This window comes from Brevundimonas sp. AVps5 (genome assembly GCF_058681515.1).
In genome coordinates, this window is record NZ_CM178740.1 from 2,031,548 (window position 1) to 2,143,428 (window position 111,881).

Consider the following 111,881-nt stretch of genomic DNA (forward strand, 5'->3'; position numbering starts at 1 on the left):
ACCTGATTTTCGGTTCTTTAATCCCGCGCATCCCCGCGAAGGCGGGGACCCAGGTTTTCAGGCTCCAACCGGGTGACATGAACGGCGCTGACACCGAACATGTCGCCTCACAAAAGAACTGGGTCCCCGCCTTCGCGAGAATGCACGGGATGGGTAAGGTGCCGCCATCTTTTCTCAGAGATGACCTGTCTTGACCGATATCGCCGCCCAGCCTGAAACCTCCGCCCTGACGCTGGAATGCTATCCGATGCGCGACGACCCGCCGCGCATGGTCCCGGGCCGGCCCGAGCGCGACTGGATGGACGAGTTCGCGGGGCGCCATCCCTATCGCTGCCTGCCGCTGACCATGGCCAACACCACGGGGTGGGAGCTGCTGTGCCCGTTCGGGTTCGAGGCCGAGTGGGACGGGCGGATGGGGGCGGATTCGATAGCGTTCCGGCCGGACCCGGACGCCCTCTATTTCGATCACTTCGCCGCCTCGCATTTCACCGAGGGGGTGCTGACCTTCCACACAGGCTGGCTGTTCCGGACCCCGCCGGGCTGGGCCATGCGGGCCTCGGGCGTGCCGAACCGGTTCAAGCACGGAATCCAGGCTCTGGAGGGCCTGACCGAAACGGACTGGCTGCCCTACCCTTTCACGATGAACTGGCGTTTCACGGCACCCGGCGTGATCCGGTTCGAGAAGGACGAGCCGTTCTGCTTCCTTCAACCGGTCCAGCACCATCGGGTCGAGGAATTCGTCCCCGTGCGAGCCTCGATGGACCCGGACGGCGATCTGGCCCTGCAGTACCGGAAATGGTCGGAGGTTCGGACCGACTTCAACACCCGCATGGCCGCCGGCGACCCCGAGGCGATCAAACAGGCGTGGCAGCGGTTCTATTTCAGGGGCGAGTTCCCCGACCGGATCGCCGAGGCCCCGGTCGAGCACGTCAACAAGCGCCGCCTCGCCCCCCTGCCCGACGCGCCGTCGCCGGAACCCGCGCCGCCGTCGAAGGCCCATGTCGGCTTCAGAACGTGGACGGCGCAGACGAAGGCCTGACCAACGGTTTCCTTCTTCACATCATATAAGGATATCCTTATATGATTGCACCATGTCGCTGACCGCCGATCAGACAGTCGAAGCCCTGCGCGCCGCCGGCGAGCCGACGCGTCTGCGCATCCTGTCGCTGCTGGCCGGCGAGGAGTTGTCGGTCATGGAGTTGAGCCGCGTGCTGGAGCAGAGCCAGCCACGCGTATCGCGTCACCTGAAACTGATGGCCGACGCCGGGTTGATCGAGCGGTTTCCCGACGGTGCCCGCGTCTTCTACCGCGTCTCCCACGAACCTCTGGCGCGGCGGCTGATCGACACCGTTCTTGATCTGCTCAACGACGCCGAGGGCGAGGCGGACCACAGGCGACTGGACGCCGTGCGCGACGAACGTGCCACTGCGGCCGCCGCCTATTTCGAACAGGTCGCCCCGAGCTGGGATCGCATCCGCTCCCTCTATGTTTCCGAGACGGCTGTGGAGAGCGCCATCGAGCGCGCCGCCGGACCGGGTCCGTTCGAACGGGTCGTCGATCTGGGAACCGGTTCCGGGCGGATGCTGACTCTTCTGGGGCGCAAGGCGAAGATGTCGATCGGCCTCGACCTGTCGCAGAACATGCTGAACATCGCCCGGGCCAATGTCGTGAAAGCAGGGCTGGACAAGGTCGAGCTGAGGCACGGCGACATTTTCGCGACGCGGCTGCCGGCCGGGTCGGCGGACCTCGTGCTGGTGCATCAGGTTCTGCACTACCTCGTCGATCCCGGCGCGGCCGTGGCTGAGGCGGCCCGGCTCGTCAGCCCCGGCGGCAAGCTGCTGATCGTCGATTTCGCGCCGCACGACCTCGAGCGACTGCGCGAGGAGCACCAGCACCGGCGGCTGGGCTTCGCTGACGAAGAGATCGGGCGCTGGCTGGCCGAGGCTGGTCTCGACGCCTCCGCGTCCATCGCCCTGCCGCCCGACACGGCGGGGCTGACCGTCACCATCTGGACCGCGACGAGACCCGCCGTCGCGGCAAGGCCCCCCGTCCAAAGGAACCTCGCCTGATGGCCGCCACCGCCAACTCTCTCGCTCAAGCCCGCGCCCTGCTGCTGTCGCCGCTGGGGCCGGTCGCCCGCGCGGGCCAGAACGCCAACCCCGTGCGCGTCTCGTTCGAGTTCTTCCCGCCCAAGACCGACAAGGCGGAAGAGACCCTGTGGGAGGCCGTACGCCGGCTTGAGCCGCTGAACCCGGCCTTCGTCTCGGTGACCTACGGTGCCGGCGGCTCGACGCGTGAGCGGACGCACCGGACCGTGCAGCGGATGCTGACCGAGACCACGCTGAAGCCCGCCGCCCACCTGACCTGCGTGGATGCCAGCCGTGAGGAAGTCGACGAGGTCATCCGCGACTACAAGTCGATCGGCGTGAACCATATCGTGGCCCTGCGCGGCGATCCGCCCGGCGCGGCCGGCATCGGCGGCGTCTATCAGCCCCGCGCCGACGGCTACGCCAACGCCACGGAACTGACCCGGGCGATCAGCCGCGTCGGCGGCTTCGACGTCACGGTCGGTGTCTATCCGGAACAGCATCCGGAAAGCCCGTCGATCGACCATGACATCGATGTGCTGAAGGCCAAGATCGACGCTGGCGCCACGCGCGCCGTCAGCCAGTTCTTCTTCGACATCGACGCCTTCCTGCGTTTCCGCGACCGGGTCCGGGCGGCGGGCGTGACCATTCCCCTGATCCCCGGGATCATGCCGGTGTCCAACTTCACCGGGCTCGTCCGCATGTGCGGATCGTGCGGCACGTCGGTGCCCGACTGGCTGGCGGCCCATTTCGAGGGCCTGGACGACGATCCGGAGACCCGGAAACTTCTGGCCGCCTCGGTCGCCGCCGAGACCTGCGCCCGGCTGCAGGAAGAGGGTTTCTCCGACTTCCACTTCTACACCCTGAACCGCGCCGATCTGGTCTATGCGATCTGCCGCGTGCTGGGCGTCCGCGAACAGAAGGCCGCCGCATGACCCGTCCCGAACGCATCGCCGCCCTGCACAAGGCGGCCAGGGAACGCATCCTGGTCCTCGACGGATCGTGGGGTGTGATGATCCAGCGCGCCGGGCTGGAGGAGGCCGACTTCCGCGGCGACCGCTTCGTTGAGGCCAATGGCTACAACGAAAAGGACCAGATGAAGGGCAACAACGACATCCTGTGCATCACCCGTCCGGACGTCATCAGCGACCTTCACGACCAGTATTTCGGTGCCGGGGCGGATATCTCGGAGACCAACACCTTCTCCGGTACGGTCATCGCCCAGGATGACTACAAGCTGGACGAACAGGCGGTCTGGGACATCAATCTGGAGGGGGCGAAACTGGCCCGCGCCTCGGCCGACCGCTGGACCGGGAAGGAGCCGCACAAGCCGCGTTTCGCCGCCGGTTCGATCGGCCCGCTGAACAAGATGCTGTCGATGTCGTCGGACGTGAACGATCCCGGCGCGCGACTGGTCACCTTCGACCAGGTCTATGACGCCTATCGCCATCAGATCCGCGCCCTGAACGAAGGCGGGGTCGACCTGTATCTGATCGAGACCATCACCGACACGCTGAACTGCAAGGCGGCGATCAAGGCCATCAAGGACCTCGAGGACGAGGGTATGGAGGCCCTGCCGATCTGGATTTCGGGCACGATCACCGACCGCTCGGGCCGCACCCTGTCGGGCCAGACGGCCGAGGCCTTCTGGAACAGCGTGCGCCACGCCAAGCCGTTCGCCGTCGGTTTCAACTGCGCGCTTGGAGCGGACCTGATGCGCCCCTTCATCGCCGAACTGAGCCGCGTCGCCGACACCCTCGTCGCCGCCTATCCCAACGCCGGCCTGCCCAACGCCATGGGCCAGTACGACGAGGAGCCGCACGAGACCGCCCACTCCATCGAGGAATGGGCCGCGTCCGGCCTGGTCAACATCGTCGGCGGCTGCTGCGGCACGACGCCGGAGCACATCCGGCATACGGCGGAGGCAGTCTCGAAACTGCCGACGCGGGAAATACCGGAGCGGCCGGTGGCGATGCGGCTGTCGGGGCTGGAACCGTTCGAGCTGGTGGCGTGACCCCGGATACCCCCCTCATAGGCCCCTTGACACCCCCCATGCACCCCCATAACCTCCCTTTGTCGTTTAAAGGGAGATTGGACATGGGCGCTCAAGCTGAAACCGCTGTGAAGGACGTCGTTGTCTGGACCAAACACGTGCATGGAGACCACAGGCTCACCGCCCGCCTTCAGTCATTGAAAGGCGGCGAAGATCTGGAACTACTTGTCGATGGCGTGCGGGGCCTCTGGCGCAAGATGGCCGATGGCGTGGATGGACGCCCGACGGCGGGGCTTCGTCCGGTCGGGCGAATGCAACAGTTCTGGAAAGAACTGTATGCGTCGCGGCGAGGAGAGACCGTGGTCATCGAACTTCCCGGCGATGATGTGACCGGTGCGCCGCTGATCTACCCGGCTGATCCCGACCCGAAAGTTCGGGCCGAGGCCTTGCAGGCCTTGCTGACGGCAGGTGGCGGACACTCGGGCGGCGAACGCTGGACCCGCGAAGACCTGTACGACCGATGATCTCCGCCGACACAAACGTGTTCGCCTACCTGTATGACGAAGACAGTCCGCATAAGCAGGCCATCGCCAGAACAGTCGTGGCGGCCTTGGCGGCCAAAGAGGGCATTGTCGGTCTTCAAGTCGTCGGCGAACTGAACAACGTCCTGCGCCGCAAGATGAAGAAGACCCCGGCCGACGCCGCGCAGGCGGGAAGGCGTATCATCGGCGGATTTCCGGTCTTCCCCCCCACGCGTCTAGCCGCGATCTGGGCCCTCGAACAGGCTGCGGCTGCGACGCTCCAGTATTGGGACGCCCTACTGTTGTCCTCCGCCCGACAAGTCGGCGTGGACACCATGCTGACGGAAGATCTGTCCGACGGCGCAGAGATCAACGGCATCCTCATAGTCAATCCGTTCAGCGAACAGGGTCTGAGTGCTCGTGCCAGACAAGTTCTGGAGCTTTCGTGAGACCCATCTTCATCAACGTCGGCGAACGGACCAACGTCACCGGTTCGGCCAAATTCAAGAAGCTGGTCATCGACGGCGACTACTCCGCCGCCCTGACGGTCGCGCGCCAGCAGGTCGAGGCCGGCGCCCAGATCATCGACATCAATATGGACGAGGGCCTGCTGGATTCGCAGCAAGCCATGATCACCTTCCTCAACCTGATCGCGGCTGAGCCAGACATCGCCCGCGTGCCGGTGATGATCGACTCGTCCAAGTGGGAGGTGATCGAGGCGGGCCTGAAATGCGTTCAGGGCAAGCCGATCGTCAACTCCATCTCGATGAAGGCGGGCGAGGCGGAGTTCCGCGAACAGGCGGTGAAATGCCTGCGCTACGGGGCGGCCGTCGTGGTCATGGCCTTCGACGAGGTGGGCCAGGCCGACACGGCCGCGCGCAAGATCGAGATCTGCACCCGCGCCTATCGCATCCTGGTGGACGAGGTCGGTTTCCCGCCCGAGGACATCATCTTCGACCCCAACATCTTCGCCGTGGCGACGGGGATCGAGGAACACGACAACTACGCCGTCGACTTCATCGAGGCGGTCAAGGTCATCAAGGCCACCCTGCCCTACGCCCGGATTTCGGGCGGGGTGTCGAACGTCTCGTTCAGCTTCCGCGGAAACGAGCCGGTGCGTCGGGCCATCCACTCGGTCTTCCTGTACCACGCCATCGCGGCGGGCATGGACATGGGCATCGTCAACGCCGGCGACCTGCCCGTGTACGACACCCTCGACGCGACGCTGCGCGAGGCCGTCGAGGACGTGATCCTGAACCGGCCGCAGCGGACCAATGTCTCCAACACCGAGCGGCTCGTCGACCTCGCGCCCAACTACAAGGGCGACAAGGGGGTGGCGCGGGTCGTCGACCTGAAGTGGCGCGACCAGCCGGTCGGCAAGCGGATCGAACACGCCCTCGTCAACGGCATCACCGAGTTCATCGACGCCGACACCGAGGAGGCCCGCCGGTCGTTCGACCGGCCGCTGCACGTCATCGAGGGCCCGCTGATGGACGGGATGAACGTGGTTGGTGACCTGTTCGGCTCGGGCAAGATGTTCCTGCCGCAGGTGGTGAAGTCCGCCCGGGTGATGAAACAGGCCGTGGCCTGGCTGGAACCCTTCATGGAGGCCGAAAAGGCCGGCAAGCCGCGTGAACAGGCCGGTCGCATCCTGATGGCCACGGTCAAGGGCGACGTCCACGACATCGGCAAGAACATCGTCGGCGTCGTTCTGCAGTGTAACAACTACGAGGTCATCGACCTGGGCGTCATGGTCCCGGCCGACCGCATCCTGGACGCCGCGATCGAGCACAAGGTGGACATCGTGGGCCTGTCCGGCCTGATCACACCTTCGCTGGACGAGATGGTCTTCGTTGCGCGGGAGATGCAGCGGCGCGGCTTCGACATCCCCCTGCTGATCGGCGGGGCGACGACCAGCCGGACCCATACGGCCGTAAAGATCGAGCCCGGCTATCAGGCGGGTTCCACCACCTATGTCGTCGACGCCTCGCGCGCCGTGGGCGTGGTCTCCGGCCTGCTGTCCAAGACCGAACGGGCCAAGAACGAGGCCATCACGCGCGACGAATACATCCGCATCCGCGAGCAGTACGCCCGCGGCCAGGAGGTCAAGGCGCGCGCCACCCTGCCGCAGGCGCGAGAGAACCGGTTCAACATCGACCCGGCCCAGCCCATGCCCGGCAAGCCGTCCTTCATCGGGGTCAAGGCATTCGACAGCTGGGACCTTCAGGACCTCGCCGACCACATCGACTGGACGCCCTTCTTCGCCAGTTGGGAGCTGATCGGCCGCTATCCGCTGATCCTTGAGGACGAGATCGTCGGCGAGGCCGCCAAGGATCTCTTCGCCGACGCCCAGGTCATGCTGAAGCAGATCATCGACGAGAAATGGTTCACGGCCAAGGGCGTGGTCGGCTTCTGGCCTGCCAACGCCGTCGGCGACGACGTGGCCGTCTATGCCGACGAGAGCCGCACCGAAGAGATCGCCCGCTTCCACACCCTGCGTCAGCAGATCAGGAAGTCGAACGGCAAGCCGAACCTGGCCCTGTCCGATTTCGTGGCCGAAGAGGGCTCCGACTATATCGGCGCCTTCGCCGTCACCACGGGCCACGGCGAGGTCGAGGCCTCACAGCGGTTCAAGGCGGCCGGCGACGACTATTCGGCCATCATGGCCGCGGCCCTGGCCGACCGCCTCGCCGAGGCCTTCGCCGAACGGCTGCACAGGGAGGTGCGGACCCAGCTGTGGGGCTATGCGGCCGATGAGACGGCCAGCGTGGACGACCTGATCGCCGAACGGTATCAGGGCATCCGTCCTGCCCCCGGCTATCCGGCCCAGCCCGATCACACGGAGAAGGCCACCCTGTTCCGGCTGCTGCAGGCCGAACAGAACGCCGGCATGGCCCTGACCGAAAGCTTCGCCATGATGCCGCCGGCGTCCGTGTCAGGCCTCTACTTCGGCCACCCGGGCAGCCACTATTTCGGCGTCGGCAAGATCGATCTGGACCAGATCGAGGACTACGCCCGCCGCAAGGGCTGGGATGTCGAGACCGCCGAACGCTGGCTGTCGCCGATCCTCAACTATGAGCCGGGCGCCGTACCGCGGGTGGCGGCGGCGTAATCCTCCCCCATTGGGGGAGGTGGCGCGGCGCGCCTTCGCGCCGTGACGGAGGGGGGCCGCCGCGAGCGACAGAGTGTGGGGTTAGCCCCCTCCACCGCTCCGCGGTCCCCCTCCCCCATTGGGGGAGGACTACTCCTTCGGCACACCCACCTCGTCCAGTCCCGCCTGATCGAGCGTAACCGGCGGGGTCGTGATGTTCTCGCGCACCCGGCGGGCGGCATGTTCACAGCGGCCCGGCAGGCCGAAGAACAGGCCGAAGGCTTCGCTGCGCGCGCGTTCGTCGTCCTGCGCCTGCAGGGGAACCCATTTGGCGGCGGCGTCCGACTCGGCGGCGCGGGCGGCGGCGAGGGTTGCGGGCGTCTGGCGACCCTGACCGGCGCGAAGCGCATCGCGGAAGTCCGCCGCCTCCAGGCCGCCCAGGCGGATGATGTCGCGGTCCAGATCGTCGGCGGCCGTCAGGCTGCGACCGAGCGCGATATGACCCTCCACAAGGGCGGCGCACCAGGCCACCAGGGGATAGTCCTGTTCCGGGGCGCCGCGCGGCAGGGGCGTCTCATAGGCGATGGCCTCGCGCGCCCGCAGCGCATCGACGCTCTCTCCGGTATCGCGGGCGGTGACGACCGGGCCGTCATCCTGTTGGGCAAAGGCAGGGGACTGAACGGCGAAGGCCAGGACGAGAATCGAGGCGGCGAGACGAAGGCGCATGGACGGTCCGTGATCTGTTTCGGGGATATCGCCCCACCCAACGCCTGAAGCGTCCCAATGGTTTTTCTGCGGCGCCGGTTTCTCAAAAAAAAGGGCGGCGGATCCGGAGATCCGCCGCCAGTCTTGCTCGTGGAGTCGTCGTGAGGGCTAGAACGCCCAGTCGAAGCCGAAGCGCACGGAGCGCGGGGCCTGATAGACGGTCGGTGCCTGATAGGTCGGGTCGATGTTGCCCGAGTCATCTTCGCCGAACTCGTTGTTCTGGGTGACGCCCTGAAGGTCGAACACATTCAGGATGTCAGCCCGCAGAACGAGGTTGCCGGGCACCAGGTCGTCGAGGCTGTAACGCAGCGACAGGTCGAAGCGGGTCGTCCAGTCACTTTCGAACACCGAACCACGATCCACCACCAGGCTCGGCGAACTGTTCGTTGCCTTACAGAAGCGGGCAGCCGCCCCGTAGGAGTTATTGGCCACGTCACCGTCGGCGACTCCGGTCAGGGTGTTGAGGCCGTAGTCCGATGGCGCGAACCCGATGCAGCCGTAATGGCGCGGCGAGGTCACCGACAGGTTGCCGCCGATGGTCAGGTTTTCCAGCGGCTGCCACGAGCCATACAGTTTGAACTGATGGGCACGGTGGTTCGGCAGCAGTCCCGCCGAACCCGGCAGGAACGACAGGAAGTCGAAGTCCTGCGTGATACCCGAGTCGACCTGACCCACATCGGACTTGACGCCGCCCTCGGTGTTCCCTTCCGACTTCGACAGTGTGTAGGAGCCGGTCAGGCCCCAGACGCCGTCGAACTTGCGGTCGAAGGTCAGTTCCCCCGCGATGTATTCGCGCCGGACGGTCGGGAACGGCAGATCCTGTTCCGTCAGTGTGATCGTCTGGGCGGACAGCACGCCCGCAGCGTTCGGAAGTGTGACGTTGATCGTCGCCGAGTCGCCGGGGTTGATGATCAGATACAGGCTCTGACCGTCATACAGGTCCGCGCAGCCGGTATGGCCAGCGTTCAGAAGCGGCAGGTTGTTACGGCGGCAGTAGTTCACCACACCGCTGTCCAGCAGGGCGTCTTCGGCGATCCGGCCGAGGTTGCGATAGATGCCCTTGATGCCGACGGTCCACAGGTCGTTGATCTGGGTCTCGTAACCGACGACGAACTCATCCTCGTAGGTCGCTGCCAGGTTGGTGGCGACGAGGTTGCGCGGATCGGGTTCCGAACCGTTGTTGCGGACCGAGCAGGCCACGGTGCCGGCAGCGGCGGTCGTGCCGGTGTTGGCCGGGCAAGCCTGGAAGCTCGGACGGTTGATGATCTGCGCGCCGAAGCCGCCGGTGGGCAGGCCCGTGGTGGCGTCAAAGCCCGAGGTCGATCCGACACCAGCACCGAAGAACTGGCCCACGCGGGGCAGATAGAACTCGGTGATGTCGATGGCCGGAGCCGCGATACGGAACGCCGTGTTGGAAACGGGCGGCAGGAAGTAGCGGCCGTAGGTGCCGTAGAACTTCGAATGGGCGTCGCCGGTCGGGTCAAAGGTGAAACCGAGCCGCGAGGCGTAGTTGTCTTCGAAGTTGATAAAGCTGACGCCCTTGGTGTTTGACGTCTGGAAGTTATCGTTGCGGAACCCGATTTGCAGATTCAGGCGATCGCTGACATCCCACGAGTCCTGGATGTAGTAGGCTTCGTTCGCTCCATCGAAACCACCACCCGAAGTGAAGATGCGACGGGTCGCATACTCCTGACCCTGGGAGATGCCCAGCGAAGTGGCGGTTGCAGCGCTGGCAGTCAGATAGACGTAGTTGCCGCCTCCGTTACGCCGCGAGAAGGTCGAAAGCGTCGTATCTTCGTGATCGTAGCCGAACCGAACATGATGCTGGCCGAACAAGTCGAAATAGACGTCAGCGTCAGCGCGATAGAAGGTCCGCTCCGCCAGTTGCGGTGTGGAGGCCGCTGTCGTCTGACGGCTGCGGCGGGCATTGCCCAGGCTCTGACCGCCCGCATTGAGACGCGAGTCCTGAACAAGCGATTCGGTGGTCGGCAGGACCGCGTTGGACGATTCCAGATCCGACTTGCCATAGGCGGCCGACACCGTCAGCCAGTCGGTGATCGTGCCGGTGTAGCGGGCCACCCAGTTCGGGCCGCCCTGCGACAGCAGCGAGCTGTTCAGCGGCGTCGTGCCGATGACCCGCGTCGTGGGATTGTAGTCGAACACGGTTCGCGACCGCTCTGCCGAGGTGTCGAAATAGGTGAACTCGAGGCGGTGATCGGACGTGATGTAGCCGTCCAGCTTGATGCCGTAGAAGGGATCAGTGCTGAACTCGTCGCGGTTCAGGGTGCCGGTCGTGCCAGCGCTGGTCGCGGACTGCGCTTCGGTATCGTTGTAGGCCACGATGCCATAGGCGAACAAGCGATCACGGATGATCGGGCCGCCGACTTCCAGGGTGAGGGTCTTTTCTTCGAACTCGCCGAGGGCGTTGACGACGCCGCCGTATTGCGGGCCAGACACCGTGTTCGGCGCATCCTCACGCAGCGAATCCGGGGCCCAGGTGCCGTGCAGTTCGACGACGAAGTCGTTCGTGCCGGACTTGGTCGTGGCGTTGATGATGCCGCCGGTGGCACGGCCGAACTCGGCGGAGTAGCCGCCGGTCTTGACCTCGACCGTCTTGTAGAACTCGAACGGCACCGTCGCGCCGCCCAGGCCGGTCACGAAGTTGGTGATGTTCAGGCCGTTGATGAAATACGCGTTCTCGGCCGGACCGGAACCACCCAGGGCAGCAGGGGCCTGCAGTTGCGACTGACCGATGGCGAACTGGGAATCGCCAGCCACGGCGCCGGGAGCCAGAAGGGTGACGGCGGTGATGTTGCGCGCGATGGGGACGGTGTCGATCAGTTCGTCAACGTCGATCGACACGCCGGTGGCGGCGCGCGACAGGTCCAGCGAGCGGCGAACCCCGGTGACGACGATGTCGTCGACGTTGCTGCCCGAGGCGCCGGCTGTTCCGAGGGTGAAGATGAAGTTGTTGCCGCCCAGGCCGACCTGGACAGTTTCGGTGACGCTGTCGAAGCCGGGCGCGGCGACCGTGACCGAGTAGGCCCCGGTCGGGATCAGGGGGGCGCGGAACTGGCCGTTCCCGCCCGTGGTGGATTCACGGCTGATGCCCTGGGCGTTGGAGACGATGGTCACCGTGGCGCCGGAGATCGGCTGGCCGTTGGCACCTTCGACGGTCCCGGTCAGGGTGCCGTTGGTATAGTCCTGCGCCACTGCGGCGGTCGGCGCGGCGACGACCGCGACCACGGGCAGGGCTGCCAGGGCCAGAATGGCCGCGCCGCCCATCATTGTGGTGGCGAGCATGCGCTGCCGGATGGATTGGTTCCTCAAGATCGTTCTCCTGAAACGATGGGTGCGGCTCTCCGCCGCACCCGTGCTCATCTTGCGACGGCAAATTGTCGCAGACAGACCCACTGATAGGCCCGTTAAACTTTGCCGCGCTACCGCAATTACCCACGTGTAATGTGATCGCCCCATCGGTGTCGCATTCAAGACACGTTGCAGCCATCCAAACTTTACCGTTGTATCACTCAACCGGAAGGTCACCGTCATGTTGTCAGCAAGTCCGCTGGGTTCGCATATCTGGGCCGCGCCTCAGATCGCCGTCGAGGATCTGGCCGGGATCGTGGCGATGGGCGTGCGCCTGATCGTCAACAATCGTCCGGACGGGGAGGACCCGGGTCAGCCGTCATCCGCGGATATGGAAAACGCCGCGCGGGCGGCGGGGCTGGACTATGTCCACGCGCCCGTGGCGGGCATGCCGGGGCCGGACGCGGTGCGCGCCGTGGCGGCCGCGCTCGAGGCGGACGTGCCCGTTCTGATGTACTGCCGCTCCGGCACGCGTTCGACGGTGACCTGGGCGCTGGCGATGCGGGCCCTGGATCGGGCCGGAGCCGACGAGCTGCGCGAGGCGGCAGCGAACGCCGGCTACGACCTCAGCCGGTTGCCGCTCTAAACTTGGCCCGCCTCAGCGCTGGATCGCGACGCGCGTGGCATAGGGTAGGGGTTCGGGATCACCGCAGGACGCAAGGAAGAGTTGCGCCGCCATGAGACACAGGATAGCCGCCGCAATGGGCTGGAGCCGATTTGAGACACTGAAGGCGATGCTGCGGGCCACGAGGTATGCTCCGGACGGGATTTACCTCTCGTTAAGGCAAGGTCCGCGCCGGTTTTGCGGGGCGCCGGCGTGATCCCGTTCGTGCGCGCGTTCGAGTTCGCCTACGGCCGCCGCGACCAGGTCTCGCCCCTGATCCAGCGCGTGATCTGCAAAAATCCGGGGCCTTTCACCTTCACCGGCACCGGGACCTATATCGTCGGGCGGCCGGAGCACGGCGCACCAGTCGCCGTGATCGATCCGGGTCCCTTCGACGAGGCGCATCTGCAGGCGCTGATAGAGGCGGTTGACGGCCGGACGGTCAGCCAGGTGCTGGTGACCCACACCCATCGCGACCACTCTCCCCTCGCCCGCCCGTTCGCGGACCGGGTCGGAGCGCCGGTGCTGGCCATGCGTCCGCCCATGTGTGCAACCCACGCATCGGGCACCCTCGACGAGGATGAGGACCAAGTGTTCGCACCCGACACGATCCTGTCCGGCGGTGAGCGGATCGAGGGGGACGGCTGGACGATGACCGCCCTGGCGACACCGGGCCACGCCTCCAACCACATGGCCTTCGCGCTGGATGAGGAGAAGGCCCTGTTCTGCGGCGACCATGTCATGGGCTGGTCGACCACCGTCGTCGCGCCCCCGGACGGGAACATGTCGGACTATATGCGCAGCCTCGACGCGGTGATCGCGGCGAAGTTCTCGACCCTGTGGCCGACGCACGGGGCCCCGGTAACGGAGCCCGAACCCTTCCTCGCCGCCTACCGGGCGCACCGGCTGGCGCGGGAGGCGCAGATCCTGTCACGGGTCCGGACCGGCGACCGGACGATCGCTGAGATTGTCCCGGTCCTCTATGCCGCCGTCGATCAACGCCTCTGGCCCGCCGCCAGCCTGTCGGTGCTGGCGCACCTGATCAAACTGGTCGAGGAAGGCCAGGTCGTCGCGGACGCGGCCCCGGCGCTCGGCTCGACCTACGGGGCCGCCTGAAGCGCGGCGACCAGCCGGGCTGCGATCTTGCAGGTGGCGCCGCCGTCGGTGTGGTCATAGCGCGCCACGACCCGGACGTCGGTGCGGTCCGGACGGATGCGAACCACGGCCTCATGCCCCATGCCGAACCAGAAGCCGTCGCGCACGCCGCGTGAGCGGAACAGCTGGGACTCGGTGACCGAGAAGCCCGCGGCCTGCAGCGCATCGGTGGCCTTCTCGGGCGCGACCTGCGTCATGACGGCCTGCACGCCCGGACAGGCGACGGGTGAACCCGTAGCGCCCGGCACCGCCGGCGGCTCGGTCAGGTCGGTGGACACATCGGGCGGTCCTGCGACCCCGATCGATCGTGACTGGACGAAGAAGGCGGCCGCGACCGCGAGACTGACGATCAGGATGGCCATGCTGGGCAGACCCAGCCGCCCGAACTGCGGCAACGACAGCACCACCGTCAGGATCGCGGCCCCGACAGCCACCCCGGCGAGACCCCAGGCGACCTTCAACGTCAGGACGTCAAGTCCGGTTTCCAGCGAGACGAAGCCGTTCCGCGTCAGAAGCACAGCGATGAAGGTCAGCAGAGGCGCCGCGACGGCCAGCCCCGTGGCGATCCGCACCTTGCCCATGCCGCCCTTCAACCGCGAGCGCGGGCCGCTGGCCATGCTCAGCCCTGCTCAGGCGAGATAGCGGTCGGCAGGGCGTAGTCCTTCAGCCGCTCGCGCAGCAGCTTCTTGTCGATCTTGCCGGTGGCACCCAGCGGGATGTCGTCCACGAAGACCACATCGTCGGGCATCCACCATTTCGCGATCTTGCCGACCAGGAAGTCGAGGTGTTCCTGCTTGTTCTCGCTTTCGTCGGCCTTCAGCTTGACGATCAGCACCGGCCGTTCGTCCCATTTCGGATGGGCCGCGCCGATGACGGCGGCCAGTTCGACCTTCGGGTTGCCCACGGCGATGTTCTCGATCTCGATAGAGGAGATCCACTCGCCGCCCGATTTGATCACATCCTTAGCGCGGTCAGTGATCTGCATGAAGTTGTACTCGTCGATGGTCGAGACATCGCCGGTGTCGAAGAAGCCCTCGTGATCGAGAATGTCGCCACCCTCGTCCCTGAAATAGGCTTTCGAGATCGTCGGCCCCTTGATCATCAGACGGCCATAGGTCACCCCGTCGTGCGGCATTTCCTGACCGGCGTAGTTCTTGAGCTTCAACTCGACGCCGAGCGGGGGCATCCCCTGTTTGACGCGCCACTTCATGCCCTCGTCATAGGGCAGGGCTTCCAGTTCGGGCGTCAGGATCGAAATGGTTCCGATCGGCGAGGTCTCGGTCATGCCCCAACCCTGGACGACCTCGATACCGAACTCATCGTGGAAGGCCCTGATCAGGCTCTCGGGCACGGCCGAGCCGCCGATCATCACCCGTTTGACCGTCGGTATGGTCAGATTGTTCTCGCGCAGATGGGTCAGCAGCATCTGCCAGACCGTCGGCACGGCGGCGGAGAAGGTCACGCCCTCGGACACGATCAACTCATAGATGGCGGCGCCGTCCATGCGCGCGCCCGGCATGACCAGCCTGGCACCCGACGCCGGCCCGGCGAAGGCGATGCCCCAGGCGTTGGCGTGGAACATCGGCACGACCGGCAGGATCACTTCCTTCGGCGACGGCCCCAGGACCGTCGACTGCATGCCCAGCAGGGTGTGGATGAAGTTCGACCGGTGCGAATACAGGACGCCCTTGGGGTTCCCCGTCGTGCCCGAGGTATAGCAGAGTCCGCACGCCGTCTGTTCGTCGAACCCGCCCCAGACGCATTCGTCAGACACGCCGGACAGAACCTGCTGATAGCATTCCGCCTTCGGCAATTTGGTCGCCGGCATATGCCATTCGTCGGTCATGACCACGACACGCTCGACCGACGGGCAGTGCGGCAGTACGGCCTCAAGCAGGGGCACAAAGGTCAGGTCGACGAAGATGATCCGGTCTTCGGCGTGGTTGATGATGTAGATCAGCTGTTCCGGGAACAGGCGCGGGTTCAGGGTATGGCACACCGCGCCCATGCCCATGATGCCGTACCAGACCTCCATATGGTTGGCGGTGTTCCAGGCCAGGGTCGCAATCCGGTCCCCCGGCTTCACGCCCCACTCCTTGAGCACGTTGGAGACCTTGCGGGCCCGGCTGTGGATCTCGGCATAGGTCGTGCGGACGATCGGTCCCTCGACCGAGCGGGTCACGACCTCGCGGTGACCGTGCCAATTCCTGGCGTGGTCCAGGATCCGATCGACCGTCAGCGGCCAGTCCTGCATCAAACCGAGCATCACATTCCCTCATTGCCCCGGCTGGATGCAGGGCTTGGAGTCACGCTAGCCGAGGTAACCGCTGATAAGCAACGTGACGCTAGGTCACCGGTAAGGCATTCGAGGCTTTGCCGTTGCGTCTCCGTGGCTTTTGCCCTCTGTTCCCGTCCCTGAGACATCGAAAAGGACGCCCGGACATGCGTATCGCCACCCGCACCGCCCTCGCCTTCGCCACCCTGACGGTCCTCGCCTCCTGCGATCGAACCCAGACTCCGCCGGTCGCCGCAGAACCCGCAACGCCGGCCGCGGCCGCCGCGGAAGGCGCGCCGACGCCGGCCCAGTCCGCCGGCGGAATGGCTATGGAAGGCGAAGGTTTGCGGTTGTTCGACGCGACGGGCGCGGCCCGCGCCATCCCGTTCGGCACCCCCCAGGCCACAGCCATCGCCGCCGTCGCCGCCTCGGTCGGCGGTGCCGCGCCGCAGGTCACCACCAACGAGGAATGCGGTGCCGGCCCGATACAGTTCGCCGAGTTCTCGAACGGCCTGCAGCTGCTGTTCCAGGACGAAACCTTCCAGGGCTGGTTCATCGACGAGGCGGGGCTGACCACCGCGGACGGGATGGGCGTGGGGTCGACGCGGGCCTCGGTTGAGGGTTCCCGCACGATCGAGATGGTCGCCGACACCACCCTGGACGGCGAGTTCAGTTCAGGCGACATCGGCGGCTTCCTGACGGCTGCGACCCCGCAAGGAACCGTCTCCGCCCTGTACGCAGGCCTGACCTGCTTCTTCCGCTAGCCGCCCGGGGCCTCAGACATTGATCGGCTGAGGAGAGATCGCTTCGCGATCTCGCTGGTGCCGTCAATCAAGGTCCGACTTGACTCTGGGACCTGATCCGACCGGAAAACCGCTCACACTTTTCCGGATCAGGTCCTAGAAGGCCCGCCATGACGATTCTGATCGCGATCACGGGCGGCTCCGGCTCGGGCAAGTCCACCCTGGCCGAGGCCCTGGTCAATGCCCTGCAGCCCGGCGTGGCCGCCCTGATGCGCGAGGACTCCTACTACCGCGACGCGGCCTCCCTGCCCGGCTTCGACGCTGCGACCTTCGACTTCGACGACGTTGCGGCCCGCGACCACGAGCTTCTGATCGACGATCTGGCCCGACTGAAGGCGGGCAAGCCGGTCACCGCTCCGGTCTATTCCTTCATCCACCACGGCCGCGAGCCCGACGGTGAGGCGGTTCCCGCCGCGCCGGTTGTGATCGTGGAGGGGACGCATGTCCTCTGCACCCCGGCGCTGGCGGAGCTTTTCGACATCCGGGTCTTCGTCGATACCCCGGCCGATATCCGTTTCATCCGGCGCCTGCTGCGTGACCAGGCAGAACGCGGCCGGACGGCCCAGTCGGTGATCGACCAGTATCTGAAGACCGTGCGTCCCGGGCACGAGCGTCTGACAGAGCCGTCGCGGACGCGGGCGGACTTCATTGTCGCCGACGCGACCGCCGCCGTGCGCCTCGACGATCCTCAGGCCGTAGTCCGTCTGGCGGCTCCGGTTCTGGCCCATCCGCTGCTGGCGCACCTCAAACCTGTCGAAACCTGACGATTTCTGACACGGCATCGCCAGCTTGGGCATATCAGCTATCGGTTGCGGTCTGATGCAAGCGAACGCCACTATGCAAAGCGCCGGAGCTCACTCCGCCACCCCGGCCACCGATCCCCGCCGCGACAACATCGTCCGCGAGGCGCGACGCCATTTCATGTCAGAGGGCTATGCAGCGACGCGGATCGAGCCCATCGCCCGTGCGGCCTCTGTCTCGACCGCGACCCTCTATGGCTACTTCCCGTCCAAGGCTGACCTGTTCTCGGCGGTGATCGCCAACGCCTCTGACGACTTCGCGGAACAGATGAAACACGTGCGCTGCGACGAGGGCGACGCCCGGACCCGGCTGACGCGGTTCGCCCTCGCCTATGCCGTCTTCATGGGCGATCCCTTTGTGCGGTCGGTGTTCCGGCTGGTGATGGCCGAACGCCCGCGCTTCCGCGATGTGGCCATGGGGTTCTTCGACAAGGGCCGCCAGGACTTCGGCCTGCCGTTGATCGAGGCGCTGACGGCCTTGGCGGAGAGCGGTGATCTGCGTTTCGAAAAGGGGTCCTGGGCGGCCGGTCAGCTGATGGGGATGATCGAGAATCCCGTCTTCTTCTTGCCCCTGATCACCGGCGACGAGGTCCAGGCTGCCCGCACCCCGGAAACGATCGCCGCCGACGCCGTCGAGACCTTCCTGGCCCGCTACGGAGCCCGCTAGATGTGGACCCCCAACAACTAGGGCTGAAGCCGGGTCCGCGTCCAGTCGCCGCCGCCCCGGGTGAACAGCAGCCGGTCATGCAGACGGAACGGCCTGTCGCGCCAGAACTCCACCGTCTCGGGGAGCACCCGCCAGCCGGTCCAGCGTTCGGGGCGAGGCACGTCCTGACCCTCGAACCGCTCCGTCTCGCGGGCCACCGCCGCCTCGAGGTCGGCACGACTCGCCAGCGGTCGGGACTGATCGGAGGCCCAGGCCCCGATGCGGCTCTCTCGCGCCCGGCTGGCAAAATAGGCATCGGCCTCTTCGGCGCTGACCGGCTCCACCGTCCCTCGCACCCGCACCTGACGACGCAGCGACTTCCAATGGAACAGCAGGGCCGCTCGTGGCCTGGCGGCCAGCTCTGCGCCCTTGGCGCTCTCCCGGTTCGAATAGAAGGTGAAGCCGCGCCCATCGACGTCCTTCAGCAGCACCATCCGGCTGTCCGGCGCGCCGGCGACGTCAACGGTCGACAGGGCCATGGCGTTGGCGTCGTTGGGCTCATGGCCCCTGGCGTCGCCCAACCAGTCGACGAACAGGCCGATCGGCTCGGCGCGATCGAAAATCGTCTCGTCCCCGTTGGCGGCGAGAGCGGCCGAATAGTCGCGGGCATACTCTTCGCGCGTGGGGCTGGACGGAATGGCGGCGTTGGTCATGGAAGGCGATATAGCAAGGCCGACGCCCGTCCGCACGGTTAACCCGACATTGACCATGGTCGCGGCCTATGGGGCGGATGATCGCGCCCGGCCCCAGCCTGAACGAAGCCTTCGCCGTCCTGGGCCTGCACGGCCCGGCCGAACAGGCCGCTGTGACCCGCGCCTTCCGTCTGGCGGCCAAGAGCGCACGTCCGGACCAGCCCGGCGGCGACGCCGAACGGTTTCGCCGCGTCATCGCCGCCTATCGCCTGATCCAGACCACGGGCGCCGCCCGCCCCGCCCTCGCGGCGCCGATCCAGCGCCCCGCCGCGCTGCCGGTCGTCGGTCTGACGCCGGTTCAGGCGGTCTCCGGCGGCCAGACGACGGTGCGCTTCGACAACAGGATTCTGCGTGTCCACGCCCCGGCCGGGATGCGGTCGGGCGAGCATCTGCGCCTCAAAGGAGGCGCTGCCGATGGTTCCGATCTCTACCTGCCGGTCCTGATCCGCCCCGCCGACGGCCTCGTGGCGCTCGGCGACGACCTCTTCATGAGCTGGTCGGTACCGACCCGCCTGCTGAACGATGGCGGCCGCGTCGAGATCGACACCCACGCCGGGGTTCGCGGCGCCTGGGTCACGCCGGGCCTGACCGATCCGGTGCGTTTGAGACTTCGTGGCCTCGGCCTGCCGGCGCGCGGCGCGCGACCTGGGGGCCATCTGTTCGTGTCGCTGAAACCGTCCGAGGACGCCCCCTCCGCCGCCGAGGACCTGCTGGCCCGCTTCACCCGCGTCTGGACGCCGGACCGCCTCGCGGCCTAAGCGGGAGCCGCGATGTCTCACAACACCTTCGGCCATCTCTTCCGTGTGACGACCTGGGGCGAGAGCCACGGGCCGGCGATCGGCTGCGTCGTGGACGGATGTCCGCCGCTGATCCCGCTGAGCGAGGGCGATCTCCAGCCCTGGCTCGACCGACGCAAGCCCGGCGGAAGCCGCTTCGTCACGCAGAGGAAGGAAAGCGATACCGCGCGCATCCTGTCCGGCGTTTTCGACGACGGCGACGGTCCGGTCACCACCGGCGCCCCCATCGCCATCCATATCGACAACGAGGATGCGCGCTCGAAAGACTATGGCGAGATTGCCCGTGCATTCCGCCCCGGTCACGCCGACATGACCTATCAGGCCAAATACGGCGTCCGCGACCATCGCGGCGGCGGTCGGTCTTCGGCGCGTGAAACCGCCGGCCGTGTCGCCGCCGGTGCCGTGGCGCGCCGGGTGCTCGGCGATGGCATCCTGATCCGCGCGGGCGTGGTTCAGCTCGGTCCACACAGGATCGCGCCCGAGGCCATCGACTTCTCCGCCGTCTACGACAACCCGCTGTTCGCTGCCTCGGCCGAGATCGTGCCCACTTGGGAAGAGTATCTGGACAGCGTGCGCAAGGCCGGCTCCTCCATCGGCGCCGTCGTGGCGCTGGAGGTCACGGGCGTTCCCCCCGGCTGGGGCGCGCCCCTCTACGGAAAGCTCGACGCCGAACTGGCCGCCGCCATGATGTCGATCAATGCTGTGAAGGGTGTCGAAATCGGCGCAGGCTTCGGCTCCGCCGAACTGTCGGGCGAAGAGAACGCCGACGAGATGCGACTGGGTCCTGATGGAGAGATCGTCTTCGCTTCCAACAACGCCGGCGGCGTTCTCGGCGGCATCTCGACCGGCCAGCCCCTGACTGCGCGGGTCGTCTTCAAACCCACCTCCTCCATTCTTACGCCGCGCCAGACCGTGACCCGCGACGGGACCGAGACCGACGTGCGCACCAAGGGGCGTCATGACCCCTGCGTCGCCCTTCGGGGCGTTCCGGTCGTGGAGGCCATGGCCGCCTGCGTCCTGGCCGACGCCATGCTCAGACACCGCGCCCAGATCGGTTGAGCAGCGGCGATCGCCTAGAGATAGATCGTGGGCAGAAACGGCTCGCCCAGGACGACGGCCGCGACGCCGATTTGCGCGGCCACGAGCAGAAGGATCACGGTCCAGACGGAGGGCCGGGCCCCGCGCGCAGCCAGCACTGTCATAACGAGCAGGACGGCGATCACAGCAGCATGAACCGCCCATGGCCCAAGGCCCCAGGACACCCCCAGCCGCGCCTCGTCATTGGGATTGATGACCGTGACCCCAGCGGCCAGCAGCCGCATCAGAAAAGCAGTCAATACGGTGGCGAAACCTACGGTCCTCGAACCCCGCGCGACCAGCCAAAGACCAAAAAGGCCCTGCAACAGGGTGATCGCCGGTCCTGCTCCATCCACCAGATCGCGATGGACGCCGGAGCTGTAGCTGCCGCTGGCGAGGCCGGAGCTGTTGATGCGGATGAAGACATCATAGCCAAGGCCGAGGGCCATGAGGCCGTGCGCGGCCTCGTGCACGACGAAGGTCGCAACGACGATTGCCAGTCCCAGGCCGATGGTTCGAATGATCTGCATGTCATGCCCCCCGGGTGAAGCCCGACCGTAGACCCAGGTCCGGAGGGGCGCTGCTTACAAATCGGTCACGATCCATTCACCCTGTTGAGGCTAGATGCCCGCCATGACCCAGCCTGTTCGCCGTCTCACCGTCCTGTCCGCCGTCATCGCGGGCGCGCTGATGCTCCAGGGCTGTCTGGTGGGGGCCGTGGTCGGGACGGCCGGCGCGGTCGTTGGCGGCGCCGCCAAGGTCACCGGAGCCGTCGTCGGCGCCGGTGTCGACGCCGTCACGACCTCCGACGAGGAAACCCGCGCCCGCCGCGAGCGGGATCAACGCGATCACGACCGCCAGCAACGCCGCTGCGAGCAGATGCGCTCGCAGGGCCGGAACTGCTGATCCAGAGCCTGATCCGGGAGGGTGCGAGCGGTTTTCCCGTCGGATCAGGCTCCAGAATTAAGCTGGACCTTGATTCACGGCATCCGCGAGACCGCGAAGCGATCTCCCCTCAGCCGATCAAGGTCTAGCGGACCCCGATGTATTTGTGGGTCTGGACGCTGAGCCGCCATTTCGGGTGGCGCAGGCAATAGTCCATGGCCGCCGCCGTATTCGCCGCCTGATCCGGCCCGTCCATCGGCTGCAGCCAGAACCGTTCGAAATCGAGGTCGTCGAACCTCTCCGGCATGGCCAGGGCCTGCGGATAGACCAGTTTGAGCTCCTGCCCTGACGTCTGAACCACAGGCGCGGCCGCCTTCGGACTGACGCAGATCCAGTCGATGCCCTCGGGCGCGGCCAGGGTGCCGTTGGTCTCCACCGCGATGTCGAAACTGCGCGCATGCAAGGCCTCGATCAGAGGCCCGTCCAGCTGCAGCAACGGCTCGCCGCCGGTGCAGACGACCAGTTTCGGATCGCCGTCACGCCCGATCCAGAACGAGGCGACATGGTCCGCCAGGGCCCGGGCATCCCTGAACTTTCCGCCGCCGTCGCCGTCCGTGCCGACGAACTCGGTGTCGCAGAAGGTGCAGACGGACTGGGCCCGGTCCTGCTCGCGCCCGCTCCACAGATTGCAGCCGGCGAAGCGCAGGAAGACCGCCGGACGCCCGGCCTGACCGCCCTCCCCCTGCACCGTCAGGAAGGTCTCCTTGACCGAATAGGTCATCGCGAACTCAACCACTCTCGCCAGCCGGCGGCGCGCAGTTCGCAGGCCGGACAGTCGCCGCAGCCATAGCCCCAGTCATGCCGGTGCTCGCGGTCGCCACGATAGCAGGTGTGGCTCTCCTCGACGATCAGATCGACCAGGGCGTCTCCGCCGATCCCGTGCGCCAGTTCCCAGGTCTGGGCCTTGGTCAGCCACATCAGCGGGGTCTCGATGGGCGACGGCTTGTCGAGGCCCAGCTGCAGCGCCCGCTCCATGGCGCTTATCGTGTCGCGCCGACAGTCGGGATAGCCCGAGAAGTCCGTCTCGCACATGCCGCCCACCAGGACTGCCAGGCCACGCCGGTCCGCCAGCGCCGCCGCACAGGTCAGGAAGACCAGATTCCGCCCCGGCACGAAGGTATTGGGCAGGCCCCGCGCGCCGACCTCGATGGCGCGATCCGTGGTCATCGCGGTCTCACCGATGGCCCCGAACCCGGTCAGGTCGATCACATGGTCCGGCCCCAGCCGATCTGCGAACTGCGGCAGGACCCGGACCATCCCGTCGCGCACCCTCAGACGGGCCGCCATTTCCACGGCATGGCGCTGGCCGTAGTCAAAGCCCACGGTCTCGACCCGCTCATAGCGCTCCAGTGCCCAGGCCAGGCAGGTGGCGCTGTCCTGCCCGCCCGAAAACAGGACCAGGGCGTCGTGGGCGATGTCGACGGCCGGGGACGGCATTTGAGTCTCGGTCATGACGGGCCTGCGGTCGGCTTTTCGGCCGCGCGCATCGGGTTCAGTACAAGGTTGAATAGGGTTTCAGGTCTCTACACCAGACCGGTCGGCACGGCAAAAGAGACCGGCGTCACGCAAGAGGCGAAAGCAGACCTTTTTGCGACTTAACGCTTTTGCAAACGGTTATCCCGCATTGTCCCCCGGTATCACGGGAGTTTCGGCCAGTATGCCGACGATCGAAGTTCTGACAGAACGCGCCGAACCGGTCTCGCCAACAACCTCGGCTGCCGAGATTTTCGCACGCTTTCAGCGCGAGCCGGATACGCTGGTCATTCCGGTTGTGGTTGACGACCGTCCGGTGGGCCTGGTGGAACGCAACGCCTTCCTCCTCAAGATCGCCGGCCCCTTCGGCCACGCCCTCTACGGCAATCGCCCGGTGTCCTATGTCATGGATCCGGAGCCGGCCGTGGTCGACGCCGGGGTCCGCATCGACCTCTTCTGCGACATCCTGATCAAGGGCGGCGCGGGCTCGCTGATGCGCGGCTTCATCGTCACGCGCGGCGGTCGCTATCGCGGCATCGGCACCGCCGTCTCCCTGCTCCAGGCCGTCAACGAACAGCAGCGCAGCCAGAATGCCGAGCTGGCCGAACAGTCGCGCGCCCTGACCGACAGCCGCACCCAGGCCCTCGCCTCGGCCCGCGCCAAGAGTCAGTTCCTGGCCATCATGAGCCACGAGTTGCGCACGCCCATGAACGGCGTCCTCGCCGTCGCTGAACTGCTGCGTCGCCAGCCCCTGACCGTCTCGGCTCAGGCCCACGTCAAGACGATCGTCGATTCCTCCGAGACCCTGATTCGGATCCTCCAGGATGCGCTGGACCTGTCGCGCGCCGAAGCCGGCGAGCTGGAGATGAACCCCGCCCCGACGCCGCTGCGCACCCTGGTAGATGACATCGAGGCCATGTGGGGTCCCCGCGCGTCCCAGGACGCCGTCCGCCTTATGGTGGGCTATGAGGGCGATACCGAACTGACCGCCGACATCGACGGCGTGCGCCTGAAACAGGTGTTCAACAACCTGATCGGCAACGCCCTGAAGTTCGCCCGCAACGGCGTGGTAGAGGCCAGCCTCAAGGCCTGGTCCGAGGACGGCCGGGTCCGCATGGAGGCCCGCGTCCGCGACGACGGGCCGGGCGTGGACAGCGACCGTGTCGACGCCATCTTCGAGCCCTTTGTGCACGGCTCGGGCCCGGACGGTGCGGGCCTCGGCCTGTCGATCTGCCGCCAGATCGTCGACCACATGGACGGTCGCATCTGGGCCGAAAACAACGCCGGTCGCGGCGCCACCTTCGCCTTCGACGTCTCCGCCCCGCTGTCAGAGCCGGTCGAGCAGAACGCCTCCAACGTCTCGGCCCTCGCCGAGCTGGAGCTTCAGTCCAATCCTCACATCCTGATCGTCGACGACAACGCCACCAACCGCGTGGTCGCCCAGGCCCTGTGCGAGATGTTCGGCTGTTCGTCCGAGACCGCCGAGGACGGGCTCGAGGCGCTGGAGGCCGTCCAGGCCCGGCCGTTCGACCTGATCCTGATGGACATCAAGATGCCCCGCATGGACGGCGTCCAGGCGACCCAGGCCATCCGCGCCCTGACCGGCCCGGAGCGCGACATCCCGATCATCGCCCTGACCGCAAACGCCGACCCGGACGACGCGAAACACTACCTCTCGATCGGCATGGCCGCCGTGGTCGAAAAGCCGATCAAGCCGGAACGCCTGCGCATGGCCATGAACGCCGCCCTGGCCGAGCCCGCCGAGGTCGAGGTCGCGGCTCCGGCACCCGCCGCCCGCAAGGGGCGCGCAGCCTAGACTTTCGTTCGTCCCGCAGCGACGTCCCGGTCCCCGAACCTGACGGGCTTGTAACTGGCACCGCACGCTCATCGCCTGCAACCTTCGTGAGACGGCTTGGGGGGGGGAGATATGCGCGGATACGTCAAGGCGGCTGTTGCCTTCGGGGTTCTGGCGGCCGGCCTGTTCCCCGCTCTCGCGCACGCTCGCCAGGATCTCTCCGCCGATACGGTTCGAGGCGAACTCATCGCGCTCTACGACAAGCTGGAGAGCGCCCATTTCGATCTCTTCGCCCACCGGGACGCACAGGACTACCGCGCGTTTCGCGATGCGCAGCTGGCTTCGGTCACGGACCCGATGTCGCCCCAGCAGGCGGCGATCCGTTTTCAGGAACTGGCCGCCTACGGACGGGTCGGACATGCGCATGTCGATGCGCCGATGCAGGGGTTCGTCGCCCTCCTGCGGAGCGGCGGGAGATTCCTTCCGATCTTCGTCCGCGTCGACGGCGATCGGGTCGTTCTCACCGAGACGGCGGACAGCGAAGGACGATTCACCGCCGGAGACGAAGTTCTTCGCCTGAATGAGGAGGGCATCGCCGCGTGGCTTGATCGCCTCGGCCGCTATGTCTCCGCCGAGCGGCCCTATATGACTCATGCCCTGATGGAGCAGAGCTTCCCGGCCCTCCTGCAGTTCGCGCTCGGAGACATTGAACGCATATCCCTCGCGGTCCGGAAGCCGTCCGGCGAGGTCGTCTCCGGCGATATTCGCGCCATCACCCTGGCGGATCGCGCGGCGATCCGGCGCGACCACCCCACGCGCAGAGTTCAGACCGATTTCTCCCGGCGGGCGTTTGAACTGATGCCCGAGCGCATCGGATATCTGCGGCCCGGCCCGTTCGCCGAGCCGCCGGAGGGACAGAACACTGATCCGAACTACGACAGCACCGCCTTCCAGGCCTTCGTCGATCACTCGTTCGAGCGGTTGATCGCCGCCGGCGTGACGGACCTGATTCTCGACCTGCGCAACAACCCGGGCGGCGACAACAGCTTCAGCGATCCCCTGGTCGCCTGGTTCGCCGACCGGCCCTTCAGGTTCGCATCTAGCTTCACGCTCAAGGCCAGCGCCGAGAGCAAGGACTGGTACGAGGCGCGTCCGGGTGAGGCCGGGGCGGATGACACGCTTCAGTCTCTCGCGGCCGCCGAAGCGGCTCAACCCAACGGAACCCGCTATCCCTACGACCTGCCCCTGAACCAGCCTCGATCCGGCATGCGTTTTGGCGGCTCCGTGCATGTCCTGGTCAACCGGCACAGTTATTCGAACGCCGCCTCGGTCGCGGCGCTGATCCAGGATTACGGGTTCGGCGACATCCTCGGAGAGGAAACCGCAGACGTCCCGACGACCTACGCCTCGGTGCTATCGTTCCGACTGCCGGCCACAGGAACCCTCGTCACCTATCCCAAGAGCCGCATCGTTCGACCGAGCGGAGACGAAACCCTTCAAGGGGTGATCCCTGACATCCCCCTGACGCGCGAGCCGGTCGATGAAACGGAGGATGTCGTCCTCAGGGATGCGGTCTCGGCCATCGTGGCGCGGCGGGCGGTCCAACCGGGTTGAGCCGACCAGACCCCCGCCCCTGGAACCAGCCGGCCTCCTTGAACACCGGCCCATGGGTCCGGCTGACCGGCGCCGTGAGGCCGCCGATGAGGCGGATTTCGCCCGCGCCGCGCCGCCAGCGCACGTCCTGCACCGCATCGGCCGCCACCCACCCTGACCGGTGAACCCTGACCTCATGGTCGCGGCGCTCTGGCTGCCGCACGGGCCGAGGCCGGGGCCGACCCGAAGCCCTCGCGCATGGGCCCCGGCGCTCGCCCGCGATTTTGTCGCAGCCCCGCTGCATTGCCTCGCCCCCCTCCCTTCCGGCTATTCGAGCGCGAACAAGGGGAGCAACACCGATGAGCACAGGCTCTGGATTTCTGGGCGTGGTCGAGCGCATCGGCAATCGTCTGCCCGATCCGGTGTTCCTGTTCCTCTGGCTGATCGGCGGACTGGTGCTGCTCAGCCTGGTCGGTTCGGGTCTGGGCTGGTCCGCCGTCAACCCGGTCACCGGCGAGACGCTGGTGGCGCAGAGCCTGCTTTCTCGCGAGAACCTCGAGAAGCTGATCATCGGCATGCCGCGCACCCTGGCGGACTTTCCGCCGCTCGCGATCGTGGTGACCATCATCTACGGGGCGGCCGTCGCCGAGCGGACCGGGCTGTTCGATTCCGCCATTCGAGGCGCGCTGCTCAATGCGCCCAGGGCCGTGCTGACGCCCGTCGTCGTGGTGGTCGGCATGATGTCTCACCACGCATCGGACGCCGCCTATGTCGTGGTCATTCCTCTGGCCGCCGTGATCTTCGCCGCGGCCGGACGGCACCCGCTGGCCGGCCTCGCAGCCGGATTCGCCGCCGTGTCCGGAGGCTATGCCGGCAACCTGTTTCCGGGATCCCAGGACGCCCTGATCCTTGGCATCACCGAGCCGGCGGCCCGGCTCATCGACCCGACCTATTCCGTGAACATCGCGGGCAACTGGTTCTTTATCGTCGGCGTCGTTCTGGTTTTCACGCCGATCGTCTGGTTCCTGACCGACCGGGTGATCGAGCCGCGCCTGGGTCGCTGGACGCCGTCCGACGCCGCACGGCCGCCTTCCACCCCCGAAGAACAGGCACTGACGCCCGCGCAGAAGAAGGGGCTGGTGTGGGCCGGTCTAGCGATCCTCGCCATGCTGGCCCTCTGGACCGCCCTGACCCTGATGCCGGGCTCGCCCTTTGTCGATCCCGAGGCCGAGCCGGGGCAGGAGTTCAATCCCCTCTATCGGTCGCTGATCGCCTTCTTCGCCGTCACCTTCTTCGTCGCCGGCGGTGCCTTTGGCGCGGGCGCCGGCACGGTGAAATCCCACCGGGACATGGTCCGGATGATGGGCGAAGGCGTCGCCCAGCTGGCCCCCTATATCGTGCTCGCCTTCTTCGCAGCCCACTTCGTGGCCATGATCAACTGGTCCGGTCTAGGCCCGATTCTGGCCGTCAACGCAGCGGCGGAGCTTCAGCGGATCGCCCTGCCGGCCCCGGTGCTGCTGATCGCCGTCGTCCTGGTCTCGTGCGTGTTCGACCTGTTCATCGGCTCGGCCTCGGCCAAATGGTCCGCCCTGGCTCCGATCGTGGTGCCTATGTTCATGCTCCTCGGCATCAGTCCGGAGATGACGACCGCCGCCTATCGGATGGGGGACTCGGTCACCAACATCGCTACTCCACTGATGAGCTATTTCCCCCTGATCCTGACCTTCGCCCAGCGGTGGGACCCGCGCTTTGGCCTGGGATCGCTGCTGGCGACCATGTTGCCCTATGCGGGGTCCTTCCTCGTCGCGGGCCTGCTGATGGTGGCGGCCTGGGTCGTGCTGGACCTGCCGCTAGGGCCGGGGGTGGGCGTCCACTACGAACTGCCCTCGGCCGCCGCGCCGGTCGCCTCGTCGTCGTCCTCGTCATAGCCCACCAGACGGAGCGCCCGCGCCTTGATCCCGTTGATCTCGGCCCAGCGCAGCAGTCCCTCCTCTCGCCCGTGGGTGATCCAGAGCTCCTCGGGCCTGATCTCCTCGAAGGTCGCGATCAGCTCCGGCCAGTCGGCGTGGTCGGAGATGACCAGCGGCAGTTCCACGCCCCGCTGCCGCGCCCGCGCCTTGACCAGCATCCAGCCCGAGGCGAAGGCGGTCACCGGATCGGCGAACCGGCGCGACCAGCGGTCCTGGATCGCCGACGGCGGCGCGATGGCCACTTCCCCGCCCAGGGTGCCGGCCTTGAGGCCCGTCGCCGGCAGGATCGGGCCCAGATCAACGCCCTCGCTCTCGTACAGACGGTTCAGACGCTCCAGCGCCCCGTGGACATAGATGGGCCGCTCCCAGCCCGCCTCCCGCAGCAGCCGGATCACGCGCTGAGCCTTGCCCAATGCATAGGCCCCGACCAGATGTGCCCGCTCCGGGAACTGGCCCAGCGACTGGACCAGCCGGGCGATCTCCTCGGCGTCCGGCGGATGGGTGAAGACCGGCAGGCCGAACGTCGCCTCCGAGATGAAGACATGGCAGGGCACGGGCTCGAACGGGACACAGGTCGGATCACGCCGGCGCTTGTAATCGCCCGACACCACCATGGTCAGGCCCTGCCAGGTCACCACCGCCTGGGCCGAACCCAGGACATGTCCCGCCGGGACCAGCTTCACCTCAACGCCGCTGTGTGAAGCCGTCTCGCCATAGGCCGCCGCCTGACGCCGTCCCGTGAAATCCTCGCCATAGCGTTCGGCCATGATCGCGAGGGTCTGGTCCGTGGCCAGCACGGCGCCGTGCCCGGCCCGGGCGTGGTCGGCGTGGCCGTGGGTCACCACCGCCCGGTCAACAGGGCGCACCGGGTCGATGTAGAAGTCCCCCGGCGGGCAATAGAGGCCGGCCGGCGTGGGCCTCAGCAGGTCTTCGGGTCGGATCATGGGTCAGATATGGGCCTGCGTCGGGCCTTGCGAATAGGTGCCCGCCCGATAAGGACGGTCTCATGAGCGATATGTTCCTGACCACCCTGATGCCGCAACTGGCCTCCGGCGCCGCCCACACCCATGCGCTGGGCTTCGTCTATGAGGGGGTGAACGGCGATCGGGTCCGGCTGCGGACGCCGTGGCGGCCCGATCTGGTCGGCGATCCGGAGACGGACGTCTTCGCCGGTGGCCTTGTCACCGCCATGCTGGACCATGTCGGCGGCCTCGCGGTCTGGACCAGGCTCGGGCGCTACGAGCCCATCGCCACCCTGGACCTGCGCATCGACTACATGCGGCCGGCCCGGCCCCGCGTGGACCTGCTTTCGGAGGCCCGCTGCTATCGCGCCACCCGCACCATCGGCTTCGTCCGCGCCTGGGCGTTCGAGGACGATCCCGCCGACCCTGTCGCGGCGGCCCAGGCCACCTACGTCATCTCCTCCGACGGAGGCCGAAAGCCCGGAGCCAATCTCAAGTCGCGCGGAGAGGGCGCATGACCGTCCTTCTCGACACCATCCCCTACGCCCGCTTCCTCGGCCTGCGCACGGAAATGGACGGCGACATCCTGACCGTCGTGATGCCGTTCGCCGACCACCTCGTCGGCAATCCGATGCTGCCCGCACTTCACGGAGGCTCGACGGCGGCGATGCTGGAGCTGACCGCCGTCGCCCAGGTCGCCCACACATGGCCGCGGCTGCGCCTTCCCAGGCCGATCACGGTGACCACGGCCTACCTCCGCTCGGGAAAGCCGATGGACGTCTACGCCCGCGCCCGAATCTCCCGTGCCGGCCGCCGCGTGGCCCACGTCCTGGCCGAAGCCTGGCAGGAAGACCCCGCCCAGCCGATCGCCAGCCTGACCGCCCACTTCTCGATGGACGAGCACAACTCCTAGACCTTCCCCTGTGGCGGCTGGCGGTGGTCGTTGAACCGGCTTCTGTCCGGCCGGACAGGCCCGAGGCTCGCCATCGACCGGCCGCGACGCGAGTTCGACTCGTTCTCGTAAATGGTTAAAGAATCCCTACCAGTCTCCCTCTTGACGTGTTAACCATGTCTTTACCACTGTAACTTTCTGGAAGGGACTAACATGGACCGGACTGAAGTCGTCGCCAGCCTGGCTGGAGACCTGTATGCCACCGAGTGCGCGGTCGATGCCGCGATCACCTCGGCCACCACCCTCGTTCAATCGATGATCGGTGCCCGGACCCTGCTCAAGGCCTCCCCGATCGCGGGCGCTGTGTCGCAAGCCAAGGCCATCGAGGCGATCGCCGCCCTGTCGGCTGCCCGCGACGCCGTCGTCGCCTGCCACGCCGAACTGGCCAAGGATCACCGTCGCATGGGCTATGGCGTCTACAACGTCGGCCCGATGGACAAGCCCGACAACGGCGACTGGGGCGACGGCCCGCCGCCGCCGCCGCAGGTCGAACAGCAGCTGCGCACCATCCGGCCCGTCCGCGTCGCATGAATTCGGATTAATGCCGAAAACTCCGGTTTTCGCCTAACCAGACTCGCAGCATGGTCGCCCTCGCGTCCTTCGACGCGGGGGCGATTTCATGCTGGACACCCTGTATTCGCAGATCGGCCTGCTGCCGATGGTGCTGGTCGGAATCTTCGCCTTCACCAAGGGCGACGAGCCCGAGCGCTTGGCCATGGGTGCCTATCTGCTGGGCTGGATGGCCAGCCTGCTGCTCCAGGATGACCGGGGTTTGCTCGCCAACTGGCAGCCGGGCATGTTCGCCTTGGACGTCGTCATGCTGCTCGTTTTGGGCGGGCTGGCTTGGAAATTCCACCGCAACTGGCCGATCTGGGCGGCATCGTTGCAACTCATCATCGTGATGAGTCACCTGGTGACCCTGTTCGACATACGCCCGGGGCTTATGTCCTTCTACACCATCGTGAATCTCGCCGGTTATGGCATTCTGCTTGCCATCGGTCTGGGCACCTTCTGGGCCTGGCAGGAGCGTCGTGCGGCGGGACTGGAATAGGCCATTATTCCTAGCTAAGGTCTCCTCCGAATCATTCCGGCGGATCCCATGTCCCTTACCCATGCCAAAGTCTGGGCCGCGCTCGACGCCATCGCGGGGCGCGAGGGTGTTTCCGTCTCGGGCCTGGCCCGGCGCGCCGGACTCGACGCCACCTCCTTCAACGTATCCAAACGGTTCGGCCCCGGTGAGGCCCGTCGTCCCCGCTGGCCTTCGACCGAGAGCCTGACCCGCGTGCTGGAAATCGCCGGCCTGTCTCTGGCGGAGTTCGCGACCCTGGCCGAGGACGGCGACCGGCGCGCCCCGACCATTCCCCTCATCGGCCTGGCCCAGGCGGGGGCCGACGGCTTCTTCGACGACGCGGGCCTGCCGACCGGCGAAGGCTGGGACCAGACGGACCTGCCCTTGGCCCGCCCGGGTCTGTTCAGCCTCGAGATCTCCGGCGATTCCATGGCCCCCCTCTATCGTCAGGGCGATCGCGTCCTGGTCGATCGGGATCGCACCGATGTGCGCAAGGGCGATCGCGTCGTGGTTCGCACCACGACCGGCGAGACCATGGCCAAGGAGATCGCCTCCCTGACAGCCCGGTCGGTCACCCTGAACTCGATCAACCCGGCCTATGAACCACGCGTCATCCCGCGAAAAGACGTCGACTGGATCGCCCGCATTCTCTGGGTCAGCCAGTAGGCTCCGTATCCTTCGTCATCCTCCGGCGAGCCTGGCGACACCGGAGGATGGCGAACGAAAGAAAGGGCCGCCCCTTTCGGAGCGGCCCTGACTTCATCCCGCGCTGTCAGCCTTGTTCAGTAGGGCCGCACATAGTTCGCATTGACCCAGCCGCCGCCGGCGATCTGGACCCACTCACCCTGAGAGCCAATGGCCGTGAACGGCTGGCCCGCCGACAGGCTGCCGGCCTGGCGATAGCTGGTTCCCGGGCCCGAGCGGATGCGCAGGTTGGACGAGGCTCGATACTGGGCCCCCGACGAGCTGGCCTGGGCGTTGGCGCGGGCACGTTGCTGGTTGCAGCCGATGTAGGAACCGGCTGCGGCCCCGGCCCCGGCCCCGGCGACGGCGCCGAGCGCGCGCTCGTTGCTGGAGATCCGGCTGCCGGCCAGAGCCCCGAGGACGCCGCCGATCACCGCGCCGGCCTGCTGGCGTCCGCCCGGGGCGTCACAGCTGGTGATGCCGTTCGATTGGGCCTGAGCGGCCATGGGGGCCGCAGTGATCAGAGCGGCCAGGGCTGCCGCCGTGGCCAGGGTGGTGTTCAATGTCTTCGACATGGCTCTCTCCGTTTCATCGAGGTTGGTCGATGCCGTGAGAATGCCCGAGCCCACATGAAGGCTCCCGGAGCTTCACCGTTATTTCCGGTTCATCCAATCCTCCCCCACCGGGGGAGGATTTTTACGCCGCCAGTTCCCCGTTCGCCCCGGCCTCGATCAACTGGATCGTCTGCGGCAGGCCGTAGATCGCCGCGAACGAGCCGAAACGCGGCCCCTGGGACGCGCCAAGCAGCACCTCATACAGCGCGCCGAACCACCCGCGCAGCGGCTCGAACGCATGCTCTTTGCCGACCGTATAGACTTCCCCCTGGATCAGCTCGCCGTCGGTCGTGTCCGCCGGAAGCGCCTTAAGCCGCCCCGCCAGATCCAGCAGCGCCGCCTTCTCCTTGTCGTCGGGCAGGCGATACGACTTCGTCGGCTTCACGAAGTCCTCGTAGTAGTTCAGCGCCCGGTCCATCAGCCCGTCAAGCACCGGCTCGTTCTCGGGCGTGGCGTCGGGCAGATACCTGGCGAAATAGGCCCACAGCTGCGCCTTCGACGAGGCATTGGCCACGCCGACCAGGTTCAGCAGAAGCGCGAACGACACCGGCGAGGCGACCTTCGGCGGCGCCCCCGCGTGGATCGACCAGACGGCGTTGTCGATCTGTTTGGCCGGTTCCTGCGTCCCGAAGGCGTCGATGGCCCCCAGATAGTCGTCGATGGCGCGCGGAATGACGTTGAAATGCAAGCTCTTGGCCGACTTCGGCGACTGGAACATGTACCAGCTCAGGCTCTCGGGCGTGCCGTAGCGCAGCCACTGTTCCATCGTCAGGCCGTTGCCCTTTGACTTGGAGATCTTCCTGCCCTCAACGTCGAGGAAGAGCTCGTAGTTGAACCCCTCCGGCGGAACGCCGCCCAGCGCCCGACAGACCTTGGACGACTCGCGCACGCTCTCGATCAGGTCCTTGCCCGACATCTCGTAATCGACGTCCAGCGCAGTCCAGCGCATGGCCCAGTCGGGCTTCCACTGCAGCTTCACATGGCCGCCGGTGACCGGCAGCTCGGTACGACCGCCCGCCGGATCATCGAAGACGATGGTCCCCTTCTCGAGGTTCCGTTCCAGCGTCGGCACCTGCAGCACATGGCCGGTGACCGGGCTGACCGGCAGGAAGGGCGAATAGGTCTCGCGCCGCTCCGGGCCCAGGGTCGGCAGCATGATCACCTGCACCGCGTCGAACCGCTCCAGCAGGCGCAGCAACACCTCGTCGAACCGTCCGGACCTGTAGATCTCGGTCGAGCTCATGAACTCGTAGTCGAAGCCGAAACCGTCGAGGAAGGCCCGCAGACGCGCATTGTTATGCGCCCCGAAACTGTCATGCGTCCCGAACGGGTCACGCACCCGCGTCAGCGACAGATTCAGGTCCTCGCGCAGCATCTCCGGGTTCGGCACGCCCTCCGGAACCTTCCGGAGTCCGTCCATATCGTCCGAAAACGCGATCAGTCGCGTCTGCCAGTGGTCGCCCGTCAGGGCGCGAAACGCATTGCGCACCATCGTCGTGCGCGCCACCTCGCCGAAGGTCCCCATGTGAGGCAGACCCGAGGGGCCATAGCCCGTCTCCAGAACCACGGGCCGTTGCAGGGCCTCGAACGTCGCCACCGCCTCGTCGGCCTTGCCGGCGTCGATCAGCAGTTTCGCCGCATCCCGCTCGCTGTCGGACAGGCGCTTCTTCAGGACGTGGTCCAGCAGGGCGCGGGCCTGTTCGAAGGGCCAGGATTTGGCTTCGCGAGCCAGGGTTTCGAGGTTCTGCAGCATGGGCGCGGGTTTGGCCGCTCACGCCCCCATCGTCAACGTCAGCCTAGTACCCCAGGCCGTTGCGGACCTGTTGCTCGCGCCCGTTGGTGAACAGTTCGGCAGCTTTCAGCTTGGCCCCATAGGGGTCCGAGTAGCCCCAGGTTTCCGCCAGCACTTCGGCGTCCGAATAGGACAGGCCCGTGTCTTCCCATTCACAGGCGTTGCCGTAGCCACGGCTCTCGCGCAGCACGACCGGCACGTTTGTGCCGATTCCATTGAGGATCTTCTGGCCGATGATGACCTTGCCGCCATCGGCGTCCTGGCCATAGAGCGCGCCCACCAGTTTGGCGTCGCAGTAGTTGTAGCCCGACGAGAAGAAGGCGTTGTACTCGCGCTGCTGCGGCATGGCCTGGGCCGGCTGGCCAAACATCACGATGGCGATGGCGCTGGACATCAGAAGGGCGGCGGACAGTTTGCGCGCGCGCCCGGTGATCGTCGTGGTCATGGTCACTCCCCGAGAGAACAGCCTCCACTATACGGCGTTCACATTTCGGCGATAGCGTTCGTTTCCTGACGAAGCCTGCCCAGCCAATGCGTTCTGGCGGCCTCGTCCACCGGCGACCGGATCAGAAGTTCGACTAGGCTCCCCGGCACCGCCTCGCCCGGCTCCCGATCCCGGCACCAGCCCAGAACACCTTCGAACAGGGCTGCGGCGACCATCAAGGGCTCGACCTCCAGCAGGGCCGGCATCACCCGCACCTCGACCGTGTGCTTGTCCGCCCGTCCGGTCAGCAGGTTGGCCAGGTTCAGGTCGCAATATTTGCTTAGCCCCACCCCGCCCAGCGCCCCCTTCGCCTCAGCCCAGTCCATCGCCTGGAATGCCTCGCTCCCCGTCAGCCCGGCCAGTCCCGCCGGCCAGTCGCCCAGCCGCACGCAACGTGGATTGACCCCGACCAACCGCTTCAGCGCCGCGCCATGCCTCGTCCACACCTCGACCAGTCCCGCGATCGCCCGCGCCGAACACAGCGCGCTTCCATCGAAATGCACATGGGTCGCGCCCTCGACCGGGACGGTGAAGCCGAGCGTCCGCGCGTCGCCCAACAGCCGCTCCAGCACGGCCGCATGATCCGTCTCGATCGGCGCGGTCACGATCTCGCAGGGCCTTTCCCGCTCTCCGGGCAGGGGCGCATCGATCGCCACCGAACGCCCGTTCGCATCCACCACCCGCACCATCCCGGCCTCATGGCGCTGCGCCTCCGTCCCGAACAGGGTCGCCAGCGGCTCCAGCGTCCGGTCGTCCGCCGCATCCGGATCGCAGTGCCGTTCGACCAGCCGCAGCAACCGCCCGTCGTCGGCCACGATCCGCCGCCAGCCCGACCGCGGCGCCCGCTCGCGATCCAGATCACGCTGCAGGGTCAGGTCGTCAACGAAAGAAGCGACCCAGCCGCCCTCCCCGTCCCGCACGCGAAATCCGGGCGTCAGGTTCTCGAACACCGGCCGCCCTTCGACGGCGCTCGGCTCGGACTGTGGATGGAAGAAGCGCTCGACCGTGCCGCCGATCCTTGTGGCCACGGCCTGCGCCAGATCGCGCCGCGACAGACCGGGCGGCGCCATCAGCTCGATCTCGAAGCCGGTCTTCCAGTCCAGTGTGACGGCCAAGGCGTGATCCCCAAATCGGACGCCAGCCTAGAGCAGGATTCACGGCATCAGAGGAATCGCTTCGCGATTCCTCTGATGCCGTGAATCCTGCTCCAGATATGAGCGAGAGCCTGATTCACGCTTTCGACAGAAGCGCGAAGCGCTTCCGTCTCAAACGATCAGGCTCTAACAGCAAGCGACCGACTGTCAGCCCTCGGCTTCGGCCTCGGCGGCGTCCGGCCGCGCCACGCCCGGAATGGCGACGCAGCGCTGCTGCGTGCCGCCGCCCGGCGCGGCCTCCACACGCGGCGCGATGGAGCTGACGGTGGTCCCGTCCGGCCCATAGGTGCCCAGGAACTGACACCCGGTCTGCAGGTCGGTCAGCACATAGACGCCCGGCTGATCGGTCGCCGTCTTCGAGAAGGTCGCCCCGACGGCCGCCAGCAGGGCACCGCCTGGATTGTCGATCGCTTGCTGAACCTGGGCCGTGCGCGTGTTGACGGTCTCCAGCGTCGCCTCGGCCTGGGCGGCGGTGTCCTGGATGTCCTGCAGGGCGGAGGCGCCGTCCTCGCAGGCGGCAACGGTCAGGGCGAGGGCGGAGGCGGTAACAAGGGTCAGGATGTTCATCGGTGGAGTATGCACGTGTCGCCGCCCCGGGTCGCCCGGACACAAGGTCGCCCCTTCTTTGTGGAGGCGAGGCAGCCTTGACCCCGCTGCTTCTCGGTGACCATTCGCGTCGACCCTGAAGACCGTCGATTTCGGCTTCGACCTGACAGCCGACCCCATCGCGCCGGGGCACGTCGCCAAGCCTCAGGGGAGCGGCTGCCGGATGGACGAATACACCGCATCGAAGCCGTCTAGCGCAGGCCCGTTGGGCAATTCACCGGCCTCGATCACATCCCCCAGCTTCAGCACACGCTCGTCGCCTGGGGCAAACGCCGGCCATTCAGGACGGCCTCCGCCGTTCGGATCGCCATCGGCCGCGAACGCAACCCAGTAGTCCGCCATCGCGTCGGCCAGCGCGCGATCCGTGTCCGTCCAGGGCCAGGACTGTTGGTCGAGGTGATCGAACATGTACCAGAGCTCGGCGAAATGCCCGGCGCCCCAGTGTTGCTGGACGGACCCTTCGGGATAGGGCGGGCGACGGCCGAAATAGTAGGCGTGAACCGGACTGCGCCCATGGGCCGCCTGCAGTCTGGCCCATTCCCTGATGTCCCAGCCGAAACGGAGGTCGCGCTCGAAGTTCACGCGCGCCGTCCGCGCCTCATCGTCGGTCGTGAAGGGATAGGGTGCCAGCAGGGGCGGGGGCAGTTGCCCCCACCGGGCCTCCAGCATCGTCTGGAAATTGGCCGCCGTGACGCTCGACACGTCTGTCAGGGAGCGCGCCTCCTCTGCATTGAATCCCACCAGCAGGGGCACATCATTCTGACGGCCGGCGACGAAGACGTCATGGGGCGGTGCCGGCAACATACGCGGCTCAATGACGGGATGAACGATATCGCCGGACTCCGGGCCGAGGAACCGCTCGGCCGGCAGTGCGCGCAGCTCTGCCGGCGTCGCGACGCCAAGCGAGGCCGTATAGGCCGCGCCCTCCTCCTCCGCCTTGGCCAGCAGATATTTCGGCGCCAGTTCGATGGGCTCGAACAGGCCGCCGCTCTGGCCGATGGCGCGCTGGAAAAGACCCCGCGCCCGGGGGGAGGCCATCAATATGCTGACCGAAGTCGCGCCGGCGGACTGTCCCGCCACCGTCACCCGCCCGGGATCGCCGCCGAAGGCCGCGATGTTGTCCCGCACCCATTCCAGCGCAGCGACCTGATCCATGAGGCCATAGTTGCCGGACCCGCCCGCCTCGGCCGTCAGGCCCGGATGCGCCAGAAAACCAAGGGCACCCAGTCGGTAGGCCACCGTCACCACGACCACGCCCCGTTGCGCCAGCCCACCGCCGTCGTACAGTGGGATGGATGTCGAGCCATTGGTCAGCCCGCCGCCCGGAATCCACACGATGACCGGCAGTGAGCCTGTCTGCGAACCCGCCGGCGTCCAGACGTTGAGATAGAGGCAGTCCTCGCTGGTCGGGGACGGCGGTTCGTCCGGCATGGAGACGCCTGTCTGCAGGCAAGCCGGGGCGAAGGCGCTCGCGTCCTGGATGTCGGTCCAGGCGGGCACCGGCTGCGGATCCCTGAAGCGCAGGTCTCCGACCGGCGGCCGGGCGAACGGAAGGCCACGATATACGTTCACGCCGTAGGCTGGCACGCCGCTGACCCGTCCCGCCTTTGTGGAAATGACCGGAGCCTGTTGCGCCGCCCCCAGCGTGATGAGCGCGAATGCGGCGAAGGCGAGTGAGCGGATCATTGATTACTGTCCAGCTTGGGTGTTGACGCACTAGCGACGCTCCGAAGCCGGTCGCCAAGTTACAACGGCGCAAGGTTGTTCGCCTTGACCCCGCCGCAACCTCGTGGCCATTCGCGCCGAACATGAAAACCGCCGATTTCGATTTCGACCTGCCCGAGGACCGCATCGCCCTGCGGCCCGCCGAACCGCGCGACTCCGCCCGCCTGCTGGTGGTCAGGGACGAGGCCCTCGCCGACCACATCATCTCCGACCTGCCCGACTTCCTGCGCCCCGGCGACGCCCTGGTGTTCAACGACACCCGCGTCATCCCCGCCCGCCTGTCCGGCGTCCGCGAGCGCCCCAACCCTGTGACCGGAGGCCCCGAGGGAGACATCCTGACCGTCGAGGTCGAGGCCACCCTGCACCACCGCGACGCCCCCGACGCCTGGTCCGCCTTCATGAAGCCCGGCAAAAGGATCAAGCTCGGCGACCGGATCCATTTTGGTGCCCTGTCGCACACACTGCCTGAAGGCGACTCCCGGACCCTGAGCGCCACTGTCACCGCCAAGCACGATGACGGCCTGATCGTCCTGCAGTTCGACCTGTCCGGACCCGCGCTGGATGACGCCATTCGCGACGTCGGGGTCATGCCCCTCCCGCCCTATATCGCCTCCAAACGTCCCGAGGACGACCGCGACCGTTCGGACTACCAGACCGTCTTCGCCGCGCATGACGGCTCCGTCGCCGCCCCCACGGCGGGCCTGCACTTCACCCCCGCCCTGCTCGACGCCATTCGCGCGAGGGGCGTCACGACCCACGCCGTGACCCTGCACGTCGGTGCCGGCACCTTCCTGCCGGTCAAGGCCGACGACACCGCCGACCACAGGATGCATTCCGAGTGGGGCACGGTCCCGGCCGAGACCGCCGCCGCCCTCAACGCTGTCCGCGCCGGCGGCGGCCGCATCGTCTGTGTCGGCACCACCTCTCTGCGCCTGCTGGAATCCGCCGCGACGCCCGACGGCGTGATCCAGCCCTTCCACGGCGACACGGCCATCTTCATCACCCCCGGCTACCGCTTCCGCGCTGCCGACGTCCTGATGACCAATTTCCACCTGCCGAAGTCGACCCTGTTCATGCTGGTCTCGGCCTTCGCCGGCCTCGAGACGATGAAGGCCGCCTACGCCCACGCCGTGACTGATGGATACCGGTTCTATTCCTACGGCGACGGCTCTCTGTTGCACCGGGAAGCATAAGGACGCGGCACTCTTGACCTGAGATCGCACCCGGCGTCCTCTGCGGCCCCCCGCCGTCAGTCCCGGACCAGCCCATGTCGCGTCTCGCCGCCTCCGCCTGCCTCGCCGCCCTTCTGATCGCGAGCGCCTCGCCGGGAGCGGCCCAGATCAGCCCGCGCGGCCCGACCACGCCCGACATCGGCGGCTTCCCCGACAGCCCCCTGATCCCGGCCCCGACGCAGGAGACCTATCCCGGCGTCATCAAATACGAGGTCGATGCCACCGACCTCGACCACCGGGTCATCTCGGTGCGCCAGACCATCCCCGTCGTCAGCCGCAGCCTGACCCTGCTCTATCCGAAATACCTGCCCGGCAACCACGCCGACTCCGGTCCGATCCAGCTGTTCGCCGGCCTGACCCTCACCGCGAACGGCCAGCGCGTCGAATGGCGCCGCGACGCCGTCGACCCCTACGCCTTCCACATCGATGTGCCCGAGGGCGCGACCGAGATCGTCGCCGAGTTCCAGTGGCTGACCCAGCCCGACAACGCCGTCTGGCGCGTGGTCATGACCCCGTCGATCGTCAACATGGAGTGGGAAAAGGCCCTGCTCTATCCGGCCGGCTATCGCTCGACCGGCATCACCTTCGCCCCCAGCATCAAACTGCCCGAGGGCTGGCAGTACGGCGTGGCGCTCGAGACCACCTCGTTCGAGAACGGCGTCGCCACCTTCGCCCCGACCGACCTCTACACCCTGGTCGACAGCCCGATGTTCGCGGGCGAGCACTATCGCCGCATCGACATCGACGCCGACGGTGAGGACGTCCATCTGAACATCGTCGCCGACACGGCCGCCAACCTGGCCCCCACCGACGAACAGATCGGCCTCTACACCGACCTGGTGACCCAGGCGGATCGCCTCTACGGTTCGCGCCATTTCGACAGATACGAGTTCCTGCTCGCCCTGACCGACCAGCTGGGCGGTATCGGCCTGGAGCACCACCGCAGCTCCGAGAACACCGCCGGCCCCAACTTCTTCACCAGCTGGGGCGCCTCGGCGGGCAACCGCGCCCTGCTCCCGCACGAATACACCCACTCCTGGAACGGCAAATTCATGCGGCCGGCCGACGAACTGACCGCCAACTACAACGTCCCGACCGAGAACAGCCTGCTGTGGGTCTATGAGGGCCAGACCGAATACTGGGGCGACGTCCTGTCGGCCCGCTCGGGCCTGCACACGAAGGAACAGGCCCTGATCGGTCTCGCCGACCGCGCGGCCTTCTATCAGAACCAGCCGGGCCGCGAATGGCGGAACCTGCAGGACACCAACAACCACAACCTGCTGGGCTATCGCGTCCCCGGCCAGTGGGCCTCGTGGATGCGCGGCACCGGCGACTACTATGATGAAGCCGCCCTGATCTGGCTGGACGCCGACACATTGATCCGCGAGCTCAGCCGCGACCGGAAGTCGCTCGACGACTTCGCCCGCACCTTCTTCTCGCCGGAAGGCACGGACGGATCGTGGACGCCGCAGGGCTATACTTTCGCCGACGTCGTCGCGGCCCTGAACGCGGTCCAGCCCCATGACTGGGCCACCTTCCTGCGCACCCGCCTCGACGCCGCCGGCCCCGAAGCCGTCGCGCCGCTGGAGGGTCTGGAGCGTGGCGGCTACCGCCTGATCTATGTCGAGGAGCCGGATGCCGACGAGAAGGCGATGAACGGCAACTGGGGCTCGGACTTCCGCTGGTCCCTCGGCTTCAGCCTGAGCGGCCCGACCCAGCGCATCTCCGCCATCCAGTGGGGCGGCCCGGCCTTCGAGGCCGGCATCGGCGTCGGCTGGGACCTGATCGCCGTCGGCGACCGCGTCGCCACGCCGGAAGTCCTGCGCGACGCCGTCACCGCCGCCAAATCCGGCGAGGCCCCCATCCGGCTGATCCTGAAGAACGGCCAGCGCATCCGCACCCTCGACCTCAGCTACACGGGCGGCCTGCGCTACCCGCGCCTGGAGCGGATCGAGGGCACGCGCGACCGCATCGGCGAGATCATGACAGCGCGGGGGCGGTAGGCTAAGCCTTGAACACCGGGACCCCGGCCGAAAGGCCGGGGCCGACACAACTGTACCCTGGATCCGTGAGAGAGAGTGGATGCGTACCTTGACCTTTGCTGCCGTCCGTCTGTGGCTGACGGGCGTTGTCGCCTTGATCCTCTTTTCGGCTCCGGCCGTGTCCGCCCAGCCATCGGACCCGCTGGGGCGCAGCGCGGCCGTCGCCCTGATCGCGCTCGCGCCGGACGATTTCGAGCGCGCGTGGAACGAGAGACGAACGGCCGCCGCGCCGACGGCAACAGACCCGCTGGAGCGGGCCGCCCTGACGGCGCGCTGGGCCCAAGGCTACCTCGACTACGAATTTTTCCGATGGCGCGACACCGGTCAGATCGCGCCGACGGACTGGCCGGCCCGGACCACGGCCATCGACGCGGTGGATCGCAATGACCCCGCCCTGCTCGCCCTGCCCGCCCACCGGGCCTTCATGGATGCGTGGATCCGTGCCGAGGTCCGCCGCCTGCTGCGCTCTGACCCGGGTCGCCGTGTCGGAAACGTCGTCTGGCTGAACACCGCCTTCGAGGTGGTCGAACAGAATGTCCCCAACCCTGCCGTTCGCGACGCCCTTCTCGCCGAGATGCTGGTGACCTTCCTCGACGAGAACGGGGCGAAAGGCGTCGAGCCGTTTCTCGCACGTTTTGACCGCATCGCCGCCTCCCGCGACGCGGTCGCCGCTGCCTGGCAGGCCTGGCAGCCCCAGCAGGCCGCCGAGACGGGCCACCCGGTCGAGACCTACAAGGTCGTCGGGCCCGTCGGTCTCGACGTTCACATCTTCCGGCCTGCGAACGCGCCTGCGGAGCGGGCACCGGCGATCCTGTGGTTCCATGGCGGCTCGGGCGACACCGGGGCCTGGAGCCACTGCCCGGCCTTCTGCCGACGGTTCGGAGAACTCGGGATTGTCGTGCTGCAGGTCGAGTACCGAACCTACCAACGCTTCGACTCGACGCCCCTGGACGCCCTGGCCGATGCCCGGTCGGCAGTGCGCTGGGCACGGGCGAACGCGCGACGGCTGGGCCTCGATCCCGATCGCATCGGCGTGGCCGGTTTCTCGACCGGAGCCACCTTGGCGGCCCAGACCCTCACCGTTGACGGTTTCGACGCCCCGACAGACGAGCTCGCGATTTCCGCCCGGCCTGATGCGGCCGTGCTGGTCTCCGGCTGTTACGAACCCGAAACGGATGCCTACTACCGGCGAGTGCTGGACGGTCAGGCGGATCTCGCTCGCCTCTCGCCCGCTGTCCTGGCGGAGGCCGCGCTGCGTCCGTCACTGGTGATTCACGGCACTGCGGACCGGGTCTGCGAGTTTCCGGCTGCTCAACGCTTCGTCAGCGCCGCGCCCGGCACCGCCCGGATCATTGCGCTGACGGACCAGCCGCACTTCTTCGTCTTCTCCGCCCCCTCGGCTCGCAGCGAGGCGCTCGATGCGACGACGGCCTTCCTGACCGAAGCCGGCTGGGCCAACCCGCCTGCGCCGCAGTAAAAAAGGGCCGGGGTTTCCCCCGGCCCTTTCCAGAATGACCCGTGAGGGGTCTTCTTACTTGATCTGCACCTTGGCGCCGGCTTCCGTCAGCGTCCTGCCGGCGCGGGGGCGATAGGGCTCATTTCTCAATACCGCTCATCCCCGCTTTCGCGGGGATGAGCGGACAGATGACGCGTTAGTCGCACTCCATCGTCATTGAGTCTGACCCCTAACCCGCCACCACCGGTCTCCGCAGCCGGTTCAACAGCGCGCGCTCGGTCGCAGTCGGGTCCATGCCGGCGGCCGCCTAATAGCTGTTCGCCAAGTCACGATCCCGACCCAGCGCGGCCTGCCACCCTTCCCGTGGCTTGCCGTTCTATGAAACGATCGGTATCGCGATCATCCTGTATTGGACGAATGAATCCGATCCCCAGCAGCAGGCTGCCTCTACGAAAATCACGTCGGCGTTCGGCTCAGATATCTGCAACCCGGCCCATGGTCGAAGAGGTGGAATGGCCGCCAGGGTGACGACGCCGGATCGCGATCGGGCGAAGCGGTCTTGCCCCACTGCGATCCAACCATCCTGTGTCGCGATCAGACTGTCGAACGGCCAGGTTTGTCCGGCGCGGAACACGATGGAGTTCGGAACGATGGGCAGCGGGTCCGCGAAAACGGATGTCACGATCTCCCCGCAAACCCTCGCCACCTCGCCTGACCGGCCGCTCAGGTGCGCGAGGCTAGCGCCGACCAGAACGCAGTCTGTGCGCTCGGGATCGGGAACAACTCCAACCACGGGAACACAATCGAGGTTCAAGAGGCCCGCGCAGATCTCCCCGTTGGCCGTCCCCACGATGGAGACGGTTCCCGTCGAGACGTCGACGCGCCGCAAGCCGCCGCCCCATTCGCCCTTGTTGTATCCGACGAACAGGGCGTCTCCCGTCAGTGGCGACACATGGCCATACTGGTCCAGAGAAGCGGCTGTTCGACGGCGAAGCCAACGTTCACCAGCAGGAAGCAGCACCTTGGTGGTCGTCAGCACGCCCGGCCCTGACGTGGTCGCGAACAGGGCGATGGGGCTGCCCTCGAAATAGATGCGCCGCTCGACGGGATCAGCCTGCCGAAGGTCCCTGACGACGCTCTCGTTGTCGGTGAGTGCGATCAGAGCCCACAAGTGCCGACCGTCCGCCAGCATATCGACAACGTTGCTTGCGACTACCGTCCGCTCACCACTCCGCCTGTCGATGCGCACGATGTTCCTGGATGCTCCACGCAACCAGAGAAGCTCGCTCGTTGCGCTGCCTTCGATGATAGCAAGACCAAGGTCCGGATCGGTCCGGTCGCGGACAGGGCGGCGGTCGTCGTCCGTCCGGACCTGCGCGGCGGAGGCTCCCGCGAACGTGGCGACAAGAAGAAGAGTGAACAGGATGAAGCGCATCGAGCGAGCATGACACAACCGGGAGGCGATTTCTACCTCAGGCGATCGCCCAAACGAAAAGGGCCGGGGTTCCCCCCGGCCCTTTCCAGAATGACCCGTGAGGGCTCTTCTTACTTGATCTGCACCTTGGCGCCGGCTTCCGTCAGCTTCTTGGCGACTTCGTCGGCGACTTGCTTGGAGACGTTCTCGACGACGGCCAGCGGGGCGCCTTCGACCAGGTCCTTGGCTTCCTTCAGGCCCAGGTCCGAACGCACGCCACGGACTTCCTTGATGACGTTGATCTTCTTGTCGCCACCGTCCAGCAGCATGACGGTGAACTCGGTCTGCTCTTCGACGGCTTCAGCCGGAGCAGCGGCAGCGCCACCGGCGGCGGCCATGGCAACCGGAGCGGCGGCGGAGACGCCCCACTTTTCTTCCAGCAGCTTGGACAGTTCGGCGGCTTCGAGGACGGTCAGCTTGGACAGGTCTTCGACGATCTTGGACAGGTCGGTCATGGTCAGATTTTCCTTCGGAGGATGGGGTTCAGTAGAGGTTTGCAGAGATGGAAGAGGGTTCGCTTACGCGGCGTCCTTCGTGGCGTACGCGTTGAACACGCGAGCCAGTTGGGCGGCCGGAGCCTGAACGACGCCGGCGATACGGGTCGCAGGCGTGTTGAGCAGGCCCAGGAACGAGGCGCGGATCTGATCCAGCGACGGCAGTTTGGAGAGAATCTCCACGCCCTTCGCGTCCAGAACCTTGTCACCCATGAAGCCGCCCAGAACGACGAACTTGTCGTTGCCCTTGGCGTATTCGGCGGTGACCTTGGCGGCGGTCACGGCGTCGGGTGCGAAGGCGATGCCCACCGGACCCTTGAACAGGGCGTGGTGTTCGGAACCTTCAGCGGCGTCGAGAGCCTTCAGCGCCAGGCGGTTCTTGACCACCTTGAACGCTCCGCCGGCGGTGCGCAGACGGCCCCGCAGGTCTTCCATTTCCGCAACGGTCAGACCCAGGTTGTGGGTCACGACCACGGCGCCGGCGTCGCTGAAAACGCCCTTCAGCGTTTCGATCGACTCGGCCTTTTGTGCGCGGTCCATTGCGGTCTCCAGTCTTGAGGTTCGACGCCGGGCTTATTCCCGACGGCGAGAGGCCAAAGCCCAATGCGTCGCCGCATTGCGTTCAGGCCGGTAGCGATGTCCGAAAGGATGCTCTGACGGGGTTCCGTCCCGGAAACCGGGCCGACCGTTCGTCATCTGCGTCGCTATCTCCCCACGGCGTCAGAGGGCTCTCTGACATTTATGGCCCGGGTGACCCCCAGACCCCGAAGTTCTCGGACAGGACCGTCGGGACCAGGGTCTCGACGGGAAGTGGCGCTCTATACAGGAGGGGGCGCGGAAATCAACCGGGCTTGCGGCATTGGCCGTATCGGCGCTCGCGATTGCGGTTTCCGCGGTTCACCTCGCCGGATATTTGCCGTTCGGCTTTCGGCCACCCGCACTGCAATGACTGCAGCGGCAAACGAAAACGGCCCCGGAGATCGCTCTCCGGGGCCGTCAGTCTTGTTGGGCTATCGCACCGAGCGCGACTTGAGCCCGGCAGCCTTAGGCCGTCAGCGAGGCCGGATCGATCTTCACGCCCGGGCCCATGGTCGAGGACAGGGTGATGCGCTTGACGTAGGTGCCCTTGGCGCCGGCCGGCTTGGCGCGTTGCAGCGCGTCCACATAGGCCTTCACGTTGGCTTCGAGGGCTTCCTGGGTGAAGGAGGCCTTGCCGATGCCGCCGTGGGCGATACCGGCCTTCTCGACGCGGAACTCGACGGCACCGCCCTTGGCGTCCTTGACGGCCTGGCCGATGTTCGGGGTCACGGTGCCGACCTTGGGGTTCGGCATCATGCCGCGCGGGCCCAGCACCTTACCCAGACGACCGACCAGGGCCATCATGTCCGGAGACGCGATGACGCGGTCGAAGTCCATGAAGCCGCCGTTGATCTTCTCGTACAGATCCTCGGCGCCGACGTGCTCGGCTCCAGCAGCGCGGGCCTCATCGGCCTTCGCGTCCTTGGCAAACACGGCCACGCGAACGTCGCGGCCCGTGCCCGACGGCAGGTTGACGACGCCACGGACCTGCTGGTCGGCGTGACGGGGATCGACGCCCAGGTTGACGGCGATCTCGATCGACTCGTCGAACTTGGCGGTCGCGTGTTCCTTGACGGTCTTGATGGCGTCCGAGAACGTCACCAGGGCTTCACGGTCGACGGTGCGCGCCTGGATGCGCTTGGATGGCTTGCTCATGTTCAGCGCTCCACGATGTTGAGGCCGATGGCCTTGGCGGAACCTTCGATGATGCGCGCGGCGGCATCCAGATCGTTGGCGTTGAGGTCCTTCATCTTCTTCTCGGCGATCTCACGCAGCTGGGTGCGGGTGATCGAACCGACCGTCTCGCGGCCGGTCAGCTTGGAGCCCGAGGTGATGCCCACGGCCTGTTTGATGTAGTGGGTGGCCGGCGGGGTCTTGGTGACGAAGGTGAACGACTTGTCCTGATAGACCGTGATCACGGTCGGCAGGGGGGTGCCTTTGACTTCCTTCTCGGTGCGCGCGTTGAACTCCTTGACGAAGCCCATGATGTTCACGCCGCGTTGACCCAGTGCGGGCCCGATCGGGGGGGAAGGCGTGGCCGAACCGGCCGGCACCTGCAGCTTGATATAGCCCAGAATCTTCTTGGCCATTGGTCTCTCCTGTGAATGACCCCGAAGCTAATCGGGGCCGGTGAGCCGTGGTCGGGCATGGCTGCCTCCCACGGATTTATCCTTTGCCCTTGGGCGAAGGAGGCGCGCGTTTAACAGAGCAGAGCGAGGGTGGCAATGCGTTCTCCCTCCCCTTCATGGGGAGGGACCGCGAGCGTCAGCGAGCGCGGGTGGGGCCCGTCAGGGCGGAGCGAGGTTTCATCACTTCCCCACCCTGACCGCTGCGCGGTCGTCCCTCCCCATGAAGGGGAGGGAGAGAGTCAGGCCGCGTTCTTCTCGACCTGGCTGTATTCCAGATCCACCGGCGTCGGGCGGCCGAAGATCGACACGGCGACGCGCAGGCGGGCGGCGTCCTCGTCGACGCTCTCCACCTGACCGTCGAAGCTGGCGAAGGGACCGTCGATGACCTTGACGGTCTCGCCGATGTCGAACCGGATGGTCGGCTTCGGACGTTCGACGCCCTCCTCCACCTGACCGATGATGGCCTGGACCTCACGTTCCGAGACCGGCAGGGGCTTGGTGCCGCCTGCGGCACCCAGGAAGCCCGTGACCTTCGGCGTGTCCTTGACCAGGTGATAGGCGTCGTCGGTCAGCTCCATCTTCACCAGCACATAGCCGGGGAAGAATTTGCGTTCGGAGTTCACCTTGCGGCCGCGGCGGATCTCGACGACGTCCTCGGTCGGGACCAGGATTTCGGAGAAACATTCCACCAGACCGCGCTGCCTGGCCTGATCGCGGATGTGCTGGGCGACCTTCTTCTCGAAGTTCGAATAGGCGTGGACGATGTACCACTTGTGGCGCGGATTAGAAGCTAGCTTGGTTTCGGGCGCTGCATCCGTCATGTGCGCGTCTCCTTCTTTCTTATTGGCCCAGGGCGAGGATGTAGCGCGAGGCAAAGCCCAGGCCCGTATCCACGACCCAGAAGAACACCGCCGCGATGAACACCATGATGAAGACCATCACCGAGGTGATCCAGGTCTCCTTGCGGCTGGGCCAGATGATCTTGCGACCCTCGGCGCGGACCTGGCTGAAGAACTGGGCCGGCGAGGTGCGCGGCTTGGCCACAGGCGCGTCGACGGTGACCGTCGAGGCCGAAGCTGCGGCCGCCATCTGCGGCTTCGCGCCAGCCGCCGGATTACCGGTGCGGCGTCCGCCGGGGAACTTGGACTTGGCCATGGGCTCTAGGGGTCTCTTCGTAAACGCTTGATCCTGTTCCCGCAGATGGGGATGCCCAGTCTGCGGGAACAGGGGGAAGTGGCAGGAGCTGGGGGATTCGAACCCACGACCCCCGGTTTTGGAGACCGGTGCTCTACCAGCTGAGCTAAGCTCCTAGACAATACAGAAGCGCGCCGCGGGCGAACCCGACGGCGCGTCTGCTCGCCAGACCGGGGGCTATGCCTCACACGGCGGGTCATTTCAAGGCCAATCCTCCCCCGATGGGGGAGGATCGAGTCAGTGATCCAGGTGTGCGGCGACCGCCTCGGCCTCGTCTTCCTTGTTGACGACCTGTTTGAACATCAGTTTGTCGATCCGGCGGTCGTCCATGTCGATGACCTCGACCTCGAAACGGCCCAGTTGCAGGATCTCGCCCTCGGCCGGCACGCGCGACAGCTGGTGCAGCACAAGACCGGCCACGGTGTGGAAGCCGTCCTGGTCGCCGAAGTCCTCGCCCAGCACATCGGACAGCTCTTCCAGGTCGGTCTGGCCGTCGACCAGCCAGGAGCCGTCCTCGCGCTGGCGGATCCAGGCCTCCTGGTCGTCATGACCCTCGTCGAAGTCGCCGGCGATCATCTCCAGCAGGTCGGTCGCCGTCACCACGCCCTCGAAGGCACCGTACTCGTCGACCAGGAAGGCCATATGGACCTTGGACGACTTCAGGATCTCCAGCGCCTTCAGCACCGAGGTCGACTGGGGGATGAAGGCCGGGGTCTGGACCAGAGCCTCGATGTCGAAGGTTCCATTGGTCAGCAGACTGTCGAGCAGATCCTTTTTGTGGACCACGCCCAGAGGGTTATCGACGTCGTTCTCGCGCGCCACCACGATCCGCGAATAGGGGCATTTGCGGATTTCCTCGCGCAACTCCGTTTCGGTGTCGTCCAGGGCGATCCAGAACACGTCGTGGCGCGGCGTCATGGCCACGCGGATGGGACGGTCGCCGAGGGTCAGGATCTCCTCGATCATCGTCTGTTCTTCGGGCTCGATCAGGCCGGCCGAGGTCCCCTCGGCGATCATGGTCTCGACCTCTTCCTGGGTGACATCCGACCCGTCGCGGTCCTTGACGCCCATGATCTTGAGGATGCCCGAGGTCGAGGCGGTCAACAGCGACACGAACGGATGCAGGACGATCGCGACGGTCGAGATCGGCCCCGCCGTCTTGGACGCGATCGCCTCGGGGAAGATCAACGCCAGCCGTTTGGGCACCAGTTCGCCCACGATCAGCGAGACATAGGTGATGCAGATCACGACCAGGGCCGTCGAGAATATCTCGGTATAGGCGTCCAGTGCCGGGAAGGCGGCGGTCAGGATCCTGTCCAGTTCGCCCGCGATCGTCGCCTGGCCGTAGGCGCCCGCCAGAATGCCGATCAGGGTGATGCCGACCTGGACCGCGGACAGGAAATGGGTCGGATCCTCGGACAGCTTCAGAGCCACCCGGGCGCCGCGATCCCCCCGCTCGGCCCGGCTCTGCAGCTTGGATTTGCGGGACGAAACGACCGCCATCTCGGTCATGGCGAACAGGCCGTTCAGCACCACGAGGAGCACGACGACGACGATGGCGATGAGTAACATCTAGGGGGGAGTAGACCAGCGCGGCGCGACAGTCGGCGTCCGCTGGTCCGTCCTAGCCGAACGGGACCGGTTTCGCCACGATTTCCTTTAGGGCAGCCGTCAGCGCGTGCGGCCAGCCTCGACCGAACCGTAGGCGCCGCTCTGACCGTTGTCCATCGACGCGCAGGCGGAGACACCGATCAGGGTGCCGATGAACAGGCCGATCCGAAGCGCTCGCCGCATGATGGTTACCAAAATCCTAACGTCACGGACGGAACCTAGGCCCCGCTTCGGGGTTCCGCGCAAGCCCCCGCCCCAGCCGGTTGTGCGGCATGGTGAAGGCGTGGATCGGCAGGCGACTATCAGCCGGGCTCGACCGCCCCCAGCGCCGTCCCGCCCCAGAAGCCGCACTGGTGCCGGTCGTGGAACGTCCCGTCGACCCGATCGCCGGCCGGATCGAAGACCACAACCGGCCCTCCGCCCTCGCTCACCCGGGGCCAGTCGGCTTCGAAGTCTGGACCATGCCCGAACCCGGCCCACAGCCGCATCATCCGCTCCGACAGCGCTCGCTGGCCCGGCGTCCATCTGCCCGTATCCGCGAACAGCCAGGTCGTCCCGAACACATAGGCCAGCTCGCTCGCGTGATAGGCTCCCATGTCCAGCCCGGTGATCCAGTCCGGCAACCGGAACGGGGCCTCGCGATCCGCGAATTCATAGCCGTGCACCGGCACATGCCGCGCCAGCAGACGCCTCAGCGCATCGGCGGGACATGAGAACCGGCTGTCGGTGAAGCTCCGGGCGATGGCCACGGCAGGCCCCTCGGGCCCGACCGGATACCGCGCAAGCGCCCTCTCCCCGTCCGCGCCGTAAAGCCAGACGGTCTGTCGCTCGTAGCGATCCATGTCCTTGACCTGGACGGCGAACAGCCGCCCCTCGTCGGTGTTGGTCCCGACGATTACCGGAACCCGGGTGAAGCGACCGCTGGCGAAGGCCTCAGGCGGGCTGAGCGGCACCATCGCATCCGTATGCACCGGTCCCCACGACCCCGGCCCGTTGATGCCGGATCGCGGCGACGGTGCCCGCGCAATCCGCCATGCCGGCAGCCCTCGCAAGCAGGCGACCTGCCCCTGCTGCGTGCACCCCAGATCGTCCGCGAAGGGTGGTCCCGCCGGGACCTGATCCTTGGCCGCGTTCAGAGAGTGCGGCTCCAGGCAGGGTCCGCTCTGGAGGATGACCCGCTGGAACAGGCCCTCCGACCCCGGCGACACCATCAGGTAGCAGGCGCTCCACGCACCCGAGCTCTCGGCGAACAGGGTCACGTCACCCGGATCGCCTCCGAAGGCGCCGATGTTCCGCTGCACCCAGCGCAGCGCCGCCTGCTGGTCCATCAGCCCCCAGTTGCCACCGGCGCCCTCGCCCTCCGCGTCGAAGCCCGGATGGGCCAGCCAACCCAACGCCCCCAGCCGGAAGTTCACCGTCACCACGACCCGGTCCTGCCCGGCCGCCAGCCGTGACGGATCGTAGTTGGCCCCCGACCCGATCGTGAAGGCTCCGCCGTGCAGATAGACCATCACCGGTCGGGCCCTTGAAACAGTGTCATCCCGGACTTGATCCGGGACGGGCGCATAGATGTTGACGAACAGACAGTCCTCGGACCCGACTACCAGCCCGCCGCCCCCGCCGAGGATGGCCTTGCGACCCAGCGCCTGGGTGCAGTCAGACCCCAGCCGTGTCGCCTCCCTGACGCCGTCCCATGCCTCGACCGGCCGCGGCCCGCGCCAGCGCAGATCGCCGACCGGCGGCCTCCCATAAGGCACTCCAAGGAAGGCACGGACGCCCGCGCCTTCGACACCGCGCACGACGCCCGCCTCCGTCCGCGCCTGCACGAACTCACGATCCGACGCGAACCGCACCTGATCGACGGCCCCGGGATGGGTGGCGCAGGCGGCGCAACCGCCAAACAGCAAGACGAGGCGCGCGAGGCGGAGCATTCGCCTTCCTAACGCGGTACGAGGCGACTGCGCCACGCCCGCATGCGCAGGCGCCGTCCGCCTCCGGAGCCTGATCCGTTGAGGAGGAATCGCTACGCGATTCCGCCGATGCTGTGAATCATGCTCCAGATATGAGCGAGAGCCTGAGTCACGCCTTCGACAGAACCGCGTAGCGGTTCTGTCTCAAGCGATCATGCTCTAGGCGGCCATCCTCACCGGTTTGTGGCGGCCCGCCGGAGAGCGGTTGGCGGAGTCCCCGCCTCCCAGCTGGAAACGGGACACGAGAGTGGCCAGCTGGGCCGCGTCGTTGGTGAGATTCTGACAGGCGGCGGTCGACTCTTCGACCATGGCGGCGTTTTGCTGGGTCGCCTGATCCATCTGGTTCACCGCGAGGTTGATCTCAGTCAGGGCCGTCGCCTGCTCGCGGGTCGAGGCGGACAGCTGCGACATGATGCCCGAGATGTCGCCGATGCGTCCCGCAATCGCCTCCAGCGCCACGCCCGTGCGTCCAACGAGGGTGACGCCGTTCTGAACCTGGCTCCGACTCTTGCTAATCAGCGCATTGATTTCCTTGGCGGCCTGGGCGGACCGGTGGGCCAACGCGCGCACTTCGGTCGCCACGACGGCGAAGCCCCGACCGGCTTCCCCGGCGCGAGCCGCCTCGACGCCGGCATTCAGGGCCAGCAGATTGGTCTGGAAGGCAATCTCGTCGATGACGCCGATGATCTGGCTGATCTGCTCCGACGACGCCTCGATCTCGCCCATCGCGTCGACCGCGTCCGCGATGATCGGACGGCTGCGATCGGCCTCGGCCTGCGTGTTCTCCATGACCATGGTCGCCTCGTCCGCGCCCTTGGCCGTGAGCTTGACCGTCGTCGTGATCTCCTCCAGCGCCGCGGCCGTCTCCTCAAGCGTGGCCGCCTGATGCTCGGTGCGCCGCGACAGCTCGTGCGCGGCCTGGCTGATCTGGGCCGTCTCCGATCGGATCGCGTTCGCGTTCGCGTCGATGGTGGTGATATCTGCGTGAAGGGCATCGATCGCCGTGTTGAAGTCCGACTGCAGCCTGGCGTAGCTGCCCGGGAACTCGCCCGTGAGACGGTAGCTCAAGTCGCCTCGGGCCAGGGCGCTGAGCCCCGCTGCCGTGTGTTCGACGACGGCGGCTTGTTCGCGGGCCACCGCCAGATCGCGTTCCGCGGCCTCTGCGGCCTGCCGATCCGCGGTCTCGCGTGAAACACCCAGCGCCGTCGCGGCGTCCAGGGCCTGCTCGGTCGCCTGTTCGGCCGCGGTCTGGCTTGCGGCATTCGAGGCGAACATGGCGGTCACGCTGGCTGCGCTCCAGGTCAGGACGACCGCTTCAACGATCAGGATGACGGCGTGAAAGACGACCCGCCCCAGGTCCGCCGACCCCGGGAAAACAAGGTCGGGCAGCAGGAAGCTCAGGATGAGGTGATGCAGGGCCACGGTGGCGGCACCGACGACAATCGCGCGCCAGTCACAGTAGATTGCGACGATGGCAAGGGCGGCGAAATAGGCCATATGCATGTCGGTCTGCAGCTCGTTGCCGGCGAGACTGGCGACGAGGGCGGACACCTGTGCCATCAGCAGGATCGACGAAAGCATCCGCGCCATGGCCTCTTGCCGGAACAGGAACCACACCCCGGTCTGTACAACTGCCAGTCCAAGGGCTGGCCCGATTCCGGCCAGCAGGTCGGTCTTCAGGGTCAGGGCCTGGATCAGGGCGGCGCAGGCGAGCACCCATCCGAGACAGAGGATGACGATGCCGCCGATGGCGCGTTGGTGCTCGAGGTCGCGCGGCTGGAAGATCATGCTGCTGCTCCGGGGCGCGGCGTGCAGCCGGCCAGTTCAGGATCGAGGATCAGCCAGGCTCCGGCCGACCGAAGACTCTGCGACAGATCCGGGCCTCCGATGACGGAGACGACCGTGGCCGTGCGGCCCGTGGATGAAATCTCGCCGATCGGTTCCACCGCTGCCCGGACGCGCGCGGCGCTCCACCAGGGCGGAAAGACAGCCGCCACAGCGAAGGGGGTGGCCGGGCGCGCCGCGATGGCGATGGCGGGCGCCGCCGTGAGAGCGATCACGGCCGCACAGGCGACGATCTGGAGTATCGGCCTGCCTCGAGTTGAATTCATTGCCGCCCTCCGGGGTCGCTCACGCGATCTGTACTCAGGCTAGTGTGCGGCGGAATTTCTGAACAACGGGCTTACAGACCCACTACGTAGTATTACTTAGGGTTGGGCACATCATGAGACGACAAAGTCTTCTGGATCAGTGCCGCTTCTCGACCGGGTCTGGAATGGACCCCAACTGAGTCCGGACGCTGCCGCTTTCCGGGTGCCGCTGTCACACCGGGGGCTGGTGCCGGTGTCTGCAGGACTGCCCGGTACAGGTGCCCGGAAACGAAAAGGCCCCCCGGTTCGCACCGGAGGGCCTTCATCATTGTCAGCCTATGCTCGCCTCAGCGGAGGCTCGCGACTTGAGGCTTCCTACTCGAGGATTTTGGCGACGACGCCGGCGCCGACGGTGCGGCCGCCTTCACGGATGGCGAAGCGCAGGCCCTGGTCCATGGCGATCGGGGTGATCAGTTCGACGTTCAGCTCGGCGTTGTCGCCGGGCATGATCATCTCGACGCCTTCCTTCAGCTGAACGATGCCGGTCACGTCCGTGGTGCGGAAGTAGAACTGCGGGCGGTAGTTGGTGAAGAACGGCGTGTGACGGCCGCCCTCTTCCTTGTTCAGGATGTAGGCTTCGGCGACGAACCTGGTGTGGGGCGTAATGGAGCCCGGCTTGCACAGGACCTGGCCGCGCTCGACGTCTTCACGCTTGGTGCCGCGCAACAGCACGCCGACATTGTCGCCCGCCTGACCCTGGTCCAGAAGCTTGCGGAACATTTCCACGCCCGTGCAGGTCGTCTTCTGGACCGGACGGATGCCGACGATCTCGACTTCCTCACCGACCTTGACGATGCCCTTTTCGATCCGGCCGGTCACCACGGTGCCGCGGCCCGAGATCGAGAAGACGTCTTCCACCGGCATCAGGAACGGCAGGTCCAGGGGACGGGCCGGCTGCGGGATGTAGTCGTCGACGGTCTGCATCAGGGCCAGAACCTGGTTCTCGCCGATCTCCGGGTTCACGCCGTCGGTCGCGGCCTTGGCCGAACCCATGGTGATCGGAATATCGTCGCCCGGGAACTGGTAGGACGAAAGCAGCTCGCGCACCTCCATCTCGACCAGCTCGAGCAGCTCGGCGTCGTCGACCAGGTCGACCTTGTTCATGAACACGACCAGGGCCGGCACGCCGACCTGACGGGCCAGCAGGATGTGCTCGCGGGTCTGGGGCATCGGGCCGTCGGCGGCCGACACGACCAGGATCGCGCCGTCCATCTGGGCGGCACCGGTGATCATGTTCTTCACATAGTCGGCGTGGCCGGGGCAGTCGACGTGGGCATAGTGACGGTTGGCCGTCTCATACTCGACGTGAGCCGTGTTGATCGTGATGCCGCGGGCCTTTTCTTCAGGAGCCGCGTCGATGTCGGCGTAGTTCATCGCCTTGCCGCCGCTGGCCTTGGCCAGGGCCATCGTGATCGCCGCCGTCAGCGTCGTCTTGCCGTGGTCCACGTGACCGATCGTGCCGATGTTGCAATGCGGCTTGTTACGTTCGAACTTTTCCTTGGCCATTCTCTTCTCTCCGTCCCCTGAAGTGAGGGGGCATATCCTAATTGTTCAGGGGGTGTCCGACGGGCCGGAGCCCGTCGGGATGGTTGGGTTCAGGCGGAATACTTCTTGATCACTTCGTCGGCGACGTGTTGCGGCACCGGCTCGTAGTGGTCGTACTGCATGGTGAACTGGGCACGGCCCTGCGACATGCCGCGCAGCGTGTTCACATAGCCGAACATGTTGGCGAGCGGCACGAAGGCGTTCACGACGGTGGCGTTGCCGCGCATGTCCTGACCCTGGATCATGCCGCGACGGGCGTTGAGGTCGCCGATGACCGAACCGAGGTAGTCTTCGGGGGTCACGACCTCGACAGCCATGATCGGCTCGAGCAGCTTCGGAGCGCCCTTTTCCTTCAGTTCGCGGAAGGCGGCGCGGGCCGCGATTTCGAACGCCAGCACGCTGGAGTCGACGTCGTGGTATTTGCCGTCCGTCAGGCTCGCCTTGAAGTCGATCAGCGGGAAGCCGGCCAGCAGACCCGAATCCTTGATGGAGTTCAGACCCTTTTCGACGCCGGGGATGAATTCCTTGGGGATGGCGCCGCCGACGATCGTGTTCTCGAACACGAAGCCCGAGCCGGGCTCGCCGGGTTCGAAGGTGATCATGACGCGGGCGAACTGGCCCGTACCACCGGTCTGCTTCTTGTGGGTGTAGTCGATGTCGACCTTGCGGCCGAGCGATTCACGATAGGCGACCTGCGGCGCGCCGATGGTGGCCTCGACCTTGTAGGTGCGCTTCAGGATGTCGATCTTGATGTCGAGGTGAAGCTCGCCCATGCCCTTCAGGATGGTCTGGCCCGACTCGTGGTCGGTCGAGACGGTGAAGGACGGGTCTTCCGAAGCCAGCTTGGCCAGGGCGACGCCCAGCTTTTCCTGGTCGGCCTTGGTCTTGGGCTCCACCGAAATCTCGATGACCGGCGCCGGGAATTCCATCTTCTCGAGGATGACGGGCGACTTCAGCGGATCGCACAGGGTGTCGCCGGTGCGGGTGTCCTTGAGGCCGGCCAGGGCGACGATGTCGCCGGCGTAGGCTTCCTTGACGTCCTCACGGTTGTTCGAGTGCATCTGCAGCATCCGGCCGACGCGCTCTTTCTTGTCGCGGCTGGAGTTCAGCAGGTTCTGCCCGGTTTCCATCTTGCCCGAGTACAGGCGGCAGAAGGTCAGCGAGCCGACGAACGGATCGTCCATGATCTTGAAGGCCAGGATCGACAGGGGCTCGTCGTCCGAGGCGCGGCGCACGACGGGCTCTTCGGTCTTGAAGTCGATGCCCGGGGTCGGCGGGATGTCCGTCGGCGACGGCAGGTAGTCGACGACGGCGTCGAGCAGCGTCTGTACGCCCTTGTTCTTGAACGCCGAGCCGCACAGGATCGGATAGAAGGCACCGGTCAGCACGGCCTTGCGGATGCACTTCTTCAGCACCTCGATCGAGGGCTCGACGCCGTCCAGGTAGGCCGTCATGGCGTCGTCGTCGAGCTCGACGGCGTTGTCGATCAGGTACTGGCGGGCTTCATTGGCCTTGTCGACCAGATCGGCCGGGATGGGGCCGACGGTGAAGTTGGCGCCCAGGGCGTCGTTGTCCCAGACCACGGCGTTCATGGCGACGATGTCCACCAGGCCGGACAGGGTGTTTTCCGAACCGATCGGGAACTGGATCGGCACCGCCTTGGCGCCCAGGCGGTCGCGGATCGACTGGACCGAGGCGTCGAAGTCGGCACCGATCTTGTCCATCTTGTTGACGAAGACGATGCGTGGCACCGAATATTTGTCGGCCTGGCGCCAGACGGTTTCGGTCTGCGGCTCGACGCCCGCGTTACCGTCCAGAACCGCGACGGCGCCATCCAGCACGCGCAGCGAACGCTCGACTTCAATGGTGAAGTCCACGTGTCCGGGGGTGTCGATGATGTTCAGGCGCTTGCCCTGCCAGAAGGCGGTCGTCGCGGCGGACGTGATCGTGATGCCGCGTTCCTGCTCCTGGTCCATCCAGTCCATGGTCGCGGCGCCGTCGTGGACTTCGCCGATCTTATGGTTCTTGCCGGTGTAATACAGGATCCGCTCGGTCGTCGTCGTCTTGCCCGCATCAATGTGGGCCATGATTCCGAAGTTGCGGTAGTCCTCGAGCGCGTGTGTGCGGGCCATGAAAGCGTGCCTTGAAAGTATGTTCAGGACGCGGTCCGCGTCCTCGGGAGATCGTCGATGTGGCGGATAAGCGAGCGCGGGCGATTTAGCTCAAACCGCCCGCGCCGGATAGGCCTAGTTAGTGTCGCTGTTTGACGCTTTGAAGGCGCCTACCAGCGGTAGTGGCTGAAGGCGCGGTTGGCCTCGGCCATCTTGTGGGTGTCTTCACGCTTCTTCACCGCGGTGCCGCGGTTGTTCGAGGCGTCCAGCAGCTCGGCGGCCAGCTTTTCGGTCATGGTGTTCTCACCACGCTTGCGCGCGGCGTTCACCAGCCAGCGGATGGCCAGGGCGCGGCGACGGTCGGGGCGAACCTCGACCGGCACCTGATAGGTGGCGCCGCCGACGCGACGCGAGCGGACTTCGACCGAAGGCTGCACGTTTTCCAGGGCGGTGTGGAAGGTCTGGACCGGCTCGAAGTCCTTCTTCTTGTCGGCCAGGATTTCGAACGCACCGTAGACGATGTTTTCGGCGACGGCCTTTTTGCCCTCGTACATGACGTAGTTCATGAACTTGGTGACGGTCAGATCCTTGTATTTGGGATCCGGCAGGACTTCGCGTTTCTGGGCGCGGTGACGACGTGACATGGGCTGGGCCTTCTAAATCGGTGTCTGGAACAAGCCGGATGAGACCGGCTGAATCTGGAAAGTGCGGGTCGCTTACTTCGGACGCTTGGTGCCGTAGTGCGAACGGCGCTGCTTGCGGTCCTTGACGCCTTGCGTGTCGAGCACGCCGCGCAGGATGTGGTAGCGAACGCCGGGCAAATCCTTGACGCGGCCGCCGCGGATCAGGACCACCGAGTGCTCCTGAAGATTGTGGCCCTCGCCGGGGATGTAGCACACGGCTTCATAGCCGGACTTGGCCAGACGGACCTTGGCGACCTTACGCAGAGCCGAGTTCGGCTTCTTCGGGGTCGTCGTATAGACGCGGGTGCAAACGCCGCGGCGCTGGGGCGAACCCTCCAGGGCCGGCACCTTGTTGCGCACGGGCTTGGGCTTGCGGGGCTTGCGGATCAGCTGGTTGATCGTAGGCATCGTAGGGACAGTCTCGACTTCTGATGGAGGCGTGTGCCTGTCGGCCGGGGCGCCTCGGTTTCCTTCTTTTGAACGTCTCCGACGGAGACGCCCGGGATCGTTCGAGACCGGATCGGAACAATCCAAACGAAAAAACCGGAACGCGCGCTTTGGGCGTTCCGGCGGGCACAGCCCGTCCGTTCAATTGTGACGATCAGGATGGGCCCCGGACAGGACCCGCCTCGAAAGTCCGGCGCGTTTACGCGTGAGGGGTCTTCAGGTCAAGACCGGTGGTCCGCCCCTACTCCGCCACTGGCCTGGTCAGGTCGAACTCCACCCGAAAGTGCCGGTTCGCACGACGCAGCTCATAGGCGAACATCCGGTCCGGGTGGACCTCCATCGCCCAGACGTTGGTCGTGGAGACTGCGGCAGCATTGGCGTTGAACAGGGCGATGGAGAAGGCGTCGACCGGGAACTCCTGCCGCTCCGCCGTGCCGACGGACACCGTGTCGCCGCCGTACATGTGCAGCACGTCCACCGTGCCGTCCTCGTGGCGGTGATCGTGCTTCAGACGCAGGCCCCCGGCCGTCCGCGTCACGATCCACACCCGGGACCGGTCCTCGCCGACGCTGAACGGGATACGGACCTCGGTCGGTGAACAGTCGCGGACATGCATCAACAGGCGCTGGCCGGCGAAGCGGGCGTCGGCGGCGTCGGTCGTCACCAACCGACCCTCGTACCGCTGGCCGCACAGGGCGTTGAGCCGGGCCATGAAGTCGTCCTGCGGCCCGGACGGCGCGGGCGCGCTGGCGCAGGCGGAAAGCAGGGCGGCGAAGGCGGCGATCAGGGCGGTTTTCATCCGGCCACGCTCGCGCGCTTCGACATCGTACTCAAGGTGCCAAGAGGCCCGTTGACTTCGCGGCGTCCCTGAGTATGTTCCGCGCCTCATATTTTCACGGCTCTCACCGCCGTCGCAAAGGTAATTTCCGATGGCAAAGCCCGCCTCAATCAAGATCCGGCTGAACTCCACGGCCGACACCGGCTTCTTCTACGTCACCAAGAAGAACGCCCGCACGATGACCGAGAAGATGGTCGTCAAGAAATACGACCCGGTCGTGCGCAAGCACGTCGAGTTCAAGGAAGGCAAGATCAAGTAAGCGGCTCAAACCGTTGACGATCTGAACGCCCGGTCAGCAATGGCCGGGCGTTTTTCGTTCTGGATTGATGTCTTGCGCCAGACTGATAGCTTCACCAGGAGCAGGGGCGGAGAAACTCATGAATCCGAATAAGGCATTGTGGGAAAAAGGCGATTTCACCCAAGTGGCCGTGGCGATGCGGGAGAGCGGTAGGGACTTCGTCAAAGAGCTAGGGATAGAGCCCGGGATGGCCGTGCTTGACCTGGGTTGCGGAGACGGCACCACGGCCCTGCCAGCCGCCCAAATGGGGGCAGACGTTCTTGGTGTCGACATCGCGTCCAACCTCGTCGCCGCGGGACAAGCGCGCGCGCAGGCTGCCGGCCTTACAAATCTTCGTTTTCAGGAGGGCGATGCATCGGACCTCGCCGATCTGGCCGAAAACACCTTCGACCTGGTGATCAGTGTCTTCGGTGCCATGTTCGCGCCCAGACCAATGGACGTTGCCCGGGAAATGGTGCGTGTCACGCGTCCGGGCGGTCGCATCGTGATGGGTAACTGGATCCCGGGAGATCCGACGCTGGTGGCTCAGGCCCTGAGGATCAGCGCCAGCTACGCGGCCCCTCCTCCCGAAGGGTTCATCAGCCCGATGACATGGGGCGTCGAGGCCAACGTAGTGGAACGGTTCACTGCCGCCGACATTCCACCGGAGCGTATCCTATGCGAAAGGGCCACCTTCACCTTCCGTCGCAACGACTCCGCGGCCGAGTTCTTGTATTCGTTCCGGAATTACTACGGCCCTACCATGAACGCATACGAGGCCGCAGCGAAGGACGGCCGAGACGCTGATTTGGATGCCGAGTTGCTAGCGCTGTTTGAGGCCCAGAATCGCGGTGAGCCGGGTCAGCCCGTGTTCGACGCGACGTTTCTGAAGGTGACGGTGCGCAAGCCCTGAGGACGGTTAGGCCGCTCGCGCAATGACGCGGTCGCGTCCCGTGGCCTTGGCCTCGTAGACGCCTTCGTCGGCGCGCTTCAGCAGGGCGTCGGGCGTGTCGTCCGCCCCGAGCGACGTCGCCACCCCGATCGAGATCGTCACCGTCAGGTGCTCCTGACCGCCCATGACCCGGAAAGGCGTCGAGCCCACGTCGCGACGGATGCGTTCGGCGATGCGGTGGGCGTCCTCGAGCCTGGTGCCCGGCATGACGACGACGAACTCTTCGCCACCCTGTCGGCAGGGCAGGTCAACGGCGCGGACGTTGGTGGCCAGCCGTACGGCGAACTCGCGCAGCACCTCGTCGCCCGCGTCGTGGCCGAACCCGTCGTTGACCTTCTTGAAGTGGTCGATGTCCAGCACCAGTACCGAGACGGGCTCCCCGCCCTGGGCCGCCCGCGTCACGAAGGCCTGCAGCTGCCCGGCCATGTAGCGGCGGTTATGCAGCCCGGTCAGGGCGTCGGTGACGGCCATCTCCAGGCTGTAATCCAGCTTCTCCTTGAGGAAGTCGGTATAGCGCTTCCTGCGGATCTGGGTCCGCGCCCGTGCCGCAAGCTCCTCCGGATCCACCGGCTTCATCAGGATGTCGTTGACGCCCAGCTCCAATGCCTTGACCAGCCGGGGCCGGTCGGACGGATCGACCACGGCCAGGATCGGCAGATGCCGGGTCTGCTCGGCCGACCGCACCTGGGCGATCAGGCGCAGGCCGTCGAACTCGGCTGCCGCCACATTGATGATCATCAGGTCGATCGCGCCCCTGGACGCCAGCAGCCCTCCGGCCGCATCGCTTTCGACCGTCGGCCGATGCTCGCGCGTCAGCTCCTCGGCGATCCGCTGGGCCTGGCGCGCATTGTCGTCGACGATCAGGACCCGGCCGCCGGACCCACGCAGCCGCCCGGCTCCGTCGGTCGTGACCCCCAGCCGACGTCCACTCTCCTCGCGCTCGCGCAGCTCGTCCATGACCAGCTTCAGCCGGGTCAGCGATCGTACCCGGGCGAACAGCACCACGTCGTCCAGCGGCTTGGTGACGAAGTCGTCGGCCCCGGCCTCCAGCCCCTTGATCCGGTCCTCGCGCCCGTCCAGAGCCGTCACCAGCACGACGGGAATATGGTTGGTGGACGGATCGGCCTTCAACCGGCGGCAGGTCTCGAACCCGTCCATCCCGGGCATCATGACGTCCAGCAGGATGATGTCGGGCTGTTCCGCCGCCGCCATCTTGAGCGCCGACGCCCCGTCCTGGCACGTCAGGACGTCATAATACTCCAGCGTCAGCTTGGCCTCGAGCAGGCGGACGTTGGCCTCGACATCGTCGACAACAAGAATACGCGCGGTCATCGGAACCCTATCCGACCGTTACGGGCTGGTTCAGGTGTTTCTTCACCGTTTCCAGGAAATGCATCACCGAGATCGGCTTGGAGATATAGGCCTCGCAGCCGCCCTGCCGGATCCGCTCCTCGTCGCCCTTCATGGCGAAGGCCGTCACGGCGATAATCGGGATGTGCGCCAGTTCCTCGTCGTCCTTGAGCCATTTGGTCACTTCCAGCCCGGAAATCTCTGGCAGCTGGATGTCCATCAGGATCAGGTCGGGCATGTGCTGACGCGCCATGGCCATCGCCTGCAGCCCCTCGCGGGTCTGCAGGATCTGATAGCCCTGCGAGTCGAGCAGATCATGAAACAGCTTCATGTTCAGCTCGTTATCCTCGACGATGAGGACTTTCTTGGACATCTTCACCCGGTCTGGCCGCCTCGACTGACGCGCACGCTGCGCGCTGAGACTTGCGGCCTTCTTCGATTGGGATTGTGCCTGCGCAGTCTTAAGTTGGGGTGAAGTCGGGAATCCAAGCGTGGCCATGACGGCGATCTGTCGCGAATGCCTGTGGACCGGGGAGGACGCCGTCGCCCGGTGCCCGGCCTGCGGCTCGCCGCGCGTCGTCTGCGATCCCGAGCTCGACCGGTTGTCGATCGCCCACCTGGACTGCGACGCCTTCTATGCCTCGGTGGAGAAGCGCGACCGTCCCGAACTGCGCGACCGGCCCGTCATCGTCGGCGGCGGGGTGCGAGGCGTGGTCTCCACCTGCTGCTATATCGCCCGCCAGTCCGGCGTCCATTCGGCCATGCCGATGTTCAAGGCGCTGAAGGCCTGTCCCGACGCGGTGGTGATCAAGCCGGACTTCTCAAAATACGTCCCCGAATCGGAGCGCATCTTCCGCTTCGTCGGAGAGCTGACGCCCCTGGTCCAGACCCTGTCGCTGGACGAGGCCTGGATCGACCTTTCCGGCACCGAACGTCTCAATGGCGGCCCGCCGGCGCTCCAGCTGATCCGCCTGCAGAAACGCATCGAGGACGAGACGGGCCTCGGCGTGTCCATCGGCCTGGCCCCCAACCGCTTCCTCGCCAAGATCGCCTCCGAACTGGACAAGCCGCGCGGCTTCTCGGTCATCGGCACGGCCAATGCCCGGGCCCTGCTGGCCCCGAAATCCGTCCGCATCCTGCCCGGCGTCGGCCCGGTCTTCGGCAAGACCCTGGTCAGCGACGGCTTCGCCACCGTCGGTGACCTCGCCGCCGCCGACGTCCGCGATCTGGTCAAACGCTACGGCGAAACGGGCCTTCGCCTCCACGACCTCGCCCACGCCCGCGACGCCCGGTCCGTGAACCCCGAGCATGACCGGCGCGGCATGAGCGCGGAGAACACCTTCAACACCGACCTGACCAGCCTGGAAGACCTCGAGGCCGAGCTCTGGCCCCTGTGCGAAAAGGTCGCATCCAAAGCCCGCCGCGACGGGGTCGCCAGCCGCGTCGTCGTGCTGAAACTGCGGCGCACCGACTTCAGGATCGTCACCCGGCGCAAGACCCTGCCCGACCCGGTCCAGACCGCCCGCGCCCTGTTCGCGACAGGCCGCGAACTGCTGGCCCCCGAACTGGGCCGGCCCTACCGGCTGATCGGCATCGGCATGGCCGACATCCAGGACGCCGAGGACCTGCCCGAGGGCCTGTTCGCCTCGCCGGAGCAACGCACCCTGAAGACCGAGACCACCATCGACGCCCTGCGCGAGAAATTCGGGGCCTCGGCCATCATCGCCGGACGGGCTTTGAAACCACTCTGACGCCGGAAGACGGACGCTATGCGGCCAGGGCCTCGGCGTCGTCCGCGCCCAGATCGAACCGGCTGATCAACGCTTCGAGCTCGCCGGCATCGGTGGTCAAGGCGTGACTTGCGGCTGTCGACTGCTCGACCATGGCTGCGTTCTGCTGTGTGAACTGATCCATCTGGTTGATGGCGATATTGATCTCGGCGATGCCCGAGGCCTGTTCGCGAGCGGAAGAAGCGATCTGTCGGACCAGTGAATTGGCTTCTGCGACCTGTGTCGAGATGGCTGCCAGACTTTCCCCTGTGCGGGCGATCTGTTTGGCCCCCCGGGTGACCTCGGCGCTCGACTCCGAGACCAGTGCCTTGACTTCTCGCGCCGCTTCGGCCGAGCGTTCGGCCAATGCCCGGACCTCCTGGGCCACGACCGCAAAGCCGCGACCGGAGTCACCCGCCCGGGCCGCCTCGACGCCGGCATTGAGAGCCAGCAAATTGGTTTGAAAGGCGATTTCATCGATGACGCCGACGATCTGACTGATCTTGGCCGAAGACTGTTCGATTCCCCTCATGGCCTCGATTGCGCTCGTCACAATGCCGTCGCCCTCTCTGGCCGCCTTATGGGCGAGTTCCGTGACGTCGCTGGCGCGCTCGGCACCCTCGGCGCTGTGTTGTACGGCTGCAGTCAGTTCGTCCAGAGCCGCGGCGGTCTCCTCCAGACTGGCGGCCTGCTGTTCGGTGCGGCGCGACAGATTGTCAGCAGCACTGGTGATATCCTGACAACCGCCGCGCATCGCCTGGGCGGTGGACCAGATGCCCGTCATGGTCTCGTGCAGCCGAGTGAGCGCGGTGTTGAAATCGTCGGGAATGCGCCGCGTCTCAGCGGTAAAATTGTGATCCGACATCCTCCAGGCCAGTTCGCCTGCTGCAAGACGGGACAGTCCCTGACCCAGTGTCTCAACCGCGTGGTTCTGGGACTGGGTGAACGCCTCGGACTGTTTGGCGTGACTTTGACGGTCGGCCTCGGCGGCAACGCGTTCCCGATGCTGCTCCTGACCACGGGCGACACCTTCGGCCAGATCAAGTCGGAACCCGTCCAGAGCTCGAGCGATCTGGCCCAGCTCGTCAGCCTTGTCGGTGGCGGCCACCGGCGTGTCGTAGTCGCCCGCGCTCATCGCTGCCACATTCGATGTCATCTTCGAAAGCGGTCTGCGGATCAACCGGTCACTGGAGATGGCCAAGGCTGCAATGCTGGCGAAAATGATGAAGACGCCACCGATCAGCAGCATCAGTGACAGGTTCCTGGCAGGCCCCTCTATAGCCTCGGTGGGAATGTCCAGCACGACGGCCCAGGTTGTGTCGAGGCCTGGAAAGGTGACAGGCTGAATGATGCGTTCGACAGATTTGTCCCCCACCTTCACACCACCAACGACGGCCCGACCCGAGCCGCCCAGGACGCCGCGAAGAACATCTCCGCCTGCATCGGCGTAAGGTTGACTGCGCTGTTCGGCGTCGGGATGGGCCACCCATGCCCCATCGCTGGACACCAGCATGACCCGGCCCGACTCGAGAGGCTTCATCGCGCCCAGACGGTCCGACAGTTGATCCAGCGCGATATCCAGTCCTGCGACTCCAATCGTGCGTCCGTTCGAGACAACGGGATACGCAAAGGACGTCATCAACACCTCCGCTCCGCTGATGGTCTCTGCATAAGGCGTCACCAGAACCGGAGCGTTTCTGGCCACAGGCTCCGTGTAATAGGGCTCCAGGAAATCAGCCCCGCTGATTTCGGACTCCATCGTGGTCCGTCCATCCTGGCGGACCCAGTAGATCGAGAGCCGACCATCCTTGTTGGACGCCGTCGCGACGTCGCCGACGTGGCTCGCATCGGCACCGATGACGTTCGGTTCCGCCATGAACCAGGCTCCCATCACCTGGTCGGTCGCCTCGACGTTGGGGCGAACCAGTGCCAGGTATTGACCCCGATCCGACACGCCGGCTCCACGTGCGGCCCCCAGTGTCGCCGCCATGGTCCGGGCCCCGACGCCTGCCGCCCCGATCTCGTTGACGATCGCCTGGGCGGCTTCTCCGGCCGCGCTCTCGGCATAGCGTTCGGCAATTCCCCGGACGATGGAGCCGGTATAGGCCGTAACGCTCACAGACGCGATAACGAGGAGGCCGCCGATGGCCAGTCCGGCCACGAGTGCCAGCTTCATTGCGATTGAAAGGCGTGAGAGCGATCGCATGGGGCCAGTTCCGGTTCAGCGAACGATGTTGCCGGCCAGGGGCGAAAGAAAGGGTTAACCATGCGGCCGTCGGGCAGTCAGATCGAGACGTCTCGCCCGGTTCAGTGTCGCTTAACGCCGCAAAGGCAGAGTGGTGCGATGTCCGACCTGTTTGACAAGATGCGCCGCCGGGGCGGCCGCTACCTCGGCGTCCGGTCCGCGCCGGTTCGGCCGGAACGCGGCATCTTCAGCCTGTCGTTCGACGACATCCCGGTGACCGCCTGGACCGAGGCCGGCCCGATCCTCGAAGAGCACGGGATCACCGCCACCTACTATGTCGCCGGCGGTCTGTCGGGCGGACAGAATCTGGGCCTGCCCCAGTTCACCACCAATCATCTCCAGGCCCTGTTCGGCGCCGGCCACGAGGTCGGCTGCCACACCTTCGGCCACACCAGCGCCCTCGCCGTCTCGCCCGAGGCCTACGCCGCCGATCTGGACAGGAACGCCGCCTGGGTCGCAGAGCGGCTGGCGGGCCATGTCATGACGACCTTCGCCTGGCCCTACGGAGACGTCTCCGTCGGCGCCAAGGCGGTCGTCGCGGAACGATTCGCCCTTGCCCGCGGCGTCCGTGACGGCGTCAACGCCGGCAGCGCCGACCGCGCCAACCTCCAGGCCATCGGCCTGGAGAGCCGCCGCCTGCCCGGCTACGATCTCGAGGCCCTCATGACAGAGACCGCTGCCCGCAAGGGCTGGCTCATCGCCTACGGCCACGACGTCATGGACGCCCCGACGCCTTACGGCTGCACACCCGATGACCTCGACCGCGTCATCCGCCTGGCCAAGGCGGCCGACCTTGAGATCATGCCGGTGGGCCAGGCGTGGGAGCGGGTGGCGGCATAAACCCTTCTCCCTCCCCCTCGGGGGCGGGAGAAGCTCGTCGCACCGACCAGCCAGACCCGCGACAATTCAACATCTTAGCCTTGCCCATCAGCGCCTTGACCTTCCGCCCCCTCGCCTATAGGTTCCGCGCCGAATTCAGACCCCTGTCGGGGCCCGCAAATCCATGCGTGGCCGGGCGGGGTTCGAAACAAACAAAGCCCATGTCCCTGCCCCCGGAATCGCGCGAAGAGGCGATCAAACGCCTCACCGAAAGCGCATCGTCTCTGGAGGCGCGCACGGCCCGCGAGGTTTCTAACGAAGCGGCGGGTCAGGCGGCGGCCGGTCAGGCGTGGCGGATCATCGCCGACCTGTTCGGCGGCGTGTTCCTGGGTCTGGCGCTCGGCGCCATCGTGGACTGGTATTTCCATACCAATCCCTGGGGTTTGATCGGCGGCGTCCTTCTGGGCTTCGCCGTTTCGGTTTGGATGGCCTGGTCGACGGCGCAACGCCTGATGGCCCAGGCGAAAGCAAGCGGAGTGGAGCCGAAGTCGGTTCCCTTCGATGATGACGAAGAAGACTAAAGGCGCCCATGGCTGATCCGCTTCACCAGTTCCAGATCGTTCCCCTTGTCGATTTCGGCACGGTCACCCTGCCCGTGGTCGGCGAGCAGCATATCGCGTTCACGAACTCGCACCTCGCCATGACCATCGCCTTCGGCCTGGTCGTCCTGTTCCTTCAGGTCGTGACCGCCGGTGCCAGGATCGTTCCGGGTCGCTGGCAGGCCGCCGGCGAGACCATGTTCGGCATGATCGACGGGATCGTCGACTCCATCATCGGCCACGACGGGCGCAAGCTGTTCCCGTTCGTCTTCACCGTCTTCACCTTCATCCTGGCCATGAACTTCATCGGCCTGTTCCTGACCTTCACCGCCACCTCGCAGATCGCCGTCACCGCCACCTTCGGCGTGCTGACCATCTTGCTGGTGCTGGCCATCGGGTTCGCCAAACACGGCCTGGGCTTCTTCAAGCTGTTCGTGCCGTCGGGCGTGCCGTGGCCGGTCCTGCCCTTCGTGATCGTCATCGAGTTTGTTTCGTTCCTGCTGCGCCCGGTCACCCTGACCCTTCGTCTGTTCGGCAACATGATGGGCGGCCACGTCGCCCTGAAGGTCTTCGCCGGCTTCGTGGTCGTGGGCGTCGGCGGCAGTGTCGGCCTCGAGCTCGGTATCCCGATCGCCATTCTGTCGATGGGCATGACCGTCGGCCTGACCGCGCTGGAGTTCCTGGTGGCCTTCCTCCAGGCCTTCGTTTTCGCCGTTCTGACCTGCATCTACCTCAACGATGTGGTCAACCTGGGTCACGGGCACTAAAGCCCCTCTCCCAGTCTCTCTCCAACCCAACCAACCCCAGACTAGGACTTAAGATTATGGAAGCAGAAGCCGCCAAGCTCATCGGCGCCGGCCTCGCAATGACCGGCATGATCGGCGCCGGCATCGGCGTCGGCAACATCTTCGGCTCGTTCCTGACGGGCGCCCTGCGCAACCCGTCGGCCGCCGGCTCGCAGATCGGCAACCTGTTCGTGGGCGCCGCCCTGGCCGAGGCCCTGGGCATCCTGTCCTTCGTTCTGGGCATCCTGATCTACTCGGCCTGATCGCCGATTTCCGATCGGGCGCGGCGCCGGGTATCCGGTCGCCGCGCCTGTTCGACCGATTTCTCCAGACCTGATGGACCATGGCTGATCCTACCGAACCCTCGACCGTCGTTCACGGCGCACCTGCGGACCACGCGGCGGGAGAGACCCATGCCTCGACCGAGGCGGCCGGACATGAGGGCGGGGGTCTGCCCCAGTTCGAGTTCCAGCACTGGTTCGGACAGATCGTCTATCTGATCTTCCTGTTCGCCATCCTCTATTGGCTGATCGCCAAGGTCTTCGCCCCGCGCATGCGCCGCGTGTTCGACGAGCGTGAGACCACAATCTCCACCGCCGTCGCCACCGCCCGTCAGGTCCAGGCCGAGGCCGCCGGTCAGGCCGAAGCCGCCAAGGCCGAGGTCGAAAAGGCCCGTGCTGACAGCCGCGCCGCCTCCGTCGCCGCCAAGGCCCGCGTCACCGACGAGGCCAACAAACGCGCCGCCGAGGAAGAAGCCGTCGTCAACGCCCGCATCGCCGAGGCCGAGACCGCCATCGGCAAGACCCGCGACGCCGCCATGGCCAATGTCGCCACCATCGCCGCTGACACCGCCTCGGCCATCGTCGAGCGCCTGACCGGCAAGGCCCCTACGGCCGCCGAGGCGACCGCAGCGGTCAAGGGAGCCGCCTGATATGCCCGCCTTTCTGACCGGCCACTTCTACGATCTCGCGAACGCTGAACTGTGGGTCGGTATCGGCCTGCTGCTCTTCCTCGGCATCTGCATCTTCGTCGGCGTGCCGAAACTGGTCGCCGGCCAGCTCGACGCCAAGGGCGCCAAGATCCAGTCCGAGCTCGATGAGGCCCAGCGCCTGCGGGCCGAGGCCGAGGCCCTGCTGGCCACCATCCGTGCCGAGAAGGCCGCTGCCGAAGCCCAGGCCCGCGACATGCTGGCCGCCGCCGAGGCCGACGCCCGCATCATGGAGGCCGAAGCCAAGGTCCGCCTCGAAGAGGCTCTCGCCCGTCGTCAGGCCCTGGCCGAACGGCGGATCGCCACCGCCGAGGTCCAGGCCACCGCCGAGGTCAAGGCCGCCGCCGCCGAGGTCGCCGCCCAGGCCGCCGAGACCATCCTGACCGCCCGCATCACCGGCGCGAAGACCGATCCCCTGCTCGACGCCGCCATCGCCCAGATCGGCACGCGCCTGAACTAGGCTCGTCGGCATCGACCACAAAAAGGGCGGCGCACCGGACCGGTGCGCCGCCCTTCTCATTTTGGTTGCGCCTTAGTGAGCGGCGGCGACCCCGTCCATCAGCTTGGCGGCCCGCTTCTCGCGCGCCACCAGCCGGGCGTAGACATTGCCCAGCACGATGCCGAACACGGCATGGCTGACCAGCATCCAGGCGACCATTCCGAACCCGCCGGTGCCGCGGAAGATCCGCGAATCGCCGAACAGGAACACCATCACCATCAGCACCGCCCAGGCACCCACGGCGAAGATGATGCCCTTGGTCTCGGCGGTCTGACCCGGCATCCGGGGACACAGGATCCCGAACAGGGATCCCAGGATGAGCGCCCCGGCGACGAAGTGGGCGATCCACCCCACGGCCAGGTTTCCGGTCATCCCGATCAGACTGGCCACGAACAGCGGAAACGGCTCCACCCACGGACCAGCAAAAACATTCACAGCTTCGAGTAATGAAACAGCGACCGTGGCGAACAAGCCTGCGATCACTCCCTTCTGTACGCGTGACATCATAACGACAGCGCCTCCCAACGCCTGTTTCCGTTCCGATAACGCAGGGAGGACTCTACGCCTGTTGCGTCAGGACGCTATTCCGCCACATTCACAACCGCGTGCTTCGCAGTTGCGGTAGTCCACGAGAGAGGTTGCCGCGCCTGCAACCCTTGCTAGATTACGCAGAGCAAAGGGAGGCGCCTGTGTTTCGTTCGAGCGTGTTTCGGGGGCGCATGTCCCGACTGGCCTATTTCCTCTCGGTGCTCGGCCTGTGGCTGATCCTGCTCGCGGCGCAGCCTCTGCTGCTGGACCTGCCGAACTTCATTGAGAGCGGGCGGATTCTGGATCTGCTGTGGGACGGCGAATATGAGGCCTATGGCGCAGCCGCTGACTTCGCGATCCACCAGACGGACTATCAGACTGCCCGCTCGCCGCCCTCGCGGCCCTTGTGCTCGGCCTGTTCGCAGCCTTCCTGATCCTCAGCGCCCGTCGCCTCCGCGATCTCGGGCGCCCCGGTCGCTACGCCTGGATCGCTCTGGTCCCGTTCGTCGGCGCCCAGGCCCTGTGCGCCGTGCTGATCCTGCTCCCCGGCGATGCGGGCGAGAACGCCTATGGCGCCAGGCTTCAGGCACGCACCGACGGCGAGATGGAGCACGGTTTCGCGCCTCCGGTGCGCGGAGCCTGACGATGTCCGCCCTCGCCGGACTGTTCAGTTTCGAAGGCCGCGCGCGACGTTCCGAATGGTGGCTGACCAATATCGGAGTGGCCATTCTCGGCGGCCTGTTGCTTGTCGTCGTGTCGCTGGCGGTCTCGGGCGGCGACTTCGAGGTTCTGACCGACGCCGCCCCCAAGCCCCCAGCGATCGTCGCTCTCAACATCGCCGTAGGTGCGCTTGTCTGCTGGGTTCAGACTGCCGTTGGCGCGCGGCGTTCCCATGATCGCGGTCAATCGGGTATCGGCCTCATCCTCTACCAGGTCATCGGATACGGCTCGAGCGACCTGCCTTCGGTGATTCAGTTGATGAATTTCGACCTGCCCTACATCCCCTTCGACGGTGACTTCCTGATCGCCGCCAACATCCTCTATCTGGCCTGCGGCCTCTATTTCCTGATCACCCTTGGGTTCCTGGACGGCCAACTGACCGCCAACGCCTATGGCCAGTCGCCCAAGGCGCTCCAGAACCGGAACTACGCCGCGGCCATGATCGGCGACTGACGGACTGCCCCGCGACAGTCCGGCGCTGGGCGGCGCGGCCAAACTGACCTCGCGCGCCGCCACCAAGGCCGCCACGGCCTCACAGGGCGCGCGTGGCGTCTGCGAAACGAACGCCCAGCATGGCCTCGGTGACGTCCCACAGGCGGGCGGCCGCCGCCGCGTCCAGCGCCTTAGGCTCGGCCTTTGCGACCCCCGGTGGCCCCTTCATCTCCCGCATCCGGGTCACGCCGACATAGGCACCGCCCGGCACTGCGGGGTCCGTCGCCGCCATCAGGATCGGAAGAGCCCCGCCTGCCGCCGAGTTGCTGAACAGCGGCGCGATCGGCGGAAACAGGACACTCATGACAAGGCGGGCAAAAGGCCTCCGCCCCAGGGGCCCCGCCGCGACCAGCCCTGTCCGCGCCACCCCGGGATGGGCGGCGATGCTGGTCAGGCCCCAGCCGTTCGCCCGACTTCTGCGGTCCAGCTCCAGAGCGAACATCAACATGGCCAGTTTGGACTGGGAATAGGCCGACCATGCGCCGTATCCATGCCCGGCGTTGAGATCGTCGAAGGCGATCCGACCGCGCCGATGAGCGATCGAGGACAACGACACCACCCGCGCTTCCCCGGCCTTCAATAACGGCAACAGCCGCGCCGTCAGGGCGAAATGGCCCAGATAGTTGGTCGCCAGCTGCATCTCGAACCCGTCGACCGTCTCCTCCCGCGTCGGCAGGGCCATGACCCCGGCGTTGTTCACCAGGATGTCGATCGGCCGCCCGTCCAACAGCATGCGGTCGGCGAAGGCGGCGACCGAGGCCTGGCTCGCCAGATCAAGGGCCTCGAACCGGACATTCTCGGCCGGGACCGCACGATGGATACGCCGGATCGCAGCCTCACCCTTGGCGGGATTCCGCGCCGCAATGACGACCTCGGCCCCCTTGCGGGCGAGTTCCAGGGCGGTCTCGTATCCAGTCCCGCCGGTAGAGCCGGTGACGATCGCCAGTTTTCCGGTCTGGTCGGGAATGTTAGCGGTGGTCCAGTTCGACATCGGGTCTATCCTGCGGGTCTGACGTGAGGGAGGAACATCGGGTTGCAATATCTGCACTCGATGCAAATATGCAAGCCGTGCAAGACAAGATTTCAGGCCTGCGTGAACGCAAACGCGCCGACACCCATGCGCGGGTCCACGGCGCCGCGATGGAGCTCTTCGGCCGCAAAGGTTTCGAGGCCACGACCCTCGACGACATAGCGATTGCCGCCGGTGTGTCCCGCCGCAGCCTGTTCCACTATTTCGCGTCCAAGGAAGACATCGTCCTGTCGACCAAGGCGGGTCTGGGCGACCTGATCGAGGCCGCCGTGGCGCGCCGCCCGGCCGACGAGCCCCTGCTGGCCATGGCCGAGAACGCCCTGACCGACATGGCCTCGGACTTCCAGGGCCCCGGCCCTCGCGCCCTGGCCCGCCTGATCCATGACACGCCGGCGCTGAAGGCGGGCGACCACGCCAGGTACGAGATGCTGGAATGCCGCCTGGGCGAAGCTCTGGCGGCGCGCAAGGGCCTGGCCCCCGACGACCTTCACGCCCGGGTAGTGGCCGTGACCGCGATCGGCGTACTGCGCATGGCGACCGGGACCTGGCTCACCTCCGACGACGACGTAGGCCCCGAGGTCCACGGCAAGGCCGCCTTCATGGCGCTGAGGCAGGCCGCCCGGACGCCCGGCTGAGGAAGAGGCCCCGGTGCGTCGCCAGGCCCCCAAGGATCGCCGCCGCCAGAAGATTGACGGCCAGTGTCACTTTTCCCCAGTCGCTCTCCCACAGCCGGACGCCGAAGAAGCCGAGCGCCAACACGGCAAGGCCCAGCCCGATGCAGCCGACGAAGACCAGCGTCCCGACCCGGCCGGACGCCTTCCAGACCTCCGCCTCACCCTCGTCGGTGAAGGGGCTGATGTGCCGGTAGCGACCGCCGACAACGGCGAAGATCTCTCGAATGAACTCCCCCTCACCCCTGCTGTCATGCCCGAACGCGTCATATTGCGGAGAGGGCGCTGTGCGGCTCGACAGCACAGGCGAACGGGTCATGACCCAGAAACCGAATCCCGCGATCAGGGACGCGCCAACCGCGAGGATCAGGTAGGGGATAGCCGACGACAAGGCGTCGCCGAGCGCGGCGTCCGCGGTGGCGGTCTTTCCCATCTGCCAGCCGTACAGCCCCCAGATGATGACGGCGACAATGAGTTCGGCCCAGGTGATGGCCTGTCTCGGCGTCATACGATCCCCTCCGCGGCAACTGCGGTATCAACGATACCGCCGGTCCGCCGAGACTAGACTGAACGACGCCATTGGCACCAGAGCCTGATCCGCCGCGATGTTCGTCCCTTCCGGTGCCGTCCAGCGTAGCTTGGGAGAGCGGGCGGCGCGGGTCTCGTCGAGGCGACGCAGGGGCGCATGGACGGGCGCGCCCTTGAACCGTTCGACATCGCCCGCCTTCGCCGCCCTGCGCCTCAGCCTAGGCTGACCGCGAACGCCAGAGAAACAGCGTTCGGTGCACCAGAAAACTCACCAGACCGCAAACACTGACCGCAGTGACGATCAGGACGACCTGTCCGCTCCGGTCGCTCCACAGCGACCGCCCCAAGCCGACGGTCCAGACCCCCGCCGCGAGGGCGACCAAGGCCATTGACGCCAGCAGCGCCTTCAGCCCGGGCAACCGTGCCGCTCGCCACAGACCGGCCTCGGCATCGGTGGCATAGGGTTTGGCGTCCTTCCTGCGCCCCGTCATGACGGCAATCGCCTCGCGCAAAGTGATGCCGAAGATATAGGTGTCCCACAGGAGCGGACTGTTCGGATAGTCGCTGTAGCCCCGCTGCGACAGTCGCGGCGACCGCGCGATGACGAACACGAGGCCTCGCGTGAGGGCCAGGGCTCCCACCAGCATGATCAGATAGGGCCAGGAGGGCCACAGGACATCGCCTGGCGTCGGTGCGTGTCTGTCAGCGAAATCCAGCGCGCCCGAGACGTAAAAGGCCCATAAGCCCAGCGTCATGATCAGCTCGGCCCAGGTGATGGCCTGTCTCGGCGTCATGCCACAGCCCCCTCGGCGCGGATCCGGAAGCGGACCAGTCGGGCCGAACGGTCAAGCCTAGGCCCGAAGCGGCCGGGAAGACCAGAGCCTACTCCGCCGCGATGTTCGTCCCTTCCGGGGCGACCCAGCGCAGCTTCGGCGAACGGGCCGCCCGGGTCTCGTCGAGGCGACGCAGAGGCGCATGGAACGGCGCACCCTTGAACCGGTCGACATCGCCTGCTTTCGCCGCCTGGGCCAGCAGGCGCAGGGCATGGATGAACCGGTCCAGCTCGGCCTTGGACTCCGTCTCGGTCGGCTCGATCAGCATGGCCCCGTGGACGACCAGCGGGAAATACATGGTCATCGGGTGGAAGCCCTCGTCGATCATCGCCTTGGCGAAGTCGAGCGTGGTGATGTCCGTGCCCTTCAGCCATTCGTCGTCGAACAGGGCCTCGTGCATGCACGGACCGTCCGGGAAGGCCGCGCTCATCACGTCCGACAGGCGGGCCTTGATGTAGTTGGCGTTCAGGACCGCGTCCTCGGCCACCTGACGCAGGCCGTCGGAGCCGTGGCTCATCATGTAGCTGAGCGCGCGGACATACATGCCCATCTGGCCCTGGAAGGCGCACATGCGACCGAAGGCCTGGGCGGCCTCGTCCTCCTCGCGCTCGATCAGACGATAACCATCCGCGTCATGGACGACCCAGGGAGCCGGGGCGAACGGCGCCAGGGCGGCTGACAGCACGACCGGACCCGACCCGGGACCGCCGCCGCCATGGGGAGTCGAGAAGGTCTTGTGCAGGTTGATATGCATCGCATCGACGCCCAGGTCCCCCGGGCGAACCCGGCCGACGATGGCGTTGAAGTTGGCCCCGTCGCAGTAGAAATAGGCGCCCGCCTCATGCGTCAGCCGGCTGATCTCCAGGATGTCGCGTTCGAACAGGCCGCAGGTGTTCGGATTGGTCACCATGATGGCGGCCACGTCCGGACCCAGCTTCGACGCCAGGTCGGCCACGTCCACACGCCCGTCGTCGGTCTGGGCCACCTCGACCACCGTATAGCCGACGAAGGCGGCCGTCGCCGGGTTGGTGCCGTGGGCCGAGGTCGGCACCAGCACCTTGCGGCGCGCCTCGTGCTGGCCCGACGCCTCATGCGCCGCGCGGATGGCCATCAGGCCGCACAGTTCGCCGTGAGCACCGGCCTTGGGCGACAGGGCCACGGCCGGCATGCCGGTCAGGGTCTTCAGCCAGTGCGACAGCTGATCCATCAGCTCCAGCGCCCCCTGCACCGTCGAGATCGGCTGCAGCGGGTGGATGTCGGAGAAGCCCGGCAGGCGGGCCATCTTCTCGTTCAGGCGCGGGTTATGCTTCATCGTGCACGAGCCCAACGGATAGAGGGCCAGGTCGATGGCGTGGTTCTTCTGCGACAGCCGCACATAGTGACGCATCGTCTCGGGCTCACTCAGGCCCGGAAGACCGATCGGATCGCGCCGGATCAGGTCGCCCAGATCGCCGCCGTCCGTCTTCGGTTCCGGCAGGTCGACGCCGGTCTTGCCCCAGCCGTCGCTCTCGAAGATCAGCAGTTCGTCCTGCAACAGGCCGCGTCCGCCGGTCAGGGTGGCGGGCTTGTTCTCGACGCGGTTCGGAGTGGTGGGCCGGCCGACGGTGTTCATCGTGCTCATCTTCAGGCTCCCAGGATCTTGGTCAGCGACTTGACCAGGGTCTGGATGTCCGCATCCAGCGTCGTCTCGGTCGCGGCGACCAGCAGGACGTCGTCCATGCCGGCGTCGGGGGCCAGTCGGCTGTAGGGCACGCCGGCCAGCACATGATGCGCGGCCAGCTGGTCCACCACCTCGGCCGCGTTCTTCGGCAGGCGGACGGCGAACTCGTTGAAGAACCGGCCGGTCAGGATCTCGACCCCCGGAATGGCGGCCAGGGCATCGCGCGTCGCCAGCGCCTTCTCGTGGTTCAACAGGGCCAGCTTCCGCAGCCCCGTCTCGCCCAGCAGGCTCATGTGGATGGTGAAAGCCAGGCTGCACAGACCGGAGTTGGTGCAGATGTTCGACGTCGCCTTGTCGCGGCGGATATGCTGCTCGCGCGTCGACAGGGTCAGGACGAAGCCCCGCTCCCCATCGGCATCGACGGTCTCGCCGCACAGGCGGCCCGGCATCTGGCGGATCAGCTTCTCGCGCGTCGCGAACAGGCCGACATAGGGGCCGCCATAGTTCAGGGCATTGCCGATCGACTGGCCCTCGGCGGCGACGATGTCGGCCCCCATCTCGCCCGGCGACTTCAACAGACCCATCGACACGGCCTCGGTGACCACGACGATCAGCAGGGCCCCGGCGGCGTGGGCGGCCTCGGCGATCTTCGTCACGTCGGTGGCCGTGCCGAAGACGTTCGGGGTCTGGACGACGACGCAGGCGGTGTCCGGACCGATCCGGGCGATGACGTCGGCCTCGGCGTCCACCGCAGCGGCCAGAACCTCGGTCTCGACGCCGACCGCGTGCACCACGGTCTCGGTCGCCCGGACATAGTGCGGGTGCACCCCGCCCGAGATGACCGCCTTGTTCCGGCGCGTCACCCGCGTCGCCATCAGCACGCCCTCGGCCATGGCGGTCGAGCCGTCGTAGAGCGAGGCATTGGCCACATCCATCCCGGTCAGGTTCGCGACCTGGGTCTGGAACTCATAGAGATACTGCAGCGTCCCCTGTGCGATCTCGGGCTGATACGGCGTGTAGCTGGTCAGGAATTCCGAGCGCTGGATCACGTGATCCACCGTCGCCGGCACATGGTGGCGATAGGCGCCCGCACCGCAGAAGAAGGGCACGTCGCCCGCCGCCGTGTTCTTGCCCGCCAGCGTCTTCAATGCCCTCTCGACCTCCAGCTCGCCCATGACGCGCGGCAGGTCGACGAAGCCGTCGCGCCGCGCCGCCTGGGGCACGTCCACGAACAGGTCGTCGATCGATTTCACGCCGATGGCGGCGAGCATCGCCGTACGGTCGTCGGGGGTCAGGGGGAGGTAGCGCATCGTATGTTCACCTAGCGGCGGGGAGACCTTGTCATCCCGGCCGCAGCGAAGCGGAGAGCCGGGACGGCGTGGGATGATCTTGCATGTCCCGGTCAGCCGCTGGGCTGAACCGGGACAAGGGCGGAACTTGGAGCTTGCCCCGGATGAGCTTCGCTCTCCGGGACCGGGGTCTTATCGGCAGGCAGGTCCCGGCTCTCCGCTTCGCGTCGGCCGGGATGACGATCAAAGCGACGCCAGGAACTCATCGTAGGCGGCGCGGTCCATCAGGCCGGCGATCTGGCCGGCGTCCGAGACCTTGATCTTCGCGAACCAGCCCTCGCCTTCGGCGTCGGCGTTGACCGTCTCGGGCGCGGTGGCCAGCACAGCGTTGCCCTCGATCACTTCACCCGAGACCGGGGCGTAGACGTCCGAGGCCGCCTTCACGCTCTCGACGACGGCGAAGCTGTCGCCCTTGCCGACGGTCTTGCCGGCTTCCGGCGTCTCGACGAACACCACATCGCCCAGCTGGTCGGCGGCGTGTTTGGTGATGCCGACGGTGGCGACGTCGCCGTCGAGGCGAACCCACTCGTGATCCTTGGTGAAGTGCATGGTGGTCCCTTTAGGCTTTCGGTTTACGGTAATAGCGTTGGGTGACGAACGGCATGTCGATCACCTCGGCGGCGGCGGCCTTGCCGCGCACGATGACCTTTAACCCGGTCCCCAGGGCGGCGTGCGATGGCGGCACATAGCCCATGGCGATGTTGCGACCCAGCGTCGGCGACGGCCCGCCCGAGGTCACCTTGCCGATGACGTTCCCGTCCAGATCCGCGATCTCGGCGCCCTCACGGGCCGGCGCGCCTTCCTTGACGCTGAGACCCACGCGCACCCGCGATGGGCCCTCGGCCAGTTCCTTCAGGATGCGCGCGGCGCCGTTGAAGTCGGCGGCCTCCTTGCGCGACTTCGACAGGGCGAAGGTCAGGCCACCCTCGACCGGGGACGTGCCCGGATCAATGTCGTGCCCATGCAGCGGCAGGCCTGCCTCCAGACGCAGGCTGTCGCGCGCGCCCAGGCCGATCGGCTTGACCCGGGCGTCCTCCAGGATGGTGTTCCACACCCGCTCGGCATCGGCTGCCGGGACGGAAATCTCGTAGCCGTCCTCGCCCGTATAGCCCGAGCGCGAGACGTAGCAGTCGACCCCGAACAGCATCAGCCGCGCGCAGTCCATGAAACCGAACTCGGCCAGCACCGGCTCGTGCTTCGCCATGACCTCGGCCGCTTCCGGCCCCTGGATCGCGATCAGGGCCCGGTCGTCCAGCACGGTCAGGGTCGCGTCGCCCGACAGATGCTCGGACCAGAAGGCGAAGTCCTCGTCCTTGTTGCCGGCGTTGACGACGACAAACAGGCCGTCGTGGTCGGGCTTGCCCGCCATCAGGTCGTCAATGATCCCGCCCTGTTCGTTCAGCAGCAGGCTGTATTTCTGACGGCCGGCCTTCAGCACATCATAGTCGCCGGGCACGAAGCGCTGGAACTGGGCGATCGCGTCAGGACCGGTGAATTTGCACTGGCCCATATGGCTGACGTCGAACAGGCCGGCGTGCTCGCGCGTCCAGCGGTGCTCGGCCAGGACGCCTTCATACTGCACCGGCATGTCGTATCCGCCGAACCCGACCATGCGGGCACCCGCCGCACGGTGCGCGGCATTCAGAGGAGTGATCTTCAGCGTTTCGTCGGTCATGCGGGTCCAGACTTTCAGGGTCGCGTCTCGAGGCGGAAAGCTCCGCCGTCCTCGCGCCCCCGCTGTCTGTGAAGCCTGAGAGATTCCAACGCCCGAAACCAGGCGTCTTGCTCCGTCGGCGCGGTCCCCAAGCCCTTGGGCTCTGGACCGACTTTCCAGCGTCCGAATGTTCTCGCGGTCCGTTTGCCTGAGCGTTTCCGGGGCGGTTGCGCCTTCGGCTCCGGGTCGGTTTTGAGGCCGCCCGATCTCTCCCGCGAGAGCGAAGTGACCAAGGCCCCGACTCCGGTGCGAAGTCAAGCGTGGGCTTGGGAACCGGCCGTTCTCATCCCGGCCGTAGCGAAGCGAAGAGCCGGGACTGGACGCTCCCATTAGTCTTGCCCCGGAGAGCGCAGCTCATCCGGGGCAAGGCCGATCCACTATCCCTCGGCCCGGTTCAGCCAAGCGGCTGACCGGGCCGAAAATTACGACACGAACCCGTCCCGGATCAGCGCTCCGCGCTGTCCGGGATGACACGATGCGCACCTTGGAACGGGGATTTCGATGTCGCACATAAAATCCTGCGCGCATCCCGAAACGCCGCCACGCCTGATCCAGAAGCCCGTTCGACCCTGTTTGTTAGCCTTGGTATTCCGCTGACGTACAATGCACGCACGGTTCGCGGAGAGAGCGAGCAAACGGATTTCGTCCGTTTCGTCCGTTTCGTCAGGGTGTTTTTCGTCCGGACGGACGGACAAAACGCTCAGCCCGCGTAAGCGTCGACCTCGGCCAGTCGCTCCGCCTTGTCCGCGTCCGACAGGAACGACCCCTCGAAGCTGTTCCGGGCCAGCTGCGTCACATGTTCGCGGCTCAGCCCCACGGCCTCCGCCAGCCTCGAGTAGTTGGCGTTCACGTAGCCGCCGAAATAGGCCGGATCGTCCGAGTTCAAGGTCACATGCAGGCCCCGGCGCAGCATCTCCGGCACCGGGTGGTCCTTCAGGTCCTTCACCACACAGAGCTTCAGGTTCGACAGGGGACAGACGGTCAGCGTCATCTGCTCGGCGGCCAGTCGCTGGATCAGGCTCTCGTCCTCCATCGACCGGTTGCCGTGATCCATCCGGTCGATGTGCAGCAGGTCCAGCGCCTCGTGAACATAGGCGGGCGGCCCCTCCTCCCCGGCATGGGCGCACAGCTTCAGGCCCAGCTCGCGCGCGGCGGCGAAGACCCGGACGAATTTCGACGGCGGATGCCCGACCTCCGACGAGTCCAGCCCGACCCCGATAAAGTGATGCAGATACGGCTTCGCCATCTCCAGCGTCGCGAAGGCCTCTTCCTCCGACAGATGCCGCAGGAAGCTCAGGATCAGACCGGACGTCACGCCCAGTTCCGCCTTCGCCCGGTCCATCCCGGCGGTCAGTCCCTCGACCACGACCCCGAACTCCACGCCGCGATCGGTGTGGGTCTGGGGGTCGAAGAAGATCTCGGCGTGCCGCACATTGTCCGCCGCCGCCCGCTGGAAATAGGCGAAGGCCAGATCCTCGAAATCCTTGCGCGTCAGCAGGACATTCGCCCCGGCGTAGTAGATGTCGAGGAAGTCCTGCAGGTTCGAGAAATCATACGCCGCCCGCACCGCCTCGACGCTGTCGAACGGGATCTGAACCCCGTTCCGTCGGGCCAGTTCGAACATCAGCTCAGGCTCGAGCGAACCCTCGATGTGCAAATGCAGTTCGGCCTTGGGCAGGCCGGCGATATAGGCGTTCAGATCAATCATGGGCCCTCGCTATCAGCGCAATCAGTTCGACACCACCAGCCGCAGATGTCCACGCTTGATCTCGGGTTGGGGCGGGATCGGCCCCGGCGGTGGCGGGGCGATCCCCTCAGCAGTCCAGCTCCTCGGCCGTTCGACGAAGCCCGACCGCGTCAGGATCCGCTCCGGAAGGCTCGACCGCTCCAGCATGCCCATGTCGATCTCGCTCCTCAGATGGGCCCATTCCAGAAGCTGGCGGTTATGCCCCCGCCCCGGCGGCGCGACACTGACCACGGTCTTGTCGGGATAGCCCTCATGCAGGAACCGCGTCGTCGCCGCATGATCTCCGTCGGTGGTCAGAATGTAGGCCGTATCGAACCGGTTGGCGGCCGCATCTGCGGCGATCGACAGGGCCAGGTTCACGTCGCTCTGCTTCTCCGTCGCATCCATCCACTGATGTCCGCAGGCGTGGCAGTGGTCGCTGTGAACCACGAAATGCCCCATCAGGCAGCGAACATCCCGGGCCCTCAACGCCTCCTCATAGGCCAGCAGGGCCTCCATCCGGTCTCGACGCTGCGGTCGATGTGCGCTGGCCCAGGTGACGCCGGCCAGCCGCTCGCCCGGCGGCAGGAGAGCCCGCCCCAGGGCCTTCAGGTCGAGCCAAAGGAGCTCACGCCGCTGCAGATCGAGGATCGCGTGATGCAGGTTGAAGCCGTCGACATACAGCCGGGCGCGTTTGCGGAAGATCGGCAGCCGGAAGCCGTCGCGGCGCACTGCCGGCGTCTGACCTTCCCTGCTCCCCGACCGCGCCATTTCGGCTTCGTCTCCTGCCCTCAGCGGAACAGTTAACCAGTGGACCACAGCGGAGTCCGTGTCGCGGACGCTACATCCGGTCGGGCGAATCGATTCCCAGCAGCCGCAGCGCCGTCTCCAGTTGGCTCAGCCCCGCCCCGGCCAGGGCCAGTCGCGACCCCACCGTCTCGGGCTCCGACGCCGCCAGCACCGGGCAGGCCGCGTAGAATTTCGAGAACGACTGGGCCAGTCGATAGGCATGTTCGGCGATCAGATGCGGCGCGCGCTTGTCATAGGCGTCGGACACCGCCTGATCGAAGGCGTCCAGCGTCAGCACCAGATCACGCTCCGCCGGCTCGCGAACGAAGATCGGCCCGGCCAGCACGCCCTGCGCCTCGGCCTTGCGCAGCAGGGATTTGATCCGCACCGCCTGGTACAGCAGGTAGGGGCCGGTCTTGCCCTCGAAGCTCATGAACCGGTCCAGATCGAAGACGTAGCTGGTGGTCCGGCTGTTCGACAGATCGGCGAACTTGAGCGCCGCCACGGCCACCCTCGACGCCGTGTCCTCGAACTCGGCTTCCGGCAGGTCGGCACCCAGATCGGCCTCCTTCAGCCGCTCCCGCGCCTTGTCCCGGGCCTGGGTGATCAGGTCGTGCAACTTCAGCACGCCCCCTGCGCGGGTCTTGAAAGGCTTGCCGTCCGGGCCGTTCATCGTGCCGTTGGCGGCGTGCTCCAGCTGGCCCGGCGTCGCATAGCCGACCTTGTAGGCCGCCCGGAACACCTGTTCGAAGTGATCCCCCTGCCGCGCATCGACACAGTAGAGGACCAGGTCGAAGTCGAACGACTGTCGGCGATCCAGGATCGTCGCCAGATCGGTCGTGCCGTACATGGCCGAGCCCTCGGACGAGACCAGCAGCAGCGGAGGCAGCTCGCGCTTCTCGCCTTCCTCGGCCACGCGGATGATCCAGGCTCCCTGGTCGAACTCGGCCAGACCGCGCGCCTTGATGTCGGCGACCATGGCCGGGATCAGGGGATCGGCGTCCGACTCCCCGTTCCACAGGTCGAAGGTGACGCCCAGGGCCCCGAACTCGCGCTCCAGCGCGGTCTTCGACACCGCCACGAAATGCCGCCACAGCGCGCGGTAGCCGAGGCGTCCGCCCTGCAGTTCCGCTGTCGCCTTGCGGGCCCGGTCGCGATAATCGATGTCCTCCTTGGCCTTGGCGGCGGCCATCGGATAGAGCCGCTCGAGGTCGTCCAGCGTCACCGGGCTGTGATCCGGGAAAGGACCCTCGCTATCGGCCAGGAAAGCCTCGGCCTTGCCCTCGTCGCCCACGGCCACGATCAGCAGACCCATCTGGAAGCCCCAGTCGCCGAAATGGGCGTCGCCCCAGACCGTGTCGCCCCGGAAGCGGAACAACCGCTTCAGGCTCTCGCCGATGATGGAGGACCTCAGGTGCCCGACGTGCATCGGCTTGGCCACGTTCGGCCCGGCGTAGTCGATGACGACCTTGCGCGGCTGGGCGACCCTGGAGGCGCCGGCGAGCGCCGCGTCGTCGGCCACAGTCTGCGCGCGATGCGCCAGCGCCTCGTCGGAGAGCTTCAGATTGATGAAGCCCGGTCCTGCGACCTCGACGCCCGACAGGCGCGGATCGGAGGCCAGCCGTTCGGCCACACGCCCCGCCAGCTCCCGCGGATTGGCTTTCAGCGCCTTGGCCGCGGCCAGCGCGCCGTTCGACTGGAAATCGGCCAGGTCTGGTCGGTCGGAGGCGGTGACGCGCGCGACCGAGGCGTCCACGCCTTCGGCGGCGAAGGCGGCCGCGACCGCTTCGCCGAGATCGGTCCTGAGGTCGGTCATTGCGCCGGAGGAGTCGCCGCGGCCTGTCCGGCCGTCATGCGGAACCGGCTGCCGGTGCGGTTGAACTCGGCCATCTCGGGCGTGACCTCGAAGCCGATCAGGACCTCGAAATTGCCGCCGCTGGTCTCGGCGCTGACGCGCGGGATGATCACCGACTGCTCTTCGGTGACCGACGCGGTCGCTGCGCCCTCGAAGTCCACCGGCAGGTCGAAATATTCCTTGGCCAGGACGGCTTCGTTCCGCTCGGTGACCGCGATCCAGTAGCGATAGGTACGCTGGTCGCCGTCGGCCTGCGGGCCCCGGCCGAGGTTGAACAGGATGTTCATCTGGACGGAGATCGGCTCATCCGCCTGATAGGCGCAGCCGGCAGTGACGCCCTCGATCTCGCCGGTGTAACCGACGTTGGCGGCGGCGGCGCGCCCGCCCTCCAGTTCCACGAACCGGGCGGCGTCATAGAGGATCTTCACGAACGGGCACGGCCCGGCGTTGGCGACCGACCGCAGGGGGGCGATGCGCGGCGCCCGGGTGCGGCCGCCGTTCTCTTCCTGCTGCTCTTGGGGGCTGCGGCCGCGTTCCGGGCGCTGGTCGGGTTCGCGCGACTGGGCGGAGGCTGCTCCGGCTGAGGCGATGACCGACAGGGCGGCAAGGGCGACGGTCGCAAGACGCATTAGGAAATCCGGAATCTGGGCGCTGACGGAACGCGGTCAGGCTTCCCGCCTGATAGCGGCTAAAGCGAGGCGTCGCAAACCAATGAAGCCCGCCACGGTGGCGACGCGGCACCGGAACGACTAGGTTTCACCCATGGACGCCCTCGCCCCCTCCCCCCTCGTCGCGGCCCCCGGGTTGCGTCGCCCTCTCACGGTGCGCATGGCCACGCCGCGCGGCTTCTGCGCCGGGGTGGACCGGGCGATCCAGATCGTCGAGCGCGCGATCGAAAAGTTCGGCGCTCCGGTCTATGTCCGCCATGAGATCGTCCACAACAGGCACGTCGTCGACCGCCTGAAGGGACTGGGCGCCGTCTTCGTCAAGGAACTGGACGAATGCCCCGACGATCGGCCGGTGGTCTTCTCCGCCCACGGCGTGCCGAAATCGGTGCCGGCGACGGCGCGCGCGCGCGAACTGCTGTTCCTCGACGCCACCTGCCCACTGGTCTCGAAAGTGCATGTCGAGGCCGAGCGCCACCACGCCAACGGCCGCCACATCATCCTGATCGGTCATGCCGGTCATCCGGAGGTCGTCGGCACGCTCGGTCAGTTGCCCGAAGGCGCGATCAGCCTGATCGAGACGGTCGAGGATGCGGAAGCCTTCCAGCGTCCGGGCGACCTGCCTCTGGCCTACGCCACCCAAACGACCCTGTCGCTGGACGACACGTCCGAAATCCTGCTGGTGCTCAAGCACAGGTTTCCCGAACTGCCCGACCCGCACAAGGAAGACATCTGCTACGCTACGACCAACCGCCAGGAAGCGGTCAAGCAACTGGCCGTCGGTTCGGACCTGGTTCTGGTCGTCGGATCGAAGAACTCCTCGAACTCGGTGCGTCTCGTCGAGGTGGCTTTGCGGGCCGGCGCGGGCGACGCCCGTCTGATCGACGACGCCTCGCATATCGACTGGGCCTGGCTGGAGGGTGCCTCGACCGTCGGCGTGACCGCCGGCGCCTCCGCCCCGGAACCCCTCGTTCAGGCCGTGGTTCAGGCCCTGAAGGACCGGTTCGACGTCACCCTGGCCGACGATCCCGGCGAACCGGAGACCGTGACCTTCAAGCTCCCCAGAGCCCTGACCGCCTGACCGCTGCGCGAGCGGCAGGTTTTTCCGTCGCGGACGAAGGGCGCCGCTGTGGTCGGTCGAACTGAACTTGACTCGTAATTTTACATACGTAATATTCTCGCGACAAATCGGCGGAGTACTCATGATCAGCGACGCAGAAAGCCGGATTATGGAGGTCTTTTGGCGCGCGGAGCCGCTGACGGCGGATGAGGTCTACGCCCGCGTCGCCCATGAGACGGGCTGGTCCAGCTCGACCGTCAAGACCCTGATCAACCGGCTTCTCAAAAAACGGGCCCTGCGCGCCCAACGGGTGGGGCGGCGCGCCCTGTACTCTGCGCAACTGAGCAGAGAGGCCTACCTTGAAGCTGAGAGCGGGACCTTCCTCGCACGCCTGTTTGACGGTCGCCTGGCGCCGCTGGTGAGTTGCTTTTCTCAAAGCGGGCGACTGAGTGAACAGGAGGCGGAGGAAATCCAACGTATCCTGGATCGGTTTCACGATGGCGACGCCGGTGACTGAGATCCCGGGCGAGCTCCTTCAGGCTAACCTCGCGCTTGTTGCAGCCGTTGCGCTGTCGATCGCCCTGCGTCCCTTGATGTTGCGCGCGTTCGGCGCCGAGGTGGCCTATCTCCGGTGGCTTCTCGTCCCGCTCGCGATCATCGCAGTGATGGTTCCCGGGCCTACGACGGTCGAAAGCGCCGAGGTTCAGGAACGACGCTTGTCAGCGCCGCAGCGGGCGACCGAGCGAGATGCAGCGACGCCGGCGGAATCAGGCCCCGCAGGCCACTTGGACGATGCCTTGCGGGCATCTCCGGTCGCGGGTCTCGCATTGATCGTCTGGCTTGTCGGCGCAACTGCGTTTGCGCTGGCGCTGCTGGAACGTCAGCGACGCTTCCGCAGGTCGCTCGGAAACCTCGTGCCGGTCGTGGAATACGGTCAGGACGTCTATCGAACCTCATCGAGCACTGTGGGACCGTGTCTGGTCTGGGCGCATGAGCCGGTCATCGTTGTCCCCTCGGACTTCGAGGCGAGATTCAATCCCGCTGAACGGCACCTCATTCTGATGCACGAAAGGGCGCATGCGGAGCGTGGCGATCTTCTTGCCAACCTCGCCGCGTCGATTGTGCTGTGCCTGTTCTGGTGCAATCCCGTTGCACATCTTGGTTGGCGGCGAATGCGGGAGGAACAGGAAGTTGCGTGTGACGCTCGTGTCATCCGCGCACGCCCGGCCGACCGAAAGACCTATGTGCAGGCGCTCCTGCGCGCATCGACCGAAGTGCGGCGCGCGCCTGTCGGTTGCGCCCTCAATGATCGGGCCTCGCTTCCGGAGCGGTTCGCCGCGCTCACTCTGTCGGCGCCATCGCCCGAACTGCGCCTGGCGGGAGCATTGGCGACCGGCGTCCTGTGCCTGGCGGGATGCGGTGGCGCTTGGGCGAGCCAGCCGCCCCGGGTGCTCATGAGCTATCTCGATCTTGACCGCTCGGCCATGCACCGTCTCGGCGCTGGACATGCAAGGGTCTCCGGCGCCGGTCTGTCGAGCGTGCGGAACATCGGATCGTACTCGACCAATCGGATCGTCGTTCGGGGATCCGCATTGATTGTGGTCATACCCGAGGCCCGCGCTGACGTCGTCGTTGAGGCGAACACAGATCAGCTGACGATCTCCAGCCTGCAGGATCGTCTCATCATCAACACGGGAGTACCTTCAGCCGGACCATTGTGCGCGGTTGATGCGAACGCTCCTCTTGTAGTGATCCGCACGCCTCAGAAAGTGAACCTGGACGTTGCGGCGAACAGCTTCGTCAGTATCGATGCGATCGATGACCTGGGGCTTCGCCTCGAGGAGTGTTCAACCGCGCATCTGACCGGCGAGGTGCGCGATCTTTCGCTCATCGTGTCTGACAATTCGGTGTTCGCGACCGCGCACGCCATCGGAGACCTGTCGCTTATCGGCGAGGACAATGCGCAGGCGAGTTTCGGTGACGTCAGTGTCGACGCCGCAATCTCGGCGACAGGGGCGAGCCGCCTCTCGTTTGGCGATGTTCGCGAGCGGAGCGTCGAGTCGGCGCCGACCGCACGCGTGAGATTAAGGCCGCAGCAAAGACAGCTTTGAAGACCTCCGTGCGTTGGCGCGCATCTAAAAAGGACAGGAGAGCAGAATGAACGCCCACCACCGCCCCTCTGCGAAGCGGTCCGCCTCGATGTCGATTTCGCGCCGCTCGGCGGCCCGGTTTCTGGTCGGATCAGCGACCGCCGCGCTGCTGCCGGCCGCCGCGAAGGCGCAGGCGTCTCGGCCGAGCTGGATTCCGGGCGCGGCGACCGCAGCGTCGTTCGCACCGCTGATGCAGCGTCATAGCGTCCCCGGGATGGCGATTGCGGTCATCGAAGAGGGCCGCCTGGCCTGGCAAGGCCACTATGGCGTAGCCAACATAGAGACCGGCGATCCGGTGACGGAGCGGACGCTCTTCCAGGCGGCGTCGCTGTCCAAGCCCATTTTTGGCTACGTCGTCATGAAGCTCATAGAGGAGCAAAGGTTGAGCCTGGATTCGCGCCTGGCCGACTATGCCCGCCCTGGCGGTCAGTCCAGCGACGTCCGCCTCAAGGCCGTGACGGTTCGGCATGTCCTGTGTCATTCGACCGGCTTGCCGAACTGGCGAGATGAATCTGCTGAAACCGCTGAACTCGTCCCGGCTTTCGATCCCGGCAGCGCCTACGCCTACTCGGGCGAGGCCTATCACTGGCTGCAACAGGTCGTCGAGACCATCACCGGCGTCGGCATTGGCGAACTCATGGCGCGCTATCTGTTTCGCCCGGCGGGTCTGGATGACATGGCGATGGTGTGGACACCGGAACGGGATGCGCGAGAGGTGTACGGGCATGTCGTGGCCGACGACGGCCGGGCCGTTCTCGAGGTGAGCCAGTTCCGCAGCCAGCACATGCCCCGCCTTTATGAAGTCGCGGAGCGCTGGGGCCGAGCCGTGCCCGGCTGGACGCATCACGACATTCGCACCGCGCACGGCGTGATGCGTCCCCATAGCGTCCCATCGTTCGCGGAAAGGCCTCTGTGGCTGTGGAATCTTCCCACCAATGCGGCCATCGACGTCGCGTCCAGCACCCGGACCACCGTCAAAGACTATGCGCGCTTCATGACGCTCATGATGACGGCGCCGAGATCGCCGAGGCGATGGCAGGTTTCCGACTCATCACGACAGCTGATGCTGACGCCCCAGCTTGAACGGCCCAATCGCCTGCTTCTGCCGCCCGGCCTCGGCTGGGGCCTTGAACGGCGTGGGGACGGAAACCTGTTTCATCACTGGGGAAAGAACGGGAACGCTCACATATCGGTCGCCCTGGGGGACGCTGCGCGCCGGCGCGGAGTGGTTGTCATGGTCAATGGATCACGAGGCGCTCCTTTGATCGAGGAGGTTGTCGTCGCGATGACCGGCGTGGCTTACGCCTCCATCGTCTAGCCGAGCTCGAAGTATGGTGCAGGCGGCCGGGGTCGAACCGGCATGACCGAAGTCGAGCGATTTCAAGTCACATATGCCAGCATCCAGGCCGTGTGGTCACCGAGGATTCCCAAATCGCCTGATCGCTGATTCAAGGCTGTTCTTTGCGGAGAGCAGCCTTGGTTCGTGGTTTGATGTCGGATGCGGAGTGGGCGTTCTTCGAACCGTTCGTGGTCGAGACGGGGCCAAGGCGAGGGCGGCGTCCTCGCGATCATCGCCTGGTGCTGGACGGGGTGTTCTGGATCGCCCGGACGGACACGGCCTGGCGTGACCTGCACAGCCATTTCGGGACATGGAACTCGGTCTATCGCCAGTTCCGGCGCTGGACACAGGCGGGGACCTGGGACGTCATGCTGGAGGCGCTGAACGAGACCGGCGAAGGTCACGCCAGCGTCCAGATGATCGATTCCACCATTATCCGCGCCCATCAGCACGCCGCCGGCGCGCAAAAAAAGGGGATCAGGACCAGGGTCCTGGCCGCTCGCGTGGTGGCTTCTCGACCAGGATCCATCTCCGCAGCAACGCTCTGGGCCTCCCTGTCGCGGTCACGCTGAGCGGCGGCCAGGTCTCTGATGTGAAAGGCTACGGCCCCGTCATGGACGAGCCCGGGCCCAAGCCTCGCGTCCTGCTCGCCGACAAGGGATACGACGCCGACTTCATCCTCGCCGACCTGGCAGCTCGAGGCGTCGCCGCCGTCATCCCGGCCAAGCGGAACCGCAAGGTGCAGCCCGTCATCGACGGCCACATCTACAGCCTGCGAAACCTCGTCGAGCGATGCATCTCAAAGCTCAAACACAGCCGACGACTGGCTACCCGATACGACAAGACCGCCGACAGCTTTCTCGGCTTCGTCCTCGTCGCATCCATCCGACTGTGGATCAGACACTTTGTCCACACCACCTAGGTAGCGGTCGCGACATCCATACTGGGAGCTGAACTAGCCGAACCGATCCGACAACGCGTAAACGCGGTTGTCTCCTGCCGCCGAGCTGCGTCAGAATGGGACTATCGCTCCCGGCCCTTCGTCAGGGGGCGAGAACGACCAAGCCGATGGCGCTGATGCGGACCGTGCCTTCTCCGACGGACAGCAGTCCTTCACCTACTAGGGTCGCCACCGCTTCCTCGATTTCGGGGGGTGGCGCATCGTCGGCCCGACAGAGGACTCTGCGGCGAGCTCGAGGATTTCGCGGTGGATGTGCAGCAGTTTCATGTTCGCCTCGCTCGATGAGGGGCGCTTTCCGCCCCACTGAGGCTAGCCCGGGCCCGGCCGGACGGAGAGACTCTGACGCTCCGCTGAGACCGGAAGTCCAGCGTCAAACTCGGGAATGCTGGCACCCTACCCCTGTCCGCTTTGCGCCCGAGCTCCATTCCACGAAATGGCACCGATGGTTCGATTGAGGATTGCTTCGGCTTGTGGTGTCCGACAAGTCGTGTCACTTTTGTTTACAGACCATTATTCGGGAACGCGCGCGATGCACGAGAGACCTGGCCATGCCGCCGATTGGTGAAATCCTGACCATTCTCGGGATCAACCTCGCCCTCACCACCGCGTCCTTCGTGATCCTGTGGCGGGTCGGCTGTGCGATCCGGGACGTGTCGTTCGTGGATGCCTGGTGGGCGTTCGGCCTGGCCCTGATGGCGGTGACGACGTTCTTTCAGGCCAATGGCTCGCCGGAGCGAATGCTGCTGATCACGGGCCTCAGCTGCGTCTGGGGGATGCGATTGGGAGGTTACATCCTGTGGCGCTGGCAGACCTATGGTCCGGATCGCCGCTACGTCAAGATGATGGAGCGGGCCCAGGTGGCGAAGGGCTGGAGCTTCGACAAGGCGTCCTGGCGGATGGTGTTCATAACCCAGGCCCCGATCCTGTGGGTCACCAGCCTGCCGGTCCAGCTGGGGCAGATGTCGGCGATGCCAGTCGAAGTTGGGGCGCTGGGCTGGGCCTGTGCGGGACTGGTGCTGTTCGGGATCGGCTTTGAAAGCCTCGCCGACTGGCAGCTGGTCCGGTTCAAGGCGGACCCGGCGAATGCGGGCAAGGTCTTCGACCAGGGCCTGTGGCGCTACACCAGGCACCCGAACTATTTTGGCGATCTGTGCACCTGGTTCGGCCTGTTCGGGATCGCAGCCGAGACGACGCCCGGCCTGTTCGGCATCGTCGGGCCGATCCTGTTGTTGGTGCTGTTCCTGAAATACTCAGGCGGGTCGTCGTATGAGAAGCGGCTGACCTATCACCGGCCCGGCTATGGGGATTACATCGCCCGGACGAGTTCGCTGATCCCCTGGCCGCCCAGGCCGGTGGGTCGCGCCGAAACGGAGTCCGCCGTATGAGACGCCCGGCGCGCCCGCGCTCGATGGCCGTGGCGATGGGGCCGCCGGAATCGCTGCGCGCCGTCGGCGTCCTGCTGAACATCCATGCCGGGCGCGATCCCGACCGGCCGGCCCTGACGTTCGAAGGGGTTACGTTGACGCGACGCGAGCTTGCGGCGCGGGTCAACCGGCGGGCGCGGACGCTGGCGAAGGGAGGGGTGGTCGCAGGCGATTTCGTCGCCATCGCCCTGCCGAACGGCCCGGCCTTTCTGGAACTGGCCTATGCCGCCTGGGCGCTGGGCGCGACGCCGGCCCCGCTGTCGGCCAAGCTGCCGGCCGCCGAACTGCACGCCATCCTCGACCTGCTGAAACCGCGACTGATCGTCATCGAGGATGCGACCAAGGCCGGCGACTGGCCCTGGTTGTCGGAGGCGGCGACCTACGACCCGGACGCCGATTCTTCCCCCTTGCCCGAGATCGTGTCGAAACATCTGAAGGCTATCGCCAGCGGCGGCTCGACCGGCCGCCCCAAGGTGATCGTCGACATGGCCCCGGCGATGGCCGACCCGGATCATCCGCTGCTGGGCATGATCGCCGACGACGTGATGCTGAACCCCGGGCCGCTCTATCACGCCGGGCCGTTCGGCATGACCTGCCTGGCCATAGGCTGGGGTGCCCATGTCGTGCTGATGCGAAAGTTCGAGGCGGAAGAGACGCTGCGGCTGATCGACGAGCACCGCGTCAGCTGGCTGTATCAGGTGCCGACGATGATGCACCGGATCTGGACCCTGCCCGACGAGGTGAAGGCGAAGTATCACCTGAAGTCTCTGGATCAGATCCTGCACATCGCTGCCGCCTGTCCGCCGTGGCTGAAACAGAATTGGATCGACTGGGTCGGGGCCGAGACGGTCTGGGAAGTCTATACGGGCACCGAGGCCCTGGGCGGCACCGCCATCCGGGGCGTCGAATGGCTGGATCATCCGGGGTCGGTCGGCCGCTGCCTGCCGGGCTACGAGATGAAGATCCTGAACGAGGCAGGCGAGGTCTGCGCACCCGGAGAGATCGGCGAGATCTATTTCATGCCGCTGCGGGGGCAGGGATCGACCTACAGGTATCTGGGGGCGGAACCCCGCGCGAACGGCACCTTCGAGACCCTGGGCGACATGGGTCATGTCGACGAGGACGGTTGGCTGTATCTGGCGGACCGGCGTGTGGACCTGATCATCACCGGCGGGGCCAACGTCTATCCGGCCGAGGTCGAGGCGGCGATCGACAGTTTCACCGGCGTGCTTTGCGCGGTCGTGGTCGGCCTGCCCGATCCAGACCTGGGTCAGCGGGTCCACGCCATCGTCGAGACGGCGGACGGGACACTGGATCAGGCCGCGCTGAACGCCTACCTCGCCGAGCGGATCGCGGCCTACAAGCGACCCCGGACGCTCGAGGTCACGACCGAACGGCTCCGCGACGACGCGGGGAAGGTGCGACGCTCGGCGTTGCGGACCCAGCGAATGGAAGGCGCTTCATGACCTACATTCTCGGCGGCTGGCAGTCGGACTTCGCCCGCAACTACGCCCGCGAGGGGCTCGAAATCGGCGACGGGTTCGCCGAGGCCGTGCGCGGCGCGCTGGAGGCGACGGGTCTGGAACCTGAGGACATCGACGTCGGCCATGTCGGCAATTTCGTCGGTGACCTGTTCACCGGCCAGGGGATGCTGGGTGGGTTCTTCGCCATGGCCGACGAGCGTTTCGACGGCATGCCGGCGTCGCGGCACGAGGCGGCCTGCGCCTCCGGCAGCCTGGCCATCCTCGCCGCCGCCGCCGACATCGAGAGCGGCCGTTACGGCACCGCCATGGTCCTGGGCATCGAGATGATGCGGAACGTCCCGGGCGTGACCGCCGCCGAGCATCTGGGGGCCGCCGCCTGGGCAGGGCACGAATACCTCGACGCGACGTATGCCTGGCCTCGGGCCTTCTCCGATCTGACCGAAGAATACGACCGGCGATACGGCATCGACGAAGTGCACCTGCGCCGCATCGCCCGGATCAATTTCGACAACGCCAGACGCAACCCGAACGCCCAGACCCGAAACTACAGCTTCTCCAACGCCAGCTTCTGCGACGACGACGAGGCCAATCCAGTGATCGAGGGTCGGGTGAGGAAGACCGACTGCGGCCAGGTCACGGATGGCGCGGCGGCCATCATCCTCGCCTCGCCGGAACGGGCGGCAGACTATGCGAACAAGCACGGTATCCCACTGGAAAGCCTCCCCCGCATCAAGGGCTGGGGCCACCGCTGCGCCCCGATTGACTATGGCCGCAAGGTCAGGGCCAGCGAGGGGCAACCCTATGTCTTCCCGCAGGTGAAGCGCGCCATCGACGACGCCCGCGCCCGGGCCGGTCTCGACCTGTCGGGCATCGACGCCGTGGAGACCCACGACTGCTTCTCCATGACCGAATACATGGCTATCGACCACCTGGGCCTGACCGCCCCGGGCGAGAGCTGGAAGGCGGTCGAGGCCGGCGATATCGAGATGGGGGGCAGGCTGCCGATCAACGCCTCGGGCGGCCTGATCGGTTGCGGTCATCCGGTCGGGGCGACCGGAGTGCGGATGGCCCTGGACGCGTTCAGGCAGACGACCGGCACGGCGGGCGACTATCAGGTCGAGGGCGCGCGGAACGTCCAGACGCTGAACATCGGTGGCTCGACGACGACGACAGTCAGTCTGGTGGTGGGAGTCTAACGCGCCGACCTGATCGCCACGCCTACCGTCCCCTGCGCAACCACGACGCCTGTGTCCGTCCGCACCTCCGCCGCCACGACGGCTTTCCGCTCATCGCGGTAGGTCACCGTCCCGGTCGCCTCCAGCCGTGCGGTCTCGCCGGGCGCGGCGTTGAGGAAGCGCATCGTCAGATCCGAGGTCACCAGCGTCTGGCCCGGCTTCAGGATGCTCATCGTCGCCGCCCCGCCAGCCATGTCTATCAGGGCCGCCGTCACCCCGCCGTGGATCAGGCCGATGAAGTTGGCGTGGCCCGGGTCGATGTCCAGCGCCAGCCGCACGAAGCCCTCGTGCGCTTCGACCGGATGCGAACCCAGTCGCTTCAGGAAGCCGCCTACGCCGTCGCCCGCCACCATCCAGCGCCGAACGAGCTCCAGCCCGTCGACGGTCGGATCGAGCTTGAACCGGACGGGTTCGCTCACGCCGCCCCGCGCAGGGCCGGGCGCTTGGCCGTCTTGAGTTCGAAACGCTCAAGCGCCGCAACGTATTCCCGCTCCAACTGGGCGACCACGTCGGCGATCGGCTCCACAGCCTTGACCGATTCGATGCCCTGTCCGGCCGCCCAGATGTCGCGCCAGCGCTTGTTGTCGCCGCCGGACGCGTAGTTTCGCTCGGCCGGGCCGCCCAGATTGTCGGGATCCTGACCAGCGGCCGCCAGCGATGGCTTGAGCCACGACGCGGCCGTGCCGGTGACCGAGTCCGACACCACCAGATCGTCCGGCCCGGAGTCGATGACCATCTGTTTGTAGGCCGGCTGGGCCATGCTCTCGGTCGTCGCCAGGAAGCGGGTGCCCATGTAGACAAAGTCCGCCCCGGCGGCGACCGCGCCCGCGATCCCGGCACCGTCCCCGACGCCCCCTCCGACCGCGATATAGCCGTCGAAGAACTCCCGCACCGCCGAGATGAAGGCGAAGGGCGACAGGTGGCCGGTGTGTCCACCCGCGCCCGCACTGACGCAGGCCAAACCATCGACGCCCGCCTCTGCCGCCTTTTTCGCCAGCTTCATCGAGATGACGTCGGCGAAGACCAGCCCGCCATAGGCCTTGACCGTCTCCATCACCGGCCTGGGCGACCCGAGGGCGGTGATCACCACGGGTGGCTTGTATTGGGCGACCAGCCGCAGATCCTCGGCCAGCCGGACGTTGGTCGAGTGGGTGATGAGGTTGCAGATCCACGGCGCGTCGCCGGGCCTCAGCGCACCCGTGATCTGGTCCATCCAGCGATCGATATCCTCGACCGTGCGGCAGTTGGTGGTCGGAAAGGCCCCGCCGATCCCGGCCTTACAGGCGGCGATGACCATGTCCGGCCCCGAGACCAGGAACATGGGGGCCGCGAAGACGGGCAGGCGAAGCGTGTCGAAGGGCGGCGTCATGCGGTCCCGGTCATATTGAGGGCGGCGCGCAGGTCGCGCTTGAGTATCTTGCCCACCGGGTTACGGGGCAGGGCGTCCAGAGTCTCCAGCCGTTCGATCTGCTTGTAGACCGCGACCTGACGCTCGGTGGTCAGGAAGCGGTTGATCTCTTCCATCGTCGCCGTCTGGCCGGGCCGGAAGACGACGAAGGCGGCCAGACGTTCGCCCAGCTTCGGGTCGGGTGCGCCGACCACGGCAGCCTCGGCGACGGCCGGATGAGCGACCAGATGGTTCTCGATCTCCTCGGACGAGATGTTCATTCCGCCCCGGATGACGATGTCCTTCAGCCGGCCGACGAACTTCAGATACTGCAACCGGTCGCCGGCCAGTTCGAACAGGTCGCCGGTGCGGAACCAGCCGTCGGTGTCGAACGCCCGGGCGTTGATCTCCGGCGCGCGCCAGTAGCCCGAGAAGATGGTCGCGCCCTTGACCCGCAGTTCGCCGGGCAGCCCGGATTGCGTGATCTCCTGCTCCGTCTCCGGATCGACCAGCCGGGTGAAGATCCGGTCGTGGAGCATACAGTTCCATTTGAACCCGTCGCCGAGCCGCGGGAACAGGGTGGCGCGTTCGGCCGGGTCCGGAATGTCCTTCAAGGCGCTGGGGAAGGACGCGCCCTCGTTGGAGCCGAAATAGTTGACGATCTGCACGCCGTGCTTTTCGTGGAAGGTCCGCACCATCCATTCCGACAGGGGCGCCGAGCCCGAGCCGATGGACTTCAGCCGCTTGAAGTCGATGCCCTCCAGAAGCGCCTCGTTCTGCAAGAGCAGGTTCAGCACGGCGGGCGGGGCGACGGTATAGTCGATCTTCTCCTCGCGGATTTGACGCAGCAGGATCGGCAGGTCGAACGGCTGGTGCTGGATCAGGACGCCGCCCAGCAGAAGCCAGCCGACGAAGGCGGTCGAGATGCCTGCCATATTGACCATCGGGAACGGGTTCAGCAGCCGCGCGCCGGGCTCCAGGTCGGCCGCGTCGATGACGCCGGCGCCCATGATGATCCACTCGTTGTGGCTGCGGGGCACCCCCTTGGGCTGGGCCTCGGTGCCGGAGGTCCAGCAGATGGTGACGATGTCGTCGGCGGTGATGCGGGCGTCCCTGGCCGCCTTCTGGGCCGCGCGGTGCTGCTTGCCCGTGACGCCGTCCATCAGGGGCTCCAGATCCAGCGCCCCGGTCGGGCAGGTCTCGCCCAGCACGAAGACGGTCTTCAGCGTCGGACAGCGCGCCTTCAGGGCGACGATCATCTCGCCGTGTGAGTGCTTCCCGATCCGGTCCGCCGTGATCGCGGCAACCGCATCGGTCTTGCCGATGATGTAGGCCAGCTCGTTCTCGCGGTACTGGACCGGGGCCGGGCTGGCGATCACGCCGAGGCGCAGACAGGCCAGATAGGCGATGGTCAGCTCGGCGATATTGGGCAGCTGGATGACGACGACCTGATCCTTGCGAACTCCGTGCGCGACCAGCACGGCTGCCAGCCGGTCGATGGCATGGGCAGTCTCCCGCCAGCTCAGCCGGTCTGTCTGGCCGCCGACGACATCGGCCGCGTTCAGCGGATCGACCAGAGCCTCCCGGTCGGGATGGGCGGCGACGTGCCTCCTGAAAAGGTCGTCCAGGGTCTGGTCGCTCCACCAGCCCTTCGACTTCATTTCCTTGATCCGGTCCTTGGGGATCACGATCATCGGGCAGGCTCCAGCGGTCGGGATTGGATCGTTCGGCAAAGGGCGCGGACGTCGTGACGCACCACCTTGCCGACGGGATTGCGGGGCAGTGCGTCCAGCAGGTGCAGCCGTTTGGGCGTGCGCACCGGGCCGATCTGTTTCCGGACGAAGGCGGTGATCGCGGCAGCGTCCGCATCCGGCGCAACGGACACGGCCGCCTCCAGCCGCTCGCCCCAGACGTCGTCGGGTTCGGAAAAGGCGCAGGCCTCACGCACCATCGGATGCTGGTTCAATGCCGCCTCCACCTCGCCCGGATAGACATTGTAGCCGCCGGTGATGATCAGATCCTTCGACCGACCGATCAGGTGCAGCAGGCCGTCGTCGCCGATCCGTCCGATGTCGCCGGTCTTCAGCCAGCCGTCATGCCGTGACGCCGCCGTCAGCTCGGGCGCGTCCAGATAATAGGTCCGGGTCAGGTCGCCGCCGACCACGATCTCGCCCTCGCCGCGTTCGATGAAATCGCCGTCGGCGGTCAGCAGGCGCACGGGCGTGTCGGAGAAGGGACGGCCGACGCTGGCGCGCTTCTCCGCGTCGCCCATCTCCTGCGGCGACAGGCCGGCGATGGTCATGGGCGCTTCGGTCTGGCCGTACAGGGACGAGACGACGGGGCCGAAGCGGGCGATGGCCTGGGCGATCCGGTCCGGCGACATCGGCGCGGCGGAATAGGTCAGGTGGCGCAGGCGGGGGAAATCGTCGGGCTGGAACCCGGCCTCTCCCATGAGCAGGGCGATCAGGGTCGGGGGCATGAAAACGACGCTGACGCGGGCCTTGAGTTCGTTCAGGATCGCGGCGCGGACGGGCTCGGCCAGCAGGACATGCGCTCCGCCTGCCGCCAGCACCGGCAGGACATAGTGCGACGACCCGTGGGTCAGGGGCGCGACGGCCATGTTCACGTCGTCGTCGGCGAAACTGTAGAAGGCCTGCAGCGAGCGCAGCGCCGCGGTCCCGCTGGCCTGGGTCTGAACCACCCCCTTGGGCACGCCGGTCGAGCCGCCGGTGAATTTCAGGGCGAAGGGGGCTTCGGGATCGTCCGTGATCGGAGGGGGCGTCGCGGCGCTCATGCCGTCCAGCCAGGCCTCCAGCGGCAGAGGGCGCGCCGAGACCCCTGCCGCGTCGATCGACGCGCTGTCGATCAGGGTCAGGTCCAGCTTCGCCCGCGCCTGAAAGTCGCTGTTCAACCGTGCACCGTTCCTCGGATTGAGCGGCGTCCACACCGCCCCCGCCCGCAGGATGGCCAGATAGGCGACGACGTGCCGCCAGCTGTTGCGCGCGCACAGTCCGACCCGGTCGCCCGGGCCGATGCCGCGCGCCGCGAGGTCAGCCGCCGCCGCCTCGACCGTCTCGATCAGTTGGCCGTGGGTCAGGGTCTCGTCGCCGTCGAACAGGGCCGGTCGGTCGGCCTTGGCCGCCTGATTGTCATAAAGGCCGCGAATGGGGTGGGTCATGCCGCCCGCTCCAGCACGGTGACGACAGTCGCCGCCTCCTCGACGCCGAGGAAGCCGCCGCCGTTCTCGGCCACGGCGATGCGAGCGCCCTCGACCTGCCGCGCCCCGGCTTCGCCGCGCAGTTGGGTCGTCAGTTCGAAGAGTTGGGCGATGCCGGTCGCCCCGACCGGATGCCCCTTGGACACCAGCCCGCCCGAAGGATTGACCGGCGTCCGGCCGCCCAGCGCGAAGTCGCCGGCCTTGAGCCGCCACCTGACAGAACCGGGCTCGGCCAGACCGAGGTTCTCGATCTGCTGCACCTCGGCATAGGAGGTGGCGTCATGCACCTCGACGACATCGACGGCGTCCGGTCCCAGCCCGGCCTGTTCGTAAGCAATAGTCGCAGCGCGGCGGCCGATGTGATTGTCCAGGTCGTTGGCCGCCCGATCGCTTGCGCTGACCAGGGCGCAACCTCTCACGCGGACAGCACGGCCAGGCCCGCCCAGCCGCGCCAGTCCGGCCGCCGAACAGACCACCGCCGCCGCCGCTCCGTCGCTGACAGGGGCGCACATGGCGCGGGTGAAGGGGAAGACCACGGGCTTGTCGGCCATGGCCTGTTCGACCGTCATCGGCGTGCGGTACTGAGCCCGCTCGTTCAGGGTGCCGGCCGTGTGGTTCTTTGCGGCGATGCGGGCGAAGTCCTCCTGGGTCGTGCCGTGGCGGGCCATGTGGGCGCGGGCCTGGGCGGCGTAGAGGTCCATGAACAGGCTGTGGTGCGGGCCAGGGTCTTCGCCGCCCATGGCGCGGAGATAAGCGACGACGCCCTCACGGTCGTGGATGTCGGTTCCCCCGGCGAAGGCCGCGGCGACGCGGTCGGGGCGGTCGGGCCAGACCATCTTGTCGACCCCGACGATCAGGGCGATGTCGCCCGCGCCTGCCCGGATCCAGTGGATCGCCGACAGCAGGGCGGTGGAGCCCGAGGCGCAGGCGTTCTCGACATTGACGACGGGAATGCCGGTCAGGCCGAGCGGCCGCAGCGCGATCTGGCCCCGCACCGTGTTCTGACCCTCCAGCATCGGCTGGCGGGTGTTGGAGAACCAGGCCGCCTCGATGTGGGCGACCTTGGCGTCTGCGTCGGCCAAAGCTGCCATCACGGCCTCTGCGGTCAGAGATTTCACGCTGTCGTCCGGCCGCTTGCCGAAGCGGGTCATCGAGGTTCCGGCGATGAAGACGTCTGCGCTCACGCGGCGGGCCGCCGCCGCTGTACGATGCGGAAGCGCGAGGCCACGAAGTCGAGGTCGGCGAGACAGGCGTTGCCCGCCGGGTTCAGCCCGGTGACATGGTAGTCGCTGTAGGCGGCGGCGAAATTGATCCACATCGCGCCGGTCAGGTTGATCGACAGATTGGCCCCCGCCGCCTCGTAGGCGGGGGTGGCGCTGTCGATGAAGGCCTCGTCGGTCGAATACAGGTAGGACGAGATCGACCCCTTGATCCTCGCCAGCCAGGTCGCCTCAATCACCGCCTGGCCAGCGTCTTTATGGACCAGAAACAGGACCGGGCCGAAGCGTTCCTCGGCATAGAGATCGACGTGTTGGCCGGCCTCGACCGCGATGACCAACGGGGTCAGAGTGCGGGCATCGGGGAACTGCGGATGGGCATAGGAGGCGGCCTCCCGCAGCGTCCGCACGCCAGACAAGTCGGCGACGGCGGCGCGGGCGTCGGCCACGACCTTCAGCGACACCTCGCCCTGGATCGCGCCCATGATCCCGGCGGCCTGGGCGGGGTCGGCCGCGATGGCATCGATCTGTTCGACGATGGCGTTCGACATCGGCTCGAACAGTTCGGGCGCGACGTAGATCACCTGCGGACTGGTGCACATCTGGGCCGAGAACAAACTGGACGAGCGGGCCAAGGCGCGGGCGACGGTGTCCACATCGGCGACGCTCTCGATGACGACGGTGTTGACCCCTGCCGTCTCGGTGAACAGCTGCTTGCCGACGACGGTGCGTTCCAGATAGCCGCCGTAGCGAGGGCTGCCGGTGAAATCGATGATCTGGACCTGCGGGTGATCGACCAGATGCTGCGCGACGGGCTCGGCGAGCGTGTCGACTGCGAGGGTGACGAGGTTCGGATCGAAGCCGAACTCGGTCAAGACGGCGCGGCTCGTCTCGACCACGATCGCCATGGGCAGGATGGCGATCGGGTGCGGCTTGACGATGACCGGGTTGCCGGTGGCGAGCGAGGCGAACATCGCCGGATAGGCGTTCCACGTGGGGAACGACGCGCAACAGATCACCAGCCCCACGCCGCGCGGGACCAGCACATAGGTCTTCTCCAGCGCCACCTGTTCGCCGGCGAAGTTGCGGTGCCAGGTCGCCGACGGCGCCACATCCCGCATAGCCTTGGCGGCATAGGCCAGCGCCTCGACACCCCGGTCCAGGGCGTTCGGGCCCGAGCCCGAAAACGCCTGGGTGTAGCCTTGACCGGCGACATGCATGACAGCGTGGGCCATCTCGAAATTGCGGTCATACAGCCGCGCCGCCATCTCCAGACACAGTGCGATCCGCAGTTCGAAATCGGCCTTGCGCCAGTCGGCCATGGCGACGACGGCGGCGGCGACGAGGGTCTCCGGGTCGCTTTGAGGATAGCGGATATTCAGCGGCTGTTGCGTGAACGGCGAGACCTCCTCGCCGACCTTGCCAATGACGCCAGGCTGGCCGAGGTCGAAAGTTGTCTCCAACCGCGCCTCGAACGCGGCCTTGCCCGCGCCCGGTTTGTCGGGGCCGTGGATCTTGGTCGAGGGACTGTCGCTGAACGGGCTCCAGCTCTTCCGCGTCTGAACCGCGTCGATGGCGGCAGCCAGCGTCGGGGCGTGACGCGTGATCAGAGCACGGTGGCGGTCAGCGAGCGTTGTGGTCCCTCCGTTCATTACCCTCTCCCGTGCACACCGCCGAAGGCCGGGCTCCAGATGGTAAAGTCGATGGTTGGATCAGAGCAGGCCGGTGCTCGATCCACGCCGTCAGTGTCTGTGATCTGGATCCCGGCCTTCGCCGGAGTGCGCGGCAGAGAGAGGGGCAGGATCATCTCTCGATCCGCTCGACAACCATCGCCGATCCGACCCCTTGCGCGCCCGCTGCGACCACCAGACCGTAGCGGCCTTCGCAGACGTCCAGCGCGTCCAGCAGGGAGGACAGCAGGATTGCCCCCGTCGCTCCCATCGGATGCCCCTTGGCCATATGGCCGCCGCCCACGTTGACCCGCTCCGGATCGACCGTCCGTTCACGCATGAACCTGACGATGGTGACGGCGAAGGCCTCCATGAACTCGATTCGATCCATTTCGGCGAGACTCAAGCCTGCGTTCCCGAGCGCGCGGTCCATGGCGGTGAAGCCGGCCGTCAGCGACGCCGCCGGGTCGCCGCCGGCCTCGGCCCAGGCGACGACCCTCGCGCGGGCTCCGGCCGCCTCGCCGGTGACCAGGGCCAGGGCCGCACCGTCGGTCATCGGGGGCGCGTGGGCCACGGTGTGGCGGTGGTCGATGACGCGGCCGTCGAGCGCGTCTGCATACTGCGTGCCCAGCACACTGAAGGCAGCGGGCATGGCGGCGAGGCTCTCGGCGGTGGTCGAGGCCCGAGCCGCCTCCTCGCGGTCCAGGCCGTTCAGCGGGATACGAGACTTCAACAGGGCCGTGCCTTCGGCCGCCGCCGTGCGTTGCTGGGAGACGAGCGCCGCCGAGTCCATCTCCTCGCGGGTCACGCCGACGTCCTCGGCCAGCCGGTCGGCGGCGACGACGACGGGGATGTAGCGGGTGCGCGGCGGAAAGCTTGCGTCCTCGTAGTAGTCGGCCTTGTCGCCCATGAAGGGAACGCGCGACATCATCTCGACGCCGCCCGCGAGCGCCGTCTTCGCGCCGCCCGCCTCGACCATCTGCGCCGCCTGCCCGATCGCGGTCAGGCCCGAGACGCAGTAGTTGTTGATGGACCAGGCGAAGGCCTCGTCCGGAAGGCCGGCGTGCAGCTTTGAGACGAGGGCGACGTTGGCTCCCTGCGCTCCGACCTGTCCCACGGCCCCCAGGATCAGGCCATCGACCTTCCTCGCCGCGCCGTCGTTGCGCTTATCCAGTGCATCGATCAGCCCGCCGACCAGCTCATGCGGCCTCATCGAGGCCAGCCCGCCATCGGGCCGCGCCCTGCCCCGCGCCGTGCGAACCGCGTCGAGGATGTATGCGCTCATCAGGCCGCGATCTGGTCGCCGGGGGCCCAGGTGCCGTGGAAGCCGGCCGGCACGCGGACGGGCAGGGGGATGCGCGCGATCGGACCCTGATCGAACGCCTTCGCGTCCAGCACCTGGACCTCCGACGTCCCGTCCGGTGCCGTGGCGAAGACCACGACATAGCCGTCATCCTCGCCCGTCGATCCGACGCGGGGCGCGAAGGCGGGCTCGGAGCCGCCGACGCCGTCGGCGAACCGGTGGGTCTGGGCGTTGCCGGTGGTCAGGTCGTATTTGTACAGGCCATCGAACCGCTGCAGTTCCTCAGGGGCCATTGAGACGTGATACGACCAGTTGGTCTTCACGCCGGTGCGGTCCAGGTTGATGACCGGGAACTCGCCGATGCGGTCGTCCAGCTGGCGCTTCTTCACCTCGCCGGTGACCATGTTCATCCGCCATTCGACCGGCACGGCGTGCAGGGCCAGCACGTTGACCATTGAGGCATAGGGGCCATAGGCCGGGTTCGACGGATAGCCGTTCGGCGTCATCATACAGGCGGTCATGACCACCTCTTCGCCGTCCTCCCAGGCGTTGACGACGTGATAGATGTAACAGCTGTCAGTCTCGAACCATTTGATCTGGTCGCCCCGGCCGTTCCTGGGCGCAACGCCGAAGCGAGCGGGCTGGTCGGCGACCTTGATCTGCCACATGTGGTTGCGCATCCCGCCCTCTGTGAAGACCACCGGCAGGTCATGCAGGATGACGTAGTTCTCGGTCAGACCCATGTCGTGCGGCAGACGCGGGCCCGGCAGGTCGACGCGCTGGAAATTGGTCAGCACATTGTCCCGGCTGACGATGCCATAGGTCATCCAGGGCTCGGTCAGGGAGTAGTCGAAGAAGCAGAACTCGCCAGTGCGTGGATCGACCTTGCCGTGGGCCGAGACGTGCCGGGGCAGGGCGGCACCGAAGTCCTCGTTGCCGATCGTCTCCAGGGTGCGGGCATCGATCCGCACGGGCTTGCCGGAGATATACCACAGCGCCATCAGCGAGCCGTTGTGCAGCACCAGGTCGGTATTGGCCGTGTCCTTGTAGACCAGCTCGCCCCGGGTCGATCCGGGGTGCGATTTCGCGGATGGCATCAGGACGCCGCCTGCGCCGATCGCTTTTCCGTCGCGTTCGGCCCGGAAGTCGTCGGACTGGACATAGCGGTTTCGGTACTCTGCCTTGCCGTCCTCGAAGTAGACGGCGTGGACCATGCCGTCGCCGTCGAACCAGTGGTGCATCCCTTCGGGTGCGCGCTGCGGGTTCGGCCCGTTGCGCACGAAGGCACCGTACAGATCCTTCGGGATCTCGCCGATGACCTTCAGATCCAGCGCCGTCGTCTCGGTGGCGACCGGTTCGTACAGCCCCTGAAGATAGGGGTTCAAAGTGTTCAACCCGGTCAGTTCCCCGGTCTCGATCCTGCGGGCGACGGTGGCGTCATCGGCCATGAAACGGACTCCTCGATAAGATGAGGCAGGTTAGCCGGAATGGTATCTTAACGCAAGTCAAGAGGTCAGCCGGAGGAGGGGGCGGCAGCGAGAAACGCCTCGAACGCCGCCTGACCGTCAGCGGGCCGGGTCCAGGCCGCATCGGACATCATCGCCCCCACCGCAGCGTCGAACCGGGTCAGTCCCTCCACCGGCCCCGTCCCGAAGTCCAAGCCGGCACCTTCGATCCGCCACGCGGGCCTGACCTTTCCGGCCCCCGCGACCAGGGTCTCACCGTTCAACCGGCATCCTTCGCTGACCAGCCAGCTGACCACCGGTGCGACGAGTTCGGCCGGCATCGTCGCACCGGTGGCCTCGTCCATGTAGCCCTCGGTCATCCCGGTCAGGGCATAGGGCGCGACGGCATTGGTGTGCACGCCCCGCGCTGCGCCTTCGAGCGCGATGACCCGCATCAGGCCGATCACCGCCGCCTTGGACGCCGAATAGGCCGCCATGCCGTGGACGCCGTGCAGCCCGGCGGCCGAGGTGGTCATGACGATCCGGCCTGACCGCTGTTCGCGCATGTGGCGATAGATCGGCAGGGTGGCGGTCAGGCTGCCGAAGAAATTGATGTCGAACACCAAGCGGAACTGCTCGACCGTCTGTTTGTGCAGGCTCACCGCCTCGGGCACCCCGGCGTTGTTGATCAGGCCATCGATCCGCCCGAAAGCTTCAAGAGCGGCCGCCAGCAGCCGCTCCCCTGCATCCGGCGCCTCGACCGCCAGCGGACAGGCCAAGGCCCGCCCGCCCGAGGCCGCGATCAGATCCACGACGGCCTCCGCCGACCCGGGCTGATCCGCTGGCCGGGGCCGGGTGTTGACCACCACGGACGCCCCCCGCGCCGCCAGATCCAGCGCATATGCCAGCCCCAGCCCGCGTCCCGCGCCCGTAACGACGACGACACGGTTCTCCAGCGATCGATCGGTCATGGTTTCCCTAGCGCCTTCCTTGCGTAAAAAGACTTGCAAAAGTGGTCTGTTGGCGCAAGCCTCATGGTCGAGCTTCCGGACAACAGGAAGCCAACCTTTGGGAAGGGGACTGACACCATGAAGACCATGATCGGGAAGACCGCGTCCGTCGCTGTCTTGATGCTTGCCGCAGGGCTGACCGCGCCCGCCTTCGCCCAGACCGCGCCGCAGGACGAGTCTGCCGCCCTGGACGACATCATCGTCACCGCCCAGCGCCGCGCGCAGTCGCTCCAGGACGTGCCAATCGCGATCACCGCCTTCGACGCCGAGACGCTGGAGCGCACCAATGCGGTCGGTATCCAGGACATCGCGGCCAAGGCACCAGGCGTCACCCTGACCCAGTTCAATATCGGCGAACCCCAGATCTATATCCGCGGCGTCGGCACTTCCAGCGACTCGGCCGCCAGCGACCCGTCCATCGGCGTATCGATCGACGAGGTCTCGATCGGGCGGGCCGGTGCCAGTGCACTGGCCTTCCTCGACATCGAGCGCGTCGAGATCCTGCGTGGACCACAGGGCACGCTCTACGGCCGGAACGCTTCGGGTGGCGCGCTGAACGTCTACACCCGCCGGCCCGTGCTGGAGGATTCCGGCATGCTGCTGGGCCGCCTCGGCAGTTTCGGCGAATATGGCGTCGAGGGCGTGCTGAACCGTCAGCTGGGCGAGGACGCCGCCGCGCGTCTGGCCTTCCGCTACAACACCAACGACGGCTATGCCGAGAACGTGCCGACGGGACGCGGGCTGGAGGGCGGAACGTCCTATGGCGCACGCCTGTCGGTTCTGAACCAGTCGGGTCCGTGGACCTTCCTCGGGTCGGTCGACTATTCCAACGACGACATGGACGGTCACGCCCGGATCCCGGTGACGGCCCGTAACACCGCGCCGGCGTTCGTGACCCTGATCAACACCCTGCGCAGCGGCCTGGACGTGCGCCAGAGCTTCTCGTCGGCGAACAACTATCAGGAGCGGACGAACTTCGGCTTCACCGGTCGGGCCGAGTACGACGCCGAGAATTTCGGCTTCGTCTCGCTAACCTCCTATCGGAACAATGACTACCGGTGGCGCGACAACCTGGGAGGCCTGCCCTTCCCCAACTTCCCGCTTGAGGTGGACGATCAGGCCAGCGAGGACGCGTCGCAGTTCAGCCAGGAGTTCCGCCTGGTGTCGCGCCCCGACCAGCCGGTCTCATGGGTCGCCGGCGTCTACTATTTCAACGAGGAGATCGATCGCAACGAGCGGTTCATCGTCCGCGCCGCCTTGCCGATCGCGCCGCCGTCGTTCGGGGGGGACACCTCCTTCCTCCAGAACGCGACCAACACCAGCTATGCCGTATTCGGCCAGGCCACGGTGCCCTTCGCCGACATCTGGGAGCTGACCGTCGGTGCCCGCTGGACCAAGGACGACCGCGAGATCCGTCAGATCGCGCGCGACAACGAAGGCGGTGCCAATCCGCCTCCGGGCATTCCGCTGGGGCCGGGCGGCACGCCCTACAACGTCTCGAGCGACGCCAGTTTCGACGAGCCGACCTGGAAGATCGCCCTGGCCGTCGAACCGTTCGACAATGTGCGTCTCTATGCCTCGTATGACCGCGGCTACAAGGCCGGGTCCTTCCCCTCGACCGCCCAGACAGGTGTCCAGGCCGTCAACCCGCTGCGGTCCGAAATCCTCGACAACTACGAGCTGGGCCTGAAGTCGACGCTGCTCGACGGCCGGCTGCGCTTCAATGCCGCCCTGTTCAAGCTCGAATATGACGACTTGCAGGTCTATGAACTGCTGGGGCTCAGCCTGGTCACCTCCAACGCTCAGGCGGAGGTCGACGGCTACGAGATCGAAAGCGCCTTTGCGGTCACGAACAACATCACCATCGGCGGATCCTACACGTCGCTGGACGCCCGCTACACGTCCAACGCCCAGTCCGGCACCCTGATCCTGCCCTACAACAACCTGATCCTGCCGCGTTCGCCGGACAGCCAGTACACCCTTTATGCCGATGGCGAATGGGATGCCTTCGGCGGCGAGCTGGCGGCCCGGATCGACTATCAGTGGACGGACGACTTCTTCTTCGATCCGTCGAACAACCCCGAGGTCCTGTCGCCGGCCCACGGCCTGGTCAGCGCCTACGCCTCGTGGGAATCGCCGAACGGGCTGAAGCTCGCCGTCTATGGCAAGAACCTGGGCGACGAGGAATATCAGGTCCACATCATCAAGAATGTGGGCGTCGGCTTCAGCGTCTTCGGTGCCCCGCGCTCCTACGGTCTGGCGGTCAGCCGCAGCTTCTGATCGACATCAGGCGGCGCTGGTTTCGACCGGCGCCGCCGCCTCGATCTCCCATCGGATTGCACGCGGGTCTATGCGGAGACCCGTGTTCCGGTCGCAGACGACCGCCGTGATCGGCGCGCTCGTCCATCTGTCGATCAATCGCAATGGCGGCCCGTCCGGACAAAGCCAGCGCTCAGCCCATCCATGCATCGCCATGATGATCGGAAACAGATCGCGCCCGGCGTCCGTGAGCCGGTATTCGAACCTTGGCGGTGCGGTCTGATAGAGCCGCTTTTCCATCACGCCCTGGAGGACCAGCGTCTTGAGCCTGTCGGCCAGGATGTTGGTGGCCACGCCCAGGGCGTCGTGGATCTCGTCGAACCGGCGCAGCCGCAGGAAGGCGGCGGCCAGCACCGCCCAGCTCCAGTAGTCGCCCATGATATCGGTCGACCGGTCGATGATGGCGCGGTCGGTTTCGATGGGCGCGGTCCGTCTGCGACGCGAAGTCGGCGGCGCGATCGGGATCAGCGGACCGGCCGCCACCCAGCTCACATGGTGAGGATCCAGAGGCTTGCCGCCTTCATGGTCGAACACGGCCGGAACGACGCGCGCCCCGGTCTCGCGATCGAAATAGGCGATGGCATAGCGTTCCTGGAGCGGTGAGCGGGCCCATTTGCGTTCCCACTGTCCCTGCATGACAGCGGTGCCGAAGACGTCGAGTCCCATGTCGGTCAGCCGATACTCCATCCGCGTAGCGGTCCCTTTGGCCTCGCGCTGTTCCAGCAGACCCGCCTCGATCAGCCGGTTCAGCCGGTCGGTCAGCACGCTGCGCGGCATGTTTAGCCGCTCGCGCCAGACCGAAAATCGCCGCGCGCCGTAGAAGGCCTCGCGCAGGATCAACTGCGTCCAGGCATCGCCGGTCACTGCAAAGGCGCGGGCCACCGGGTTGCCCATGATCAGGTCGCGGGGGGTGTGAGACGTCACGACCGATCTTCTAGAGCAATGCTCCGCGTCAGGACCAGCCGAAACGGTGTTGTCAGGGAAACTTCCTCAAATCGAAAAGCCCCCTGCCCCGTCTGATTTCATTCAACGGCGGGGTCCTGTCCCTGGCGCTGACAGGTTAACTTCGCCAAGCCGAAATCCCCCTGCCCCGCCGTTGTTCAGGCTACCGCCACCGCTCAAGCGGTGGTGGTGACAGGTTGCGCCAAGTTGAAGTCCGCCCTACCCTGCCTGAAATCAGGCAACCGCCGCTGTCCAAGCTGTCGCCGCATCGGCGCGGAGACAGCTCACACTGAGGGACTTGGTGCGGGCGGCCGGGGTCGAACCGGCATGGGCAATGCCCGACGGATTTTCGTACCACTTCGACTTTCGCCGCCACCCAGGTTGGGCGTTCGTGGTCTGGACTATCCCTTCGTCATAGCCCGAAGGCCTTAGACGCCGCCCGTCTAGTCTCTACACCTTCCCGCCTGGCGGCGGGCTTGGCTCGGGATCGCCATTTCACAGGGTTCCCCGACTTTGAGCGGTTCTACGTCCGGGATTTCCCCCGGCGCACTCAATCCTCAGCTTAAGTCCGTTGCGTCTACCAGTTTCGCCACGCCCGCAGGCCGAAGTCGTTCATAGCCCGCTCCAGCGTTGGAGCCAAGGCGAGGGTCCTCAATCGACCGCCCTAGGCTTCGGCCGACTTGGGTTCAGAGGACTTCTGTTTGCGGACGTTGATAGCCGAGGCGTCGAGAGTGTTCTTGTTATGCGAGGCGTAGTACTTCTCTATCATCTCGACGCTGGTCCGGCAGTTTTTGGCCACCTGATATATGTCGGCCCCCTCCATCAGCCGCATGCTGACGTAGGTATGGCGCAGGCTGTAGGCGGTCCGAAAATCTGGTCTGTCGGCTTCGGGTTCGCCCGCGCCCCAAGGCGTTCGAACGGCAGGACGGCCCCCGCCATACTCTTGCAGTAACCTGCGCCCCGCTTGCCCCGGACCTCGATCTCGAGAATCCGCTCATTCGTATCCTCATCCTCGACAATGGCGACGTCGCGAAACTCTAGCCGTGAGGCCTCGTCGGGACGCAGGCCGGTGTTGGCCATGAAGAGCACTTAGTCGTGGGACTTCTCGCTCTCGCCCCTCCACCGCTCCTTCTTCGGCTTCCTGGCGCGCGCCCGCGTCGCCTCGTAGAGCGTCCGGTACTCGTCCGGTGAGAACCAGGCGCGGTGGCTGAACTCGCCGGAGGTCTTGTATGGGGCCGAAATGTCGGGAAAGCCGGTGATCCAGCCTTTTCGGTTCGCAGCTTTCAGCACCTGGCGCAGCGTGACGATCTCGCTGTGTATAGTGCTCCGCGAAGGCCGCTTCACATTGCCCTCCCCGTCTGAACGGGAGGTCATCCGATGAACCCGATAGTCCTGGATGAGGCCGGCGGTCACCTCGGTGACGGGCCTGTCCCCCGAAGCACGGCAATAGGTGCAGGTTCGGTTGCCGGGGCTTCTGCTTCACGTAGGAGGCGTTGCATTCGCCGCGAGTGATCACCTCGTACTCGGCGACGAAGGCCTTGGCGGCGTCGCGGAACGTGGGAGCGGCTACCCCTCGCTTCGTTGCTCCAGATCCCGCGCGCCGTGCGGGGGCTCCGGCAGGCGGGCTCTCCCCGCGAAGGCGCAGGCGCGCGTCGACGCGACGCTCCAGGTACCAGTCGGTGGCAAACTCGAAGGCCAGCGCCAGGTTCGTGTGCCCGGTCGACGCCCGATGACTGTAGCCGTCCACATAGACGGCGCACTGCCAGCGAGAGCTGTTCTCTCGACGATAGACATGGACCTTGCCGTCCATGAGCGTGTGTCTTTGATCCGCCATGTATGCACTTCCCGAGGTGGGGTGTGTAAGACATGTGTAGCCCGGTTGACGGGTCCGAAGTAGCTGTTTTTGCTTCGTAAACATACGGCGATAAGCCGCAAAACACACTTTTAGGTCGCTTGCATCTACCAGTTTCGCCACGCCCGCGGCTTCAGCCCCTCACTGGGCCGGACGCATCGCCCGGAAATCGACGTCGCTGTCCGCGACGAGCCAGACCAGGGCGGCCCAGGCGGCCACGTTCTGGCGCAGCTGTTCAGGATCGATCTTGTCCAGGGTGTCATCGGCCGTGTGGTGCAGATCGAAATAGCGCAAACCGTCCTGCTTCAGCCCGAACACCGGCACGCCGGCCTCGACGATCGGACCAATATCAGCACCCCCTTCGGTCTCCGGGACGTTCGTGCGCAGCACGCCGATCGGATAGAGGACCCGGTTGGCCGCGTCGGCAAACGCGCCGGTCTGGGCACCGACGGGCAGTTGCAGGGCATAGACCCGGTCCGCGCCGAAGTCACTCTCGCCGGTGAAGACATGGTTGGCGATGTCTTCGGCCGACAGGCTGCGCAGATAGGCACCGCCGCCGTTGCCGGTGTCGGTCGGTTGGGCGACCTCTTCCGATCCGTACAGGATCACGCGGACGGTCCGTGCCGTGCGGCCCTGTTCGGCGATGGCCTTGGCAGCCGCGATGGTGATCGCGCCGCCGGCCCCATCGTCGATAGCGCCGGTGCCCAGGTCCCAGCTGTCCATGTGGGAGCCCAGTACGATGATCTCGTCAGCCCGATCGCCACGTCCCGGCATGTCGCCGATGACGTTGTGCGAGGTCGTTTCATAGGTATGGGCGGTGGACGACAGATGGATCCGCACAGGATCGCCGTAGGAAACCAGCCGGCTCAGTTGATCTGCGTCAGGGGCGCTGAGCGCGAAGCCAGGGAGCGGCACGACGCCGTTCACATACCGGGTCGTGCCCGTGTGCGGCATGCGGTGCTCGTCAGAACCGGCGGACCGCATGATGAAGGCCAGGGCACCCTTCTGCGCGGCCA

109 protein-coding genes, 1 tRNA gene, 2 pseudogenes and 2 riboswitches (2 of these 114 running past the window's edge) are annotated in these 111,881 nt (G+C 66.5%); of the genes and pseudogenes, 49 read left to right on the top strand and 63 right to left on the bottom strand.

Translation table 11 applies throughout. The features are described from left to right. The 8 genes from ACW18A_RS10290 to metH form a co-directional block, all read left to right on the top strand. Positions 1-6, top strand: the final stretch of a protein-coding gene (locus ACW18A_RS10290) for a 2-hydroxyacid dehydrogenase (protein ID WP_492021627.1). The gene continues 927 nt to the left of window position 1, outside the view; 6 of the gene's 933 nt are visible here — the last part of the coding sequence; its start codon lies off the left edge, out of view; its stop codon occupies positions 4-6. A 220-nt stretch (positions 7-226) separates the two neighbouring features. Then, complete coding sequence (locus ACW18A_RS10295) at positions 227-1,039, top strand: DUF6065 family protein (protein ID WP_492024382.1); 813 nt, start codon at positions 227-229, stop codon at positions 1,037-1,039. A 52-nt stretch (positions 1,040-1,091) separates the two neighbouring features. Then, positions 1,092-2,069, top strand: coding sequence for an ArsR/SmtB family transcription factor (locus ACW18A_RS10300; protein WP_492021628.1), 978 nt, complete (start codon positions 1,092-1,094; stop codon positions 2,067-2,069). Next, positions 2,069-3,022: a methylenetetrahydrofolate reductase [NAD(P)H] gene (gene metF, locus ACW18A_RS10305; RefSeq protein ID WP_492021629.1), complete on the top strand. Its 954-nt coding sequence runs from the start codon at positions 2,069-2,071 to the stop codon at positions 3,020-3,022. The genes ACW18A_RS10300 and metF overlap by 1 nt, the downstream gene beginning before the upstream one ends. Then, positions 3,019-4,101, top strand: a complete 1,083-nt coding sequence (locus ACW18A_RS10310) for a homocysteine S-methyltransferase family protein (protein WP_492021630.1) — start codon at positions 3,019-3,021, stop codon at positions 4,099-4,101. The genes metF and ACW18A_RS10310 overlap by 4 nt, the downstream gene beginning before the upstream one ends. Positions 4,102-4,184: 83 nt before the next feature. After that, the gene (locus ACW18A_RS10315) at positions 4,185-4,604 is read left to right on the top strand and encodes a hypothetical protein (protein ID WP_492021631.1); all 420 of its coding nucleotides are present in this window, start codon (positions 4,185-4,187) and stop codon (positions 4,602-4,604) included. After that, on the top strand, positions 4,601-5,050 hold the full coding sequence (locus ACW18A_RS10320; RefSeq protein WP_492021632.1) for a PIN domain-containing protein: 450 nt from the start codon (positions 4,601-4,603) through the stop codon (positions 5,048-5,050). Before ACW18A_RS10315 ends, ACW18A_RS10320 begins: the two co-directional genes overlap by 4 nt. Beyond that, the gene (metH, locus tag ACW18A_RS10325; RefSeq protein WP_492021633.1) at positions 5,047-7,713 is read left to right on the top strand and encodes a methionine synthase; all 2,667 of its coding nucleotides are present in this window, start codon (positions 5,047-5,049) and stop codon (positions 7,711-7,713) included. The genes ACW18A_RS10320 and metH overlap by 4 nt, the downstream gene beginning before the upstream one ends. 129 nt (positions 7,714-7,842) lie before the next feature. Here metH and ACW18A_RS10330 read toward each other — a convergent pair whose 3' ends face one another. Both ACW18A_RS10330 and ACW18A_RS10335 read right to left on the bottom strand, forming a co-directional pair. After that, on the bottom strand, positions 7,843-8,418 hold the full coding sequence (locus ACW18A_RS10330; protein ID WP_492021634.1) for a hypothetical protein: 576 nt from the start codon (positions 8,416-8,418) through the stop codon (positions 7,843-7,845). 147 nt (positions 8,419-8,565) lie between these two features. Continuing rightward, positions 8,566-11,787 carry a TonB-dependent receptor gene (locus tag ACW18A_RS10335; protein WP_492021635.1) on the bottom strand — a complete coding sequence of 1,074 codons (3,222 nt, stop codon included), beginning with the start codon at positions 11,785-11,787 and terminating at the stop codon, positions 8,566-8,568. 220 nt (positions 11,788-12,007) lie between these two features. Here ACW18A_RS10335 and ACW18A_RS10340 point away from each other — a divergent pair, with 220 nt between their 5' ends. Both ACW18A_RS10340 and ACW18A_RS10345 read left to right on the top strand, forming a co-directional pair. Next, on the top strand, positions 12,008-12,412 hold the full coding sequence (locus ACW18A_RS10340) for a protein tyrosine phosphatase family protein (RefSeq protein ID WP_492021636.1): 405 nt from the start codon (positions 12,008-12,010) through the stop codon (positions 12,410-12,412). 231 nt (positions 12,413-12,643) lie between these two features. Beyond that, positions 12,644-13,546 (top strand): MBL fold metallo-hydrolase, encoded by a 903-nt coding sequence (locus ACW18A_RS10345; protein WP_492021637.1) that lies wholly within the window; start codon positions 12,644-12,646, stop codon positions 13,544-13,546. On the opposite strand, the gene ACW18A_RS10350 is transcribed toward ACW18A_RS10345, so the two are convergent. Beyond that, on the bottom strand, positions 13,531-14,202 hold the full coding sequence (locus tag ACW18A_RS10350; RefSeq protein ID WP_492021638.1) for a DUF1499 domain-containing protein: 672 nt from the start codon (positions 14,200-14,202) through the stop codon (positions 13,531-13,533). The two genes, ACW18A_RS10345 and ACW18A_RS10350, sit on opposite strands and share 16 nt — an antisense overlap. Before the next feature lie 2 nt (positions 14,203-14,204). Then, entirely contained in the window at positions 14,205-15,851 is a 1,647-nt protein-coding gene (locus ACW18A_RS10355) for a long-chain-fatty-acid--CoA ligase (protein WP_492021639.1), read from the bottom strand. A gap of 176 nt (positions 15,852-16,027) precedes the next feature. Between ACW18A_RS10355 and ACW18A_RS10360 the strand changes: the two genes are divergently transcribed. The 3 genes from ACW18A_RS10360 to ACW18A_RS10370 all read left to right on the top strand — a co-directional run bounded on the left by ACW18A_RS10360 (position 16,028) and on the right by ACW18A_RS10370 (position 18,130). Then, positions 16,028-16,624 carry a hypothetical protein gene (locus tag ACW18A_RS10360; protein ID WP_492021640.1) on the top strand — a complete coding sequence of 199 codons (597 nt, stop codon included), beginning with the start codon at positions 16,028-16,030 and terminating at the stop codon, positions 16,622-16,624. Positions 16,625-16,773: 149 nt separating this feature from the next. Next, positions 16,774-17,427, top strand: a complete 654-nt coding sequence (udk, locus tag ACW18A_RS10365; protein WP_492021641.1) for a uridine kinase — start codon at positions 16,774-16,776, stop codon at positions 17,425-17,427. A 73-nt stretch (positions 17,428-17,500) separates the two neighbouring features. Beyond that, positions 17,501-18,130, top strand: a complete 630-nt coding sequence (locus ACW18A_RS10370) for a TetR/AcrR family transcriptional regulator C-terminal domain-containing protein (RefSeq protein ID WP_492021642.1) — start codon at positions 17,501-17,503, stop codon at positions 18,128-18,130. Between the two features lie 17 nt (positions 18,131-18,147). On the opposite strand, the gene pdxH is transcribed toward ACW18A_RS10370, so the two are convergent. Further along, positions 18,148-18,822 (bottom strand): pyridoxamine 5'-phosphate oxidase, encoded by a 675-nt coding sequence (pdxH, locus tag ACW18A_RS10375; protein ID WP_492021643.1) that lies wholly within the window; start codon positions 18,820-18,822, stop codon positions 18,148-18,150. A gap of 77 nt (positions 18,823-18,899) precedes the next feature. Here pdxH and ACW18A_RS10380 point away from each other — a divergent pair, with 77 nt between their 5' ends. Continuing rightward, entirely contained in the window at positions 18,900-19,619 is a 720-nt protein-coding gene (locus ACW18A_RS10380) for a DnaJ C-terminal domain-containing protein (RefSeq protein WP_492021644.1), read from the top strand. 12 nt (positions 19,620-19,631) lie between these two features. Next, positions 19,632-20,717 carry a chorismate synthase gene (gene aroC, locus ACW18A_RS10385; protein WP_492021645.1) on the top strand — a complete coding sequence of 362 codons (1,086 nt, stop codon included), beginning with the start codon at positions 19,632-19,634 and terminating at the stop codon, positions 20,715-20,717. 14 nt (positions 20,718-20,731) lie between these two features. On the opposite strand, the gene ACW18A_RS10390 is transcribed toward aroC, so the two are convergent. Next, positions 20,732-21,265 (bottom strand): hypothetical protein, encoded by a 534-nt coding sequence (locus tag ACW18A_RS10390; protein WP_492021646.1) that lies wholly within the window; start codon positions 21,263-21,265, stop codon positions 20,732-20,734. A 103-nt stretch (positions 21,266-21,368) separates the two neighbouring features. On the opposite strand from ACW18A_RS10390, the gene ACW18A_RS10395 reads away from it, so the two are divergent. Continuing rightward, a complete protein-coding gene (locus tag ACW18A_RS10395) occupies positions 21,369-21,641 on the top strand; it encodes a hypothetical protein (protein ID WP_492021647.1) in 273 nt (90 codons plus the stop codon). 124 nt (positions 21,642-21,765) lie between these two features. On the opposite strand, the gene queE is transcribed toward ACW18A_RS10395, so the two are convergent. Then, positions 21,766-22,401, bottom strand: coding sequence for a 7-carboxy-7-deazaguanine synthase (gene queE, locus ACW18A_RS10400; protein ID WP_492021648.1), 636 nt, complete (start codon positions 22,399-22,401; stop codon positions 21,766-21,768). Continuing rightward, positions 22,398-23,132: a 7-cyano-7-deazaguanine synthase QueC gene (gene queC, locus ACW18A_RS10405; RefSeq protein ID WP_492021649.1), complete on the bottom strand. Its 735-nt coding sequence runs from the start codon at positions 23,130-23,132 to the stop codon at positions 22,398-22,400. The genes queE and queC overlap by 4 nt, the downstream gene beginning before the upstream one ends. A gap of 205 nt (positions 23,133-23,337) precedes the next feature. Here queC and ACW18A_RS10410 point away from each other — a divergent pair, with 205 nt between their 5' ends. Then, positions 23,338-24,969: a response regulator gene (locus ACW18A_RS10410; protein WP_492021650.1), complete on the top strand. Its 1,632-nt coding sequence runs from the start codon at positions 23,338-23,340 to the stop codon at positions 24,967-24,969. 111 nt (positions 24,970-25,080) lie between these two features. After that, positions 25,081-26,562: a S41 family peptidase gene (locus tag ACW18A_RS10415; protein ID WP_492021651.1), complete on the top strand. Its 1,482-nt coding sequence runs from the start codon at positions 25,081-25,083 to the stop codon at positions 26,560-26,562. Here the strand turns inward: ACW18A_RS10415 and ACW18A_RS10420 are convergent. Continuing rightward, complete coding sequence (locus tag ACW18A_RS10420; protein WP_492021652.1) at positions 26,510-26,941, bottom strand: LytTR family DNA-binding domain-containing protein; 432 nt, start codon at positions 26,939-26,941, stop codon at positions 26,510-26,512. The genes ACW18A_RS10415 and ACW18A_RS10420 overlap by 53 nt on opposite strands. Here ACW18A_RS10420 and ACW18A_RS10425 point away from each other — a divergent pair. Continuing rightward, a complete protein-coding gene (locus ACW18A_RS10425) occupies positions 26,901-28,469 on the top strand; it encodes an AbgT family transporter (protein ID WP_492021653.1) in 1,569 nt (522 codons plus the stop codon). The genes ACW18A_RS10420 and ACW18A_RS10425 overlap by 41 nt on opposite strands. Here the strand turns inward: ACW18A_RS10425 and ACW18A_RS10430 are convergent. Continuing rightward, complete coding sequence (locus ACW18A_RS10430) at positions 28,415-29,455, bottom strand: ligase-associated DNA damage response exonuclease (protein ID WP_492021654.1); 1,041 nt, start codon at positions 29,453-29,455, stop codon at positions 28,415-28,417. The two genes, ACW18A_RS10425 and ACW18A_RS10430, sit on opposite strands and share 55 nt — an antisense overlap. A gap of 62 nt (positions 29,456-29,517) precedes the next feature. Here ACW18A_RS10430 and ACW18A_RS10435 point away from each other — a divergent pair, with 62 nt between their 5' ends. The 5 genes from ACW18A_RS10435 to ACW18A_RS10455 all read left to right on the top strand — a co-directional run bounded on the left by ACW18A_RS10435 (position 29,518) and on the right by ACW18A_RS10455 (position 32,160). Further along, a complete protein-coding gene (locus tag ACW18A_RS10435) occupies positions 29,518-29,991 on the top strand; it encodes a PaaI family thioesterase (protein WP_492021655.1) in 474 nt (157 codons plus the stop codon). Continuing rightward, a complete protein-coding gene (locus tag ACW18A_RS10440) occupies positions 29,988-30,386 on the top strand; it encodes a PaaI family thioesterase (RefSeq protein WP_492021656.1) in 399 nt (132 codons plus the stop codon). The genes ACW18A_RS10435 and ACW18A_RS10440 overlap by 4 nt, the downstream gene beginning before the upstream one ends. Before the next feature lie 192 nt (positions 30,387-30,578). Further along, positions 30,579-30,956, top strand: coding sequence for a hypothetical protein (locus tag ACW18A_RS10445; protein WP_492021657.1), 378 nt, complete (start codon positions 30,579-30,581; stop codon positions 30,954-30,956). An 88-nt stretch (positions 30,957-31,044) separates the two neighbouring features. Continuing rightward, complete coding sequence (locus tag ACW18A_RS10450; RefSeq protein WP_492021658.1) at positions 31,045-31,476, top strand: hypothetical protein; 432 nt, start codon at positions 31,045-31,047, stop codon at positions 31,474-31,476. Between the two features lie 48 nt (positions 31,477-31,524). Then, on the top strand, positions 31,525-32,160 hold the full coding sequence (locus tag ACW18A_RS10455) for a S24 family peptidase (protein ID WP_492021659.1): 636 nt from the start codon (positions 31,525-31,527) through the stop codon (positions 32,158-32,160). A gap of 116 nt (positions 32,161-32,276) precedes the next feature. Here ACW18A_RS10455 and ACW18A_RS10460 read toward each other — a convergent pair whose 3' ends face one another. The 6 genes from ACW18A_RS10460 to ACW18A_RS10485 form a co-directional block, all read right to left on the bottom strand. After that, positions 32,277-32,753: an SH3 domain-containing protein gene (locus tag ACW18A_RS10460; protein ID WP_492021660.1), complete on the bottom strand. Its 477-nt coding sequence runs from the start codon at positions 32,751-32,753 to the stop codon at positions 32,277-32,279. A gap of 121 nt (positions 32,754-32,874) precedes the next feature. Next, positions 32,875-34,545 carry a lysine--tRNA ligase gene (locus ACW18A_RS10465; protein WP_492021661.1) on the bottom strand — a complete coding sequence of 557 codons (1,671 nt, stop codon included), beginning with the start codon at positions 34,543-34,545 and terminating at the stop codon, positions 32,875-32,877. A 43-nt stretch (positions 34,546-34,588) separates the two neighbouring features. Beyond that, complete coding sequence (locus ACW18A_RS10470) at positions 34,589-35,029, bottom strand: hypothetical protein (RefSeq protein ID WP_492021662.1); 441 nt, start codon at positions 35,027-35,029, stop codon at positions 34,589-34,591. Positions 35,030-35,067: 38 nt separating this feature from the next. Beyond that, complete coding sequence (locus tag ACW18A_RS10475; protein ID WP_492021663.1) at positions 35,068-36,183, bottom strand: amidoligase family protein; 1,116 nt, start codon at positions 36,181-36,183, stop codon at positions 35,068-35,070. Positions 36,184-36,369: 186 nt separating this feature from the next. Then, positions 36,370-36,804: a hypothetical protein gene (locus ACW18A_RS10480; RefSeq protein ID WP_492021664.1), complete on the bottom strand. Its 435-nt coding sequence runs from the start codon at positions 36,802-36,804 to the stop codon at positions 36,370-36,372. Positions 36,805-36,972: 168 nt separating this feature from the next. Then, entirely contained in the window at positions 36,973-38,514 is a 1,542-nt protein-coding gene (locus ACW18A_RS10485; protein ID WP_492021665.1) for a carboxylesterase/lipase family protein, read from the bottom strand. Positions 38,515-38,636: 122 nt separating this feature from the next. Here ACW18A_RS10485 and queA point away from each other — a divergent pair, with 122 nt between their 5' ends. The 3 genes from queA (at position 38,637) to ACW18A_RS10500 (ending at position 43,304) form a co-directional block, all read left to right on the top strand. Next, a complete protein-coding gene (gene queA, locus ACW18A_RS10490; protein WP_492021666.1) occupies positions 38,637-39,746 on the top strand; it encodes a tRNA preQ1(34) S-adenosylmethionine ribosyltransferase-isomerase QueA in 1,110 nt (369 codons plus the stop codon). Between the two features lie 74 nt (positions 39,747-39,820). Then, a complete protein-coding gene (locus ACW18A_RS10495) occupies positions 39,821-41,788 on the top strand; it encodes a M61 family metallopeptidase (protein WP_492021667.1) in 1,968 nt (655 codons plus the stop codon). 79 nt (positions 41,789-41,867) lie between these two features. Continuing rightward, positions 41,868-43,304 carry an alpha/beta hydrolase gene (locus ACW18A_RS10500; protein ID WP_492021668.1) on the top strand — a complete coding sequence of 479 codons (1,437 nt, stop codon included), beginning with the start codon at positions 41,868-41,870 and terminating at the stop codon, positions 43,302-43,304. A gap of 355 nt (positions 43,305-43,659) precedes the next feature. Here ACW18A_RS10500 and ACW18A_RS10505 read toward each other — a convergent pair whose 3' ends face one another. From ACW18A_RS10505 to ACW18A_RS10590, 18 genes are all read right to left on the bottom strand, one after another. Beyond that, positions 43,660-44,718 carry a hypothetical protein gene (locus tag ACW18A_RS10505; protein WP_492021669.1) on the bottom strand — a complete coding sequence of 353 codons (1,059 nt, stop codon included), beginning with the start codon at positions 44,716-44,718 and terminating at the stop codon, positions 43,660-43,662. 110 nt (positions 44,719-44,828) lie between these two features. Continuing rightward, on the bottom strand, positions 44,829-45,212 hold the full coding sequence (gene rplL / locus ACW18A_RS10510; protein ID WP_492021670.1) for a 50S ribosomal protein L7/L12: 384 nt from the start codon (positions 45,210-45,212) through the stop codon (positions 44,829-44,831). A gap of 63 nt (positions 45,213-45,275) precedes the next feature. After that, on the bottom strand, positions 45,276-45,791 hold the full coding sequence (gene rplJ, locus ACW18A_RS10515) for a 50S ribosomal protein L10 (protein WP_492021671.1): 516 nt from the start codon (positions 45,789-45,791) through the stop codon (positions 45,276-45,278). A gap of 504 nt (positions 45,792-46,295) precedes the next feature. After that, positions 46,296-46,985 carry a 50S ribosomal protein L1 gene (gene rplA, locus ACW18A_RS10520; protein WP_492021672.1) on the bottom strand — a complete coding sequence of 230 codons (690 nt, stop codon included), beginning with the start codon at positions 46,983-46,985 and terminating at the stop codon, positions 46,296-46,298. Between the two features lie 2 nt (positions 46,986-46,987). Continuing rightward, positions 46,988-47,419: a 50S ribosomal protein L11 gene (gene rplK, locus ACW18A_RS10525; RefSeq protein ID WP_298163331.1), complete on the bottom strand. Its 432-nt coding sequence runs from the start codon at positions 47,417-47,419 to the stop codon at positions 46,988-46,990. A gap of 278 nt (positions 47,420-47,697) precedes the next feature. Further along, positions 47,698-48,279 carry a transcription termination/antitermination protein NusG gene (gene nusG, locus ACW18A_RS10530; RefSeq protein ID WP_492021673.1) on the bottom strand — a complete coding sequence of 194 codons (582 nt, stop codon included), beginning with the start codon at positions 48,277-48,279 and terminating at the stop codon, positions 47,698-47,700. Positions 48,280-48,298: 19 nt separating this feature from the next. Continuing rightward, positions 48,299-48,613 carry a preprotein translocase subunit SecE gene (secE, locus tag ACW18A_RS10535; protein ID WP_492021674.1) on the bottom strand — a complete coding sequence of 105 codons (315 nt, stop codon included), beginning with the start codon at positions 48,611-48,613 and terminating at the stop codon, positions 48,299-48,301. Between the two features lie 79 nt (positions 48,614-48,692). Further along, positions 48,693-48,768 (bottom strand) — tRNA-Trp (locus tag ACW18A_RS10540). 121 nt (positions 48,769-48,889) lie between these two features. Further along, positions 48,890-50,224 carry a hemolysin family protein gene (locus ACW18A_RS10545; protein ID WP_492021675.1) on the bottom strand — a complete coding sequence of 445 codons (1,335 nt, stop codon included), beginning with the start codon at positions 50,222-50,224 and terminating at the stop codon, positions 48,890-48,892. Between the two features lie 99 nt (positions 50,225-50,323). Next, positions 50,324-50,446, bottom strand: coding sequence for a hypothetical protein (locus ACW18A_RS10550; protein WP_492021676.1), 123 nt, complete (start codon positions 50,444-50,446; stop codon positions 50,324-50,326). Between the two features lie 119 nt (positions 50,447-50,565). Continuing rightward, positions 50,566-52,194: a carboxylesterase/lipase family protein gene (locus ACW18A_RS10555; protein WP_492021677.1), complete on the bottom strand. Its 1,629-nt coding sequence runs from the start codon at positions 52,192-52,194 to the stop codon at positions 50,566-50,568. Between the two features lie 198 nt (positions 52,195-52,392). Beyond that, positions 52,393-54,021 (bottom strand): methyl-accepting chemotaxis protein, encoded by a 1,629-nt coding sequence (locus tag ACW18A_RS10560; protein WP_492021678.1) that lies wholly within the window; start codon positions 54,019-54,021, stop codon positions 52,393-52,395. Next, complete coding sequence (locus ACW18A_RS10565; protein ID WP_492021679.1) at positions 54,018-54,344, bottom strand: hypothetical protein; 327 nt, start codon at positions 54,342-54,344, stop codon at positions 54,018-54,020. Before ACW18A_RS10565 ends, ACW18A_RS10560 begins: the two co-directional genes overlap by 4 nt. 354 nt (positions 54,345-54,698) lie before the next feature. Further along, positions 54,699-55,889: an elongation factor Tu gene (gene tuf / locus ACW18A_RS10570; RefSeq protein WP_492021680.1), complete on the bottom strand. Its 1,191-nt coding sequence runs from the start codon at positions 55,887-55,889 to the stop codon at positions 54,699-54,701. Positions 55,890-55,978: 89 nt separating this feature from the next. Next, the gene (fusA, locus tag ACW18A_RS10575) at positions 55,979-58,060 is read right to left on the bottom strand and encodes an elongation factor G (protein ID WP_492021681.1); all 2,082 of its coding nucleotides are present in this window, start codon (positions 58,058-58,060) and stop codon (positions 55,979-55,981) included. Positions 58,061-58,209: 149 nt separating this feature from the next. Then, complete coding sequence (rpsG, locus tag ACW18A_RS10580; protein WP_056615544.1) at positions 58,210-58,683, bottom strand: 30S ribosomal protein S7; 474 nt, start codon at positions 58,681-58,683, stop codon at positions 58,210-58,212. A 72-nt stretch (positions 58,684-58,755) separates the two neighbouring features. After that, positions 58,756-59,130, bottom strand: a complete 375-nt coding sequence (gene rpsL, locus ACW18A_RS10585; protein WP_013269204.1) for a 30S ribosomal protein S12 — start codon at positions 59,128-59,130, stop codon at positions 58,756-58,758. Positions 59,131-59,410: 280 nt separating this feature from the next. Continuing rightward, a complete protein-coding gene (locus ACW18A_RS10590; RefSeq protein ID WP_492021682.1) occupies positions 59,411-59,968 on the bottom strand; it encodes a hypothetical protein in 558 nt (185 codons plus the stop codon). Between the two features lie 130 nt (positions 59,969-60,098). Here ACW18A_RS10590 and rpmG point away from each other — a divergent pair, with 130 nt between their 5' ends. Both rpmG and ACW18A_RS10600 read left to right on the top strand, forming a co-directional pair. Continuing rightward, positions 60,099-60,266, top strand: coding sequence for a 50S ribosomal protein L33 (gene rpmG / locus ACW18A_RS10595; RefSeq protein WP_003164451.1), 168 nt, complete (start codon positions 60,099-60,101; stop codon positions 60,264-60,266). 118 nt (positions 60,267-60,384) lie between these two features. Further along, the gene (locus ACW18A_RS10600; protein ID WP_492021683.1) at positions 60,385-61,197 is read left to right on the top strand and encodes a class I SAM-dependent methyltransferase; all 813 of its coding nucleotides are present in this window, start codon (positions 60,385-60,387) and stop codon (positions 61,195-61,197) included. A 6-nt stretch (positions 61,198-61,203) separates the two neighbouring features. Here the strand turns inward: ACW18A_RS10600 and ACW18A_RS10605 are convergent, their stop codons facing one another. Then, complete coding sequence (locus tag ACW18A_RS10605) at positions 61,204-62,568, bottom strand: PleD family two-component system response regulator (protein WP_492021684.1); 1,365 nt, start codon at positions 62,566-62,568, stop codon at positions 61,204-61,206. A 7-nt stretch (positions 62,569-62,575) separates the two neighbouring features. Then, a complete protein-coding gene (locus tag ACW18A_RS10610) occupies positions 62,576-62,959 on the bottom strand; it encodes a response regulator (RefSeq protein WP_492021685.1) in 384 nt (127 codons plus the stop codon). A gap of 124 nt (positions 62,960-63,083) precedes the next feature. Here ACW18A_RS10610 and ACW18A_RS10615 point away from each other — a divergent pair, with 124 nt between their 5' ends. After that, the gene (locus ACW18A_RS10615; RefSeq protein ID WP_492021686.1) at positions 63,084-64,337 is read left to right on the top strand and encodes a DNA polymerase IV; all 1,254 of its coding nucleotides are present in this window, start codon (positions 63,084-63,086) and stop codon (positions 64,335-64,337) included. Between the two features lie 16 nt (positions 64,338-64,353). On the opposite strand, the gene ACW18A_RS10620 is transcribed toward ACW18A_RS10615, so the two are convergent. Next, positions 64,354-66,531: a methyl-accepting chemotaxis protein gene (locus tag ACW18A_RS10620; RefSeq protein WP_492021687.1), complete on the bottom strand. Its 2,178-nt coding sequence runs from the start codon at positions 66,529-66,531 to the stop codon at positions 64,354-64,356. Positions 66,532-66,699: 168 nt separating this feature from the next. On the opposite strand from ACW18A_RS10620, the gene ACW18A_RS10625 reads away from it, so the two are divergent. From ACW18A_RS10625 to ACW18A_RS10650, 6 genes are all read left to right on the top strand, one after another. After that, positions 66,700-67,440, top strand: coding sequence for a polysaccharide deacetylase family protein (locus tag ACW18A_RS10625; protein ID WP_492021688.1), 741 nt, complete (start codon positions 66,700-66,702; stop codon positions 67,438-67,440). 200 nt (positions 67,441-67,640) lie between these two features. Continuing rightward, positions 67,641-68,000, top strand: a complete 360-nt coding sequence (locus tag ACW18A_RS10630; protein ID WP_492021689.1) for an AtpZ/AtpI family protein — start codon at positions 67,641-67,643, stop codon at positions 67,998-68,000. Between the two features lie 8 nt (positions 68,001-68,008). Further along, positions 68,009-68,785: a F0F1 ATP synthase subunit A gene (locus ACW18A_RS10635; RefSeq protein ID WP_492021690.1), complete on the top strand. Its 777-nt coding sequence runs from the start codon at positions 68,009-68,011 to the stop codon at positions 68,783-68,785. 56 nt (positions 68,786-68,841) lie between these two features. After that, complete coding sequence (locus ACW18A_RS10640) at positions 68,842-69,066, top strand: F0F1 ATP synthase subunit C (protein ID WP_269516148.1); 225 nt, start codon at positions 68,842-68,844, stop codon at positions 69,064-69,066. Positions 69,067-69,146: 80 nt separating this feature from the next. Continuing rightward, positions 69,147-69,734 (top strand): F0F1 ATP synthase subunit B family protein, encoded by a 588-nt coding sequence (locus ACW18A_RS10645; protein ID WP_492021691.1) that lies wholly within the window; start codon positions 69,147-69,149, stop codon positions 69,732-69,734. A 1-nt stretch (position 69,735) separates the two neighbouring features. Then, positions 69,736-70,251, top strand: coding sequence for a F0F1 ATP synthase subunit B (locus ACW18A_RS10650; RefSeq protein ID WP_492021692.1), 516 nt, complete (start codon positions 69,736-69,738; stop codon positions 70,249-70,251). A 72-nt stretch (positions 70,252-70,323) separates the two neighbouring features. Here the strand turns inward: ACW18A_RS10650 and ACW18A_RS10655 are convergent, their stop codons facing one another. Beyond that, the gene (locus ACW18A_RS10655) at positions 70,324-70,797 is read right to left on the bottom strand and encodes a DUF6789 family protein (RefSeq protein WP_492021693.1); all 474 of its coding nucleotides are present in this window, start codon (positions 70,795-70,797) and stop codon (positions 70,324-70,326) included. Between the two features lie 212 nt (positions 70,798-71,009). On the opposite strand from ACW18A_RS10655, the gene ACW18A_RS10660 reads away from it, so the two are divergent. The 3 genes from ACW18A_RS10660 to ACW18A_RS10670 are packed head-to-tail and all read left to right on the top strand — an operon-like array spanning position 71,010 to position 71,991. Further along, positions 71,010-71,252 carry a hypothetical protein gene (locus tag ACW18A_RS10660; protein WP_492021694.1) on the top strand — a complete coding sequence of 81 codons (243 nt, stop codon included), beginning with the start codon at positions 71,010-71,012 and terminating at the stop codon, positions 71,250-71,252. Then, on the top strand, positions 71,225-71,461 hold the full coding sequence (locus ACW18A_RS10665; protein ID WP_492021695.1) for a DUF805 domain-containing protein: 237 nt from the start codon (positions 71,225-71,227) through the stop codon (positions 71,459-71,461). Before ACW18A_RS10660 ends, ACW18A_RS10665 begins: the two co-directional genes overlap by 28 nt. 2 nt (positions 71,462-71,463) lie before the next feature. Then, positions 71,464-71,991: a DUF805 domain-containing protein gene (locus tag ACW18A_RS10670; protein ID WP_492021696.1), complete on the top strand. Its 528-nt coding sequence runs from the start codon at positions 71,464-71,466 to the stop codon at positions 71,989-71,991. Positions 71,992-72,070: 79 nt separating this feature from the next. On the opposite strand, the gene ACW18A_RS10675 is transcribed toward ACW18A_RS10670, so the two are convergent. Continuing rightward, positions 72,071-73,021, bottom strand: coding sequence for an SDR family oxidoreductase (locus tag ACW18A_RS10675; protein WP_492021697.1), 951 nt, complete (start codon positions 73,019-73,021; stop codon positions 72,071-72,073). Positions 73,022-73,089: 68 nt separating this feature from the next. Between ACW18A_RS10675 and ACW18A_RS10680 the strand changes: the two genes are divergently transcribed. Then, positions 73,090-73,695, top strand: coding sequence for a TetR/AcrR family transcriptional regulator (locus tag ACW18A_RS10680; RefSeq protein WP_492021698.1), 606 nt, complete (start codon positions 73,090-73,092; stop codon positions 73,693-73,695). On the opposite strand, the gene ACW18A_RS10685 is transcribed toward ACW18A_RS10680, so the two are convergent. From ACW18A_RS10685 to ACW18A_RS10735, 11 genes and pseudogenes are all read right to left on the bottom strand, one after another. After that, positions 73,658-74,239: a hypothetical protein gene (locus ACW18A_RS10685; RefSeq protein ID WP_492021699.1), complete on the bottom strand. Its 582-nt coding sequence runs from the start codon at positions 74,237-74,239 to the stop codon at positions 73,658-73,660. The genes ACW18A_RS10680 and ACW18A_RS10685 overlap by 38 nt on opposite strands. Positions 74,240-74,326: 87 nt before the next feature. Then, positions 74,327-74,479, bottom strand: a pseudogene (locus ACW18A_RS10690) (hypothetical protein); the annotation flags it as partial. Beyond that, complete coding sequence (locus ACW18A_RS10695; protein ID WP_492021700.1) at positions 74,478-75,053, bottom strand: hypothetical protein; 576 nt, start codon at positions 75,051-75,053, stop codon at positions 74,478-74,480. The pseudogene ACW18A_RS10690 and the gene ACW18A_RS10695, both read right to left, overlap by 2 nt. Positions 75,054-75,141: 88 nt before the next feature. Then, positions 75,142-76,713 carry an aminomethyl-transferring glycine dehydrogenase subunit GcvPB gene (gene gcvPB, locus ACW18A_RS10700; protein WP_492021701.1) on the bottom strand — a complete coding sequence of 524 codons (1,572 nt, stop codon included), beginning with the start codon at positions 76,711-76,713 and terminating at the stop codon, positions 75,142-75,144. A gap of 2 nt (positions 76,714-76,715) precedes the next feature. Next, positions 76,716-78,062, bottom strand: coding sequence for an aminomethyl-transferring glycine dehydrogenase subunit GcvPA (gcvPA, locus tag ACW18A_RS10705; RefSeq protein WP_492021702.1), 1,347 nt, complete (start codon positions 78,060-78,062; stop codon positions 76,716-76,718). Positions 78,063-78,284: 222 nt separating this feature from the next. Continuing rightward, positions 78,285-78,650, bottom strand: coding sequence for a glycine cleavage system protein GcvH (gcvH, locus tag ACW18A_RS10710; RefSeq protein WP_492021703.1), 366 nt, complete (start codon positions 78,648-78,650; stop codon positions 78,285-78,287). Positions 78,651-78,660: 10 nt separating this feature from the next. Continuing rightward, entirely contained in the window at positions 78,661-79,776 is a 1,116-nt protein-coding gene (gene gcvT, locus ACW18A_RS10715; protein WP_492021704.1) for a glycine cleavage system aminomethyltransferase GcvT, read from the bottom strand. Positions 79,777-79,836: 60 nt separating this feature from the next. Then, positions 79,837-79,937, bottom strand: a riboswitch (glycine riboswitch). Between the two features lie 4 nt (positions 79,938-79,941). After that, a riboswitch (glycine riboswitch) is annotated at positions 79,942-80,040 on the bottom strand. Between the two features lie 475 nt (positions 80,041-80,515). Continuing rightward, the gene (locus ACW18A_RS10720) at positions 80,516-81,523 is read right to left on the bottom strand and encodes an adenosine deaminase (RefSeq protein WP_492021705.1); all 1,008 of its coding nucleotides are present in this window, start codon (positions 81,521-81,523) and stop codon (positions 80,516-80,518) included. 21 nt (positions 81,524-81,544) lie between these two features. Further along, positions 81,545-82,312, bottom strand: coding sequence for a PIN domain-containing protein (locus tag ACW18A_RS10725; protein WP_492021706.1), 768 nt, complete (start codon positions 82,310-82,312; stop codon positions 81,545-81,547). Between the two features lie 70 nt (positions 82,313-82,382). Next, positions 82,383-84,146 (bottom strand): arginine--tRNA ligase, encoded by a 1,764-nt coding sequence (gene argS / locus ACW18A_RS10730; protein ID WP_492021707.1) that lies wholly within the window; start codon positions 84,144-84,146, stop codon positions 82,383-82,385. Then, positions 84,143-84,814: a Tat pathway signal sequence domain protein gene (locus ACW18A_RS10735; RefSeq protein WP_492021708.1), complete on the bottom strand. Its 672-nt coding sequence runs from the start codon at positions 84,812-84,814 to the stop codon at positions 84,143-84,145. Before ACW18A_RS10735 ends, argS begins: the two co-directional genes overlap by 4 nt. 133 nt (positions 84,815-84,947) lie before the next feature. Between ACW18A_RS10735 and ispH the strand changes: the two genes are divergently transcribed. The 8 genes and pseudogenes from ispH to ACW18A_RS10775 all read left to right on the top strand — a co-directional run bounded on the left by ispH (position 84,948) and on the right by ACW18A_RS10775 (position 94,464). Next, positions 84,948-85,931 (top strand): 4-hydroxy-3-methylbut-2-enyl diphosphate reductase, encoded by a 984-nt coding sequence (gene ispH / locus ACW18A_RS10740; protein WP_492021709.1) that lies wholly within the window; start codon positions 84,948-84,950, stop codon positions 85,929-85,931. A 121-nt stretch (positions 85,932-86,052) separates the two neighbouring features. Further along, complete coding sequence (locus ACW18A_RS10745; RefSeq protein WP_492021710.1) at positions 86,053-86,427, top strand: BlaI/MecI/CopY family transcriptional regulator; 375 nt, start codon at positions 86,053-86,055, stop codon at positions 86,425-86,427. Then, on the top strand, positions 86,408-88,021 hold the full coding sequence (locus ACW18A_RS10750) for a M56 family metallopeptidase (protein ID WP_492021711.1): 1,614 nt from the start codon (positions 86,408-86,410) through the stop codon (positions 88,019-88,021). The genes ACW18A_RS10745 and ACW18A_RS10750 overlap by 20 nt, the downstream gene beginning before the upstream one ends. A 46-nt stretch (positions 88,022-88,067) precedes the next feature. Beyond that, on the top strand, positions 88,068-89,378 hold the full coding sequence (locus ACW18A_RS10755; RefSeq protein ID WP_492021712.1) for a serine hydrolase domain-containing protein: 1,311 nt from the start codon (positions 88,068-88,070) through the stop codon (positions 89,376-89,378). Between the two features lie 173 nt (positions 89,379-89,551). After that, a pseudogene (locus tag ACW18A_RS10760) lies at positions 89,552-90,321 on the top strand (IS5 family transposase). A 587-nt stretch (positions 90,322-90,908) separates the two neighbouring features. Then, entirely contained in the window at positions 90,909-91,745 is an 837-nt protein-coding gene (locus tag ACW18A_RS10765) for a DUF1295 domain-containing protein (protein WP_492021713.1), read from the top strand. Next, positions 91,742-93,250 (top strand): AMP-binding protein, encoded by a 1,509-nt coding sequence (locus ACW18A_RS10770; protein WP_492021714.1) that lies wholly within the window; start codon positions 91,742-91,744, stop codon positions 93,248-93,250. The genes ACW18A_RS10765 and ACW18A_RS10770 overlap by 4 nt, the downstream gene beginning before the upstream one ends. Further along, positions 93,247-94,464, top strand: coding sequence for an acetyl-CoA acetyltransferase (locus ACW18A_RS10775; RefSeq protein ID WP_492021715.1), 1,218 nt, complete (start codon positions 93,247-93,249; stop codon positions 94,462-94,464). Before ACW18A_RS10770 ends, ACW18A_RS10775 begins: the two co-directional genes overlap by 4 nt. Here ACW18A_RS10775 and ACW18A_RS10780 read toward each other — a convergent pair. The 9 genes from ACW18A_RS10780 to ACW18A_RS10820 all read right to left on the bottom strand — a co-directional run bounded on the left by ACW18A_RS10780 (position 94,461) and on the right by ACW18A_RS10820 (position 105,713). Then, positions 94,461-94,922, bottom strand: a complete 462-nt coding sequence (locus ACW18A_RS10780; protein ID WP_492021716.1) for a PaaI family thioesterase — start codon at positions 94,920-94,922, stop codon at positions 94,461-94,463. The two genes, ACW18A_RS10775 and ACW18A_RS10780, sit on opposite strands and share 4 nt — an antisense overlap. Then, positions 94,919-95,872, bottom strand: coding sequence for an NAD(P)H-dependent flavin oxidoreductase (locus ACW18A_RS10785; protein ID WP_492021717.1), 954 nt, complete (start codon positions 95,870-95,872; stop codon positions 94,919-94,921). The genes ACW18A_RS10780 and ACW18A_RS10785 overlap by 4 nt, the downstream gene beginning before the upstream one ends. Beyond that, positions 95,869-97,584: a class I adenylate-forming enzyme family protein gene (locus ACW18A_RS10790; protein ID WP_492021718.1), complete on the bottom strand. Its 1,716-nt coding sequence runs from the start codon at positions 97,582-97,584 to the stop codon at positions 95,869-95,871. Before ACW18A_RS10790 ends, ACW18A_RS10785 begins: the two co-directional genes overlap by 4 nt. Beyond that, positions 97,581-99,068 (bottom strand): class I adenylate-forming enzyme family protein, encoded by a 1,488-nt coding sequence (locus ACW18A_RS10795; RefSeq protein WP_492021719.1) that lies wholly within the window; start codon positions 99,066-99,068, stop codon positions 97,581-97,583. Before ACW18A_RS10795 ends, ACW18A_RS10790 begins: the two co-directional genes overlap by 4 nt. Next, positions 99,065-100,291, bottom strand: coding sequence for a thiolase family protein (locus tag ACW18A_RS10800; RefSeq protein WP_492021720.1), 1,227 nt, complete (start codon positions 100,289-100,291; stop codon positions 99,065-99,067). Before ACW18A_RS10800 ends, ACW18A_RS10795 begins: the two co-directional genes overlap by 4 nt. After that, complete coding sequence (locus ACW18A_RS10805) at positions 100,288-101,976, bottom strand: aldehyde dehydrogenase family protein (RefSeq protein WP_492021721.1); 1,689 nt, start codon at positions 101,974-101,976, stop codon at positions 100,288-100,290. Before ACW18A_RS10805 ends, ACW18A_RS10800 begins: the two co-directional genes overlap by 4 nt. Before the next feature lie 151 nt (positions 101,977-102,127). After that, positions 102,128-103,279 (bottom strand): acetyl-CoA C-acyltransferase, encoded by a 1,152-nt coding sequence (locus ACW18A_RS10810; protein WP_492021722.1) that lies wholly within the window; start codon positions 103,277-103,279, stop codon positions 102,128-102,130. After that, positions 103,279-104,745 (bottom strand): carotenoid oxygenase family protein, encoded by a 1,467-nt coding sequence (locus tag ACW18A_RS10815; RefSeq protein ID WP_492021723.1) that lies wholly within the window; start codon positions 104,743-104,745, stop codon positions 103,279-103,281. The genes ACW18A_RS10810 and ACW18A_RS10815 overlap by 1 nt, the downstream gene beginning before the upstream one ends. A gap of 65 nt (positions 104,746-104,810) precedes the next feature. Then, a complete protein-coding gene (locus tag ACW18A_RS10820) occupies positions 104,811-105,713 on the bottom strand; it encodes an SDR family NAD(P)-dependent oxidoreductase (RefSeq protein ID WP_492021724.1) in 903 nt (300 codons plus the stop codon). Between the two features lie 117 nt (positions 105,714-105,830). Between ACW18A_RS10820 and ACW18A_RS10825 the strand changes: the two genes are divergently transcribed. Then, positions 105,831-108,032, top strand: a complete 2,202-nt coding sequence (locus ACW18A_RS10825) for a TonB-dependent receptor (protein WP_492021725.1) — start codon at positions 105,831-105,833, stop codon at positions 108,030-108,032. 6 nt (positions 108,033-108,038) lie between these two features. Here the strand turns inward: ACW18A_RS10825 and ACW18A_RS10830 are convergent, their stop codons facing one another. The 4 genes from ACW18A_RS10830 to ACW18A_RS10845 form a co-directional block, all read right to left on the bottom strand. Continuing rightward, positions 108,039-108,995: a winged helix-turn-helix transcriptional regulator gene (locus ACW18A_RS10830; protein WP_492021726.1), complete on the bottom strand. Its 957-nt coding sequence runs from the start codon at positions 108,993-108,995 to the stop codon at positions 108,039-108,041. A gap of 840 nt (positions 108,996-109,835) precedes the next feature. Beyond that, on the bottom strand, positions 109,836-110,093 hold the full coding sequence (locus ACW18A_RS10835; protein ID WP_492021727.1) for a hypothetical protein: 258 nt from the start codon (positions 110,091-110,093) through the stop codon (positions 109,836-109,838). Between the two features lie 9 nt (positions 110,094-110,102). Next, the gene (locus ACW18A_RS10840) at positions 110,103-110,387 is read right to left on the bottom strand and encodes a hypothetical protein (protein ID WP_492021728.1); all 285 of its coding nucleotides are present in this window, start codon (positions 110,385-110,387) and stop codon (positions 110,103-110,105) included. Between the two features lie 619 nt (positions 110,388-111,006). After that, positions 111,007-111,881, bottom strand: partial view of a M20/M25/M40 family metallo-hydrolase gene (locus tag ACW18A_RS10845; protein WP_492021729.1) — the 3' portion only. 562 nt of this gene lie beyond the right edge of the window; the window shows 875 of its 1,437 coding nt (coding positions 563-1,437); its start codon lies beyond the right edge, outside the window; it ends in the stop codon at positions 111,007-111,009.

Excerpts from the sequence above, each read along its gene's own strand:
- ACW18A_RS10300 (WP_492021628.1), top strand. The coding sequence starts at position 1,092 with ATGTCGCTGACCGCCGATCAGACAGTCGAAGCCCTGCGCGCCGCCGGC.
- metF (WP_492021629.1), top strand. The coding sequence starts at position 2,069 with ATGGCCGCCACCGCCAACTCTCTCGCTCAAGCCCGCGCCCTGCTGCTG.
- ACW18A_RS10310 (WP_492021630.1), top strand. The coding sequence starts at position 3,019 with ATGACCCGTCCCGAACGCATCGCCGCCCTGCACAAGGCGGCCAGGGAA.
- ACW18A_RS10315 (WP_492021631.1), top strand. The coding sequence starts at position 4,185 with ATGGGCGCTCAAGCTGAAACCGCTGTGAAGGACGTCGTTGTCTGGACC.
- ACW18A_RS10320 (WP_492021632.1), top strand. The coding sequence starts at position 4,601 with ATGATCTCCGCCGACACAAACGTGTTCGCCTACCTGTATGACGAAGAC.
- ACW18A_RS10330 (WP_492021634.1), bottom strand. The coding sequence starts at position 8,418 with ATGCGCCTTCGTCTCGCCGCCTCGATTCTCGTCCTGGCCTTCGCCGTT.
- ACW18A_RS10340 (WP_492021636.1), top strand. The coding sequence starts at position 12,008 with ATGTTGTCAGCAAGTCCGCTGGGTTCGCATATCTGGGCCGCGCCTCAG.
- ACW18A_RS10350 (WP_492021638.1), bottom strand. The coding sequence starts at position 14,202 with ATGGCCAGCGGCCCGCGCTCGCGGTTGAAGGGCGGCATGGGCAAGGTG.
- ACW18A_RS10355 (WP_492021639.1), bottom strand. The coding sequence starts at position 15,851 with ATGCTCGGTTTGATGCAGGACTGGCCGCTGACGGTCGATCGGATCCTG.
- ACW18A_RS10360 (WP_492021640.1), top strand. The coding sequence starts at position 16,028 with ATGCGTATCGCCACCCGCACCGCCCTCGCCTTCGCCACCCTGACGGTC.
- udk (WP_492021641.1), top strand. The coding sequence starts at position 16,774 with ATGACGATTCTGATCGCGATCACGGGCGGCTCCGGCTCGGGCAAGTCC.
- ACW18A_RS10370 (WP_492021642.1), top strand. The coding sequence starts at position 17,501 with ATGCAAAGCGCCGGAGCTCACTCCGCCACCCCGGCCACCGATCCCCGC.
- pdxH (WP_492021643.1), bottom strand. The coding sequence starts at position 18,822 with ATGACCAACGCCGCCATTCCGTCCAGCCCCACGCGCGAAGAGTATGCC.
- ACW18A_RS10380 (WP_492021644.1), top strand. The coding sequence starts at position 18,900 with ATGATCGCGCCCGGCCCCAGCCTGAACGAAGCCTTCGCCGTCCTGGGC.
- aroC (WP_492021645.1), top strand. The coding sequence starts at position 19,632 with ATGTCTCACAACACCTTCGGCCATCTCTTCCGTGTGACGACCTGGGGC.
- ACW18A_RS10390 (WP_492021646.1), bottom strand. The coding sequence starts at position 21,265 with ATGCAGATCATTCGAACCATCGGCCTGGGACTGGCAATCGTCGTTGCG.
- ACW18A_RS10395 (WP_492021647.1), top strand. The coding sequence starts at position 21,369 with ATGACCCAGCCTGTTCGCCGTCTCACCGTCCTGTCCGCCGTCATCGCG.
- queE (WP_492021648.1), bottom strand. The coding sequence starts at position 22,401 with ATGACCTATTCGGTCAAGGAGACCTTCCTGACGGTGCAGGGGGAGGGC.
- queC (WP_492021649.1), bottom strand. The coding sequence starts at position 23,132 with ATGACCGAGACTCAAATGCCGTCCCCGGCCGTCGACATCGCCCACGAC.
- ACW18A_RS10410 (WP_492021650.1), top strand. The coding sequence starts at position 23,338 with ATGCCGACGATCGAAGTTCTGACAGAACGCGCCGAACCGGTCTCGCCA.
- ACW18A_RS10415 (WP_492021651.1), top strand. The coding sequence starts at position 25,081 with ATGCGCGGATACGTCAAGGCGGCTGTTGCCTTCGGGGTTCTGGCGGCC.
- ACW18A_RS10425 (WP_492021653.1), top strand. The coding sequence starts at position 26,901 with ATGAGCACAGGCTCTGGATTTCTGGGCGTGGTCGAGCGCATCGGCAAT.
- ACW18A_RS10420 (WP_492021652.1), bottom strand. The coding sequence starts at position 26,941 with ATGCGCTCGACCACGCCCAGAAATCCAGAGCCTGTGCTCATCGGTGTT.
- ACW18A_RS10430 (WP_492021654.1), bottom strand. The coding sequence starts at position 29,455 with ATGATCCGACCCGAAGACCTGCTGAGGCCCACGCCGGCCGGCCTCTAT.
- ACW18A_RS10435 (WP_492021655.1), top strand. The coding sequence starts at position 29,518 with ATGAGCGATATGTTCCTGACCACCCTGATGCCGCAACTGGCCTCCGGC.
- ACW18A_RS10440 (WP_492021656.1), top strand. The coding sequence starts at position 29,988 with ATGACCGTCCTTCTCGACACCATCCCCTACGCCCGCTTCCTCGGCCTG.
- ACW18A_RS10445 (WP_492021657.1), top strand. The coding sequence starts at position 30,579 with ATGGACCGGACTGAAGTCGTCGCCAGCCTGGCTGGAGACCTGTATGCC.
- ACW18A_RS10450 (WP_492021658.1), top strand. The coding sequence starts at position 31,045 with ATGCTGGACACCCTGTATTCGCAGATCGGCCTGCTGCCGATGGTGCTG.
- ACW18A_RS10455 (WP_492021659.1), top strand. The coding sequence starts at position 31,525 with ATGTCCCTTACCCATGCCAAAGTCTGGGCCGCGCTCGACGCCATCGCG.
- ACW18A_RS10460 (WP_492021660.1), bottom strand. The coding sequence starts at position 32,753 with ATGTCGAAGACATTGAACACCACCCTGGCCACGGCGGCAGCCCTGGCC.
- ACW18A_RS10465 (WP_492021661.1), bottom strand. The coding sequence starts at position 34,545 with ATGCTGCAGAACCTCGAAACCCTGGCTCGCGAAGCCAAATCCTGGCCC.
- ACW18A_RS10470 (WP_492021662.1), bottom strand. The coding sequence starts at position 35,029 with ATGACCACGACGATCACCGGGCGCGCGCGCAAACTGTCCGCCGCCCTT.
- ACW18A_RS10485 (WP_492021665.1), bottom strand. The coding sequence starts at position 38,514 with ATGATCCGCTCACTCGCCTTCGCCGCATTCGCGCTCATCACGCTGGGG.
- queA (WP_492021666.1), top strand. The coding sequence starts at position 38,637 with ATGAAAACCGCCGATTTCGATTTCGACCTGCCCGAGGACCGCATCGCC.
- ACW18A_RS10495 (WP_492021667.1), top strand. The coding sequence starts at position 39,821 with ATGTCGCGTCTCGCCGCCTCCGCCTGCCTCGCCGCCCTTCTGATCGCG.
- ACW18A_RS10500 (WP_492021668.1), top strand. The coding sequence starts at position 41,868 with ATGCGTACCTTGACCTTTGCTGCCGTCCGTCTGTGGCTGACGGGCGTT.
- ACW18A_RS10505 (WP_492021669.1), bottom strand. The coding sequence starts at position 44,718 with ATGCGCTTCATCCTGTTCACTCTTCTTCTTGTCGCCACGTTCGCGGGA.
- rplL (WP_492021670.1), bottom strand. The coding sequence starts at position 45,212 with ATGACCGACCTGTCCAAGATCGTCGAAGACCTGTCCAAGCTGACCGTC.
- rplJ (WP_492021671.1), bottom strand. The coding sequence starts at position 45,791 with ATGGACCGCGCACAAAAGGCCGAGTCGATCGAAACGCTGAAGGGCGTT.
- rplA (WP_492021672.1), bottom strand. The coding sequence starts at position 46,985 with ATGAGCAAGCCATCCAAGCGCATCCAGGCGCGCACCGTCGACCGTGAA.
- rplK (WP_298163331.1), bottom strand. The coding sequence starts at position 47,419 with ATGGCCAAGAAGATTCTGGGCTATATCAAGCTGCAGGTGCCGGCCGGT.
- nusG (WP_492021673.1), bottom strand. The coding sequence starts at position 48,279 with ATGACGGATGCAGCGCCCGAAACCAAGCTAGCTTCTAATCCGCGCCAC.
- secE (WP_492021674.1), bottom strand. The coding sequence starts at position 48,613 with ATGGCCAAGTCCAAGTTCCCCGGCGGACGCCGCACCGGTAATCCGGCG.
- ACW18A_RS10545 (WP_492021675.1), bottom strand. The coding sequence starts at position 50,224 with ATGTTACTCATCGCCATCGTCGTCGTCGTGCTCCTCGTGGTGCTGAAC.
- ACW18A_RS10550 (WP_492021676.1), bottom strand. The coding sequence starts at position 50,446 with ATGCGGCGAGCGCTTCGGATCGGCCTGTTCATCGGCACCCTGATCGGT.
- ACW18A_RS10555 (WP_492021677.1), bottom strand. The coding sequence starts at position 52,194 with ATGCTCCGCCTCGCGCGCCTCGTCTTGCTGTTTGGCGGTTGCGCCGCC.
- ACW18A_RS10560 (WP_492021678.1), bottom strand. The coding sequence starts at position 54,021 with ATGATCTTCCAGCCGCGCGACCTCGAGCACCAACGCGCCATCGGCGGC.
- ACW18A_RS10565 (WP_492021679.1), bottom strand. The coding sequence starts at position 54,344 with ATGAATTCAACTCGAGGCAGGCCGATACTCCAGATCGTCGCCTGTGCG.
- tuf (WP_492021680.1), bottom strand. The coding sequence starts at position 55,889 with ATGGCCAAGGAAAAGTTCGAACGTAACAAGCCGCATTGCAACATCGGC.
- fusA (WP_492021681.1), bottom strand. The coding sequence starts at position 58,060 with ATGGCCCGCACACACGCGCTCGAGGACTACCGCAACTTCGGAATCATG.
- rpsG (WP_056615544.1), bottom strand. The coding sequence starts at position 58,683 with ATGTCACGTCGTCACCGCGCCCAGAAACGCGAAGTCCTGCCGGATCCC.
- rpsL (WP_013269204.1), bottom strand. The coding sequence starts at position 59,130 with ATGCCTACGATCAACCAGCTGATCCGCAAGCCCCGCAAGCCCAAGCCC.
- ACW18A_RS10590 (WP_492021682.1), bottom strand. The coding sequence starts at position 59,968 with ATGAAAACCGCCCTGATCGCCGCCTTCGCCGCCCTGCTTTCCGCCTGC.
- rpmG (WP_003164451.1), top strand. The coding sequence starts at position 60,099 with ATGGCAAAGCCCGCCTCAATCAAGATCCGGCTGAACTCCACGGCCGAC.
- ACW18A_RS10600 (WP_492021683.1), top strand. The coding sequence starts at position 60,385 with ATGAATCCGAATAAGGCATTGTGGGAAAAAGGCGATTTCACCCAAGTG.
- ACW18A_RS10605 (WP_492021684.1), bottom strand. The coding sequence starts at position 62,568 with ATGACCGCGCGTATTCTTGTTGTCGACGATGTCGAGGCCAACGTCCGC.
- ACW18A_RS10610 (WP_492021685.1), bottom strand. The coding sequence starts at position 62,959 with ATGTCCAAGAAAGTCCTCATCGTCGAGGATAACGAGCTGAACATGAAG.
- ACW18A_RS10615 (WP_492021686.1), top strand. The coding sequence starts at position 63,084 with ATGACGGCGATCTGTCGCGAATGCCTGTGGACCGGGGAGGACGCCGTC.
- ACW18A_RS10620 (WP_492021687.1), bottom strand. The coding sequence starts at position 66,531 with ATGAAGCTGGCACTCGTGGCCGGACTGGCCATCGGCGGCCTCCTCGTT.
- ACW18A_RS10625 (WP_492021688.1), top strand. The coding sequence starts at position 66,700 with ATGTCCGACCTGTTTGACAAGATGCGCCGCCGGGGCGGCCGCTACCTC.
- ACW18A_RS10630 (WP_492021689.1), top strand. The coding sequence starts at position 67,641 with ATGTCCCTGCCCCCGGAATCGCGCGAAGAGGCGATCAAACGCCTCACC.
- ACW18A_RS10635 (WP_492021690.1), top strand. The coding sequence starts at position 68,009 with ATGGCTGATCCGCTTCACCAGTTCCAGATCGTTCCCCTTGTCGATTTC.
- ACW18A_RS10640 (WP_269516148.1), top strand. The coding sequence starts at position 68,842 with ATGGAAGCAGAAGCCGCCAAGCTCATCGGCGCCGGCCTCGCAATGACC.
- ACW18A_RS10645 (WP_492021691.1), top strand. The coding sequence starts at position 69,147 with ATGGCTGATCCTACCGAACCCTCGACCGTCGTTCACGGCGCACCTGCG.
- ACW18A_RS10650 (WP_492021692.1), top strand. The coding sequence starts at position 69,736 with ATGCCCGCCTTTCTGACCGGCCACTTCTACGATCTCGCGAACGCTGAA.
- ACW18A_RS10655 (WP_492021693.1), bottom strand. The coding sequence starts at position 70,797 with ATGATGTCACGCGTACAGAAGGGAGTGATCGCAGGCTTGTTCGCCACG.
- ACW18A_RS10660 (WP_492021694.1), top strand. The coding sequence starts at position 71,010 with ATGTCCCGACTGGCCTATTTCCTCTCGGTGCTCGGCCTGTGGCTGATC.
- ACW18A_RS10670 (WP_492021696.1), top strand. The coding sequence starts at position 71,464 with ATGTCCGCCCTCGCCGGACTGTTCAGTTTCGAAGGCCGCGCGCGACGT.
- ACW18A_RS10675 (WP_492021697.1), bottom strand. The coding sequence starts at position 73,021 with ATGTCGAACTGGACCACCGCTAACATTCCCGACCAGACCGGAAAACTG.
- ACW18A_RS10680 (WP_492021698.1), top strand. The coding sequence starts at position 73,090 with ATGCAAGCCGTGCAAGACAAGATTTCAGGCCTGCGTGAACGCAAACGC.
- ACW18A_RS10685 (WP_492021699.1), bottom strand. The coding sequence starts at position 74,239 with ATGACGCCGAGACAGGCCATCACCTGGGCCGAACTCATTGTCGCCGTC.
- ACW18A_RS10695 (WP_492021700.1), bottom strand. The coding sequence starts at position 75,053 with ATGACGCCGAGACAGGCCATCACCTGGGCCGAGCTGATCATGACGCTG.
- gcvPB (WP_492021701.1), bottom strand. The coding sequence starts at position 76,713 with ATGAGCACGATGAACACCGTCGGCCGGCCCACCACTCCGAACCGCGTC.
- gcvPA (WP_492021702.1), bottom strand. The coding sequence starts at position 78,062 with ATGCGCTACCTCCCCCTGACCCCCGACGACCGTACGGCGATGCTCGCC.
- gcvH (WP_492021703.1), bottom strand. The coding sequence starts at position 78,650 with ATGCACTTCACCAAGGATCACGAGTGGGTTCGCCTCGACGGCGACGTC.
- gcvT (WP_492021704.1), bottom strand. The coding sequence starts at position 79,776 with ATGACCGACGAAACGCTGAAGATCACTCCTCTGAATGCCGCGCACCGT.
- ACW18A_RS10720 (WP_492021705.1), bottom strand. The coding sequence starts at position 81,523 with ATGATTGATCTGAACGCCTATATCGCCGGCCTGCCCAAGGCCGAACTG.
- ACW18A_RS10725 (WP_492021706.1), bottom strand. The coding sequence starts at position 82,312 with ATGGCGCGGTCGGGGAGCAGGGAAGGTCAGACGCCGGCAGTGCGCCGC.
- argS (WP_492021707.1), bottom strand. The coding sequence starts at position 84,146 with ATGACCGACCTCAGGACCGATCTCGGCGAAGCGGTCGCGGCCGCCTTC.
- ACW18A_RS10735 (WP_492021708.1), bottom strand. The coding sequence starts at position 84,814 with ATGCGTCTTGCGACCGTCGCCCTTGCCGCCCTGTCGGTCATCGCCTCA.
- ispH (WP_492021709.1), top strand. The coding sequence starts at position 84,948 with ATGGACGCCCTCGCCCCCTCCCCCCTCGTCGCGGCCCCCGGGTTGCGT.
- ACW18A_RS10745 (WP_492021710.1), top strand. The coding sequence starts at position 86,053 with ATGATCAGCGACGCAGAAAGCCGGATTATGGAGGTCTTTTGGCGCGCG.
- ACW18A_RS10750 (WP_492021711.1), top strand. The coding sequence starts at position 86,408 with ATGGCGACGCCGGTGACTGAGATCCCGGGCGAGCTCCTTCAGGCTAAC.
- ACW18A_RS10755 (WP_492021712.1), top strand. The coding sequence starts at position 88,068 with ATGAACGCCCACCACCGCCCCTCTGCGAAGCGGTCCGCCTCGATGTCG.
- ACW18A_RS10765 (WP_492021713.1), top strand. The coding sequence starts at position 90,909 with ATGCCGCCGATTGGTGAAATCCTGACCATTCTCGGGATCAACCTCGCC.
- ACW18A_RS10770 (WP_492021714.1), top strand. The coding sequence starts at position 91,742 with ATGAGACGCCCGGCGCGCCCGCGCTCGATGGCCGTGGCGATGGGGCCG.
- ACW18A_RS10775 (WP_492021715.1), top strand. The coding sequence starts at position 93,247 with ATGACCTACATTCTCGGCGGCTGGCAGTCGGACTTCGCCCGCAACTAC.
- ACW18A_RS10785 (WP_492021717.1), bottom strand. The coding sequence starts at position 95,872 with ATGACGCCGCCCTTCGACACGCTTCGCCTGCCCGTCTTCGCGGCCCCC.
- ACW18A_RS10790 (WP_492021718.1), bottom strand. The coding sequence starts at position 97,584 with ATGATCGTGATCCCCAAGGACCGGATCAAGGAAATGAAGTCGAAGGGC.
- ACW18A_RS10795 (WP_492021719.1), bottom strand. The coding sequence starts at position 99,068 with ATGACCCACCCCATTCGCGGCCTTTATGACAATCAGGCGGCCAAGGCC.
- ACW18A_RS10805 (WP_492021721.1), bottom strand. The coding sequence starts at position 101,976 with ATGAACGGAGGGACCACAACGCTCGCTGACCGCCACCGTGCTCTGATC.
- ACW18A_RS10810 (WP_492021722.1), bottom strand. The coding sequence starts at position 103,279 with ATGAGCGCATACATCCTCGACGCGGTTCGCACGGCGCGGGGCAGGGCG.
- ACW18A_RS10815 (WP_492021723.1), bottom strand. The coding sequence starts at position 104,745 with ATGGCCGATGACGCCACCGTCGCCCGCAGGATCGAGACCGGGGAACTG.
- ACW18A_RS10820 (WP_492021724.1), bottom strand. The coding sequence starts at position 105,713 with ATGACCGATCGATCGCTGGAGAACCGTGTCGTCGTCGTTACGGGCGCG.
- ACW18A_RS10825 (WP_492021725.1), top strand. The coding sequence starts at position 105,831 with ATGAAGACCATGATCGGGAAGACCGCGTCCGTCGCTGTCTTGATGCTT.
- ACW18A_RS10835 (WP_492021727.1), bottom strand. The coding sequence starts at position 110,093 with ATGGCCAACACCGGCCTGCGTCCCGACGAGGCCTCACGGCTAGAGTTT.
- ACW18A_RS10840 (WP_492021728.1), bottom strand. The coding sequence starts at position 110,387 with ATGACCTCCCGTTCAGACGGGGAGGGCAATGTGAAGCGGCCTTCGCGG.